The organism is Empedobacter sp. UBA5987 (genome assembly GCF_002429865.1).
In the GTDB taxonomy this organism is placed as follows: Bacteria; Bacteroidota; Bacteroidia; order Flavobacteriales; family Weeksellaceae; genus Empedobacter; species Empedobacter falsenii_B.
Map to the genome: position 1 here is coordinate 1 of NZ_DJBB01000079.1, position 93,826 is coordinate 93,826.

Below are 93,826 nucleotides of genomic sequence, written 5' to 3' on the forward strand. Positions count from 1 at the left end.
AAATTACTAATGTTAGTTTTAACTCGTAGTGCATTTAGGTAATATTAGTTTTTAAGTTGTTAATATTTCGATTTAAGTATATTTTATTAATTAATGTAATGATTCAATGTTTGTGCAGTAATTTTAGCTAGAATTCTGGTTTTAAACCTCTCAAAAGTCTTTGCATAATTGAGTATAATCATAAATTGATCGCATAGTTGAGAAAAAAAGTTTCAATTCTTTTTCGATACTTTTTGAATGAATAAAACTGAGGTTTGTAATCTTTTTGATTCGATCTTTTCGGTGTTTCTAATTGTATATGAACTTCATTAAATAAATCAATTTGAATTGTTTGTAACAAATAATCTCTATCACCAAGTAGCACTCAATCTGATAGTTGAGATTTTATATCTTTCAAAAAATAAATATCATGAACAGATGCGGGACTAATATCAATACTCTAGAAAACACCTCTTAAAAAACAAACAGCATGAAGTTTATAGCCATAAAAAGACAATTGCTGAGAAGCACTAAAACCTCTATTTGGTGCACAAAACTGATGCTCTTTGCAAAATTTAGAGTGATTAATTCTTGTTATTTCACAAACTTCCAACGGCATAATATCAACGATAAAACAATTTTTAAATTCATTAAATTCTTTCGCTAATTTGAGTCGAATATTATTAATTTGCTCTGATAATCTTCGTTTTCTACGATTGTAAATACTACGCTCAATTTTACAACTTAGCGCTTTAGGAAGATTTCGAAATAAATGATTTTCACTATCAATACCCATAAATTTAGCTGTTAAGACAAGATTTATGAGTTATAAATCAAAAAGTTTAGGTCTTCTACGTTGATAAATTAAAAGTGTATCTGTGGATATTTTCGTAGAACTTATAATATTCTTTCATAATTTGTAAGTAAGTTGTTCATTGTAAATGTTTTGTACTTAAAACAATTTACTGATTTTCAATCAAATGAACAACTTTATTATTTAGTAATCAAAATGCACAACGGGTAAAACTAATATTTTTAATCATAATTTTGATTTAAGTTTTGTAAAAAATCAGCCATATCCTCAATTCGTAATTGCAGCTTACTCCCTACTTTAAGGCAGGATGAAGGCAACATAGTGGCAGTAGAGTGTATACAATACTTTTTTTGGACGGTTGAAAGTTGACAGCAATTCGTCTAAGTTCCCGATACTAAAATCAGAGATTTTCACTCGAACTGACGAAAAGTACAATTGTTTTTCAAGAGTTTTAATTTTGTTGACAGTTCGAGTTGAAAAAAAATGGTGAATCATTACACTCGAGTTTTGTATTTTCACTGTATGAAATGATTAGGCGGTGAATATTTGCTGAATCAAACAAATAGGCAGCGGCTACTTTTGGGTTATGGGCTCGGGAGAGGTTTCGAGAAGCGAAATAAATTAGTAACTAATCTATACTTTCATAATCTTTTTTATCGAGTTGATAATCAATAAACGATACTTTTCTGAGCTTCGCATTTCGTTTTGGAATAATAGGGTAACCTTTGGCTTCGGCAAATACTTTTGTGAATTTTGCGCCGAAATATAGAATTGTTGCAACATAATAAATCCACAACAAAAGAATAACCAACGAACCTGCCGATCCAAAAATGGTAGAATATTTGGAGTTTGCGATATAAATACCAATTAAATATTTTGCAATAAAGAATAGAATCGCCGTAAAAAACGCTCCTACAAAAGCTTGTTTTGCTTTGATACGTGCATCGGGAAGAATCTTGAAGAGAATATAAAATATCAAAATCGAGATTGAAATACTCAATGTATTATTAAGAAGAATAACTGTGGTCTTCGTCATAATGGTATCGAGTTCGAAAAGACTGAAAATTTCTTCTCCAAAACTCATTAATATACTATTTAATATTACTGTTGCTATTAAAACTATTCCTAATGAAAGGATAATCAAAAATGAAAGCCCTCTATTTATTACAAATTTCAACCAAGCTCTACGAGGAACTGCTTCGACACGCCAAATAAGATTGAGACTATCTTGCATATCGGTGAACATTGTTGTAGAACCAAAAATCAAAATTCCGATACCTATATATAAAGCAAGCGAACTATCTCCTGAAATGGTAGAATTTGTAACAAAATTTTGTACAGCTAAAGCGACATCTGGACCAACAATATTTTTAAGCTCATAAAACATTCGGTTTTCGATAGCATCTTTCTTAAAGAATAAACTTGCACTGGAAATTACAATCAGAATTAATGGTGAAAGTGAAAACAATGCGTAATAAGTTAACGAAGCGCTCAATTTCATAATTCGGTCCTCACCAAATTCAACAATTGTCTGTTTTAAAATATTAAAGTAGAATTTTAGTTGCTTCATTAAATTAATTACTTTAGAGATTAAAGATACAAATTCATAAAATCTATAACAAAAAAAAGACCATTCGATGAATGGTCTTTAAAAAAATATATTAAATCTTAGCTTACACTAACATTGTAACAGGATTTTCGATGTACATTCTTAATGTTTGTAAGAATTGTGCACCTGTTGCTCCGTCTACTGTTCTGTGATCACAAGCTAAAGATAATTTCATTGTGTTACCAACTACAACTTGTCCGTCTTTTACAACTGGTTTTTGAATAATTGAACCAACTGATAGGATACAAGAGTTTGGTTGATTGATAATCGATGTGAATGATTCGATTCCAAACATACCTAAGTTTGAAACAGAGAATGTTGATTTTTCCATTTCATCTGCTTTTAATTTGCGATCTCTTGCACGACCTGCATAATCTTTGACCTCAGCAGAAATTTGAGCAAATGATTTTTGATCTGTATTTTTAACAACAGGAACCAATAAACCATCTTCTACAGCAACTGCCACACCGATATTGATATCTCCATGTTGAATAATTTCTGTATCTGTCCAAGTAGAATTAACAGCTGGATGTTTGCGTAAAGCCATTGCACATGCTTTCACAATCATATCGTTGAATGAAATTTTCGTATCAGGCACCGAGTTTAATTGTTTGCGCGCAGCAATCGCATTATCCATATCCAACTCTACATTTAAGTAATAATGAGGAGCTGTAAATTTAGATTCAGCCAAACGTTTAGCGATAACTTTTCTCATTTGAGAATTTGGAATCACTTTATCTTCTCCAGAAACAAAAGTTTGAGCTGGTTTAACTGATTCAGATTTTGCTTCCGCTTTTGGTTGAGCAGATGGTTGATAATTTTCGATATCTTTTTTCACGATACGTCCATTATCACCAGAACCTTTCACCTCTGCTAAATTAATTCCTTTATCTTTTGCAATTGTTTTTGCTAATGGCGATGCAAAAATACGATCAGAAGAAGAAGTTTCTTCAACCTTATTATTTACATCTAATTGTACAACTACTGGTTTTTCGTCATCAACAACTTCTGTAGAAACTGCTGGTGCAGCAACTTTACCTCCGTTTGCTACAATTGCAGAAACGTCAGTACCAGCTTCACCAATAATTGCTAAAACAGAATCTACTGGTGCAGGCTCGTTCACTTTAGCTCCTTGATATAATAAAACACCATCAAATTCTGATTCGAATTCTTGCACTGCTTTATCTGTTTCAATTTCTGCTAAAATATCACCTTCCGCAACTTGATCTCCAACATTTTTGTGCCAAACAACTACAGTTCCTTCTTCCATTGTATCAGAAAGACGAGGCATTGTAATTACTTCCACATTTGCAGGAATTTCTGCAACAGGTTTTGCTTCTTCTGTTTTTGTTTCGCTGGGAGTTGATTTTTCTTCTTTCACTTCAGTAGTTGCTTTTGCTCCACCTCCAATTAAACCTGAAATATCTTCTCCTTCATTTCCGATGATTGCTAAAATCTCATCAACATTTGTTGATACACCTTCTGCAACACCTTGATATAATAATACTCCGTCAAATTCTGATTCGAATTCTTGGATTGCTTTATCTGTTTCGATTTCTGCTAAGATATCACCCTCAGCAACTTTATCTCCTACATTTTTGTGCCATTTTACAACAGTTCCTTCTTCCATTGTATCGCTTAAGCGAGGCATTGTAATAATTTCTGCCATGGTTTTTAGTTGTTTTCGATTTTATCTAAGAATGGATAATTTTCTTCTGAATAGATATAATCATACATTACGTGTTCTTCTGGATAGTTAGAGTTTTCTGCAAATTCTGCACATTCTTCTACCATCACTTTTACTTCATCAATAATTGCATCTAATTGTTCTTTAGTTGCCCAATTGTTTACTAAGATATGATTCTCAACATTCAAGATTGGATCTTCTTGTTTGTACTCTTCCACCTCTTCTTTTGTACGATAAGGCTCAGCATCAGACATAGAGTGACCTCTATAACGATATGTACGTACATCTAAGAAAGTTGGTCCATCTCCACGACGCGCTCTTTCAATAGCTTCGTAAGCTGCTTCTGCAACTTTTACAGGATCCATACCATCTACAGGCATACAAGGCATTTCGTATCCTAAACCTAATTTCCAAATATCTTCGTGGTTAGCAGTACGAGAAACAGAAGTTCCCATAGCGTATTGATTGTTTTCGCAAACAAAAACAACTGGTAATTTCCAGTTCATCGCCATATTAAATGTTTCATGTAATGTCCCTTGACGAGTTGCGCCATCTCCCATTAAACAGATTGTAACACCATCGCGGTTGAAGAATTTATCACCAAAAGCAATTCCTGCTCCTAATGGAATTTGTCCACCAACGATTCCGTGTCCACCATAAAAATTATGTTCTTTACTGAAAACGTGCATAGATCCTCCTAAACCATGAGAAGTTCCTGTTTCTTTACCACATAATTCAGCCAAAATACGTTTTGGATCTACACCCAAAGCCATAGGCCAAACGTGACAACGATAAGCAGTAATCACATGATCTACACCAGGTTTCATTGCATGAATAAAACCAGCTGGTAAAGCTTCTTGTCCATTGTATAAATGTAAGAAACCTCTAATTTTTTGCTTTAAATATAATGAACGACACTTATCTTCGAAGCGACGCCAAAAAGTCATATCACGATACCATTGTAGGTACGTTTCTTGCGTTAATTTTTCCATAATTGCACAATTCCGTTGGAACAAATTTAAACTAATCTATTTAGTGTACAAAATTGCTACCCTAAAAATTCATCAGTAAAATGCAATGGAAGCAAATCTTTAGCAGAATTTATCACCAAAACATCACCTTCTTTTCCAGATAAAATAATTTCGATTGGTTGCGATTGTTTCTTTTCAATCTCTAAAATATATTGACGACACATCCCGCATGGAGGCAATGGATAATTGACATTTGGCGTAGAAACAGCCAATTTTTCAATCTTAATATTTGGGAAGTTTGCATTTACATAAGCCAATAAACCTCTTTCGGCACAAGTCCCGACTGGATACGAAGCATTTTCTTGATTTGAACTCGAAAAAATTTCTCCATTTTCTAATTGAACAGATGCACCAACATTGAAATTAGAATAAGGCGCATATGCATTCAACGAAATATCATAAGCCTCTTCTACTACTTTTTTTTGTTCTGCTGCAAGCTCAGATTTACTCTCGAATCGTTCAAATTCAAAAGAATATTTTTCTTTTTTCATATAGAATTTACACCAAAGTGTATTATTTAATTAATTATTAAATACTTAAATCCTCTCAGCTATTTTATTCAATAGAAAAAGGAAGTAAATTTATAAAAAAATATTTTATGTTAGTGAAAATTTTTGCAAGTGCTATTTTCGGAGTTTCCGCAAAAACAATTATTGTGGAAGTTAATATTGATCAAGGTGTCGGGTATCATTTGGTTGGTTTGCCCGATAGCGCAATAAAAGAAAGTAATTTTAGGATAAATGCTGCACTAAAAAATTCTAATTTGAAATTACCTGGTAAAAAAATCACGATTAATATGGCGCCAGCAGATTTACAAAAAGAAGGTTCTGCCTATGATTTACCAATCGCAATTGGAATTTTAGCAGCTTCGGAGCAAGTAAATTCTGAACAACTCCATAAATTTATAATGATGGGCGAATTATCGCTAGATGGTTCACTTCGACCTATAAAAGGTGCATTGCCGATTGCAATACAAGCAAAAGAAGAAGGTTTCGAAGGAATTATTTTACCCAAACAAAATGCAGACGAAGCAGCTGTTGTAGAAGGAATCGATGTTTTTGCGGTTAATAACATCAGAGAAGTTGTTGATTATTTTAACGAAGAAATCATTTTACAACCTCATCAAGTTAATTTAGATGATTATTTTTTTAGTGAAATGAATAATTATCCTTTCGATTTTGCTGATGTAAAAGGTCAAGAAAATGTAAAACGTGCGATGGAAATCGCTGCTGCAGGAGGACATAACATTATTTTGATCGGTCCTCCAGGAAGTGGAAAAACAATGTTAGCCAAACGAATTGCTTCAATTCTTCCGAAAATGACCGTACAAGAAGCGCTCGAAACAACAAAAATTCATAGCGTTGCTGGAAAATTATCTAACAAATCATTAATTGTAAGTCGTCCTTTTTCTAGTCCACATCATTCTATATCGGATGTCGCCTTAGTCGGCGGTGGTTCTTATCCACAACCTGGAGAAATTTCTTTGGCGCATAATGGTGTTTTGTTTTTGGATGAATTACCCGAATTTAAGCGAACTGTTTTAGAAGTTATGCGTCAACCTTTGGAAGATCGAGAAGTCACAATTTCGAGGGCAAAATTCACTGTGAATTATCCTGCGAGTTTTATGTTAGTAGCTTCTATGAATCCAAGTCCGAGCGGTTATTTTATGGATGACCCAAACAACACTTCCTCTTTAGCGGAAATGCAACGTTATATGAATAAAATTTCTGGACCACTTTTGGACCGAATTGATTTACATATCGAAGTGAATCCTGTTCCGTTTGATGATTTGTCGCAAGAACGTCGTGGCGAAAAAAGTGCTGTGATTCGTGAACGTGTCATTAATGCAAGAAATATCCAGACCAAACGATTTGAAAATACAAAAGTCCATTACAACTCGCAAATGGGACCAAAAGAGTTGGATACTTTTTGTGATTTAGATGATCATTCGAAGCATTTAATCAAAGTTGTTATGGAAAAATTAAATCTTTCTGCTCGTGCGTATGATCGAATTATTAGGGTTGGACGAACAATTGCAGATTTAGATAATTCTGAAACTATTCTTTCAAAACATATTAGTGAAGCTATTCAGTATAGAAGTTTGGATCGAAATCAGTGGATGTGAGTTTAATTGTTAATGATAAATTATGCGTTATGCAAAAAAAAGGAATCTCTTTCAAGATTCCTTTTCCATTTACTAAAATTCAAATTCACCAACCAAAATTCCTTCGCCGCCAGAATTTGGCTTGTTATTCTGGAAAGTAATCATTTTCTTCATTTGTTTTCCTGAGCTATACATCAAGTAAATCTCTGCCGAAATAGTTGTTGGCCCAGAAATACTCATTTGTCTTTCTCCGAAAAAATTCGTTTCTATTTTATATTTTCCTTTGATCGCTTTTTTCAACATAAATTGTTCTGGTCCGAAACCTTGCGTCACATCCTCGCTCATTCGTCCACCAATCGCAGTTGTACGATGTCCGTAGAAACATTTTTCGCCATTTGGATCCGTCACCCACAAATCAATATCTGTCATATCTTTGTTCCAATTCATCACCACACGAATATCAACCGGAATATCAACAATGATATCTTTATTAATTTTCGATAAATTCAATTCTTTTCGATGAAGCGAAATCAAATTATTAACTTCAGGAACAATAATCTCCGTAATATCTCGATCACGATTGGCAATTTCTACTGAATAATCATTCGTTAATACTTTATACAGATATTCTAAAGCCGATTGATATTGCTCATTATCTTGTAACGCCAACGCATAATCTCGATAACTTTGCGCATCAAAAGGTCGCCAATCTAATACTTTTTTCGTAATAAATAATTCGGTTTGATATTCCTCAATTTCTTTCAATTTGTATGCTAACATTTTATACAATTCGGCATCTTCCAATCCTAAATCTGCAATCGAGCTTAAAATTTTAAGACCAGTTTCTCTTTCCTTTTTCTGAAAGAAAAATGTTGCCACATCAAAATAATACGCAGGTGTTTCGGCATAATCTTTTCTCAAATCTAAATAAGTTTGATATGGATTTTTAGATGCTTCTATCAACTTCATATATTCTTTATCCGATTTTACATTAACTATTTTAATTTCTGGAACCGAAGCTGATGATACATCCTTCATTTTTTTATCTGTAACAAGCATATTTGCACTACTCGCTCTACTTTCTCTTCTAGTTGTTCCATATGCTGTAACAGAAACAGCTTGTATATCTGCAGAAACTTCTCTTTCTTCAATTGCAATCCCTTCCGCTCTTCCTTCTAATGCAACTGAAACTAAAACAGAATCCGCAACAGGTTTTGGATATTTCGGTTTTACATATTTAAAATCTTTCTTCCACCACTCTTTCAATTCCTTTGCTTTCGCAATTGCATTTTTCAACAAATCAGCTTTTCGAGTTTCTTTTTGTTCAAAACCTTGTTTCGATAATTTATTAAATTCATTTTGCAATTCTGCTGGTGGATTGATTTTATACTTTACATAATCCGAAACATTTTCCAAAACAATCAAACTTGTGTTCGATGTTACAATCGAAAATTGTTTCCCAATTTCTTCAATTTCTGTTTTATTTTGCTCTGGATTCAATTCCAAATAATTCACTTTACTTTGCGCCCAAATTTTACTGATTTCAAGATTTTGAGTTGCTTTACTCAAATCCAATTCTTTGTTGAATTCCACTTTTCCATTTCGTCCAAACATCATCGTTAATTTTGCATTTGGATACTGAGAAATTCCCGCAATCGAAATTCCATTACTCACATCATTTGTCGAAATAGGATAAACTTCTCCTGCTGTATTGTTGATAATTCCTAAGAATTGAACCGAACTTTCATTGATTTGTTTGAACGCATTTTCTACAGAATTTTCATTAAGATTGATGAATTTTCCACCAGCTTTTTGCGCAATCATTTTCAAAACACCATAATTAGAAGTCGGCGAAGACGCAATCGTATAAAAAGGTTTATCTATGTTAAAAATATTCGAGCCAAAAGATGAAATTCCATCCGAAAACAATAAATATTCGTCTGCTTTCAGATTTGTTGGAAGAATTTTTGCATAATTTGTTCCTCCATCATATGTCACATTTTCCAAATATTTTTTCAATTCTGACCAATCACCATTTTTAATTTGAAACAATCTCGATTTTTCCAAAGAAATATTCAACAACGAAACTTCAATATTTAGATTTTTTTGTTGAGAAATAATTTTATCTAAAAATTCTAATTCTTTTTGATGATTTCGTTTCAAACCACTTAACGAATTATCCCAAATTATTCCGATATTTTTCGACCAAACTTTAGGTTGAGATTTTGCATCAACCAATAAATTCGCATAAAAATAAAACGAACCATCTACATTTTTCTGAACAAAAGATTCTACATTATTCGGCGATTTCGGAAGATTAATAATCAATGATTTTTTAGGTGTAAAATCTGTTTTCGACAAATTTGCTTCATATATATTACTATTTTCCGAAAAATTGAACGAACCATCTGGCGTTTCTACCAATTGTGGTTTTCCAGCAGCATTGAACACTTTTGTTGTCAAATTAAACTTCGCAATCTTCTTCGAAGAATCTAATGGCAAATGATATTGATACGACGATTTATCCAATTTCAATTCTTGGTAATACGACAACTGAATCGTACGTGAACCTTTTGCTGGAATCGGAGAAATACGAGTTCGAAAATTATTTCCTTCTACTTTTTCAATGATTCCAGGGTCGATATTTTGCTTCTGAATACTTTCGAAAACCTCAACCGCACGCACTTTTGTAACAGGAACTGCATTTCGCAATTTTCCATTAATATCAATTGCATATCCACTAACAGTCGTGTTTTCGGGCAAAGGGAAAACTAAATTCCCTTCAAGATTTCGACTTGATGAATTTGTAAAAACTAAAGTTGTTGTCGTTTTGGCCAAATTTCCAAAAATCTCAACTTGCACATTCATCGATTGCAAACTCACAGAATTTTCGTCTGGGCGTTCACCAATTTCGATACGCGGAAATCCGATTCGAATATCTTGCGCATTTATTTTTGTAGAAAAAAACATTCCAACAAAAACAAAGAAAAAAGAAAATAACTTTTTCATATTGTTTGATTTGTAAGTTAGATGCAACAAATTACAAAAAGGTTGGTTGATGTGAAAAAGTTTTAAGTGTTGAGTTGTTAGTTATAAGTTTATTTCAGATTTCCCCTTTTGTCAGAATCACATTTACTTGATTCGCATTATCAAAATTATCTTTCTGAACTTGATTTTAGAATCGAATATTTTTTTACAAAATCAGAAATAAATCATTATATTTGATTGAATTACAATTTATAATAAAATGAAAAATATATTATATATAACGGGATTAGTTTTAATATTAACTTCAATTTTATTAATCTTAGAATTTTCTGATTCTAATAGAATGAGCTTAATTGCAGGAATGATTTTGCCAATAGGATTAGTATTTAACATTTTAGGTTTTACTTTAAAAACTAATCCACTAAAAGAATAATTTAATATTCTGCCATAAATATTAAATCGAAAAGCCAATTGCTCTTAGAAACAATTGGCTTTTTGATTTATTTTTTAATATCTATTTTCTCTCGCTCTTTATCTTCACTCACTTTGTAAGCTTTCAAGACTTCGCGAACAATTTTGTGTCGAACAACATCTTTATCATCCAAATAAATAAATCCGATATCTTTTACATCTTTCAATATATTAATCGCCTCACGTAAACCAGATTTTTGTTTTGGTGGTAAATCGACCTGACCAGGATCTCCTGTGATAATAAACTTAGAATTTTTTCCCATACGCGTCAAAAACATTTTCATCTGAGCATAGGTTGTGTTTTGCGCTTCATCAAGAATTACAAAAGCTCCGTCCAATGTTCGACCACGCATAAATGCTAAAGGCGCTACTTCTATCACTCCTTTTTCGGTATAAGACGAAAGTTTCTCGAACGGAATCATATCTTTCAAAGCATCATACAAAGGTTGTAAATATGGATCTAATTTATCTTTCATATCACCTGGTAAAAAACCTAAATTCTCGCCAGCTTCTACGGCAGGACGTGTCATAATAATTCGGCGAACTTCTTTGTTCTTTAACGCTTGTACCGCCAACGCAACAGCAGTATAAGTTTTTCCCGTTCCAGCAGGCCCAATTGCAAACACCATGTCTTTGTTGTAAACAGTTTGTACCAGCTTTTGTTGATTAGGCGTTTGAGGTTTGATGATTTTACCATTTACACCGTGTACAATAATTTCGTCTTCTTTTTTTATTTGAAGCATTTCATTATTATCTTCGGTCATAATAATTTCGAGTTCGCGATCAGATAGTCGATTGTATTTGTGAATATGCTGAATTACTCGTTGCATTTTTTGGTCAAATACTTTCAGAACATCTTCATTTCCAAATACTGTTAACTCTCTTCCGCGAGCAACAATCTTTAATTTTGGATAATATTCTTTGATTCTTTTTAGATGTTCATTATTAGCACCATAAAAATCTTGAGCATTAATTTCGGCTAATTCAATATTAATTTCTGTCAAATGAGATCGTTTTTTTGGTTCACTTACACAAAAATAAAGAATAATAAACAATATATTTGCTAATTATTAGAGAATAGTGGCAATTATTACATTAACATCGGATTTTGGAGTCAAAGATTACTTTGTTTCTAGCGTTAAAGGCGCAATTCTAAAAGAATTGGCCGATGTTACAATTGTAGATATTTCGCATCATGTTAATCCCTATGATTTATCTGAAGCTGCCTATATCATTCGTAATTCTTACGAAGAATTTCCCGACGGAACTATACATATTATTGGAATTAATGCCTTAAGTACGCCTTATCAGAAGCCGATTTGTGCATTAATCAATCATCATTATTTTATTTGTGCAGATAATGGAATTTTATCCTTGATTTGCCAAAAAAATCAACCAGAAGAAATTTACGAAATCACTGCTTATCCAGAAGGAATAGACAGTTTATTTCCAATGAAAAATTGTTTTGTACCAGTTGCATGTCACTTGGCGCGCGGCGGAGTTCCTGCTCTTTTAGGGAACAAACGTACCGAAATGAAGCAATTGAATGAGTTGAAACCAATTTATCGCGATGATAAATATATCATAGGAAATGTGATTTATATTGATCATTTTGGAAATGTTGTGAGTAATATTTCGAAAGATTTTTTCGATGAAATTGCACAAGACAGAAAATATAAAATTTTGCTTCGTCAGAAAGATTTCTCGATGACTGATATTACTGTTATTTATGAACATTACAACGAAGTTGTACAAGATTTTAACAAAGAAGTGCAAGCTTTTGGGCGAACATTGTGTTTGTTTAATTCGGCAGGTTTCTTAGAAGTTACTTTATACAAAAGTAATCCAACGATATCAGGAGGTGCAAATCAGTTAATGGGATTGAAGAAAAACGATACAATTACAATTGAATTTGAAAATTAACGCTGAGAAAATTTAGTATTAGAGAGTTTACAATAACTATTATGTCAGATAATTATTTAATATACAAAGCAATACACGTTATCTTCGTGGTAAGTTACTTTGCTGGTTTATTTTACATTGTTCGTTTGATGATTTATCATACAGAAACGCAACAAATGGAAGAACCAAAAAAATCAATTTTGCAGGATCAATATACCTACATGGAGAAAAAATTATGGAATGTAATTACCGCTCCTGCCTTGGTTATTTTGATTATTATGGGAATCAATATGCTTTTTAAAAGACCTTTTCTATTAGAACATCCTTGGATGAAAAGCAAATTGGGAATGATAAGTGTTTTATTAATTTATCATTTTTGGTGCTGGCGAACGTTGAAACAAATTCAAAATAAAGTTTTCAAATACACTTCTGTTCAACTGCGAATGATGAACGAATTGGCGACAATTTTATTATTTGTTATCGTGTTTGCTGTGATTCAAAAAACAGATTTTGGACGAGATTGGTATTGGTCAATTGTCAGTTTCTTTGGTTCTGGTGTAATACTTATGCTTATTGTGCGTTTAATTAATCGTAATAATAAAAAATAACATGTGGACAATCTTCAAAAAAGAGTTTTCCAATTTTTATTTAGGCTTCAACGCTTATTTAGCAACCGCAACATTTGTTATCGTTTCGGTTTTGTTCCTTTGGTTTTTTGATAACGAATTCAATGTTTTCAATACTGGAAATGCTTCTTTAAGTAGTTTTTTCTTTGTTGGACCTTGGATTTTTCTATTCATGATTCCAGCTTTAACGATGAAATTAATCGCAGAAGAGCAAGCAAACGGAACACTATTGTGGTTATTCACACTACCTATAAAAAATAACCAAATTATTTGGGGCAAATATTTAGCAGTCGTTTCAGTTGTTGTTTTTTGTTTACTTTCAACTTTCTTGTTCACTATTACGTTGCAAGAATTTTTGATGCCCGAACAAGAATTAGATTACGGAACAATTTTTTCTGGTTATTTAGGACTTTTCTTTCTAGGAAGTTTATTCGCCGCAATTGGTTTATTTACTTCATCTATTACCAAAAATCAAGTAATGGCTTATGTTTTGGCGGTTTTCTTTTGCTTCATTATTTTTTATGGATTCGAAAGTTTAGCGTCATATAATTTACTTGGTTCGATGGATTTCTATGTTCAAAAAATTGGAAGTTTTACACATTACAACCAGTTTTTGAAAGGAATTATTGACACACGAGATTTACTTTACTTTTTGATTTTGATTGGAATCTTGAATCAAATTTCAATTGTTAATCTTGAAAATAAAAAATAGTGCCATGAAAAAATTAAACAAAAAACATCTAATTACTTTCATCGCATTTATCGCGCTTTTTATCATTGCTCAATTTTTTTATACGCGAATTGACATGACAAAAGACAAACGTTTTACGTTAACTTCTACAACCGAAAAGTTAGTAGAAAATGTAAAACAACCGCTTAAAATTGAAATTCTTTTGGGTGGAGATTTAACAGGTGATTACAGAATTTTGAAGAACGAAATTCAATTTTTATTAGACGAACTTCGCGAAAAAAATAGTAATATTTCTTATTCTTTTGTTGATCCTGTAGATTTAGGACAAGCCGAATTAGAGCAAAATAAATTAGCTCCAGTTCCAATTAAAACAGACAAAGGAATTTTGAATGTTTATCCGTATGCAAAATTAACTTACGGTGACAAATCGACTTATATGGAGGTTTTAGTGAATGACCCTTCTACTCCATTTGAAAAATTAGCATTAGCATCTACTGAAAAATTAGAATATTTATTTGCAGAAAAAATTCAGAAATCAACCAATTTTGAGCGCAAAAGAGTTGGTTTTATCGTTCATCATGACGAATTACCAGAAGTAAATATTCAAGGATTAGGTTCTGCTTTGTCAGAAAAATATGATGTTGAGATCTACCTTAATCCAATAGCAAACAAATCGTTTACTTTACAACCTTCTGATTTGGATAGTTTGAAACGTTTTGACGCCTTAATTATCGCAAAACCTACATTACCTTTTTCTGATATGGATAAATTGGTTTTGGATCAATATATCATGAATGGTGGAAAAATGATGATGGCTGTGGAAACTGTCGATGCTGAAATGGATTCTATTTTCCGAAGTGGAAAAATCGTTGCTTTTCCAAGAGATTTGAAGTTAAATGATTTCTTATTCAATTATGGTGTTCGTATTCATCCAGCTGTTATCAAGGATATGAATGGGGCGCAAATTGTTTTGGCTGATGGTGAAACTGCAGGAAATACAAGTTACAATTATTACAATTGGCCTTATTTTGAATTAGGAATTAAAGGTGAAGAAAACCCAATTACAAGTTCGATCGATCATGTTTTATTTCAATTTGCGAATCCAATCGAGTTATTAAAAAATCCAAATATTAAACAAACTGTTTTATTAAGTTCTTCTGAACAATCAAGTTTGAAACCTGCTTTAAATTATATTCAATTAAACGAAGTAGAAATCGAAAATCCTGAAGAATATAAAATGGGTAAAATTCCGATGGCAGTTTTGTTAGAAGGTAATTTCAATTCGGCTTATGCTTCGCGTTACGAACGTAAAGAATTTCCGAATTTCAAACCGAAAACTACTGACGGAAAAATGATCGTTATTTCGGACGGAGATGTTTTGAAAAATGCTTTGTGGAGAGGAATTCCAATGCAATTAGGAGAAAATAAATTTTCGGTTCGACCAGATACCCCAGATGGAAAACCGAAAACATACGCCAACCAAACATTTGTAATGAATGCGATGGATTATTTATTAGGTGATTCTGATTTCTTGGCTTTACGCAATCGTAAATTAGAGATTCCTTTGTTGAGCGAAACGACTGTTTTACAAGAAAAATCGACTTGGCAAATGATTAATTTACTTGTTCCAACTGCTATTATTGGATTGTTCGCTGGAATTGGATTTTGGATTAGAAAAAAGAGATATAGTAAATAGATTGACTATTTTAAATTGACGATATACGATTCATTCCATCAATAATATTAAAATAAAATAATTTAATACACTTATTAGAGTCTTATTTTTAAAAATGTATACTTTCTAAGCTCTAAATAAGCAATTTATCCGATAATTTGTTTATTTTTAGTGATTACATTTAAACTAGACTTAATGCGGGCTATCTCTACATATTTTTACTTAATACTATTATTATTTGGAATTAATTTTTCATTTGGACAATACTATGTTCGAGAAGCTAGAACAGGAAATGGTTCTTGAGCTAACTGGGATAATGCTATGTCTTTTGATAACCTAGCTGACTTAGTAAATTCAAGTACCAATAGATTTTTTATAGAAGTTAAACTTTACAAAGGTATTTTAAAAACTAATAAAAAGATTAATTTCAATAATTATCAAACTGTGAAAATTACAGGTGGATATTCTTATGAGATTGATCCCGAAACAGGAAATCCTATTGAAATTGTTTCTAGTGATGCTACACTAACATCTATCGATGGTCAAAACATAACAAAAATATTCAGTTTTGAGAATAATCGAACAGTTGAATTAAACACATTTACCATTCAAAATGCTAATCTAACAACAAGATCAGAGGAAGGTAGTGCTATATCTGTAATCAATACTCCTAAATTAAATTTTAAAGACATTATTGTAAAAAACACTAATATCTCTAACACAAGTGCTGTTTACGTGAATAATGTAGATGATTTTTATTTTGATTTTGTTGATTTCAAAGACAGCTACTACACTTCTACAAATGGTACTAATGCAAGTGCATTGTATGTTAATAATTCTAAAAAAGCTGTTATTGATAATTTTTCTTTTTCAGGTAATAAGTCCTATTTAAATGGTGCTGCATTATATATGAAAGATACTAATTTAGAGATGGAGCAAGTTGCAGGAAATAGTATTGGATTTGATACAAAATTAAATTTTGAAAATAATTATAGTACTAGAAATGGTGGTGGAATTTACAATGATAATAGCGATATTAATCTAACTGCCATTTATTTTATTAATAATACTGCAGAAGAAAATGGTGCTGGTATTTACGCAACACCTACTTCTAAAACTTATTTAAATAGAATTCATTTCATGAATAATACGGCAAAAATTGGAGGTGGTATTTACAATGGAAGTAATCATGAATTGAAAATTCTAAGTTCTTTATTTAGTAACAATAAAGCATCAATTAATGGTGGAGCTATTTACAATGCAAATATCTTAGCTATAACGAATGCTACATTTGTAAAAAATACAAACTCAGCTATTCTTTTTAAAGATGGTTCTAAAACAACTGTTGTAAATAGTATTTTCTATCTAAACACATCTAAATCTACTGACTTTAAAAAAGATATTGCAGCAGAAACGATTGGTTCTTCTTCTTTCACAAATGATATTACAAACAATATTATAGAAGAATATTCTGCTTCTAATAATTTAATTGGTATTGATCCTCTTTTTGTTGATAATAATAGTGATTATACTTTACAAATTCCTAGTCCTGCACTTAATGCTGGTAAAGAAGAATTGTTTCAACAGGTTGCTGGTGGGGCTACTTCTCTATTCCATGATTTAGACAAAAGAAATAGACATTACGGAAATTCTGTCGATCTAGGTGCTTACGAATTAACATTTGATCGTGAGCTATTTTTCCCCGACTGTCCGACTATTATTTCGCCATACGACACTGAGGAAAATGTAACCTTAAGACCAATAATCTCTTGGAATAAAATTGCTAATGCTAGTCAATACAGACTTAAAATTACAGATGAACTTGGAGCGAGTGTAGTTACAGCTACGGTAATAGATTCTTCTATTAGTACAATAAATTATACTGGAATAACTACAGACTTAAAACCAAATACTTGGTACAGTGTTTCAATACAACCAGAAAATACACTTATTGGTATTTTAAAGGAAAACTGTCAAATTTATAGATTTAAGACAGAAAAGATTCCAACAGCACCTACTTGTACAACTGTAAATTCTCCTGCAAACGGAGAAAAGAATGTATCATTAACTCCTACAATTAGATGGAATAAAGTTACTGATGCAACAGCGTATCTAATTACAATAGGAACAACTATTGATGGGAATGATATTTTAAATAATTACAATGTTGGTGATGTAGATAATTTTACACTTACCACTACTCTTTCTCACGCAACAACATACTATGTAAAAGTAACTGCTACGAATACTGTTGGACCAGCAGTTTCTTGTTCTACCAATACCTTTGAAACAATTCCTGCTCCAGATCCTTGTGAACCTGTAAGAATTAGTTTAAATATTACGAAGAATGATGTTTTAGTAAATGTTATAAACGGAAATAGTCCTATTCTTTACAGAATAGATGAATTAGAATGGGTAAGCACAAATATATTCAGTAATGTATCAAAAGGCTCTCATAAAATTGAAATACAAACTGTAGAGGGATGTATAAAAAGTTCTACGTTTATTATTCCTGATTTTTATACTTTTATTTCTCCAAATGGTGATGGCTTGAATGATAAAGTTGATTTCTCATTCTTAGCAACCAAAGAAAATCCTGTTTTTAGAATTTTTGACAGACAAGGAAAAAATATTTTTGAAGGTTCTTTAAGTAATCAATTTATTTGGAATGGAAAATATTTGAATGGAACGCCATTACCGTCCGATAGTTATTGGTTCTTCGCGCAATGGAATGAATTAAATTCTAGTGTGCCAAATAAATTACAAGGATCTATATTATTAAAGAATAAATAAAAAAATTCCACTTCATTTTTGAAGTGGAATTTTTACTTTTCAAGTAATTGAAAGAATTTAATCTTATATTTTTCAATATAAATAAATTATAAATCAAACAAATACGAAAATAATAAATAGGCATTATGCCTTAATTTGTAGTTGCAACTAAAAAATTTTCTTTCAACCATTTTAGTTTATTAAAACTTTTTAGAAATTTTGTTCGAATAGAAATAAATTTCTCTTGAGCATCTATAACTTTATTTTCGCGTGAATTAATTAAGAAGAGTGAACTTTCACCAATTCCATACCTTGTTTCTTCTGCATCTAAAAGCTTTCTATAATTTTGCAGATTATTTCGAGAAAGATTTATTTGAGTATGAAAATTTAAAATTTCATTTTTATAGGTCTCTATTTTAACATCTAACTCTCTACTTTTTATCTGAGTATCTAAAGCATTCTGATTCAGCTTAATTTTAGCTATTTCATAATTTGCTCTTGCTTCTCGTAGAAATATCGGAATTTCTAACTTTAAACCATATTGAAAATTATTATCAAAGAATGGTAAATAATCGGCTGAGTACCCCTCTTTCGTAAAGAAATTATACGTAAAATCTATTTTAGGAAGAAAACTCTGAAATTTTAATCTTCGTTCACTTTCTAAGATATTTTGTTTTTGATTGTAATATAAAATAGATGAATGCGCATCTAATTCTTGAGATTCTACTTCGTCAATTAAAAACTCAAAATCAGAATAAGCTGAATGATTTTCTAATCCATCCGAAGGATAAATCATTGCTGTAAGCTCATACAGTTGTTGATTATCTTTCCATAAATATAACTGAAGCTGCTGTGTACTTTTTACAAAATTTAAAAAAGCATCTTGTCGTTGCAATTCAAAACTTTGCAACTGAGAAAGTGCTTCTATAGTATCAATAGCAGGTACTTCTCCAAAATCTAATGTTTTTCTTGTAAAATCTAAACGCTCTTTATTAATGTCAACAATTTCAGATTTTAATTTATAAATTTCAAAATTCTGAACCCATTCCCAATAGGTATTTTCTGCTTCTAAAAGAAGGTCGTTTGTTAAAACCGTTTGCTCAGCTTCTGTCATTTTCAGTGCAAATTTTGCCTGATCTAACATTGCTCTTCTTTTATCGTACAATAAGTTTTTAGCCAAAGGAATTGTTACACCAAATTGAAATAAACCTCCAACAGTTTCTGTATTACTTAATTTATCTCCTTGTATATGATTGTAACTACCATTAATATCTATTCCATACCAAGTCGGAATACCTAGTTCAATATTTTTTTGTTCATAATACCTTGTTCCATCAATATTCTTTTCTCCTAATTTTGCTGCTAAAACAGGATCAAAACCACCTCTTGCTCTTGTTATTTCTTCCAATGCTATTTTATTCTGAAGTTGATATTTTAAAGCCAGTGGATGATAATTCTTCACCACTGAAATAAATTCTGATGAAGATATTTTTAAAGAATCCTGTCCAAAACTAAAGTGAGAAATTAATAAAACTAAAACAAGGAATACCTTATTTACTTTTTTCATCTTTTGTTGTTTTTGTATTTGCAACCTCGTAGTAATCTGGTGGAAATCCATTTATATTTCGCCATAACTCGTACCAAATAGGAACATCGTTAAGAATTGCAATTCCTTGTGTTCCTGTTCCCATCTTAATTTTTGTTGGCCATTTTTTCTCATTTTTATCTTCAATAACCAATGCTTTAAAAAGACCATTTGGACTAATATTACTTTCTACAGCAACAACTTTTCCTGAAAAAACACCATAACTAGAATCTGGCCAACCAGAGAAAACAATTGCTGGAAAACCATCGAAAATACACATTACACGCTGTCCTTCTTTTACCAATGGCAAATCTACTGGTCGAACATAAATCTCTACAGCATAATCTACTTTCGTAGGAACAATAGTACCAATGTTTTCTCCATCTTTTAATACTTCTCCAATACCAGCTTTGTTCAACTGAACTATTTGACCGTCTTGAGAAGCAATAATAAAGTATAAACCTTGTCTTGCTTTATAATTCGCAACTTGATTTTGAAGTTTTGCAATATCTCCATCACTTCCTTCAATTTGTCCCATACTTTGAAAACGCTCTCCTTCAATTTTACTTAATTTCTCATTGTAATCTTGTGTTACAGCATTTTGCTCAATTTGTGTATTAATGATTTCTTGTTTCGTTTGTGAAACTTTATTCTCATAAGCTGTTTTCTTCGCAATCGAATTCTGATAAGAAATACTTCTTTGTTGAAATTGTGTTAATGAAACTAAACCTTCATCATACATTTTCTTTTGTCTTGCATACTGATCTTCAGAAAGTTTTAGCTCATTTGTTGCTGCAACTAATTCAGCTTCTTCTCCAACTAATTTGTTATTTAACTGACTAATTTTAATTTTAACCTGATTTAATTTTAAATCTCTAGCTGCATTTAAAGCCTCTAATTGATTTTTTGCTGTACCAACTTTAGCTCTATAAAATTCTCTTACGCCTATTTTTGCATCCACTTGTTCTTCTGTACGCTGTACTAACAAAGGATCCATGTAATCTTCTTTTATCTCAGATAGTTGTAAAAGTGTATCTCCTTTAGAAACATAATCTCCATTTTTTACATTCCATTTAATAATTCGTCCAGGAATTGGAGAATTTAATTGTTGTGGACGCTGAGATTGATATAAAGATGAAACATTTCCTTTAACTTTTATATTCTGTGTCCAAGGAAGAAACAACGTAACAATTCCGGCTAAAAGAATGAATAAAAACCATCTTTTAACTCTCGATTTTTTACGAATTTGATATATTTTATCGAATGATTTTAGTTGCATTTTCTTTAATTTTTATGAAATAACTTTAAGTGTTCCATCTTCTAAATGAAGATGTTGATCTGCAAATCGGATAAGCTTATTATTCGACGACACAACAACAATAGTTGTATGCTTTTTTAAGCCATTTAAATACTCAATCATTTTTTCTTGAAATTGATCTGACATTCCGCTCATAGGATTCTCTAAAAGCAATAATCTCTTTTCTCCTAATAATGAACGAAGAAGAAGTACTTTCTTTTTAGAACTAAATAAAAGTTCCGAATCTGTTTCGCTAATTTCTGTTGCAAAACCTTTACTAAATAAATTAGAAATATTTTCTATTCCTAATTCATCAGAAAGTTCTATAATACTTTGTGTATTGCTTTGTGTATTTCCTAAAAGAATATTTTCTTGAACAGTTCCTTGAACAACTTTTGCACTCTCTAAATAAAGTCCAACACTACTTCTGAAATGTTTCTTATTTAAGTTTTTCAATGGAATTTTATCGTAAAGAATACTTCCTGAGCTCGATTCGTAAAAACCAGCCAACATATTTAAAAGAAGTGATTTCCCAGTACCTGTTTTTCCTGTTATTACTGTTAATGTATTTTCTTGAAGTTTAAAGTTTATATTGTCTAAAATTTTAGGACTATCATTAAAGGCAAATTCTACATCTTTAAACTCAATTGTTGTTCCTTGTTTTTTGTATAAAAGTTCTATATCTCCTTCAACTTCTTCGTCTAATTCTGTTACTTTAGTAAGCTTAGCATAAGAAGTAATCATATCATAATAACTCTCTAAACTAACAATTAACTTTTCTACAGCGGCCATAATTGTTAAAACAACAATTTCTGTTGCAATAAATGCCCCAATATTTAATTGCTGATCCAACATAAGGTAAGTACCTATAGCTAACATTGTAAACGTAATTATTACTTTAAAGGCAATTACTGTTTTGTATTGGAAAACTAGTACTTTAAAGTGAGAAGTTCTATCATCTAAATAATCTGAAACACGGTCATCTGTTCCAATAAGATGCGTTCCTTTTTCTGAATGTATTTTAAATGTTTTTACAGAAGCTGCGACATCTTCTATCCAAGCTGCCGTTTCATATTTCTTATCACTTTCTTCTATACTAGATTTTATTCCACTTTCCATTGTGTAGTAAAATATCATAACAATAGATATAACTACAAGTCCTCCAAATGCTAAAAACCAAGGGTGATAAAAAGCTAATAATAAGATACCAAACAGAATTTGGATTAATGCCGTTGGTATTTCTAAAAGAACTTTTGAAACTCCTTTTTGAAAATTCTGAATATCAAAAAATCTATTCATTAACTCTGGTAAATAATACTTTCTAGTAGTTGATAAGTTTACTTTAGGTAATTTATCTGCGAAAGCCATCGAAAATTCTACATATATTTTTTGTTGAATTTTTTCGATAATTTCAATTACTTTCAATCTAAAATATCCTACAAAGAAAGTTCCGATTACAACAAAGAAAATCAGGATATAAATAGAGGTAACCATTGTTGCTCCTAACACATACCCAATAATAGATTGTATACCTAACGGAATGCTTAAAGACACAAGTCCATTTAGTATTGCATAGAAATAAATATTTGTTACATCTTTTTTCTCTTTTGTAATATAGCGAAGCAGTTTTCTACCGTGTTCGCTTGCTGATATTGATGCCATTGTGTTTATTTGATAAAGTTTGACGTAATATATTTTAAATAATCTAACACATAAACTGTGTGATTCTGTTCTTGATGATTATCTGTAAGATTAGGTAAATGTTCACTAAAAAAATGTTGATCGTGCGCAGTTTCTAATAATGTACTTGCTAAAGAAAAAGGATAAGGAAAATCTCCTTTAACTTCTTCTATGATTACCGCAATAAATTTGCAAAGACTTTCTAATGGAGCAAAAACCATTTCTTTACAAATTTTATCTACTTCTTTTACGAGATAAGATTTACTACTTTCTGATATTACAATGGTATGAAGCTTCTTTATATTATAATCTTCCACTTCTTCACAAGAATTATCATAATGTGTAATAATCTCTAATATCTTATCTAATTTTTCTAATGAGTTTTTAATCTCTTTCGTTTTTAATTCGCAAATAAATTCAATGTAAGACCAATACCAATTCAAAATATAGGTCAATAATTTATATTTTGAAGAAAAATAACGATAATTGTAGCTTCTGTAGAATTTATTTTTACCGCCAATTTTTTGAATGTAAAATGTTCAAATCCTGTTTCAAAAATCAGCTCTATTGCTTGTTTTACAATAGTTTTTCCAACTTCGCTACTTTCTGGATTTTTAAGATATAGTTTTTCGTTTACACTGAATTTCAACTGAAAATTCATCCGTTTTTATTTATTTAATCTTTCCTATCAAAAATACAAGACTATACGCTATAATAGTATTACTATCCGATTAGAATAATATTAAAATGTGATTAGAAAATTGAACATATCATAACCTCGACTTCTAAAAGTCGAGGTTATGATATGTAAAGTTGTGACGATTTTACTCTAAGTGCATAAACGCTTTTTTGCTCAAAAGGCGCTCTTCGCTTTCTACGTGGTTATCATCAGGCACACAACAATCCACCGGACAAACTGCCGCACATTGTGGTTCTTCGTGGAAACCTTTACATTCAGTACATTTATCGGGAACAATGTAATAAACCTCATCACTCACAGGATCTTGCACCGCATCAGCGTCAAAAGTTGCGCCGTCTACGTTTACAATTGTTCCGCTAAGAGAAGTTCCATCAGAATATTTCCAATCTACCGCAGCTTCATAAATCGCGTTATTTGGACATTCTGGCTCACAAGCTCCACAATTTATACATTCATCTGTAATAATTATAGCCATTGTATCTGTTTTTTTATTTCCTACATTTGCAACTACAAAATTACATTTAATTTTCAGAAAAAATGACATTTGAACAAAGGATTTCAGCATTTAACGAATTGGGGCAGTTTTTTAATTTTATTATAAATAATGATTCAATTAAAGACGCGGAACTGACAGAAAAATTCGAGAATTGGAAAGAAGAAGCTGAATATGCGGTGAGCGATGCAGAAGCCTACAACAATTGGTTTACAAAAGATAATATTACGTTAGCCTTGAAAAGTTGGGCAGAAGCTTTAACGGAAGAAAATTTATTGGCTTGGACGAAAGATTATCCATTTGCTGAAACACCAAAAAATGTTGGAATTATAATGGCAGGAAATTTACCTTTGGTTGGTTTTCATGATTTGCTTTCTGTTGTTATTTCTGGAAATAATGCGTTAATCAAAACCTCATCTAAAGATGATAAATTAATCAAATTAGCGATAAAATATTTGTATTCGATTGATGAAAATTTCAAATTGATTATTCAAACTGTTGAACGATTAGAAAATTTTGATGCAGTTATTGCAACTGGAAGTAATAACACGGCACGTTATTTTGAACAATATTTTGGAAAAGTTCCTAACATTATTCGTAAAAATAGAACTTCGGTTGCTGTATTGAATGGTTCGGAAACTGATGAAGAATTGAAAAAATTGGGTAACGACTTATTCATTTATTTTGGATTAGGTTGCCGAAATGTGACGAAACTTTATGTAAAAGATGAAGCACAATTACCAAAAATATTCGAAGCTATTTTTTCTTGGGGTGATGTGATTAACCATCCTAAATATGCAAATAATTACGATTATAATCGTGCAATATTTTTGTTAGGAAAAGATGAATTTTTAGACAATAATTTTGTTCTAATGAAAAAAGATACAGCTTTACATTCTCCAATTGCAGTTGTAAATTTTGAAGTTTATAAAGATATAAATGATGTAAAAAATTATTTGATCGAAAATGAAAATCAAATACAATGCGTGATAGGAAATGACATGAAAGATAATCCGAATTATGTTGAATTTGGGCAAACTCAATTCCCTAAATTAACAGATTATGCCGATAATATTGATACGTTGAAATTTTTGGCGGAGTTATAAAACTAAAAAACCTTCACAAATTTGTGAAGGTTTTTTATTATTCTTTAAAATTTAGTCTTAAATCTTTATATGGATTAATAGTTTTATTAAAACCTTTGAAAGAATTTAGACTAAAATCTCCTACTTTCAATTTAATATCAATTTTAACATTTGTTTCTTTACCTAAATCAACATTTAATTTCGAAAACACAGAACTTTCTTTTAATATCCATTTATCTTGATATGGTCTGAATTTATAACTTATTTCAGCTAAACCTGAATATTTATCTTTCACTTGAGTTGCCTTCGAAATAAAATCAATAACTGCAAAAGTAGACTTATCTATTGTTAATAAAACTTGCTTTGTTTCATTTTCTAAAGTAATTACATAAACTGTATTTTCTGAATATTTTGAAACCAACAATTGATTAACAGTATATTTGTTTTCAGAAATATTATTGAGTATTTGCTTTAAATTTTTCCCAATTGAAATATTTTTAAAATAATCACTTAAAACTATATAAACCTTTCTATCTCTTTTTACATCAATAATTTTATTTGGTTCTTTACTTGATTTTATCTTCAAATTATCTTTATTAAATTTAAATTCTAAATCCAAATTAATATACTCTCTTTCTAAACTATCATAATGTACATCTTGAGTAAAATCAACTAAATAATAATACTTTTCGACATTATAATTTGCTTCATAATTATCGATTACTTTTTTCAGAATATCCTCAACTTTTAAATTAGATACAAAAGCCTCTTTTAGTTCAATTACATTAATTTTTTCAAGTTTAACATTCAAATCAGCTTTCAAATCAGCTACTTTAATAATTACATCTTGATAATCTTTTTTGGAAATAATTAATTCATCTTTTCCACTAACATTTGATAAATCTACAACTACCTTCCCTTCCATATCAGAAATGAAATTCTTTGTCGAAGTTTTAAAATAAATATCCGCGTCATCAAGAGGCAAATTATCAAAATCTAAAATTTTAAGATTAATAATTTGTGCATTAAGCGATATTGAAAATATTATAAATAAAAAAAATAATTTCTTCATAAACTTTATTAATTAACTAAATATAAGTTATTTGATTTTAAACAAAAAGTATCATATCTAAAAAGAAAATGATACTTTCTGTAAATAAAATTAACTATAATTAAAATGTCGCTGCTCCTGCAGTTTCATTTTCTAATTTTCGATTGATATTTGTTTTCTTACCTTTAGCAAAATCAAAGCTCAAACCAACAACAAACATCGATTTGTTGTCCCAAATTTTCCCTACACGAGAATAATCCACATATTGTTTATCCATCGTTTTTTGCTTGTAAGTCGATGGCATTCCAATCCAATACATTCCAGTAGAAAAAGTCCAATTATTGTACTTATAACTCGCAAAAGCATGGTTCATGTTTTCTTGTGTGTACAGCAAAGCTCCGCCCAACGTGTAATACGGAATATTAAATTGATAATCTACACGAAAGTTTTTGTAAACAGATGATAATGCAAAATAATTTCCGATATAATCATTCTTCAAAATTCTACCATCTTTCGTTTTAAAACGCTCTGTTGCTGGTGCTATATTTACTTTAACAGCTAAAATATCTGTTCCGAAAGGTTTGATAGAACCTGTAATTTGAACACCGTAACGTTGCGAATTTTGAGCATTTTCGTACGTTAATTTATACCCTTCTACATTTCCATTAATGATATTTTGCAAATACAATTGATTAATCGGATCTTTTGTATAATGATAAAATGCATTTGTATTTAAATCAAAATATTTTGAATTGAAGGAATAAATTAAATTATTTCCAAACGATTTCTGAATAGTTAAATACGGATTTCCTTCTTGTGTAATATTTTCCACAACCTGAATCACGTTTTTACTCAATGCTGAATTCCAAGGACTTGTTGGCTTATATGAACTTGAAAAACGTAAATTTTGATTCTTCGCTAATTCATAACCCAATACTAATTTTGGTGTAAACGTCCACGTATCTGTGTTTGTATCTTCATTCTTGTTATGAACATTCGTTAATCCAACACCCAAACGATATGACAACTTTTTCGCTTTTCCAGAATATTCAGAATAGATATATTGTTCTAAATAATTTACTTTATTATTCGAAGGACCATTTAAGTTTTCTAATTTATTATCAATTGAATTATTCGAAATTCGATAACCAGAATTTAATTTTCCTTTCTCGAAACTATGTGTATACGCTATTTCTCCTACAATTCCTTTTTGATCAGCTTCTAAATTTGTCAAATAATTATATTGTTCAGCACCAGAAATTGTTTCCCATTCGCGCGTTTCGTCAATCGATTTCGTTGTATACATCGATCCAACTACATTTAAACTTAACTCATCTTTCTTTCCTAATTTTCTCGAATAATAAAGATCTAATGTTGGTTTTGAATAATTAGAATTAGAATGTTTATAGGTTGAATGATTGTTTAATAAACTATTTTGATAGAACAAACTTGTTCCATTCGCATAAGCAAAACTCGAACTGATATTCATATCCAACTTTGCTTGAAAAGCATATTTATCCGAATCCGAATTGGTATATCGCAATGCAATTGTTTGATCCGTATATCCAAAATATTCGTTGCGCTGATTTTCTGTTCTGTAATGAATATTATTTAAGTTATAATCATAAATATTCATCGAAGTACGATCTTTATAATCTCTCAGATAAATGTTATACTCTAATCCAAAGTTACTTTTTCCTTTCGTAAAATTCGCATAAGCAGAACCATTTATAAAACCTGTTGTAAACGCCGAAGTGAGATCCGCACCATATACATAACCATTTTCTGGATTACGCGTAATCAAATTCACCACTTGATCTGCACGATTTGCATAACGCGCTGGCGGAATATCAAAATACTCAACACGCACCACATCTTGCGGTTTCACAGCACGAATTTGATTATCTGTTGCCTCAATTCCATTAATCAATAACAAAGTCGTTCCACCTTTTGTACTTTGTATCGTATTCGAAATTGGATCAACTTGTAATTCTGGTAACGTATTTAACAAATCTTTTGCGTAACGCGCTTTTTCCAACGCTTCTTTATCGAAGGTATAAACTGTTTTGTCCGCAAACATTTTTTTGCGTTGCGATTGAACTAAAACTTCTTTTATTTCGATTGGATTATAGTCGGTTGAGTCCTGCTTTTCATCTTGTCCAAAAGCAAAAATTCCTGATAATGTAACAGCAAGTACAAAAAATTTCTTCATGGTTAATTCTTCTATTAAGAGTTAGTGTATATTTATATGACGCATGAAGAACAAATAAGTTACATAAGAATTGCAATTATTTTTGATAACTTTACGCTAAACAAGATTTTTGAGTTTGAAAAAATTATTTCTTTTTATCGCACTTTTTACAAGTTTCAATTTATTATATGCGCAAGAGCAAGCCGAACGTTCGTTGACAGAATATCGTGTCGAAAGTTTTCAAACGCCTTTAGTTACGAAAAAAATGCTATACGATTGGTTAGGAAAATGGGACAATGTTTTGTACACTGAAAACAATCAACCGTTGTTAGTTTGGTCAAATAAAAATATCATTAATGAATCAAATGAAACTTTTACTTTGATTGCATCGAGTGTAGAAAATGATGAAGAAATGTATGGAACTGTTCAGATTTTGACAAGCAAAAAACAAGATGCTTTAGCGAAAGATTCTCCTTTTAGAGAATATTTAAACGAGTTTCTAAAAACCATTTCGAAGAAAGAAAATAAAAACAAAAAGTTTTATAAAGAATATATTAAGGTGATTTATTAAAACTATATCATAAAAAAATCCTTCAAGAAAAACTTGAAGGATTTATATTTTTATAGGAATTAAATTTCTTAATTATTTCGTTTGAAAAAAGAATCGACAAACTCCATTTTATTGAAAGCTTGTAAATCATTGATTCCTTCACCAACACCAATATATTTAACTGGAATCTGAAATTGATCTGAAATCCCAATTACTACTCCTCCTTTTGCTGTTCCATCTAATTTTGTAACCGCTAAAGAAGAAACTTCTGTTGCTTGTGTAAATTGTTTCGCTTGTTCAAAAGCATTTTGACCTGTAGAACCATCTAACACTAATAAAACTTCGTGAGGCGCATCTGGAATTACCTTTTGCATCACACGTTTTATTTTTGTCAACTCATTCATCAAGTTAATTTTGTTATGCAAACGTCCTGCTGTGTCAATCAAAACAACATCTGCATTTTGGGCAACTGCCGACTGAATGGTATCAAATGCAACCGAAGCAGGATCAGAACCCATCGCTTGTTTTACAATTGGTACACCTGCGCGCTCCGACCAAATTACTAATTGATCTACAGCCGCTGCACGAAATGTATCTGCTGCACCAAGAACCACTTTAAGTCCTTGTGATTTGAACTGAGAAGCCAATTTACCAATCGTCGTTGTTTTACCAACTCCATTTACTCCGACCACCATAATAACATATGGTACATCTTTCTTTGGAATCGAAAAACCATTTGTATCTTCGATATTATTTTCGGAAAGTAAGCCTGCAATTTCTTCGCGAAGAATTAAATCTAGCTCAGAAGTCGAAACATATTTATCACGTTCTACACGTTCTTCTATTCGACGAATAATTTTGATCGTTGTTTCAACACCGACATCAGAAGAAATCAATACTTCTTCTAAATCATCTAAAACCTCATCGTCTACTTTAGATTTACCTACTACAGCGCGACTGATTTTATCAAATAGAGAAGTTTTAGATTTTTCTAATCCTTCATCTAATTTTTCTTTGCTTTCTTTACCTAATATCTTTTTGAACCAACTCATTAATAAGCTAAATTTCTTAAAATTTTGTACGAAGATACATAAAATATAAGGAAATAAAAAAGCCGCCCTGAAAACGAGGCAGCTCAATTAACCTTAAATATTTTTTGTTAAGGAGATGATTTGATTATTTCGTGAAGAAAGAATCTGCTTCATCAGCGTTAACTACTTTTTCAACAAATACGTAAGCTCCAGATTTTGGAGATTTTACCATTTTGATAACTTTGGTCATTTTTTTAGACCCAGTTTGTAGGGTTGCTACCGTTTTCTTTGCCATCGTCTAAAATTTTATTATTTAATCTCCTTGTGAATTGTATACTTTTTCAATACTGCGTTGTATTTTTTCAACTCAATACGATCTGGAGTATTTTTTTTGTTTTTAGTTGTGATATAACGAGACATTCCTGGCATACCACTTTCTTTATGCTCTGTACATTCTAAAATAACCTGTACTCTGTTTCCTTTTTTTGCCATGGTGTCTTAAATTATTTGATTAAACCTTCTTTACGTGCACGTTTAACAGCCTCATCAACTCCTAATTTGTTGATTGTTTTTAAACCGTGTGCAGAAACTCTTAATGTAATCCACTCACCAGTTTCTGGCATAAAAAATCTCTTTTTGAACAAATTCACTTCAAAAGTGCGTTTTGTTTTATTATTAGCATGAGAAACATTGTTTCCCACTAATCTCTTCTTACCTGTAATTTGACAAATTTTTGACATCTTATTTTGTATTGTCCTATTTTAAACGGAGTGCAAAGTAACAAATTATATATTACTTATACAACTCTTTAGGTTATTAATTTTATATTTTTTTCTTATTTTGTTTATATAACAACTTCTGCGCAAGAGTATAAGCCAAGATAATTCCCATTACCAACAGCGCTATCCTCGCGATTACATCGCCATATTTTGTATAAAACGTTAATTCACTATTCATTAAAATTGTACCATTTAAAGCACCCTGCTCTCCATATGGTAAAGACTTCATTATATCTCCTCGCTGATTAACGAAAGCCGAAATACCTGAATTTGCAGATCTAACGATAGCGCGTCTATTTTCAATAGCTCTCAAATTACCATATAATAGTAATTGACGATGACCATCGGTAGAGCCCCACCAAGAATCGTTGGTCATTGTGAATATAACATTTGCGCCTTCTCTCACATATTCTGTTGTATAGTCTCCGTAAATAGATTCGTAACATATAACCGGAGCAACAGTAGCGTTGTTTGTTTTATTCTTGAAAACAGAACGATGAGGTTGAATCCCCAACGTTTTTGTTGTGCCGCCAAAGTTAAGCATAAATTCTCCAATAATTGGCATTAAAATGTTTCGATATGGAAAAATTTCTACTCCAGGTACTAATTTACTCTTGTGATAAACTTCTATCGAATCGTTTCCACTTATCTGCAAAGCTGAGTTATAAGCGTCGTACCACGTAATTCCATCTCTCATAACAGATGCCGTTTCCGATGCTAAAGATTGCATTGGATAAATTCGCATAATAGATGCTCCTGTTACAAAATGTAAATCTTTTTTAGTTTTTGTCCATTGCTGAATGTCTTGTATAATTAAATCATCATACATATTATCAAAAATCAAAGCAGATGATCCAGGTACGGCTGTTTCTGGTGCAACAACAAATTGAGTTTTTGGTTTAATATTTTTCAGTGCCAATTGTTTCAATTCTTCATAAATCTGCAAACCATCTTTCATATACTTTTCGTTGTATGGATCAAGATCTGGCTGAAGAACTAACACATCAAGTGCTTTTCCCTTTTCTTCGTAATTCGCATAAATAATATAAGAAATACCAATTGGCACAGCAATTAATAATCCAGCATAAATACCTAATTTGTTTAGATACCTCATTTCTTTCTTATTAATATAAGCCGTCAAATAATAGAATACCGTAATATTAACTAACCAAATCCAAAGTGCACCTCCAAAAGTTCCTGTGTATTCGTACCATTGCACCCATTCGTAATATTTTGCAAAACCATTTCCAAGGTTAAACCAAGGCCAAGTCAACTCCCAATTCAAGGTTAGTTTGTCAAAACTCATCCAAATCGCAGGAAGAAAAACCAATCCATATAAATTACCAGCTTTGGTTTTGACGAAATGATATAACTGAAAAACAATTGACATAAACAACGAATTCGCCACAACGGGAATCAAATAAGCGCTCCACGAATTGTGCAAATCTCCATTCGCGTCCGTTTCTTGTGCATAATGCAACCACCAAATTACAATCGCATTCCAAATAAAGAAAGCTAAAAACGAAAGTCCGAAAATTTTACGTCCTTTTTTCTTAAATTCTGCGCGTTGCGTGATTTGATGTTCTGTCAACATCAAGGGTACAAATCCTATAAATAATAACAATGGAAAACCATGCGATGGCCAACCTGCTGTTAATAATAATCCTGATAAGATTGCGTATGCAATGTATTTTTTTAACTGTCCCGTTTTATTTAACATCAAATGATAAATGATAAAACAAATTGATAATATTAAAGGATTAACTATTAATGAAATACCACTATAAACATCTGATATTGAACTCCAAGTGACAATTAAATTAAAAATGAAAAACATCAGAAAAGATAATCCAGAAATTTTTAAAATTTTATTACTTAATTCTTCATTTGAAAGCTTATTCTCAATGAACATTAAAATTATAAGTAATAAAATTTGTAATGGAAAAATTTGTATTTTCCATATAAATGCAAATAATAAACCTAATATTATTGCGTACGCAATGTATTTTTTCATGTCACAAATTTAAGTGTTCATCGTTCAAAAATAGATGATATTTGTTTGGAATATTTTATAAATCATTTTGGATGAGAACCTGAAAACAAGTTCAGGTTGACTTTCCTTATCATGTTGAACTTGTTTCAATATCTCATTCAGTTTTAATATATAATATGCGAATCGATATAATAATTTGGATTAATTGTTACATCAATCGCTTTTGTAATCGTTGAATTATTAATTGTTTGCCAATTAGTCGTAGGATTGATGGTTATATCAGAATCTTTCAATCGTAACGGCATTGCAAATCCATCAACAACATTCGTATAACGATATTCAACTTTATTTCCATTTTGTTTAAGTTCTAAAGTAGGTATTTTAACTGTTCTTAAATATTGATTGAAAAAAGCGTTCAAATTTAAACCAGAAAACTTCGCAATATAATTTTCAATTTGTTCTGTAGTTACAGTTTGATGATAAAATTCTTTGTTTAATCCACGCAACATTTGTCTGAATTTTTCATCATTATTCATCCAAGTTCTCAACGTGTGAATCATATTTGCACCTTTATAGTACATATCACCACTACCCTCTTGGTTTACGCCATACACGCCGATAATTGGAATATCATTTTGGATTGCCTTTCTCGTTCCACGCACATATTCGCTTGCCGCATCTTTTCCATAATAAGTTTCTGTGAACAAAGTTTCCGAATAAGCCGTAAACGCTTCGTGAATCCACATATCTGCCACATCCTTTTCGGTAATATTATTCCCAAACCATTCGTGACCAGCTTCATGAACGATGATAAAATCCCATTTCAATCCCCAGCCAGAACCTGATAAATCACGACCTAAATAACCATTCTCGAATTTATTTCCGTACGCAATTCCAGATTGATGTTCCATTCCCAAATGCGGAGCTTCTACAATCTTGAAAGAATCTTCGTAAAATGGATAAGGTCCAAACCAATGCTCGAAACTTTTCAACATCAATTTTGCTTGTTCAAACTGCGATTTTGCTTTATCTATATTATAATCTAATACATAATAATCTAAATCCAATTTACCTTTTTCGCCTTCGAAAGTATCTTTGAAATTGACATAATGTCCGATATAAGGAATGATATTATAATTATTGATTGGATTAACAACTTTCCATGTAGAAGTTGTTTTACCATTTTTTTCTTTTTTAGAAACTAATCGTCCATTACCAACTCCTACCAAATCTTTTGGTGTGATAATTTCCAATTCCATTCCATTATCTGGTTCATCGCCTAAATAATCTTTGTTCGGAAACCAAGCACTTGCACCCAAACCTTGCACAGCAACAGACATCCAATCGCGACCTTTTTCATCTTTTGCAAAAATCCAACCGCCGTCCCAAGGTGCTCTCACTGCAACACGAGGATTTCCATTATATTCTAATTCTAATTGATTCGACGTATTCTTGATATTTTTTCCGACATTAATAAAATAAACATTTCCATCACGTTTGAAATCAGAAATTTTCTTTCCATTCAATTTTACAGCCGAAACCATCATTGGATCTTGTAAATCTATCTGTAATAAATCTGATTGTTGAGGAGTAGTTTTATCAAACGTAATTGTCGTTTTTCCTTTTATCGATTTTGACTGATAATCTGGTTCTACACTTACTTTATATTTTTTGACATCCCACCAATTTCGGAATTCATTATTCGTTCCGCGAAGCGAATCTTGTCGCGTAAACTCTTGTTTGTTATTAAGTACTTGTGCATTTGTTGTTATCGAGATCAAACCAAGTAATAGTACTAATTTCTTCATAGTCATTTTTAAAACATATCAAAAATAAGATTATATATTTGATAAATAAGCCAAAAAGCTATGATTACAGAAAAATTTAAAGAAAGAATAAATTATTTAAAAAATAATCACTTAATCGTTGAAGCATTGTACGAAATTTTAGATGAATTGAAATTAAAACATAGTGCTTTTACAGGTTTTACGTTTCGAGAAGAAATCGATCCAAAAAGTTTTTTATTAACTGCAGAAGGCGAAGAAAAAACAGGAATTACAATTCGTGTTCCGCGTAATATTCTTGATTTTGATTTGGTATTACTTTCTAACGTTTTGATGCACGAAATGGTACATGTTTTTCAGCGTTCGGGCGAAAATCAAATCGAATTGCGAGAAGAACGCGAATGGCAAGCATATACAGAAATGATTTTTCATAAACAATTTCCAAACGTTCCACCATTGACCGATTTTTACATCAAGCAGTTTGGCGAAAAAGCTTTGACGTATTACAACCGAATGCCCGATAATATGAAAACGAAATATGCGAATGGAAAAATGGATTTAGAAAAAATTCTACAAACAATTTACGACAAAGAAAATAAACCAAAAGAAGAACCAAAACTTGAAAATAATACTGAAACAATTTCTTGGCAAGATTTCGAAAAAGTTGATATGAGAATTGGAACAATTATCAGTACAAATGATTTTCCGAAAGCAAGAAATCCTGCTTATCAATTAGAAATTGATTTTGGTCCGTTAGGAATCAAGAAAAGTTCGGCGCAAATTACGTCGCTTTATAGCAAAGAAGAATTGATTGGAAAACAAATAATGGCTGTGGTTAACTTTCCGGAAAAACAAATTTCCACTTTTATGAGCGAATGTCTCGTGATGGGCGTTTATGGAAATAATAAAGATGTTATTCTTTTGAATCCCGAACGAAAAGTAGAAAACGGAAGTAAGATTGGGTAATATTGAGGTTGAGACTAAGACTGAGATAAAATTTAAGTATAACTTAACGCTGACATTTTATCAACCAATAAACTGACTTTTTTATCGATAAATAATCAAATCATTCATCATAATCTGACAACCTGACATCTAAAATCTATTGGATGTCATTTTTTTTATGTTGGCACAAAGATTGACTATTCTGTTGTAGCATCATTTTTGATGATGTGTAAAAGTTTAAAATAAATCATTAATAATATAAAAAATAACTAAACAATATGAGCAAAATAATCGGAATCGACTTAGGTACAACGAACTCTTGTGTTTCTGTAATGGAAGGTAGCGAGCCAGTTGTAATTCCAAATGCAGAAGGTAAAAGAACTACTCCATCTATCGTAGCATTCGTAGAAGGAGGAGAAATTAAAGTTGGTGATTCAGCAAAACGTCAAGCTGTAACAAACCCAAAGAAAACGATTTATTCTATTAAACGTTTCATGGGAACTAAATTTAATAATGATGCAGATGAAATCGGTCGTGTTCCTTATTCAGTTGTAAAAGGAAACAATGATACGCCAGCAGTTGATATTGATGGACGTAACTATACTCCACAAGAAATCTCAGCAATGATTTTACAAAAAATGAAAAAAACTGCTGAAGATTATTTAGGACAAGAAGTATCAAGAGCGGTAATTACTGTACCAGCTTATTTTAACGATGCGCAACGTCAAGCAACTAAAGAAGCTGGTGAAATTGCAGGTCTTAAAGTAGAACGTATTATCAACGAGCCTACTGCTGCTGCATTAGCTTACGGATTAGACAAAGCAAATTCAGATAAAAAAATCGTTGTTTACGATTTAGGTGGTGGTACTTTTGACGTATCTATCCTAGAATTAGGTGACGGTGTATTCGAAGTATTATCTACAAACGGTGATACTCACTTAGGAGGTGATGATTTTGATGATGCAATCATCAATTGGTTAGCTTCTGAATTCCAAGCGAAAGAAGGTGTAGATTTGAAAAAAGACGCAATGGCTTTACAACGTTTACGTGAAGCTGCTGAAAAAGCTAAAATCGAATTATCTTCTTCTGCTCAAACAGAAATTAATTTACCATACGTTACAGCTAACGAAACAGGACCTAAACACTTAGTAGAAACTTTAACTCGTTCTAAATTTGATCAGTTAACAGAAGATTTAGTACGTCGTTCTATGGAGCCTTGTAAAAAAGCATTATCTGATGCAGGTTTATCAATCAACGATATCGACGAAGTTATCTTAGTTGGTGGATCTACACGTATGCCAAAAATCCAAGAAGAAGTAGAAAAATTCTTCGGTAAAAAACCATCTAAAGGAGTTAATCCAGACGAGGTTGTTGCAATTGGTGCAGCTATCCAAGGAGGTGTATTAACAGGTGATGTAAAAGACGTATTATTATTAGACGTTACACCATTATCTTTAGGTATAGAAACTTTAGGAGGAGTATTCACAAAATTAATCGAAGCGAATACAACAATTCCAACTAAAAAATCTGAGGTTTTCTCAACTGCAGTTGACAATCAACCAGCAGTAACATTAAGAATTGGTCAAGGAGAGCGTCCATTATTCAACGATAACAAAGAAATCGGACGTTTTGACTTAGTAGATATTCCACCAGCACAAAGAGGTGTTCCTCAAATCGAAGTAACATTTGATATTGATGCGAATGGTATCTTGAGTGTATCTGCAAAAGATAAAGGAACTGGAAAAGAGCAATCAATCAAAATTGAAGCTTCATCTGGATTATCTGATGCTGATATCGAAAGAATGAAAAAAGAAGCACAAGAAAACGCTGCAAAAGACGAAGAAGCAAAACAAAAAATTGAAAAAGTAAATGCTGCTGACGCGTTGATTTTCCAAACGGAAAAACAATTGACTGAGTACGGAGATAAAATTCCTGCTGACAAAAAACAACCAATTGAAGAAGCTTTAGCTGAGGTTAAATCTGCTCACGCTGCTCAAGACGTTGCTGCAATTGATGCTTCTATGGAAAAATTAAACACAGCTTGGAATGCTGCTTCACAAGAAATTTATGCTGCAATGAACGAAGGTCAAGAAGGTGGCGCGCAAGCTCAACCAGGTGCTGATCAAGGTCAAGCAAAAAATGATGGTGTTGAAGACGTAGACTTCGAAGAAGTCAAATAATAGAATTTCATTTATCAAATAGGAAAGCCTCGCAATGCGAGGCTTTTTTTGTTTTTATTTTTTAATAATTTTTCTTGTCATTGTTTTTCCATCTTTCATATAGATTTTCACAAAATATATTCCTGATTTTAAAGATGATGTATTCATTTCTTTTAAAGATTTATCAGTTTTCAAAACAATTTGACCAACAGTATTAGAAACCTCAACTGCTGAAATCTGATCATAAAAATTCGTATCGAATGTTAAAACATCTTGCACAGGATTTGGATAAACTTTGAATTCTTTCTGATTAACTTGATTCACTGCTAAATCATCTGTACTGAATTTAAAATTATCATAATAAGCATCTCCGCCATAATTATTATGAAGCATTGTAAAACCATGAACATCTAATTTCGTAAAATTATCACCTGTGTAAACTAATTTATCATTTAGATAATACTTAATCTGATTCTCTGTAACTTCAATTTTAAAATTATTCCATTTATTAATTGGCCAACCTTCTGCTGCATCAGCATAATCGAAGCCATAATCAATATTTTTTGTAATATACAAATATCCCCTATTCTCCATTCCAAGACCAGCAACTGGATAAAACTCATCTGTAGCCGAATTAACTGTAAATAACGTAAATTCAAAATCGGCTCCATTTCGTTTTGTTACAAAAGCATCAAATGAAATTGTAAAACTTTTATAATCAACTGGTTTATCAAACATTTTGGTAACGCCCATTACTGGAAACCATTGATCACCAAAATCGGTCTGATCTCCATTCTTGAAAGAATAAATCCCTTCACTTGCTTGTTCATCAGAAACAAGTTGATTATTTAAAATTTTTCCGTTCCCCTCAGCAACATCCCAACCATTTTGAGTATGGATATTTCCTAATATAAATCCTTCTTTGGCTTCAAAAGATGTGTTCTTCTGCGCAAATGATAATGTACTTGCAGTAAGTAATAAAATGTAAATCTTCTTCATATTAATTCAATTAAGTTTACAATATATTAAAATAATTCTTAATTGAGTTTTAATCCTCATTACAATAAATACATTTTACAGATGTTATAATTATTCGTAAATATTATTTATCATTACGCAACCTATTTTATTTTTATTCATCTTTTTAAAAATTAATCTACTATGAAAAAATTACTTTTTTTAACTTTCTTCTTTTCATTTATACTATTTTCTTGTAACGATGATAGCGATTGTTTTACACCTCCAGAGCCTATTGTAATGGAATTTGTAAATTCAAAAGGAGAAAATTTAATACAAAATGGATCATTAACAAAAGAACATTTTCATTTCTTACAAATTGCGGGCGATACTAAAATCGGAACTAATTTTGAAATTAATCATGAAAATAGAGTTATTTTAAATAAACTTGGATGGATAGTAGGTTCTACAACCTATGAAGCTTTTGTTAATGTTTCTAAATTATCCAGAAAATGTGGAGGAAATAAAATAGATAATGTTTCATTTAAAGATATTGAAGCTCTTTCTCAAAACGGAATTTATCAAATAGTCGTTGAATAAAATAAAAAAATCCACTTAAAAGATTTAAGTGGATTTTTTGTATTCTAAACATTATATTTTATTGATGTTGTTGCGCATCGATCACAGCAATAGTCACCATATTCACAATTTCGCGAACAGTACTATCCAATTGTAACAAATGAATTGGTTTTTTCATTCCGATCAAAATTGGTCCAACCGCTTCTATATTTCCTAATTCTTGTAATAATTTATACGAAATATTCGCTGATTCAAGATTTGGAAAAACTAATGTATTTGCATGCGTTCCTGCTAATTTAGAAAACGGAAAATTACTTTGTAATTTCTCTCTGTTTACTGCAAAATTTGCCTGAATATCGCCATCAACTAAAACATCTGGATGATTTTGATGTAGATAATTCACTGCATTATGAACTTTAGAAACCGTTTCTCCTTTATTTGATCCGAAGTTTGAATAAGATAATAATGCAATCTTTGGTTGAATTTTAAATTTCTTAATTGTTTCGTTAAATTGCAATGTAATGTTAACTAAATCCTCTGAAGTTGGATCTAAATTAACCGTTGTATCACCTAAGAAAACTGGTCCTTTTTCTGTCAACATCATATACATACTCGCAACTTTTTGACCTTGTTCCGCTCCAATTAATTCTAAAGCTGGACGAATCGCTTGCGAATAATTTTTCGTCATTCCCGAAATCATTGCATCTGCATAACCAAACTCAACCATACATGATCCAAAATAATTACGATCTCTCAATAATTTTTTCGCATCAGATTTTGAGATTCCTTTTCGTTGACGTTTCGAATAAATAAAATCAACGAATTGATTGTATCTATCCGAATCTTCTTCAGCATTTGTATCAACAATTTCAACATCTTCCAAATCCAACATATAATCTTTAATCATTTGTTGAATTTTATTTTTCTTTCCTAAAATAATTGGAATAGCGATTTTTTCTTCCTTTACAATTTGCGCTGCACGAAGAATTTCGAAACGATCTCCTTCAGCAAAAACAACACGTTTTGGATTTGATTTTGCCGTTTGTGTCAAATTACGCATAATCGTACTTTCTTTTCCGATTCGCTTAATCAAAGACAATTTATATGCTTCGAAATCTGTAATGATATTTTTAGCAACACCAGTTTCGATCGCCGCTTTTGCAACCGCAGCCGAAACTTCTGGTAACAAACGGGGATCATTAGGTTTTGGAATTATATAATCTTTTCCAAATTTGATCGAATGATTATTGTATGCTTGCGTCACAACTTCAGGAACTGGTTCTTTTGCTAATTCTGCAATTGCTCGAACAGCAGCAATTTTCATTTCCTCATTAATTGTCGTCGAACGAACATCTAACGCTCCTCTAAAAATATACGGAAACCCCAGTACATTATTCACCTGGTTTGGATAATCAGAACGCCCAGTTCCCATAATAATATCTTGACGCGTCGCAACTGCTAAATCGTATGCAATCTCTGGATTTGGATTTGCCATTGCTAACACAATTGGGTTTTCTGCCATTGTATTCAACATATCTGCTGATAAAACATCTGCAGCCGATAAACCGATAAAAACATCTGCATCTTTAACAGCATCTGCCAATGTCGAAATATCACGATCTGTTGCCCATTCAGACTTAGAAGGATCAAGATTATCACGGTCAGAACGGATTACGCCTTTACTGTCTAACATCACGATATTTTCTTTCGTTGCACCAACAGAAATATACATTCCTGTACACGAAATTGCCGCAGCACCAGCTCCGTTTACTACAATTTTAACTTTAGAAATATCTTTTCCTTGTAATTCACATGCATTAATCAACGCTGCACCAGAAATAATAGCTGTTCCGTGTTGATCGTCGTGCATAACTGGGATATTCATTTGAGCTTTCAAACGTTTCTCAATTTCGAAACACTCAGGCGCTTTAATATCCTCTAAATTAATTCCTCCAAAAGTAGGCTCTAAAGCTTTTACCGTATTGATAAATTCATCAACATTTTTTGTATCCAATTCGATATCGAAAACATCAATATCAGCAAAAATTTTGAATAGAAGACCTTTACCTTCCATCACCGGTTTTGAAGCTACCGCACCAATATCTCCCAAGCCTAAAACGGCTGTACCGTTACTAATAACTGCAACCAGATTTCCTTTTGCTGTGTACTTATAAGCATTTTCTGGATCTTTTTCAATCTCTAAACAAGGCTCCGCAACACCTGGTGAATAAGCAAGCGATAAATCACGTTGTGTATTCGTAGGTTTTGTAGGCACTACTGCAATCTTTCCTGGTTGACCCATTGAATGGTAATTCAATGCATCTTTCTTACGATTGTCATTCATTTCTCTGTGGTTTATATTTTTTCAAAATAAATTTAGGTAAAATATATTCAACCCACTTATGACAGATGTTAGATTTTGATATTTTATTAAAATAAATTATCGAGTTATACAATTTTGAAGTTAATAATTATGAGGTTGATAAATTAAAAATTAAATCGAGTGGTAAACATAACTTGAGTTGGTCTCAACTTATAGATAAATCGTTGTTCTTAATTGGAAGAAAAACTGTTTTGAGAAAAATATTTTTCATTAAAAAGATTATAAGCAGACAATTCAAAATCTATTTTCTTCTTTTTTAATGAATAACGATACATTAAATCTCCGAAAGTTGAATTTGGATTTAATCTTGAATCATCATTAACATACAAATCAAAATTAAGTTTTATATAATGCTGATCTGCAGGAAAAAAATGTAATCCTATTTGGTGGATTTGATTGGTGATTGATCGTGAACTTGAGTTTCCTGATAATTTATTTTTATAATTGGTTAAACCGTATTTATATTCAAAAGTCATCCAACTTAATAATCTGAAAGATGCATCAAAATTAGAAGTTAAAATGGTATTGTGAATTTCGATTAAATCATCATTTAATAATTGATCGTAGGTTGTAAAATTATAACCTCCAGCTAAATTAAATGTTGTCTTAATTTTAGAAAAATATTGACTTATTTTAGCATTAACAGAATGTGTTTTTTGATGATTTTTTAAGTACAAAGCTTCTAAAACAGTACTTGCATCCGCACTATAGTTATAATTGTAGATTAAGTTATTTTCTGTCCAATTGTACGAATATCCAAAATTGATAAACCTAGATTTTATCGGATTTTTATACTCGAAACGTAAAGAAGAATTCCATTTTTTCACTTCATTAAAATCTCCATCATTTTGCTGAATAGAATTGTATCGATACAATATAAATCCTTCGTGCAAACGTGTTAAACTCCCCAAATCATTAGAGAAATTATGCGAGGTTGATACTTTCCAGAATTTTGAAAATTCTAAACCTATATTAAATTTTGGTTCGATGTAAAAACGATTGTATGAAGTTTTATTTCCGAAAGAATTATTCTCTAAATTATACCACTGAAAAGGAATTCCAAAAGAAAAATTAAGTCGATTCTTTCTGTACGAAAAGTTATTTTCTACATACGGATTTAAAGTTGACCAGCGTGTATTGTTAGTAAAAGTAGAATTTATTGGTTGATTATCTGCTAACAAATCACTTTTCATTGTATGATTGGTGTACTTAATTCCAATTTTTGATTGTAGCGTTAAAGCTTTTATTCCTTTTGAAAATTCAGCGAAATTATTTGTCGAAAATTTCTCAAAATTAATTTGTTGAAACACATTTTGATAATCATTTCCGTTGTTTATAAAATCAGTAAAAACTCCAGGAGAAACACTTAAATTCTCGTTATAATTTCTGTACGCAATATTGGATTTAAACGTGATCAATTGATTACCAATTTTTCTAATTGTATTAAACTGATTGGTAAATTGACGATTTGGTTGAGCCAAACGTTGTGTAATAAAATTATTGTTTTGATTGAGATCTCCTCTCGAACTGTTCCAGTCTCCTTTAAATTCCAAGACATTTTCAAGATAATTTTTAGAACTATTTTGAGATAATGTTGCTTTTAGATTAAGACTTTCTATTTGCAAATAATTTTTTTTGATTTCGTTGAGAAATATATCACCTGTTGGTAAAAAATATTGTGTGTTTGTTTCTCCGAATCGCTTTTGAAAATCGTTGTGATATGAAATGTTAACTCGTAAATCTAATTCTTTTCTCAACTTGAAAAGATGATTCCAAGAACCAATATTTATTGCATTATCTAACCAACGTTCGCCATCAAAATTGGGAGTTTGTACACCTGCAATTGATAACCAACTTTCGTTCGAAAATTTTTCAGAGTCATTTAAAAAATCTTCAAGACTTAAGGTTTTTAATTGACGAGAAACATCATTTCCACGATTATTTCCTTGATAAGAACCTATCATTTGTTGCTTTTTTGTGAACAACATTGGTGTAATATTCGCCTGATACAACAATGGTGAAGCGCCAAGACCAACTTCTGCTTTACCAGAATAGGTAATTTTGCTTTTTAATTTGATATTTAATGCGGCTTTAGAGCTATAAACCAAACTGTCTAAAATCTTGATCGGTTGATGATTCTCTAAAATTTGTACTTTATCCACAGCGTCTGCAGAAAGATTTTCGTTTGCTAATGCATATTTTCCGCCCAACAAATCCATTCCTTCGATGTAGTATTTATTGATTGGTTCGCCTTGATACAAGATTCTACCAGAATTTTCGATTTCTATTCCAGGCATTTTTTTGATCACATCTGCTATAGAACGGTCTTTTATATCTTTAAAATTACTGACATCATAGGCAATTGTGTCGCCTTTTTTGCGAATTGGAGATTCTTTTAATTTAACTTCTTTTAACTCGATAGCTTTTTCTTGTAAAGTGAAATCAAAGTTTGTAGACGATTCATTTACCAAATCTGAAGTAAAAGCATAATTCATCGCACGAACCTTAATTTCATAGGTTTCGTGCGATGGATTATCTATTTTGATAGAATATTTACCATCAGATTTTGTAATAAAGTATGCCAACGTTTCGTCCGAAGTACTTGGTGAAATGGTAACATTAGCACCAGAAATAGGTTTTCCTTCTTCATTTTTAACAACACCAGAAATAGTAAGTTGTGCAAAAATAAAGTGAAAAAATAAAGCAAATAATAGTGTTAATTGGGCTTTCAAATTGATAATGATATTTTATAGGTATAGCATTAAATCTTTAATTATAAATCTATATTTTTGATTTTTTAAAAACTCTCTTATTTTTGTTTTTTTATCTTCGGAAACTTGTATTCCAGCGCTTTCAATTGAAATAGTTGGGTCCATGAAGTCCTGATTTATGATATTATTAAATTCTTTATTTGAAAGTTTAATTGCTTTTTTAATTCTTTTAGCTAAAATTTCTTTGTTTTGATTATTAACATCGTATTTATATTGGGATAAAGTCCAGTTGTAATTATTTTCTACATCATATAATTCTACAATTAGTCCTGGTAAATTTTTGAAAATAAATGGACCATCGTTAATGGGAATATTATCATTATACCAAGCAATCCACTGACGCCCTAAGTAAGTAGTAGTAGCTTTTTTTAATTCAATATTATTTTTATGCTTTTCATCTTTTAAATTCCATATGATATCAGGAAAACTTAATTCTGTTTCATAATTGATTGTTCCTAATTTAGAATTAAGAATCATTGTATTTGAAGCTTTCTCGTAGATGATAGTGGTTAGTTTAGAATTAGGAATTTGACCTAATTTACTCCAAGTTGTTTGAGGATTCTCGTTATTGAGATTAGCTAAATACTCAATTTCATTAATGTTGTAAGTATTTTTAGAAACATAATATCTATCGATATCGTTTCTTAAAACAAATATATCTTCTTCAATTATATTATTAGGATGTAAACTGTCATATTTATATGTGTAATTATATACAAATTCATATGATTGACATAAAGAGATAATTGGTATTAATAATAATATATATAATAGCTTTTTCATGGTATCGATAAATGTAGATAACTAAATAATATTTATTTAATTATCTACATAATTTATTAGATTATTACTTTAATTTGCAGGTGGAATAGATTCTATTAATTTTTCCATTTCACATAGCTTTTTATCTGCTTCATTTATTGCTGCTAAATCCCAAGTTGCGTCTTTATCTTTGCAAGCCATTATATAACCTCCACATTCTGTACTTGATTTAAATAAATCACATTCTTTTTCTACAACTGTAGTAGTGTTAGTTTCATTTGCCATTGCAAAAGTTCCGATAAGTGCAAAAGCACTTGTTAATAACATTTTTTTCATTTTTTAAGTAATTTAGTTTTTTAATAATCAATCATAGTTTGCAACCTACAATTGCCTCATTAACGTTAATTACATCAATAATAATAAATGAATAAAACAAATCGTTTTGTAATTTAAGTAATTAAAAACGAATAAAATATATTAAATTCTTACTCCAATTCAATAGGGTTATAAGGCATTTCACCAAAATTGGTTATAGCTTTCTTATTTTCGTCAAGTGCAACTCCTTTTAGTCTTTCACCTGCATTTTCGTTGTAATCTTTTTCGGCTTTATAGAATTCTGTTTTCTTAACTTCTATAGGTGTTTTTTCACCTTGTGCTAAATAGATTTGTTTAGGATTTTGGTTGATAGCGTTTGCTGTAAAATGATAATGTTCTTTATCATCATAAATCTCTAAAATAAGACCAGGCAAACCATAAAATTTATACGGACCAGCATTCATTGGGATTTCGTCAGTGTACCAAGCCGTCCATTTTCTACCACCGTAGTTTACAGTCGCTTTTTTTGCAGTATAATTCAATATTTGTTTGGTATCATTCAGTAGTTTCCAATCTAATTTTGGTAACGTTTCTTTGTAAAGAAAATCATTCGGAGAGATTCTATCAACAAATGTAAGTTCATCATTTTCTTTCTTTAGAATAAGTTGATATTTAAAAGCAGATTTAAAACTTTGAGACATTATTTGATTAAATTCATTCGTCTTAATTGTAGGTAAATGACTAAAACTTTCAAGAATAGAATCCGTACCGATTTGATTGTAATCGACGAATTTATTGTAACGTTTACCAATTTGTAAAAGTGCTAAACCAGTTTTTGTTTTTTCAGGTTTTTTTACATTACGAACAATTTTGTAGTCATAAATAATGTTGTAATTGGACAACTCGTAATTCGTTTGCGAATATTTAATAGGCGCAAAGGATATATCAGTTTTTATTTGTGGCTGTGCATATACAATGCAACCAATAAAAATGATAAAATAGTATAGTAATTTCATTATAAGGTTGTTAATTATGATGAAATTACTATAAATATTTTTATTCTACAAATATAGTATTAATTTATTTTTAAATTATTTATCACGTCAACCAACTTTTTAGTCAAGTTTTTACGGTTGAATTGTTGAACTTCCTCTTCGTTTGTTTCAAATTTTTGGTTTGGATTTTTCAACCATTGATTGTAAATCGAGAGAATATACGTTTTGATTTCATTCACTTGTTGATGATAAAAATAATCACCTGCTTTAGTTTTTTGAAGTATTTTTTCGACATCAGCATCTGCTGGACCAACTGCTAAAATTGGATTTCCAGTTGCCATATATTCGAATAATTTCCCTGGAATAATTCCTTTAGATGCAACATTATCAAAGTTGGTCAAAATCAAAACATTTGCTGTATTAATAGCGTTCAATGACTCTTGATGTGAAACGTAACCATGTGCAACCAAGTTTTTCTCTAAACCTGCATCAATCACTGTTTGTTTGACGTCATCAGCTAAAGAACCATAAAAATTAAGTTTTAAATCTTCTTTGAATGATTGATTTTCGGAAGTTAATTCAGCTAAAGCTTTCCACAATGCAACAGGATTTCGAAGCATCTCTAATCCACCTGAATAAGTAAGTTGAAAATGTTTTTGATCTTTTGTAATCGTTTGTTTTACTTCTTCAAAACCATTGGTAATTACTTCGACATGTTTTGCTCCAATTTTCTTGAAGTTTTCAGCATCTGCATAGCTTGTTGCCAAAACAACATCAGCTTTTTGCATCACTTCACGTTCTAAATTTTCGTGTTTTTGTGCGGCCCAAGAAGTTAATTTCAATTCTTTGTGGTAACTAATTTGTGTCCAAGGATCACGAAAATCTGCTAACCATTTGAGATTTGGGAATTGTTTTTTCAGCTTCAAGCCAATTAAATGTAAGCTATGAGGTGGACCAGAAGTAACAATTGTATCAATATTCTCTTTTTCAAGATAATCTTTTAAGAATTCGACAGAAGGATTTACCCAAAACTTGCGTGCATCAGGAATAAAAAAGTTTCCTCTTACAAAAACAGACAATTTCGACATGAAAGATTGATTTTCTTTCTTCTCGAAATGTCCACCTTTATATGCTTTGTTTTTTGGATTCAGTTTTTCTGCTAACTGATAAGGTTCCCAAATTTTATTTTTTACAATTTTAACATTCGGATTGATATCCTTGGCTAAGGTTTCGTCAATAATTGGATACGAAGGATTTTCAGGAATATAAACATACGTATCATATCCAAATTCAGGAAGATATTTTGTGAATTTCAACCATCTTTGAACACCAGGACCTCCCGCAGGAGGCCAGTAATAGGTGATGATTAATATTTTTTTCATTCTAAAATTAAGCCTTTTCAGCGGCTAAGTTTAAATTCTCTTTTATAGAACATTTTTTATATCCCAAATAAATACCTCCAGCCACAACGATTAAAAGTAAAATATTAGAAACAATCACAATTATATTTCCAGTAGAAATAACTTGTGGGTTAAATTCCATTACAATTGTGTGATTTCCTTTTTGTACGGGAACTGCACGCAAAACATAATTCGCTTTTTCGATCGGAACTTCTTTTCCATCAACCGTTACAATCCAACCGTGCGGATAATAAACTTCTGAGAAAACAGCAATTTGATCTGTGTTAGAAGAAGATTTGTACGTCATTTTCATCGGTGAATAATCAACCAATTCAATTTTCGCATTAGTATCTGCCGAAACATTCATGTTTTTATTCTCAACCAAATCTTTACGTAAAATTACCGTGTTATTAATTGGTGTAGAATTTATCGCTAAGATTTCGTCATTGGCATTTTCTGTCCATTTAATATTTGAAGCTAACCACGCACTTCCCAAAGCTGTAGGATTTTGCTGCACTTGCGGCTCAGTTGGACTTCCATGAATAATGTATTTCGTATTCATCATATTCAATACATTAATCAAACCTGTTTCATCTTTGATTCCGTATTTTTTCAATTGTGGATCTTGCGAAAAATAGATATCCACAACATCTTGGTATTTTCCTAATTTCGCTGCATGATAACCACCAATTGAAGGAACAAAATATGAAGTTCCAGCTTCGTTAAACGTACTCAAAACTGTGTTGTATACACGAAAATGCGATTTATCTTGTTTTGAAATATTTGATAATAAATTGTTCAACGGAACTTTGTAAGCAATTTGCGCTACATTATTATTGTTCTGAGCTTCGGTTTGTAAACGAGGCGACATTTCTGTTGGGAAAGGATTGTCAACAATATATTTAGACACAAAATTATCTTCGTTCAAATATCTTTTATTCACCGTAAATCCATCAATAAAAGCCAACGCACCAATCGCTAAAATAACGATAATTGGTTTTTTGATAAACTTGAATAAATAAGCCAACAACAAAGCCATTGTGAACAAAACAAAAATCAATGTGCGAACTGTATCCGCTTTAAACATAGAAATTCTATCTTGAATTAATGCTTCATCTAATCGTTTTATTAATCCATCCCAAAGTCCGATTGCATTTGGATTTGCTTGCTGAATTTGTCCGATTAATTGTTCAGTCATTAATTTTTCATTCTCTGATGTAAATGGAAAAATCATTCCACCGAATAAGAAGAAAATAATTAGAATTCCGACTGTAGAACCACCAGCTATATAAAGTACTTTCTTTTTGAATTCATCTGATTCGTCAGAATTAAAGAAATAATATAAAGTCAAAATTGCTAAGAAAGGCATTGTAAATTCGGCAATTACCAAGATTGATGATACAGCGCGGAACTTATCATACATCGGGAAATAATCAATGAATAAGTTGGTAACGAATGGTAAATTTTTACCCCAAGCCAAAATGAAACTTAGAATCGTTGCTCCAACTAACCATTTTTTATAGGTCGCGTATTTTCCACGTACCATAAACATTCCGATAATAAACAAGAAAACGACTACAGCTCCCTGATAAGCTGGACCAGAAGTTCCTGGCTGATCTCCCCAATATGCACTTCTCGGTTGACTTGCCACAGCTTGAAAAACTTGCTGATTGAACTCGTCTTCACCAAGACTATATTGTGTATTTTGTAATTCTGATGTATAATTCTTTAAATCTTCTGGATTCGTTTGCGAACCACCACCCATCAAATTTGGAATAAAAAGATTTAATGTTTCTAATTTTCCATAACTCCATTGTGTGATATAATCGTGATCTAATCCGTTCGAATTCTTTTTCAACAAGGTCATCTCAGATTTTCCACGAGTTGTTTCTTTACTGTATTCGTAAGTTGACAATAATCGATTTGCATTCAATCCTGCTGCAATAATTAAAGCGACAACTACTAATGCAGATGATTTTAAGAAATCTGGTAATTCTTTTTTCTTTAAACTATCAATAAATTGAACAATTGCAAAAACCAACATCGCTAAAAACAAATAGAACGTCATTTGAATGTGATTGGCTTGTAATTGCAATCCCATAAACAAGGTTGTAAGTACAAAACCTGCAATGTATTTTTTACGATACAATAAAAGAATTCCGGCAACAAAAGGCGCGAAATAACCAATTGTATGGAGCTTTCCGTTATGCCCTGCTGCAATCAGCTCAAAATAATACGAACTAAAAGCAAAGAAAATTGCACCGACTAAAGCATATTGCCACTTTTTGAAAAGCGTTAAGCCAAGAATAAAAAATCCTGTAAACAACAAGAAAATGTAATCTGCTGGACGCGGTAAAAATCTGAATGCGCCATCAATGGTTTTGATGATATCAAAACTATATTTCGCACCAGTTTGATAGGTTGGCATTCCACCAAACATCGCATCAGACCAATAGACATTTTCTCCTGTTTTGTCTTGATACGTCAACATTTCTTGCGCACTACCCTTGTAGTTGATAATATCAGGCTGAATAACAGATTTTCCCGATAAAACTGGTGAACAATACACCAATGCAATCACTGCAAAAAGCAGCAATGAGATAAGAACGTAGAGTAAATTCTTTTTATTTTTCATCCTTTTTTTCTTCGATTATTTCGTAATCCACCGTTTCGGCGTCTATATTATATTTCGGTTTGTCGAAAGATGTGTTTGGTTTCGATTCGTTGTACGAATCATTTGAGTTTTGGCTCTGATTATAAGCATTTCTTTGCTGATTAATTGCTTCTTGAAAAACCTTTTTCACTGCAAATACTTTTCTTAAAAATCTAAAAATCGTTAAGAAAATAATACTTAAAATTAGAACCCAAAGAATTGTTTTCATTTTAGTTAACTGTTGTGACAGTTGTAACCGACTCAGTCATCATTTGTTTTTGACCTTGCGCTTCTACTGTACGTTTTAATGTTTCCTTTTTCGTTAAATTAACTTTGTTGATCCAACCAGATTTAGTGTCCAACAAAATTTTACCATCTACATTCGCACTACTATTCGCAGACATTGTAACACCTTGTTGCGACTCATTACCTTTCAAACTTTGCGTTCCATTTACAGTAATTGTCGTATTTGCAGGCTCAACACTTGATAAAGTTCTCTTCATTGAAATATTTCCTTTCATTGGACCTTGATCAATTTTTTGACTATCGCTCCAAGATTCTTTAAGCGCTAAGGTTTTGTTAGGGAAAATATTCATCGTTTCTTCAAACTGAGAAGAAATCGCTTGTTTGTTTAATGAATTGTCGATAATCTGTGTAAAGAATTTGAACTCTTCTGCAGAAACTTGTTTTTTCACAGAATTAAGAATTGAAGTTTTGATTCCTTCTAATCCATCAACGCTTACAACTTTTCCTTTCTGATCAACTTTCATTGTATACGTTTTCCCTGTCATCGCTTTGTAAATCGACCAAGAAACCGCAATATCTTTGTTCGCTGGTTTTACAGCATTTGTATCATACGAAATTGATTTTCCCGAAGGATCTGTCATTTTCTCGCTATATTGTTTAGATTTCACTTCTAATGTATACACACCATCTTTGAAATCTTTTACCGTATAATCAATTTGTTTTTTACTTTCACTTGACATTTTTTGAGATTGTTTCCCATCCGAAGCCGTGTGAGTTGTTTTGATTCCCAACGTCATTGGATAAGTTTTTCCTATCTCCAAATTGTATTTGTATGCATATTTGTCATCTGCACCTTTTGTTATTGCTACAACTTCTGACTCAACAGGCGTTTCAGCGACTTTCAAAGAATCTGTTGTTTCTGTTTTGGCAACTGTATCGCCTTTTTCGTTCACAATTAATTCTTTTCCGTCTTTATCTTTTCCTACGACTTTATCATCTTTTTTACATGAAACAACTGCCACTGCAACAGCCATCATGAATAGTATTTTTTTCATATAAATATTTATGTTTGATAATTGGTTTATTGCCAAAATCAATCCAAAAATAAGGATTTTAGTTGATTTTTTAACATTAAGATTTTAAATCAATCATACATAATTACTTATCAGAAATTCAATTCAAATAAGAAAAGCCATTCTAATGAATGGCTTTTCTTATTTGATAAATGGAATAGCAAGCGATAAACTGAAATAGTGATTTCTCGATTTAATGTCATCTTCTTTATTAAAATTGGTTATTCCGTATGTATAACGCGCATTGATAGAAGCACCGAATTTAAAATCATACCCAATTCCTCCAACTACAGAAAAGTCCAAATCTTTAAAATCATCAATATCATCTTTTAGATCTACTCGTTCAGAAATTGTTTGAATAATACCTTGATGATTCCTGATATCTATTTGACGTGTATATTTTCCCAAATAAAAATAAGAAAGTTGCGGACCTACTTCGAAAGTCATTCCATTCTCCATCTTATATTTTGCAAGAACAGGTAAGGCAATATAGTCTGTTTTAAATTTTCCTTCAGATTCATACATTAAACCTTCAAAACTAAAATCTTCTTTTGTTCTGAAACCTTGTGAAGAATATAAAAGTTCTGGTTGAATTGAAAAATTTTTATCAAAAGGGATGTTAACATAAATGCCTACTGATGGCCCAAATTTGAATTTAGAGTTAATAAGCTCTTTATTTTCTGAAAAGCTAACATTAGAAAAATTAGAACCTAATCTCATTCCTAAAGTTGTTTGCGCTTGCGCAAACATGCTTAAACTGATAAAAGTTAATAAAGTGTAGATTTTTTTCATACAATACTATTTTATAGTAAAAATAATAATAATAATAATAATAATTGAGAGTTGAAGAAATAAGTATCAACAAAAAAAGCCTCCCAAATTGGGAGGCTTTTTACTATATAATCGAATAGATTATGCTTCTTCTGTACTTTCAGTTTCAGCAGCTGGTGCAGCTTCTTCTTTTTTAGTACTTTTTTTACTACGACGTGTAGTTGCTTTTTTCTCTACTTTCGCGTTAGTGTAGATATCATTGAAATCTACTAACTCGATCATTGCAGTATCAGCACCGTCACCTAAACGGAATCCTGTTTTGATGATACGAGTGTATCCTCCTGGACGATTTGCAATTTTAGGAGCTACAGTTCTGAATAATTCAGTTACAGCTTCTTTATCTTGTAAGTATGAAAATACAACGCGACGGTTGTTAGTATCGTCTGTTTTAGACTTTGTCAATAAAGGCTCAACATATGTTTGTAATGCTTTAGCCTTTGCTACTGTTGTGTTAATTCTCTTGTGAGTAATCAACGCTATAGCTAAATTAGATAATAAAGCTCTTCTATGAGAGGCAGTTCTACCTAAATGGTTAAATTTTTTTCCGTGTCTCATTTTTTAATAAAATTATTCTACGTCTAACTTATATTTTACGATGTCCATTCCAAAGTTAAGACCTTTGCTGTCCACCAATTCTTCTAACTCTGTAAGAGATTTCTTACCAAAGTTTCTGAATTTCATTAAGTCAGACTTAGCGAAAGAAACTAATTCGCCTAATGTTTCAACTTCAGCTGCTTTTAAACAATTTAATGCTCTTACTGATAAATCCATATCTACCAATTTTGTTTTCAATAATTGGCGCATATGTAATGCTTCTTCATCATAAGTTTCACCAGATGCAACTTCTTCCGCTTCTAATGTAATTCTCTCATCTGAGAATAACATAAAGTGGTGAATTAAGATTTTAGCTGCTTCAGTTAAAGCATCTTGAGGTGTTATAGAACCATCTGTTGTAATTTCAAAAACTAATTTTTCGTAGTCAGTTTTTTGTTCTACACGATAGTTTTCAATTGCGTATTTTACATTCTTAATTGGAGTGTAAATTGAGTCAATTGCTATAGTACCGATTGGCGCAGAAGCCTTTTTATTCTCATCAGCTGGTACGTATCCTCTACCTTTTTCGATTGTAAATGTAATTGTTACGTTTACTTTAGCGTCTAAGTTAGCGATAACTAATTCAGGGTTTAAAACTTGGAATCCAGAAATAAATTTCCCTAAATCACCTGCTGTTAATTGATCTTGCCCTGAGATAGTAGCAGTTACAGTTTCAGCATCTGATTCATCAATTTGTTTCTTAAAACGAACCTTTTTCAGATTTAAAATGATCTCTGTAACATCTTCCACTACTCCTGGAATAGTTGAAAATTCGTGCTCAACTCCTTCAATTTTGATTGAAGTGATCGCATATCCTTCTAATGAAGAAAGTAACACTCTACGTAGAGCATTTCCAACTGTAATCCCGTATCCTGGCTCTAATGGACGGAACTCGAATTGTCCGAATTTAGAGTCAGACTCTACTAAGATTACTTTGTCAGGTTTGATGAAATTTAAAATAGTCATTTTATTAGTCTGATTTTAAGGTTTATTTAGAATATAACTCGACGATTAATTGCTCTTTAATATCTTCTGGAATTTGAACTCTTTCTGGAGCTTTTGTGAAAGTTCCTGATTTTTGTTCGTCGTTCCAAATTAACCAATCGTACTCGCTACGTGCGTGTAAAGAGTTTGTGATTGCAGTTAAAGATTTCGATTTTTCTCTAACAGCGATTACATCACCAGCTTTTAATTGGTAAGAAGGGATGTTCACAATTTCTCCGTTTACAGTTATGTGTTTGTGAGATACTAATTGACGTGCAGCACTACGTGAGTTTGCGATACCTAAACGGTAAACTACGTTATCTAAACGAGATTCACATAATTGTAATAATACTTCACCTGTAATTCCTTTAGAAGCATTTGCTTTTTTGTATAAGTTAGCAAATTGACGCTCTAAAATACCGTAAGTATATTTTGCTTTTTGTTTTTCAGTTAACTGAATAGCGTATTCTGATTTTTTAGCTCTTCTTTTGTTAGGTCCGTGTTGCCCTGGAGGATATTTCTTTTTCTCAAAAGATTTATCGTCACCGAAAATTGGTTGTCCAAATTTTCTTGCAATTTTAGTTTTTGGTCCTGTATATCTTGCCATGATTTGTTACTATTAAATATATTAAATAATTAAATTGAGAAAAATGATTATACTCTTCTCTTTTTAGGTGGACGACATCCATTGTGTGGTAATGGAGTAACATCAACGATTTCAGAAACCTCGATACCACCGTTATGAATTGTTCTAATAGCAGATTCACGACCTTGACCTGGTCCTTTCACGAATACTTTTACTCTTCTTAATCCTGCTTCGTATGCAACTGTTGTTGCATCTTGTGCAGCTACTTGAGCAGCGTAAGGAGTGTTCTTTTTAGATCCACGGAATCCCATTTTACCTGCTGAAGACCAAGAGATAACTTCACCGTTTTTGTTAGTTAAAGTAACGATAACGTTGTTAAACGATGCTTGAATATGAGCTTGTCCAGTAGCTTCAATAACTACTTTTCTTTTCTTTACTACTTTCTGATTTTTTGCCATGATCCTATTTATTATTTAGTGGCTTTTTTCTTGTTAGCAACTGTTTTCTTTTTACCTTTTCTTGTACGTGAGTTATTTTTTGTTCTTTGACCACGTAATGGTAAACCTAATCTGTGACGAATACCTCTTTGACATCCGATATCCATTAAACGTTTGATGTTTAATTGGATTTCTGATCTTAATTCACCTTCTACTTTGAAAGTTTCATTGATCGATGCACGGATTGCGTTGATTTCTTCATCAGTCCATTCGCTAACTTTTGTATCTTCTGAAATGTTATTTTCAGCTAAGATTTTAGAAGCACTGCTTCTTCCGATCCCGTAAATGTATGTAAGTCCGATTACCCCTCTTTTGTTTTTAGGTAAATCTACACCTGAAATTCTTGCCATAATTCTAAATAATTAACCTTGTCTTTGTTTAAACTTAGGATTCTTTTTGTTGATCACATACAAACGTCCTTTACGACGCACAATTTTACAGTCAGCACTTCTCTTTTTAATGGATGCTCTAATTTTCATCTTTGTAAATTTATTTATAATCCGATAGAGTTAACGTATCTACATTAACTCTATCACCAGTCATTATTATTTCTTTTAGTATCTGTAAGATATTCTACCTTTCGTTAAATCGTAAGGAGACATCTCTATTTTAACTCGATCACCTGGTAATAATTTGATATAGTGCATACGCATTTTACCAGATATGTTACATGTTACAACATGTCCATTTTCTAATTCGACACGGAACATTGCATTGGATAATGCTTCTGTAATCGTACCGTCTTGTTCAATATGTTTTTGTTTAGCCATAAATCTTTTTAATAAAATCTTATTAGATATCTCTTGAAGTTCTACCTGAAGACATTAAACCATCGTAACGGTGATTTAATAAATATGTATTAATTTGTTGTACAGTATCTAAGATAACTCCCACCATAATTAACATTGATGTACCTCCAAAGAACATTGCTAAGCTCTGTTCTACACCTAATAATTTTACAATCGCTGGCAAAACAGCAAGCAAAGTTAGTAAAATTGCTCCAGGTAACGTAATTTTTGATAAAATTTCGTCTAAAAAATTTGCAGTTTCTTTTCCAGGACGGATTCCGGGGATGATTCCTCCGTTACGTTTTAAGTCTTCTGCCATTTGGTTTACTGGGATTGTGATCGCAGTATAGAAATAAGTGAAGATAATAATAAGTAATCCGAAGATCAAATTATATTCCCACGTAAATGGATCTGCCATTTTCGCGAAGAATGCTTTTACTGGACTTCCTTCGTCTAAGAAATAGTTTGCCAATGTTCCTGGTAAAAACATAATTGCTTGTGCGAAGATAATAGGCATTACACCTGCTGCATTTACTTTAAGTGGAATATATGAACGTACAGAGTCTGTAACTGATCTCATATATGAACTACTTGAAGTTTGCGCTCTTCTTACATATTGTACTGGTACTTTACGCACCGCTGCAACAATCATAATACACATTGCAATAACTAGGATTAACCCTAACATTTCTATCAAGAAGAAAATACCGTTTGAAGGATCTACTTCAAATGCATTAAATATTGCTTTTGGTAAGTCGGCTAGGATACCAACCATAATTAAGATTGAAATACCATTACCTATACCTTTGTCAGTAATTTTTTCACCCATCCACATGGCAAAGATTGTCCCTGTAATCAAAATGATTGTTGAAGGGAACCAGAACCAAAAGTTGGTTGGAGGAATTACATAGATAGCATATGAAGAAGTTGGATCGTAAGGTAAAATTTGAGAAGTTACCAATGTAAGGTATGCTGGTGCTTGCACCAAACAAATCCCGATTGTCAACCATCTCGTAATTTGATTTACTTTGTTACGTCCGCTTTCTCCTTCTTTTTGTAGTTTTTGGATGTAAGGTACTGCTAATCCCATCAATTGTACAACAATCGAAGCAGAGATATAAGGCATAATTCCTAACGCAAATACGGAAGCTCTCTTAAAAGAACCTCCGGTAAAAGAGTTTAATAATCCTAAAATTCCTGAATTTGCATTTTCTTGGTCTGCAACAAAACGATTAACCTCGTTAATATCGACACCTGGAAGTGGAATATGAGAACCGAATCTATAAACCAACAATAGAAGGATAGTTACAAGTAACTTATCCTTCAATTCTTTTATGCTCCAGATATTTTTTATGGTCTGTATAAACCCTTTCATCTATAAAATATATTCTTAAGCGTTAACTAATTCTACTTTACCTCCTGCTTTCTCAATAGCCTCTTGAGCTGTTTGAGTGAATTTATCAGCAGTAACATTAACAGTAGCTTTTAACTCACCACGACCTAAGATTTTAACTAAGTCATTTTTGTGAGCTAATCCTAACTGAACTAATGTTTCTTTATTTAAAGTATCTGTAATTTTGTTGTTATCAACTAATTGTTGAATTGTGTCTAAATTGATTCCTGTGTATTCAACTCTGTTGATGTTTTTGAAACCAAATTTAGGTAAACGTCTTTGTAAAGGCATTTGTCCACCTTCGAAACCGATTTTTCTTGAATAACCAGAACGAGATTTAGCACCTTTGTGTCCACGACCTGCTGTCAAACCGTTTCCACTACCTTCACCTCTACCTTTACGGAATTTATTTTGTACTGAACCAGCAGCTGGTTTTAAATTACTTAAATTCATTTTTAATAATTTTTAAAAGGTTAAAAGCGATTAAGCTCTTTCTACTACTACTAAGTGTGAGATTTTACGGATCATTCCTTCGATTTGAGGAGTAGATTCGTGCTCAACAACTTGATTCAACTTTTTTAAACCTAAAGCAACTAATGTAGCTTTTTGAGATTTATCACGGTTGATTGCACTACGTGTTTGTTTAACTCTTACTTTGCTCATTTTACTTTTTTTTAACCGTTGAATACTTTAGTTACAGAAATACCTCTTTGGCGTGCAATAGTTTCTACAGAACGTAAGCTTAATAAAGCACGGAAAGTAGCTTTTACTGCATTGTGAGGGTTAGAAGAACCTTTAGATTTTGACAATACATCATGTACACCAACTGACTCTAATACCGCACGTACTGTACCACCTGCAATTACCCCTGTACCTTTTGATGCTGGACGGATGAATACTTGCGCACCACCGAAACGAGCTTCTTGTTCGTGAGGAATTGTGTTGTTAAATAATGGAACACGTACTAAGTTTTTCTTAGCATCTTCGATTGCTTTAGCGATTGCAGAAGCTACATCTTTAGATTTCCCTAAACCGTAACCTACAACACCATTACCATCTCCTACTACAACAATAGCAGAGAATCCGAATGCTCTACCTCCTTTTGTTACTTTAGTAACACGTTGTACTCCAACTAAACGATCTTTTAAATCTAATCCTGTTGGTTTTACTCTTTCTACGTTTTTAAATCCTAACATAATTTCTTTCTCTTTTTTAGAATTTTAATCCACCTTCTCTAGCTCCTTCAGCTAAAGCTTTGATTCTACCATGATACACGAAACCGTTACGGTCAAAAACTACAGTTTCAATTCCTTTTGCGATAGCTTTTGCAGCTAAAGCTTTACCAACAGATGTAGATACTTCAGTTTTTGTACCTTCAGCAACACCTTTTTCACGAGATGATGCAGAAGCTAAAGTTACTCCATTGTTATCGTCAATAATTTGAGCGTAAATTTCTTTGTTAGAACGGTAAACTGATAAACGAGGTTTAGTTTCTGTTCCAAAAATATTTCGACGCACGCGTCTTTTTATTTTTTGTCTTTTTTCTACTTTAGATAATGCCATTTTTCAATGATTTTTATGCAGATTTACCTGCTTTTCTTCTAATAATTTCTCCTACGAATTTAATTCCTTTTCCTTTGTAAGGCTCTGGCTTACGGTAAGAACGAATTTTCGCTACGATCATTCCTAATAATTGATTATCATGAGATGATAATGTAATAATTGGGTTTTTACCTTTTTCTGTTAAAGTTTCAACTTTAATTTCTGTAGGTAATTCAATAACGATATTGTGAGAGAAACCTAATGACAAATCTAATTTTTGTCCGTTGTTAGATGCTCTATAACCAACACCAACTAATTCTAATTGTTTTTTGAAACCTTCTGTTACACCAGTAATCATGTTATTGATTAATGAACGGTATAAACCATGTAAAGCTTTGTTATCTTTAGAATCGTTTGGACGAACTACAGTTAAAACTCCGTCTTCGATCGTTACATCAAATCCTTCTTTTAACTCTCTTGTCATTGTAATGTTGCTACCTTTTACAGTAACTACGTTATCTTTAAATTCAACAGTTGCTGCAGCAGGGATGTTGATATGTGCGTGTCCTATTCTTGACATAATTTCTTAATTTTTTAAAAGATTAATAAACAAAACATAAAACTTCACCACCTACATTCTCTTGACGAGCTTGTTTGTCTGTCATCACACCTTTAGAAGTTGAGATGATAGCAACACCTAAACCGTTTAATACACGAGGTAATTCTTTAGATCCTGCGTATTGACGTAAACCTGGAGTTGAAGCTCTTTTGATTTTACGGATAGCTGGCTCTTTCGTAACTTTGTCGTACTTTAAAGCGATTTTGATTGTTCCTTGAGGTTGATCTTGTCCTTCGAATTTGTAGTTCAAGATGTAACCTTGTTCAAATAAGATCTTAGTGATCTCTTTTTTAATTTTAGATGCAGGGATTTCCACTACTTTGTGTCCTGCCATCATTGCATTTCTAACGCGAGTTAGAAAATCTGAAATTGGATCTGTATACATAAATAATTCTATAGTATAGCGCGTAAGCACTACTTTTAAAATTAAACTTTTACCAAAATGCACTATGCATTTGGGTTGCAAATATATTGCATATTTTTTAATTACAAACTATTAATCTAAATAATTTATTTTTAATCGTTTTATAACTAGGGATTAAGACAAAACATGAAACTCAATCTTTATATTTATTTATCTTTTTAATCGATCTCAACAATTAATTCTTGATGTAATCTTCTATTTTTATTCTTAAAAAATAGCTGAAAGTCAAAACAATTTATATAAATTTGATTTGGCTTTAGGGGTATTCTGAAAAGAATTGAGAGAGTCCCTTTGAACCTGATACGGTTAACACCGACGTAGGGAAAAGCAATATCTATGCAATTATTTAATATTTGCAACGCTTTATTTTCAAAGAAAATCCTCTTTAGCCATTAATTGTTTCATCTAAAAAATTATCAATTAATGGAAAATCTAATTATTCAAAATTTACATGCTGTCCGGACAAAAAATCCGCTTGTTCACAACATCACCAATTTTGTGGTGATGAACAATACTGCAAATGCTCTTTTGGCAATTGGAGCATCGCCTGTTATGATACATGCACACAAAGAAGTGGAAAATATCGTCAAAATCTCAAATGCATTAGTCATCAATATCGGAACTCTTGATGATTATTGGGCAGAAAGCATGCTAATTGCAGCAAAAAAAGCAGATCAACTGAATAAACCTTGGGTATTAGACCCTGTTGGAGCTGGAATTTCAACTTTCAGAAATGAACTTATAAAAGAACTGCTTCGCTATCATCCTACTGTCATAAGAGGAAATGCTTCAGAAATTTTAACTTTAGATACCTTCGAAGCTGTTCAGGGAAAAGGAGTCGACAGTACACATCAAAGTAATCAAGCGATAAAAGCAGCACACAATTTAAACCAGAAAATTGGATCTGTTGTTTGCATTTCAGGTGCTTCAGATTTTATTGTATCCAACAATCCGATAATTGAAATTAAAAATGGTCATGAATTGATGACTAAAGTTACTGGTTTAGGTTGTTCAGCAACAGCTAGCATCGGTGCTTTTATTGGCCTTAATAAAAATCCTTTCCTCGAAACGGTTAGCGGCATGGCCATATTTAGTTTAGCAGGTGAATTGGCACAGAAAAAAAGTAATGGCCCAGGAACCTTACAAATGAATTTGTATGACACGTTATACCATATATCTGCAGAAGAAATTCAAACAAATTTGAAAATCTCAGTTTATGAAGATTAATCCAACTTTTCCTTATCCTTTGTATTTAGTTATTTCTGAAAAAGATTGTACGCATCTTCATTGGTTAGATGTTGCAGAGCAAGCAATTATAGGTGGGGTTGATATCATTCAGCTTCGGGAAAAAAATTGCACTGTCAGCGAGTATATTTCAAAAGCTACAATATTAAAAAAAATTACGGACCACTACAATATCCCTTTGATTATTAACGATTCATTAGAAGTCGCAACCGCTGTTAACCCTTGGGGAATACATGTCGGGCAGTCAGATATATTACCTTCTGAAATTCACAAAAATGCACAAGCTCTAAAAAATATTGGTTGGTCTTTAGAAATTATCAAACAGTTGAATGATGATGAAATGAAATATGTACATCATTTAGGGGTAAGTCCAATATTTTCGACTCCAACAAAAACCAATACGATTACTGAATGGGGTTTTGAAGGATTAAAATTTTTGAAAACTAAAACATCAAAACCATTGATTGCAATTGGCGGAATTAATGAAAGTAATATTGCTAAAATCATACAAGCCGGTGCAGATAGTGTTGCAATTGTTTCTGCAATTTGCGGAAGCAAAAATCCAAAAAAATCTGCCCAAATTTTAAAACAAATTATTAACGAAAATGAATACCATCCAAAAAGCATATAGTGTCTTAACAATTGCTGGATTTGACGGAAGCGGTGGCGCTGGCATACAAGCTGATACCAAAACAATTTCCGCTCATGGCTGTTATGCAACAAATGTATTGACAGCCTTGCCTGTTCAAAATACACAAGGCGTACAAAATATTTACGAAATTCCTGCACAAGCAATTCGTGAACAAATTCAATCCATATTAGAGGATATTTATCCTGATGCAATAAAAATTGGAATGGTTCATAGTGTTGAATTGGTTCATATCATTTCAGAGGAATTAAAAAATTACAATAGACCGATTGTTTATGACCCTGTCATGGTTGCGACAAGTGGACATCGGTTAATCAAAGAAGAAACACTTGAAGCTTGCATAGAAAAGCTTTTTCCTTTGGCCACGCTTATCACGCCAAATCTTGATGAAGCAAGTATTTTGGTAAATCATAAAATTGATTCTGCTGAATTGATGCTTTCTTATGGAGAAACGATTTTAAATTTAGGTTGTCAGAATCTTTTATTAAAAGGCGGACATCTTCAGCAAGAAAAAATTATCAGTTATTTATTTCAAAAAGAACAACCTGTACAAAGTTATACCTCTCAAAAAATAGAGACAAAAAATACGCATGGTTCAGGCTGCACACTATCTTCTGCAATTGCGTGTAATTTAGCTTTGGGGGTTTCACTCACACAAAGTGTACAACTAGCACAAGAATATGTTGAACAAGCAATTTTAGGAAGTAAAGACCTAACAATTGGAAAAGGAAATGGACCTCTTAATCATTTATTTAATCCGCAAAAATTAAAAACCTATGACATTCACAACTAAAGCTTGGGAAACCATCGCCCCTATTTACAATGATATTCTAAATATGCCTTTTATAATTGAATTGCAAAATGGGTCATTACCAATAGAGAAATTTCAGTTTTACATGTTACAAGATGCAAAATATTTGGAACATTTTGGGCGAGTATTAGCTGCCATTGGATCAAAATCTGAAGACAATCAACAAGCCATTGACTTTTTCGAATTCGGAAAAAATGCATTAATTGTTGAACGTGCTTTACACGAATCCTATTTTGAGGATTTTGGATTATCGCAAAACATCATCATCGAAACACAACCTGTTTGTCACCATTATTCACATTTCTTAAAAAGTACAGCTGCATTCGAACCTATTGAAATTGCATTAGCTGCTGTTTTGCCTTGCTTTTGGATTTATAAAGAAGTTGGTGATGAAATCATCAAAAATCAAACAAAAGAAAATAATCCATATCAAAAATGGATTGAGACCTATAGTGGAGATGAATTTGGTGAAGGTGTAAAAAAAGCGAAAAGTTATGTTGATAAGATTGCAGAAGGAGCAACTGAAAAAATAAAAGAACAAATGCTAGAAGCTTTTGTCAAAGCAAGCGAATTAGAATTTCAGTTTTGGAATGCATCTTATGAAAATATCACATGGGAAAGAAAATAAATGCCATCTTTTTTGATTTTGATGGGGTAATCGTAAATAGTCAACAATTATGGGAGCTGATGTTTGATGAAGTCATTAAAATATATCGGTTGGATACGATATGTTTGGTAGAAAATGACGGAATGAATTTCACAACAAATGAAGCAATCCAATTGATGTTAGAAAATCAGCAACGCTTTACAAATCATTTGTACGAGGAAATAATCGATTGGACAGAAAAATTTTATGTCGAAAACTTTCATCAGTTTGTACAATTAAATGACCACGTTGCTGAGATGTTGGAACATTTAAAAGCCAATCAAATTCAAATTGTTCTTGTTTCCAATTCCTCTAGAAGACAAATTAAGTATGCTTTTCAACAATTAAAACTTCATTCCTATTTTGATCACACTATTTCAGCAGATGATGTTTCAAAAGGCAAACCAAATGCAGAACCTTATTTAAAAGCTTTATCATTATGCGAAAAGCAAAAGGAAAAAGTTTTAGTTATCGAAGATTCACTCACCGGAATTAATTCAGCAAAAGATGCTGGTTTAAATTATAAAATTTACAACAATTCAGATTTTTGTCTTCAGCCAAATTACATAGCTGATTTTAGGGAATTGATCAAAGAAATATAAACCTTACAAAAACAAAAAAAACCTTACGCTAAGCGTAAGGTTTTTTTATATAATTTGCTCTTTGTAATTAGATTACCAAGACGCTTTTTTAACACCTGGGATTAACCCTTCGTTCGCCATTTCGCGGAAAGTTACACGAGAGATCCCGAAAGTTCTCATGTATCCTCTTGGACGACCTGTTAATTTACAACGGTTGTGTAAACGTACAGGAGAAGCGTTTTTAGGTAATTTTTGTAATGCTTCGTAGTCACCAGCTTCTAATAAAGCTTGACGTTTCGCAGCATATTTAGCAACTAATGCTTCTCTTTTGCGCTCACGCGCTTTCATTGATTCTTTAGCCATGACTTCTTATTTTTCTTTAGTAAATGGTAATCCGAATTTAGATAATAAAGCTTTTGCTTCTTTATCTGTGTTCGCTGAAGTTACAAAGGTAATATCTAAACCTTGAATTTTCTTGATTTTATCAATATTAATTTCTGGGAAGATAATTTGCTCTTTGATACCTAAGTTATAGTTACCTCTACCGTCGAAACCTGTAGAAGAAATACCGCTAAAATCACGTACACGTGGTAAAGCTGCAGATACTAAACGGTCTAAGAATTCGTACATTTTCTCACCACGTAAAGTTACTTTAGCCCCAATTGGCATTCCTTTACGTAATTTGAAAGCTGCTTCATCTTTCTTAGAAATTGTTCCTACTGCTTTTTGACCAGTGATTAATTCTAACTCTTCGATAGCGTAATCAACGATTTTTTTATCAGCTGTAGCCGCACCTAAACCTTGAGATAAAACAATTTTCTCTAATTTAGGAACTTGCATAATAGATTTGTATCCGAACTCTTCTTTAAGAGCAGCTACAATCTCTTCTTTATATTTAACCTGCGGACGAGGTGTGTATGTTGTTGTACTCATCTTAGATAGCTTTTCCTGATTTTTTAGCAATTCTTACTTTTTTCCCTCCTTCTTCTTTGATCGCTACTTTCGTTGCTTTCCCAGTTTCTGGATCTACTAAAGCCAATTTACATAAATAGATTTGAGCTTCTTTTTCAACAACTCCACCTTGTGGATTTTGTGCGCTTGGCTTTACACGTTTTTTTGCAATATTAACCCCTTCAACGATAGCTTTAGCTTTGTCAGGGAATACGCGTAACACAGTACCAGTTTGACCTTTGTTAGATCCTGATAAAACGACTACTTTGTCTCCTTTTTTAATTTTTAACTTTGCCATGTTGTTCTATTATAATACCTCTGGGGCTAATGATACAATTTTCATATATTCTTTATCACGTAACTCACGAGCAACTGGACCGAATACACGAGTACCACGCATTTCTCCTTGAGTGTTCAATAATACACATGCATTATCGTCGAAACGGATATATGAACCGTCTTTTCTACGAACTTCTTTTTTAGTTCTAACTACAACAGCTTTTGATACAGCACCTTTTTTAACGTTTCCTGAAGGTGTAGCTTCTTTGATCGCAACTACGATTTTGTCACCTACTGATGCGTATCTTCTTTTAGTACCACCTAAAACGCGGATTACTAATGCTTCACGAGCTCCTGTGTTATCTGCAACTTTTAATCTAGATTCTTGTTGTAACATAACTTATCTTATTTAGCTCTTTCAATGATTTCTACTAATCTCCATCTTTTGTTTTTAGACAAAGGACGAGTCTCCATGATACGCACTGTGTCACCTTCGTTACACTCGTTATTTTCGTCGTGCGCTGTATATTTCTTCGTTTTTAAAACGAATTTCCCATAGAATGGGTGCTTTTGCTTCTTAGTTTCAGCTACAACAATGGTTTTTTCCATTTTGTTTGATGTAACTAAACCTACTCTTTCTTTTCTTAATTTTCTTTCCATCAGTTACAGATTACTGTTATGATTGTTTTTCGTTTAACACGGTATTCAAACGAGCAATTGTTCTACGTAAGTCTCTAATACCGATTGGATTTGCTACAGGAGAAACAGCGTTTGTCAATTTTAATTGATCGTAGTTCGCTTGTTCTTCAGCTATTTTAGCTTGTAACTCCTCAACACTTAGATTTCTAATATCTGCTGCTTTCATTTTTTCTTAATTTTTGAAATTATTAATTTTGGAAATCACGTGCAACGATAAACTTAGTCTTAACAGGTAACTTCTGAGCTGCTAAACGCAATGCTTCAGTTGCAACCTCTACTGGCACACCTCCTACTTCGAATAAGATACGACCTGGTTGTACAGGAGCTACCCAATATTCTGGTGCACCTTTACCTTTACCCATACGTACCTCTGCTGGTTTCTTAGTAATTGGTTTATCTGGAAATATTTTAATCCATAATTGACCCTCTCTCTTCATGAAACGAGTTGCAGCAATACGAGCTGCCTCGATTTGACGTGCTGTAATAAACGCTTCGTCTAAAGATTTGATCCCGAAAGTCCCGTAAGCTAATTGAGTTCCTCTGTGAGAAACACCTTTCATCTTACCTTTTTGGGTTTTTCTAAACTTTACTCTTCTCGGTGATAACATATCTACTTAATTCTTTATGTTAGTTGTTAAACTAAATTATCGCTTTCTATTATTAGATCTTTCACCTCCCTTTCTGTTGTTGTCAGACTTTTTTTGTTTTTTCTGTAATCCAACTAAAGGAGATAATTCTCTCTTACCATATACCTCACCTTTCATGATCCATACTTTGATCCCTAAACGACCATAAGTTGTATGAGCTTCTGAAATGTGGTAATCAATGTCTGCACGGAATGTAGACAAAGGAATACGTCCATCTTTATAAGTTTCAGAACGTGCCATCTCTGCACCGTTTAAACGACCAGAGATTTGAACTTTGATTCCTTCTGCGTTCATTCTCATTGCTGATTGAATTGCCATTTTAATAGCACGACGGTAAGAAATACGATTCTCAATTTGACGAGCGATACTATCCCCTACTAAGATTGCATCTAATTCTGGTCTCTTAATTTCGAAGATGTTAATTTGAACCTCTTTACCAGTGATTTTCTTTAACTCTTCTTTTAATTTGTCAACTTCTTGTCCACCTTTACCAATAATGATACCTGGACGAGCAGTAGTTACAGTAACTGTAACCAATTTTAAAGTACGATCGATGTAAATACGAGAAACTCCGGCTTTAGACAAACGTGCTCTTAAATAAGTACGAATTTTTGCATCTTCTGCAATTTTATCACCGTAATCATTTCCACCGTACCAGTTAGAATCCCATCCTCTGATGATTCCTAAACGATTTCCGATTGGATTAGTTTTTTGTCCCATATTCTTAATCTTGTACTTTTTGTTTATCTTCTTTAGTTCCTAAAACCAAAGTTACATGGTTTGAACGTTTTCTGATTCTATGTGCTCTTCCTTGAGGTGCAGTACGAATTCTTTTTAATTGACGTGCACTATCAACAGAGATTTCTTTTACATATAATCCAGCTTCTTCAACATCAGCTCCTTCGTTTTTGATTTGCCAGTTAGCGATAGCGCTTAATAACAATTTTTCTAAACGGATTGAAGCGTGGTTTTTAGTATATTTTAAAATACCTAAAGCTTTTTGAATTTCAACTCCACGGATAATATCTACTACTAATCTCATCTTACGAGGAGAAGTAGGAACATTATTTAATTTCGCAAAAGCTATCTGCTTGTTAGCTTCTTTGATTCTTTCGTTACTTAATCTTTTTCTAGATCCCATGGCCCTTTACTATTTTTTTCCTTTGTTTTTAGCTCCGGCATGACCTCTAAAAGTACGTGTAGGAGCGAACTCACCTAATTTATGACCTACCATGTTCTCAGTAACATAAACAGGAATAAATTGCTTTCCGTTGTGTACTGCGATTGTTTGACCAACAAAATCAGGAGAAATCATTGATGCTCTTGACCATGTTTTGATCACGTTTTTGCTACCGCTTTCTACGTTAGCAAGAACTTTCTTTTCTAATTTATAGTGGATGAATGGTCCTTTTTTTAATGAACGTGCCATAAATTATTTTTTTCTTCTTTCAACAATATATTTGTTAGACGCTTTCTTCTTGTCACGAGTTTTGTAACCTTTCGCTGGAATACCGTTACGAGAACGAGGGATACCTCCTGTCGCACGACCTTCACCACCACCCATTGGGTGATCTACAGGGTTCATAACCATTGGACGAGTTCTTGGACGACGACCTTGCCATCTAGAACGACCAGCTTTACCAGAAACTTCTAACTGATGGTCTGTGTTAGAAACAACACCTACTGTTGCTTTACACTCCACTAAAATCATTCTTGATTCACCACTTGGTAACTTAACGATAGCATATTTACCATCACGCGCAACTAATTGAGCATAAGTACCTGCACTTCTTGCCATAACTGCTCCTTGCCCTGGACGTAATTCAATACAAGAGATTACTGTACCTAATGGCATATTTTTAAGCTTCATAGCATTACCTACTTCTGGTTCTACGTTTTCACCTGAAACAATTACTTGTCCAGCTTTCAAACCATTTTGAGCAATAATGTAACGTTTTTCACCATCTTCGTAAGATAATAAAGCGATGAATGCAGTTCTGTTTGGATCGTATTGTACAGATTCTACAGTTGCAGCACCTTCTTTATCACGTTTGAAGTCGATGATACGATATTTTTGTTTGTGTCCACCACCGATATAACGCATTGTCATTTTACCAGTGTTGTTACGTCCACCCGATTTAGATTTTCCTTCAACTAATGTCTTTTCTGGCTTAGCATTTTTATCTACTGCCGCAAATTCATTAACCACTCTAAAACGTTGTCCCGGGGTGATAGGTTTTAATTTTCTTACTGACATTTTTTAATTCTTAAATTATCCGAACAACTCTATTTCTTGACCTTCAGCTAAGCTAACGATCGCTTTTTTCAACTTATTTGTTTTTCCAGTTTGAAAACCTGTTTTTGTGTAACGAGTTTTTACTTTTGGAGCAGATACTAAAGTACTAACAGAAACTACAGATACACCGTAAGTTTTTTCTACAGCTTCTTTAATTTGAATTTTGTTAGCTTTTGTGTCTACATAAAACGAATATTGCCCTAACAACTCACTGTTATTAGTTGCTTTTTCTGAAATTACTGGTTTAATTATGATTCCCATTTTCTTCGTCTTATTTTGTTAAATTTTCTTGAACTGTTGCTAAAGAACCTTCTAAAAATACGATTTGAGAAGCATTGATTAAATCAAATACATTTAATTCCTCAGTTGTAACAACTTTAACTTTTTGTAAGTTACGAGAAGATAAATATACATTGCTATTAGATTCACCTAATACGAATAATGATTTTGTGTTCTCTAATCCTAAATCAGTTAAAACAGTTTTGAACTCTTTAGTTCTTGGAGCTTCGAAAGAAAAGTTTTCAACAACTTTGATTTCATTCTCAGCTAACTTTTGTGATAAAACTGATTTTTTAGCTAATCTCTTTTGTGCTTTGTTTAATTTGAAAGAGTAGTTTCTTGGACGTGGTCCGAAAACTCTACCTCCTCCTCTAAACACTGGAGATTTGATAGAACCAGCACGAGCTGTACCTGTTCCTTTTTGCTTTTTGATTTTACGAGTTGATCCCGCAATCTCAGCTCTTTCTTTTGCTTTATGCGTTCCTTGGCGTTGAGCTGCTAAATACTGTTTAACTTCTAAGTACACTGTGTGTGTAGAAGGCTCAATTCCGAAAACTGCCTCGTCTAAAGATACTGTTCTTCCAGTTTCTTGACCTTTGATGTTTAATACTACTACTTCCATCTTCTAACGATTACGTATGAATTTTTAGGACCTGGGATAGCACCTTTAACAATTAAAAGATTTTTCTCAGTATCCACTTTAAGTACTTTTAAGTTCTGAACAGTAACTTGTTTACCACCCATTCTTCCAGCCATACGCATTCCTTTGAATACACGAGATGGATCTGAACCAGCACCGATAGAACCTGGAGCTCTTAAACGGTTATGTTGACCGTGTGTAGCTTGACCTACCCCACCAAAACCATGACGTTTAACAACACCTTGGAAACCTTTTCCTTTTGAAGTACCTGTAATACTTACAAATTCTCCTTCGTTGAATAATTCAACGTTAACTTCTCCTCCTAGAGTTAAAGAGTTCACGAATTCTTCACCGTAAAACTCAACTAACTTTCTCTTTGGAGTCGTTCCTGCTTTTTTAAAGTGACCTTTTAAAGCATTAGTCGTGTTTTTTTCTTTTGCGTCATCGAAACCAAGTTGAGCAGCAACGTACCCATCTTTCTCTACGGTTCTGACTTGAGTAACCACACATGGCCCAGCCTCTACGATTGTCACAGGAATATTTTTCCCGTTCTCATCAAATAAGCTAGTCATCGCGATTTTTTTACCAATGATACCTGACATTTGATTAAAATATGTTAATAATTTGTTTAATATTTCAGAGAATGTGGACTTTCGACCACTAGAGATCTTCTCTAAAATTAGCATGCAAATGTATGAATTAATTTGTAAACAACAAACTTTCAATTGATTATTTTTCAAAAGTTTACAAACAGCGAAAAATGTCAATCAAAGCATTCTTAATAGCAACTCAAAAAAAAACCCTGAGATGTGCACGTCTCAGGGTTTATATTTATTTAAAATACAGCTAACTATACTTTAATTTCTACTTCAACACCACTAGGTAATTCTAACTTCATTAAAGCATCAACTGTTTTAGATGAAGAAGAATAAATGTCTAATAATCTTTTGTGAGCTGATAATTGAAATTGCTCGCGAGATTTTTTGTTAACGTGTGGAGATCTTAAAACTGTAAAGATTCTTTTGTGAGTTGGTAATGGAATTGGTCCATTAACAACAGCTCCTGTAGCTTTTACAGTTTTTACGATTTTTTCAGCTGATTTATCAACTAAAGAATAATCGTAAGATTTTAATTTTATTCTAATTTTTTGACTCATTTTTCTTGAATTAAGCGTTACCTTTTGCTTTAGCGATTACAGCTTCAGACACGTTTGTTGGTGCTGGAGCGTAGTGATCGAATTCCATTGTAGATGTAGCACGACCAGAAGATAATGTACGTAATGAAGTTACATATCCGAACATTTCTGCTAATGGAACCATAGCTTTAATAACTTTAGCGTTATTTCTATCATCCATTCCTGATACTTGACCACGACGACGGTTTAAGTCACCTACAATATCACCCATGTTTTCTTCTGGAGTTAAAACCTCTAACTTCATGATAGGCTCTAAGATTTGAGCACCAGCAGCTTTTGCAGCAGCTTTGTAACCCATTTGAGCAGCTAACTCGAAAGATAATTGGTCAGAATCCACAGGGTGGAAAGATCCATCTTTTAAAGTAACTTTTAACGAATCCATTTCGAATCCTGCTAAAGGTCCATTCTTCATTGCAGCTTTGAAACCTTTCTCAATAGAAGGGATAAATTCTTTAGGAACGTTTCCACCTTTAATTTCTGAAACGAATTCTAAACCTACTTTTCCTTCATCTGCTGGTCCCATTTCGAAAACGATATCAGCAAATTTACCACGTCCACCAGATTGTTTTTTGTAAACTTCACGGTGTTCAGCTGGTCTTGAGAATGACTCTTTGTACTCTACTTGAGGCTCTCCTTGGTTAACTTCTACTTTGAATTCACGCTTTAAACGATCAACAATGATATCTAAGTGTAACTCACCCATTCCAGAAATAACTGTTTGCCCTGAAGCTTCATCAGTTCTAACTGTAAATGTTGGATCTTCTTCAGCTAATTTAGCTAAAGCCATACCCATTTTATCAACATCAGCTTTAGTTTTAGGCTCAACCGCGATACCAATTACTGGATCTGGGAAATCCATAGATTCTAAAACGATAGGTGCTTTTTCATCACATAAAGTATCTCCTGTTTTGATATCTTTGAAACCTACAGCTGCTCCAATATCTCCAGCTTCGATAAATTCGATTGGCTCTTGTTTTGCAGCATGCATTTGGAAGATACGAGAGATACGTTCTTTATTACCAGAACGAGTATTTAATACGTAAGATCCAGCATCTAAATGACCAGAATAAGCACGGAAGAATGCTAAACGACCCACATAAGGATCAGTAGCAATTTTAAACGCTAATGCAGAAAATGGCTCATCTGCAGAAGGTTTTCTTGTTATAGGCTCTTCTGTTTTTGGATCTGTACCGTGAATAGCATCTTTATCTGTTGGAGCAGGTAAATAACGACAAACAGCATCTAGCATGAACTGAACTCCTTTATTTTTGAAAGAAGATCCACAAGTCATTGGGATAATAGACATGTCTAATGTTGCTGCACGTAAAGCTGCATGAATTTCGTCTTCTGTAATAGAGTTTTCATCTTCCATGAATTTCTCTAATAAGTTTTCGTCATAAGCAGCGATTTCCTCGATTAATTGAGCTCTGTATTGTTTAACTTCGTCAACTAAATCTGCAGGAATTTCTACAACATCAAAAGTAGAACCATTGTTTTCATCATGCCATACAATCGCACGGTTTTTGATTAAATCAACGATACCTTTGAAATCAGCTTCTTCACCGATAGGTAATACAATAGGAACAGCATTAGATCCTAACATTTCTCTTACCTGACGACATACATTTAAGAAATTAGATCCTTGACGATCCATTTTGTTAACAAATCCCATACGTGGAACTTTATAGTTGTCAGCTAAACGCCAGTTAGTTTCTGATTGAGGTTCAACACCATCAACTGCTGAAAATAAGAATACTAATCCATCTAATACACGTAATGAACGGTTTACCTCTACAGTAAAGTCAACGTGACCAGGAGTATCAATAATATTGAAGTGGTACCCTTTTGCATCTGCTAATGGCTTACCTTGTTCTGTTGGAAAAGTCCAAGTACAAGTTGTTGCCGCAGAAGTAATGGTAATACCACGTTCAGCTTCTTGCTCCATCCAGTCCATTGTAGAAGCTCCATCGTGAACCTCTCCAATTTTGTGAGACTTCCCTGTATAGAATAAGATACGTTCTGTAGTGGTAGTTTTCCCAGCGTCGATATGCGCTGCGATACCAATATTTCTTGTATATTTTAAATCTCTTGCCATCGTGTATTAGAATCTAAAGTGAGAGAATGCTTTGTTAGCTTCTGCCATTTTGTGAGTATCTTGACGTTTTTTAACGGCAGATCCTTCTTCTTTAGCAGCTGCAATAATTTCTCCAGCTAATTTTTGAGCCATCGATTTCTCGTTTCTGTTACGAGAATATTTGATTAACCATTTCATTGCTGTTGAAATTTTACGGTCTGGACGAATTTCCATTGGAATTTGGAATGTAGCTCCACCAACACGGCGAGAACGTACTTCTACGTGAGGCATTACATTAGATAATGCTTCTTTCCAAATGTCTAATGAAGTTTTTTCTGCATCTTCTTTACGAGAATCTACGATTTCTAACGCATCATAGAAAATTTTGAATGCTACAGATTTTTTTCCGTCGTACATTAAGTTGTTTACGAAACGAGTTACTAACTGATCATTAAATTTAGGATCTGGAAGTAAAGGTCTTTTTTTAGCTCTTGTCTTTCTCATCTTACCTTAAATTTATTTTTTAGCATCTTTAGGACGTTTCGCTCCATACTTACTTCTACGTTGAGTACGTCCGTTTACTCCCGCAGTATCTAACGCTCCACGTACAATGTGGTAACGCACACCTGGTAAATCTTTAACTCTACCTCCTCTAACCAATACTATCGAGTGCTCTTGAAGATTATGACCTTCACCACCGATGTACGCGTTAACTTCTTTCCCGTTTGTTAATCTAACACGAGCAACTTTACGCATTGCTGAGTTAGGTTTCTTAGGAGTTGTAGTGTAAACACGTGTACAAACACCGCGGCGTTGTGGACATGATTCCAATGCAGCCGATTTACTCTTCTTGGTTAGTTTTTTTCTACCTTTTCTAACTAATTGTTGAATTGTTGGCATACTAATTAAATTTCCTTTTAAATTTGGATTAAACCCATTTTTTGGGCATGCAAAACTACAAATAATTTATACAAAAACAAATAATAATGGATTTATTTTACATTGATTTATAATTTTTTAAAGAATTATAAACTATATTTTACAGAATTTTAATTCAAGAATAACAAAACAAGTAAATTATCAATAAACCTAATTTTTGATAAGTGATAGTATCTTATCTACATCTATTGACAACAAAATTTATTAAAACTTTATCCTATATTATTTTTCTCTAAGCTAATAACTTTTCGTATTTTTAATTAATCTGAATATCATATAATTATCGATATATTTTAATAAAAACGTTCGCATAATATTTATTTAATGTTAATTTTACATTAGAAAAATTAATTTTGCACTTCAAAACATTATTGAATGTCGGTAAACTCATTTTTTAAATTATTTACTCCGAAGGATAAAGTATTCTATCCTTTGTTCGAGGAAGCTTCAAAAAGTTTAATCAAATTAGCTGAATTGTTACATGAATGTGTAAACGCTCCAGTTGAAGAACGCGAAGATTACATCGCACAAATTTCTAAAATTGAAAGTAAAATTGAATATCTTACTCAAAAAACAAATTTAGAGTTAAGCAAAAACTTTATCACGCCTTTTGACAGAGAAGATATTTATCAATTAGTAAAATCTATCGATTATGTTGCAGATAATTTAAATGGTGCAGCGAATCGTATCAATATTTATCAAGTAGATAAAATTACAAAATCTATCCGAAAAATTACAGCTGTTAACTTAGAGGCTTGTCAATTAATCGGTGAAGGAATTGAGCAATTGAAAGATTTGAGAAACGTAAATCGTATTTACGAAATATGTGAACGAATCAATAAATTAGAAAATAAATCGGACCGTATTTTTGATAAAGCGGTTCAAGAAATTTTTGAGAACGAAACTGATGCCAAAAACATCATCAAATACAAGGAAGTTTTATCTTCATTAGAATCTGCAACAGATAAGTGTAAAAGTGTTGCAAATGTATTGGAAGCAGTAGCGGTAAAACACTCATAACCAGAACTTAATCTAAAAGATTATGACAGATTTTTTTTCAGCGTTTTCGAGCATGCTTACGTCAACGCCAGGAATGTTATTGATTACTATTATCGTCTTAGCTTTTGTTTTTGATTATATAAATGGTTTTCACGACGCAGCAAATTCTATTGCTACCATTGTCGCTACTAAGGTTTTAACGCCTTTTCAAGCTGTACTTTGGGCTGCAGCATTCAACTTTGCAGCTTACTTTATTTCGGTCTATTGGATTGGAGAATTTAAGATTGGGAATACGATTGCAAAATCGGTTAACGAGCATTTTATTACACTAGAAGTTATTTTAGCTGGAATTATCGCTGCCATTTCTTGGAACTTATTAACATGGAAGTTCGGGATCCCTTCTTCTTCTTCTCATACATTAATTGGTGGTTTTATTGGAGCAGCATTGGCTCACGCTGGTGGTTTTTCTGCCGATGGAGAAGATGTAATTGTTTACAAAAAAGTAATTCCAATTGTTTGCTTTATCGTATTAGCACCATTAATTGGTATGATTATCGCCTCAATATTAACCATCATCACGCTTCATATTTGTAAAAAAGCCAAACCTGCAAAAGCAGAATGGTGGTTCAAGAAATTGCAATTGGTTTCTTCTGCCCTTTTCTCTTTAGGACACGGTATGAATGATGCGCAAAAAGTAATGGGTATTATTGGAGCAGCGGTTATCTTCTATCACATAAATGTCGATTTTGACCCAGCTTATGTACAAGCAGAAGACAAATTCCAATATTTCGTAGCGCATTGGATGTGGGTTCCTATCACATCGTTTATTGTTATTGCATTAGGTACAATGGGTGGTGGATGGAAAATCATCAAAACGATGGGTTCTAAAATTACAAAAGTAACACCATTAGAAGGTGTAGTTGCTGAAACTTCAGGAGCAATGACGCTTTATATTTCTGAGCATTTCGGAATTCCAGTTTCTACAACGCATACAATTACAGGTTCTATTATTGGTGTAGGTTTAACGAAACGTGTATCTGCAGTTCGTTGGGGAGTAACAATTAGTTTACTTTGGGCTTGGGTTCTTACCATTCCAGTCTCAGCATTATTAGCTGCATTAATCTACTACATCGTAACATTATTTGTTTAAAAATAACAATCAATATCATTCATATTTAGGAGCTTTTATAAGCTCCTTTTTTATTTTTGAAATAATTTTCGAAATTGATAAATAATAAGTTTAATAAAGTTTTAAATTTGCGCCATGCAATTAACTGTATTATTTATCATTATCGGTTTAGCCATTTTATTTGATTTCTTAAATGGTTTTCACGATGCCGCAAACTCTATTGCAACCGTTGTTACTACAAAGGTTTTGACTCCTATTCAAGCTGTTATCTGGGCTGCATTCTTCAATTTTGTTGCTTTTTTCATTGCTAAATTTATCATTGGAGAATTCGGAGTTGCAGACACAATCGCTAAAATTATCAAAGAAGATGTTGTTGTCGCATTTGGCTCTAATCCATCTGTAGTTGTTATGGCGGCGCTTTCTGCAGCAATCACTTGGAATATTTTAACTTGGAAATTAGGAATCCCTTCCTCTTCATCTCACACCTTGATTGGTGGTTTAGCTGGAGGTGCATTAGCTGCAACAGGTTATGATTTTTCTGCGATTAACAGTACAATTATCTTAACGATTATTGCTTTCATTTTGGTCGCGCCAATTATTGGTTTGGTCGCTGGTAATGTTATTTACATCATCACGCTGAATCTTTGTCGAAATGCAAAACCACATAAAGCAGATGCTTGGTTCAAGAAATTGCAATTGGTTTCTTCTGCAATGTTGAGTATTGGTCATGGTTTGAATGATTCTCAAAAAGTAATGGGAGTGATCACGTTTGCTTTACTTGCCAATCAAACTGCGATTGTTAATACGGATATGAATGATTGGATTTTGAATGATGTTTTCAATTGGAAACATTGGTTCATCACAACAAGTAGTACTGATATTCACGATTGGGTTCCGATTATGTGTTTCTCGGCAATTGCTTTAGGAACTTTAGGTGGCGGAATGAAAATCTTAAAAACGATGGGAAATAAAATTACAAAAATTACTCCTATCGAAGGTTTCACAGCGCAAACAGCTTCAGCTATTACATTATTTTTTACAGAACATATCAAAATGCCAGTTTCTACAACTCACGTGATCACGGGATCCATTATTGGTGTTGGAATGGTAAAAAGAGTTTCTGCCGTTCGTTGGGGTGTTACAATTAGTTTATTATGGGCTTGGATTTTGACAATTCCAGTTTCTGCACTTATTGCAACAGGATTTTATTATCTATTTTCAATGTTTTTCTAACATTAAAATTTAATCATATATAAAAATGGCTGTCAATTTTGACAGCCATTTTCTATTTATTATACTATTTATTCTTGAATAATTATTTGCTAAAATCTTCTTTCAACAAATCGATTTTCGCTAACAATTCTTTTTGAACAGCTGGATAATCTTCTTTGTTAGAAAGTGGAGCATTTACAGAGAAATAATATTTAATCTTTGGTTCTGTTCCAGAAGGTCGACAAGCTACTTTACTTCCATCCTCTGTATAGAAAATCAATACATTTGACTTTGGTATCTCAATTGCTTTTTCTTCACCAGAAATTAAATCTTTGTCAATAGAAGATTGAAAATCTTTTACACGAACAACTTTAGATCCTGCTAATTCTTTTGGAGGATTTGATCTAAATTCCACCATCATTTTAGCAATCAACTCTGCACCTTCTTTTCCAGGTTTTACAATACTAATTAAATCTTCTTGATATGCTTTCCCGATTTCAAGATAGATTTCTGTTAATTTATTGTACAGAGAACTTCCTTTCGCTTTTTGTACAGCAGCAATTTCAGAAACCAATAAAGCTGTTGTAACCGAATCTTTATCGCGGATAAAATCTCCAACCATAAATCCGAACGATTCTTCTCCTCCTCCAACAAAACTTTCTTTGCCTTCGAATTTACGAATCATATCAGCAATCCATTTGAAACCTGTTAATCCAACTTTACAATCCACATTGAATTTAGCTGCAATATCATAGAAAATATCAGACGTTACAATTGTCGAACCGATAAATTCTTTTCCTACTAATTTACCTGCTTCTTGCCATTTTTCTAATAAATAATAAGCCAAAACAGTATTCATTTGGTTACCATTTAATAAAATAATTTCGCCTTCATTGTTACGCGTTGCAACACCTACACGATCCGCATCAGGATCTGTTCCAATAACAACATCAGCACCAATTTCATTCGCTAAAGCAACAGCCATAGTTAACGCTTCTGGTTCTTCCGGATTTGGCGATTTTACTGTTGGGAAATCTCCACTTGGAATAGCTTGTTCAGCAACTTGATGAACTTGAGTAAAACCAGCTTTTTCAAAAGCTTTTGGCGTAATTGCAACCGAAGTTCCGTGAATAGAAGTGAAAACTATTTTGATATCTTTTTTACCTTCTTGCGTAAAACTTCCGTTCGCTACACACGCATCAATGAAAGCTTCATCAATTTCTTTTCCGATATATGTCAACAATGTATCGTTACCTTGAAATTTGATTTCTTCAACTTTTACATTATTTACTTCGTTGATAATTTCTCCATCTTGAGGCGGAACAATTTGCGCTCCATCATTCCAATAAACTTTGTAACCATTGTAAATTGGAGGATTATGAGAAGCTGTCAACACAATTCCAGCATCACAACCTAAATGACGAACTGTAAAAGACAATTCTGGTGTTGGACGAAAAGATTCGAACAAATAAACATTGATTCCATTCGCGGTCAATACATCAGCAACCATTTTTGCAAATGTATCCGAATTGTGACGAACATCGTATGCAATCGCAACTTTTCTCTCTTTATTCGGAAATTGTTGATTGATATAATTTGCTAAACCTTGCGTCGCTGCACCAAGTGTATATTTGTTTAAACGATTTGTTCCTACTCCCATTATACCTCGCATCCCTCCTGTTCCAAACTCAAGGTTTTTATAAAAAGAATCGTCTAATTCGGTTGGATTATTATCAATTAAATCTTGAACAGCTTTTCTTGTTTCCGCATCATAAGCGTCAGAAAGCCATAATTTAGCATTATCTAAACTTGAAGTCATTCTTATTTTTTATTTTTTTAGTACTTGGGCACGGTCGGCAATTTTTGTATCCTTATTTGGATCGCCCATAAAATTAACGATTGAGTTTCCTTTTGCAGAACCATAAAGCGTTTGGCGCGCATTGATATCTAACAAAGCGTTATCATCTGTTGTAAAATTAGCTTCGTTAACTTCGTATTTGAACAAATTCAACTGTGCTTCGCCATAAGCTTTCACTTTCATAGTTCCAGCAGTTCCTTCTAACATTATATTTGATTGATCATCTGCTTTCAAATCAAAGTTGTTTGTAATCAAATAAGTTTGATTAATTCGCGCTTGATCCTTCGCATTCATTGTCAATTCATCTACATTTAATGTTCCAGAAGTTGTCAAAGATGTTTGTTTATTCACATCGATTTTTTCCAAATCTCGCGTCACATAAACGTACAAATCATAGGCACTATAATGGTCTACATTTGATTTCTCTTTGATTGTAACCGCATTATTTTTTGCTTCAACTTCTAAATTATCAATAATATTTTGATGCGATTCTACTTTAACTCCAGATTTGTTTCCCGGAACCAAAATAACATTACAATTACACGAAACGCTCAAATCTTTGATATTGTCAGCAGTATATTCTTTTTGAGCCGTTGCAGCGCCTTCTCCATCAATTGATGATGAACACGAAGTTGCAACTAAACCTAAAAATCCTAATAAAAATATTTTCTTCATAGCAGTTGGTTATTTAATTAGTTTAAATTCAATTCTTTTTGAACTAAATACAATTGTTTTTCGCGATTATTACGAACAATTAACTCGCCCAAAAATCCCGCCAAAAATAATTGCGTTCCCAAAATCATAAAAACTAACGAGATATAAAAATAAGGACTATCTGTAATTAATCTAGCTGATGTATGCGAAATATAAACTTTGTATAATTTCTCAATTCCTAAATAAAATGAAGCGAAAAATCCTAAAATAAACATCAATGTTCCCAATAAACCGAAAATATGCATTGGTTTATTCCCGAATCTTGATGCAAAGAAAAGTGTAATCAAATCTAAGAAACCATTTACAAAACGATTTGCTCCAAATTTTGAAACACCATATTTACGCGCTTGATGTTTTACTTTTTTCTCAATAATTCTCGAATATCCAGCGTTTTTCGCTAAAACAGGAATATAACGATGCATATCTCCATACAATTCGATATTTTGCGTTACTTCCCAACGATAAGCTTTCAAACCACAATTAAAATCATGCAATTTTACACCAGACGTTTTACGTGCAACACCATTGAATAATTTCGAAGGAAGATTTTTTGTCAATTTATTATCTTGACGATTTTCTTTCCAACCCGAAACAATATCTGCTTTTTGGTTTTTCAGCATTTTGTATAACGACGGAATTTCCTCAGGAAAATCTTGTAAGTCTGCATCCATCGTAATCACCACATCACCTTTCACTTCTTTGAAAGCCGCGCTAAGTGCTGGAGATTTACCATAATTTTTACGGAATTTAATTCCTTTCACTTCTGTATTGAAGTTGGCAATATATTCGATAATTTGCCACGAATCATCTGTACTTCCGTCATCAACGAAAATAACTTCGAATGTAAAATCATTCTGTTCACAGACTTTTTTGATTCTGTAGAATAATTCCTCTAAGGAATCTTGTTCGTTCAATAAAGGAACAACAACTGAAATATCCATATGTTAAAAAACACGTTTTTTTAAGAATTGTGAAAACATCGCTGCAATTGCGATGTAGAAAGATAAGAAAATTGAGAATAATCCGAAGAAGTTTTTCACAGTAAATAAATTAAGTGTTTTATAATCATCCGAATTTCTGAATGTTTCGATATCTTTTGCGACTTTTGGATCAGACATATTAGACGTAAAAGTATCTAACAATCCTTGTTTCAAACTATCTTGTGCCCATTCTCCATAAGTATTGAAGAATACAAAAATAACAATCAAACTCATGATTCCGGCGAAGAAAATTGTGTAGAAACCAACTTTAAAACCTTCTTTAAAGGTCATTAATTCTTCTGAAGTTTGATGATTTTTTGCTTTATTTTTCGATAAATTGAAAATTGTTAAGAAACAATATAATGCATATAAAGGTAATACAATAAAACAGCAAATCATGAAGCTGTAAGTGTAATAATCTTTTACAGAAACTGTTCCGTTCAACGAAAAATAAAAGTAAAGTGCGAAAAACAATGCTAATGTAATTGCCGTAAGCACCAAAGAGTTTTTAAAAATTTTATTAAAACTAATCATTCTGCAAAGATAATTATATCTCGTAATTCTTTCTCTATTAAATTGTATGATTTAAAAAGGAATTTATCTTCATCAATTCTTTTCTTCGGTTACTTTTTACAATTTCAATTACTTTTTTAGTTCTAATTTTTATTTGTAAATCAATCTATTAATTCAATAAGACCTAAGTAACAAGAAAGTTTTTTCAATAAACACTTTTATTTTTGCAAAACTTTCTTACCTTTGCATCAGGCAAGTCCTACACAACCAGCTCCTGTTGAATCCTCCAGGACGGGAACGTAGCAAAGGTATACGGTCGTAGCGGTGTGATGTAGATCGCTTGCCTATTTTTATTTCTCTAAATTTCACTCCCACTTTTTTTTACCCCATTATTTATTCGTAAATTTGCAACCATTGATTTAAAGATTCAATGGAAACAAACAAAGCACCAAAGTACATTTTCGTTACCGGAGGAGTAACATCGTCGTTAGGAAAAGGAATCGTAGCATCATCATTAGGAATGCTACTAGAAGCAAGAGGATATAGAGTAACAATTCAGAAATTGGATCCCTATATAAATGTAGACCCAGGAACACTTAATCCTTACGAGCATGGAGAATGTTACGTTACGGAAGACGGTGCAGAGACCGATTTAGATTTAGGACATTATGAGCGTTTCTTGAACCGTGCAACGTCTCGTGCTAACTCAGTTACTACAGGTCGTATTTATCAAACAGTTATAGAAAAAGAACGTCGTGGAGATTATTTAGGAAAAACAGTTCAAGTTGTTCCTCATATCACAAACGAAATAAAACGTCGTATCAAATTATTAGGTAATACAGGTGATTATGATATCATCATTACTGAAATTGGAGGTACGGTTGGAGATATTGAGTCTTTACCTTATATCGAATCTATCCGTCAGTTAACTTGGGAATTAGGAGAACATAATTCTTCTGTTATTCACTTAACATTAGTCCCTTATTTAGCTGCTGCGGGAGAATTAAAAACAAAACCTACTCAACATTCTGTTCGTACATTAATGGAAAATGGTATTCATGCCAATGTTTTAGTTACACGTACGGAGCGTCATTTACCAAAAGATGTAAAAGCTAAATTGGCTTTATTCTGTAATGTTCGCAAAGAAAATGTAATCGAAAGTATGGATGCAGACACAATTTATGAGGTTCCATTCTTATTACATAAACAAAATTTTGACGAAGTTGTTTTAAAAGGCTTAGATTTGCCAACTGATCAAGAACCAGATTTTACAGTTTGGAACAAATTCTTATCAAATCATAAAAATCCTAAAAACGAAATAGAAATTGCTTTAGTTGGTAAATACGTTTCGTTACACGATTCTTATAAATCAATTACAGAAGCATTTACACATGCTGCTGCAACTTGCGAAACGAATGTAAAAGTTCGTTGGGTATATTCTGGTGATATTACAGAAGACAATGTTGGAGAGCAGTTGAAAGGCGTTTCGGGAATTTTGATTGCACCAGGTTTTGGAGATCGTGGTATTTTAGGTAAAATAATTGCTGCAAATTATGCACGAAGAAATAATATTCCAACATTAGGAATTTGTTTGGGAATGCAAATTATGGCAATCGAATTTGCGCGTAATGTTTTAGGTTACGAAAAAGCAGATTCAGCAGAAATGGATTTAACAACGCCTTATCCTGTTATCAGTTTGATGGAAGATCAAAAAGATGTTTCGGACAAAGGAGGAACAATGCGTTTAGGAAATTGGAAATGTGAATTAACTCCTAATTCAAAAATTGAGAAAATTTACAACACAACCGAAATCTTAGAACGTCATCGCCATAGATATGAATTCAACAATGATTTTTACGATGAATTTGTTGAAAACAATTTTATTCCAGTTGGTAAAAATCCTGAAACAGAATTAGTAGAAATTTTAGAACATAATCAACACCCATATTATATAGGTGTACAATTCCACCCGGAATATAAAAGTACAGTTGCTTCGCCACATCCTTTATTTATAAGTTTTATCGAAGCTTCTTTATTGAATAAACAAAATGATTTATTAAATGCAACAAGAGAAAAAATTTGATTTTAACCAAACGATTGGTTTTATTTTAATTGCAATTCTTTTTGGCGTATTCTATTTTCTAAACAAACCTTCGGAAGCGGAGGTCGAAGCACAGAAAAAAGAATTAGTTCAAAAGCAAGAGCAAGCGAAAAAACAGGAACAATTAAATAAAACAGCTACAACACAAGCTTTTCAAACTGTAGATCCTACATTAGCAAAAGATGTTGAAGTTAGTAATGATAAATTAAAAGTTACTTTTTCGCCAAAAGGAGCTCAAATTTCTGACGTACAAATCGTTGGATATACAGCTTACAATGACAAAAAAGATGGACACAAAGATCCTTTACATTTAGTAAAAGATGGATCAAGTAAGTTCAACTTATCATTCAAAACAAAACAAGGAGCTGTTCTTAATGTTTCGGATTTGGTATTTGTGCCTCAAGTACAGAAAAATGCGAACAATACAATTGTGACGTTTACAGCAAATGCTCAAAATAGTCAAATTCAATACATCTATACATTAGGAGATTCTTATGGTGTCGATTTCGAAGTTAAAACGCAAGGTTTATCTAACATCACTTCTGATAAAAATGTAGATTTAGCGTGGACAATGGACGGTTTCAGTACTGAGAAAGGAAAAGATCAAGAAAAATATTGGTCACATACTTATTTTCAGTTCAAAGGAAACAAAGACATCGAATACGAATTATTTGGTTCTGACGAATGGGAAGAAGAGGAAGCTATTTCTTGGGTAGCCAACAAACAACAATTCTTTGCAACAGTTTTATCAAATGATGAAGGGTTTAAAACAACAAAAGGTGGTTCTAAAAACTCTGATAAAGAGGATTTAACTTATAGTAAACACTATCACTTAAACTCTAAATTAGAGTTAAAAAATAGTGAAATCAATTCAAAATTCACGTGGGATTTTATTCCATTGGATTATAAAATGTTGAAAGATTACAACGACAAAGGATTTCAAAACTTAATTGACTTTGGTTGGGGATTATTTGGTTGGTTGAATAAATATTTCTTCTTGAACGTTTTCAAATGGTTAGCTTCTGTAGGAATCACTTACGGATGGGTAATCTTCTTGATGACAATCGTTGTAAAATTGATTTTATCTCCAATTATGTACAAACAATACCGTCAATCTGCATTGATGAAAGTTGTTCGTCCAGAGTTGAATGAAATTAACGAAAAATACAAGGATCCGAAAGATGCGATGAAGAAGCAACAAGAAACAATGGCAATTTATCGTAATGCAGGAATCAATCCATTAGCAGGGTGTTTACCAGCCTTATTACAAATTCCAATTTTCTATGCGTTGTTCCGTTTCTTCCCGAACTTAATCGACTTGAGAGGTGTTCCTTTCTGGTTCGTAGATGATTTAACAGCATTCGATGATTTAATCAAATTACCAGAATGGGTTCCATTCCTTAATGGTCACTTAAGTGTATTCGCTTTATTATACATTGTTGCAATGATGATTTATTTTAAAGTTTCTGGATCTATGGATAATTTCCAAATGCCACAACAAGAAGGAATGCCAAATATGCAATTCATGAAATACATGATGTATGTAATGCCAGTTTTCTTCTTTGTATTCCTTAACAATTATGCTTCTGGTCTATCTTGGTATTATTTAGTATCCAATGCGATTAATATTTTCATCGTGTTATATATTAAGAAATATATGATTCACGAAGCGAAGATTCATCAAATCATCGAAACAAATAAAACAAAACCTAAAAAGACAGGTAAGTTTGCTTCGAAAATGCAAGAAATGATGAAACAAGCTCAAGAAATGCAAGAGCAACAACAAAAAAACAAAAAGAAATAATCTAACTATATTTCAAATTCAAAAATCCGTTAATGATAATTAACGGATTTTTTATTTATTCGAGATATTAAAAAATTAAGTATTCAATTTACTTATTATCAATAATATATTCACTTAAAAATATTTTTACAGTGTAAGTTATACACTTTTTATGAATAAATTCTTTTTTATTTATTATTTTCAGATTATTATTGTCTTAAAATAATAAATAACATGAACAATATTTACTCAATTAAAGACCAAACAGCAAATCCTGGACCTTTAGGATTATTTGGTTTTGCAATGACAACTATTTTATTAAACATACACAATGCAGGTTTTTTCCCTGTTAATAGTATGATTATGGGAATGGGTGTTTTCTTTGGAGGCGGAGCACAATTTGTGGCTGGCGTTATGGAATGGAAAAAAGGAAACAACTTTGGTAGTATTGCATTCATGTCTTATGGCGCTTTTTGGTTAACACTTGTATTTACATGGTTAGCACCAATGTTTGGCGTAGAAAAACCAGACGGAAATGCGATGGGATGTTATTTAGGAATGTGGGGATTATTTACATTAATCAACTTTTTCCAAACACTAAAAGGCAATTTGGTTGGTAAATTATTATTCGGATCGTTAACCTTACTATTCTTTTTATTAGCAGCAGGAAACTTTACAGGAGATCAAAGCATTTTACATTTTGCTGGTTGGACAGGAATCATCTGCGGATTTATTGCTTTCTACGAAGCTTCTGCAATTATGATTAATCAGAAATACGAGAAAAACATTCTTCCTTTATAAATAATATGAACAAAAAAAATCCTTTATCAGTCTCTGATAAAGGATTTTTTTTATAATTGTAATGAATTATTTATTAAACATTGGAGCTAATAATTTTTTCCAGATAAATAATAAAATTAATGATCCTAAGATTGAAAAAATCCAATCCAATGGACTGAAAAAACTTACTTCTCCATCATGAGAAATTCCTAAAATTGTACGCATATACGCTCCTAAATATGCACCAACAATACCTATAAGTGCAGTTACCCAAAATCCTCCCGGATCTTTACCTGGCATTATTGCTTTAGCAATTCCAGCACAAATTAAACCGAACACTAAATATACCAAAAAGCTCCAAACTCCGGTAATACCTAACATAATAAATGAAGTTGTCATCATAATTAATACTATTTTTTATGGTTTTAAAAATTGTTAAGTAAATCTTAACTAAAATCGTTCCAAAAAGATAAGAAAAGTTTTTGTAATTTGTAAATTTGTAACACTATAAAATAAAATTTATGTCTCTAATCAAATCTATTTCAGGTTTTCGTGGAACAATCGGAGGAAAACCAGGAGATAATTTAACTCCAATAGACGCTGTAAAATTTGCAGCAGCTTACGGAACTTGGCTTAAGAATCAATCAAATCAATCAGAATATAAAGTAATTGTAGGGCGCGATGCTCGTATTTCTGGACAAATGGTTTCTCAATTAGTTTGTTCAACTTTACAAGGATTAGGAATTAATGTTGTCGATTTAGGTTTATCTACAACGCCAACTGTAGAAGTTATGGTGACACATTTGCATGCAGATGGAGGAATTATTTTAACTGCTTCTCACAATCCAAAAGAATGGAATGCCTTGAAATTATTGAATGCAAAAGGAGAATTTGTTTCTGCTGCAGACGGCGCACAAATTTTAGCTTTCGCAGATAAAGATGATTATACATTTGCTGAAGTTGATGATTTAGGTTCTTATGAAACGTTTGACGACGCTATTGATTTACATATCGAGAAAATTTTAGCATTGCCATTAGTAAATGCAAAAGCGATTCAAGAGAAAAATTTCAAAGTTGCGATTGATGCGGTAAATTCAACCGGAGGAATTGCAATTCCTAAGTTGTTACAACGTTTAGGTGTGATTCATTACGATATGTATTGTGAGCCAAACGGGCATTTTCCACATAACCCAGAGCCTTTAAAAGAACATTTAGGTGATATCTGTAAAAAAGTAATCGACGAAAAAGCTGATTTCGGAATTGTAGTTGATCCAGATGTTGACCGTTTAGCAATTATCGACGAAAAAGGTGAAATGTTTGGAGAAGAATACACATTAGTTGCAGTCGCAGATTATGTATTATCAAAAACGCCTTCAGCAACAGTTTCTAACTTATCATCTTCTCGTGCATTACGCGATATTTCTGAAAAATATGGTCAAAAATATTCGCCTTCAGCAGTTGGAGAAGTGAATGTTGTAGTTGAAATGAAAAACGTTGATGCTAAAATTGGTGGAGAAGGAAACGGTGGAATTATTTATCCAGAATTACACTACGGGCGTGATTCTTTAGTTGGAATTGCTTTATTCTTGACGTATTTAGCTGAACAAGATAAATCAGTTTCTGAAATTAGAGCTTCTTATCCAGCATATTTTATGGCGAAAAAGAAAATCGAATTAACACCAGAAATCAATGTGGACGAATTGTTAGTGAAAATTCAAGAAGTTTACAAAAATGAAGAAATCAATACGGTTGATGGAGTTAAAATTGATTTCCCTACAGAATGGGTTCATTTAAGAAAGTCAAACACAGAGCCAATTATTCGTATTTATACTGAAAGTACTTCAGAAGAAAATGCAAATAAATTAGCCGATAAAATGATCGAAAGCATCAAAAATATTATCTAAAACAATCTATTTTAATTGTTTAACAAATGTGCAAAACTCTAACAATTCGTTATGATTTTTGCACATTTTATTTTGTAAATTAGTCTATCACTATGGACGAAGATTTTTTTAATAACGAGCTAATTGAAGGTTTTGAGCAAATGCTTGATAATCGTGAATATAAGTATTACGATTCGGAGGATTTGGTCGAAATTATTGAGTTCTATCTTGAAGTAAATGATAGCGAATATGCAAAACGTTCGTTAGATTTTGCAGAAAAAATGCATCCCGAGAATATAGATATCAAAATCAAGAGAATTGAATATTTTCTTACAATTGAGGATTTAAAAAAAGCTGCAAAACTCATCAAAGATTTAAAGGATTTAGCTGCAAACGAATTAGATTACCTTCTTGTACAAGCGCGATTTTGGGGAATGAAAAATATGCCTCGAAAAGCGATAAATTTTTATGAAGAAGCTTTGCAAATAGACGAAGAAGAAACTGATTTTATTTGCAATTGTATCGGAAATGAATATTTGAATTTAGATGAAGTTCATTCTGCGTTAATTGCTTTCAAAAAAGCATTGAAATTCAATCCAGAAAACGATTATACTTTCTACTCTATTATTCAATGCTACGAAGAAATTCATAATCCTGATGAATGCATCGAATTTTTAAAAGATTTTATTGACGATAATCCATATTCGGAAGTTTCTTGGTTGCAACTTGGTCTGTTGTACAATCACAAAAAAATGTATGACGAAGCTATAAATGCATTGGATTACGTGCTCGCGATTAATCCTAACTCTATTGTTGGTCATGCTAACAAAGCGCTTTCATTGGAAGAATTAGGAGAATATAATAAAGCAATAGAAACGCTAGAAGAAACATTAGAATTTGATGATTCGCCCGCTGTTACGCATATGAAAATTGGTGAATTGTACGAAAAGTTAGAGAAACCACAAAAAGCATTGAAAGCTTATCATATTGCGATAAAAGAAGATCCGCAATTGGATAAAGTTTGGGCAAAAACAGCTTCGCTTTACAACAAATTAGGAAATATAGAGGAAGCCGAATATTACATTCAGCGTGCAATAGAATTGAATGGCGATAGTTACGAATATTATACAGATTCAACTTACTATTTTCTGAAACAAATGAAGTTTGAAGAAGCTATAAAAAACCTTTCGAAATTGGTTCAATTAAAGCCTTTAGTTTTCCATACTTGGTTTGCTTACGTCGAAACTTTAATTGCTGTTGGCGAATACGAGGAAGCGATTGCAGTCTTATTAACAGGCGCTTTAAAGAATTTTAATCGTGCCGAATTTTTCTATCAATTGAGTAATGTCTATTATATTACAGAGCAAGATCAATTAGGAAATGAAGCGTTGCAAAATGCATTAAGTTTGGATCGAAATTTAAAAGATTCTATGATTGAATATTATCCGATTTTAGAAGAAAAAATCAATCAAATTTCTGGAAATAACGAATAAAATATAATTCTTAAGCCATCTTTTTTAGATGGCTTTTTTTCTTCACAGTAAAATAACACAGGTTTATTCAAAAAAACTTAACTTTATGAAACTAAACAAGCCTTATGAACTTTGTCGCACATCAATATTTATCTTTCGGAAATCAATCGCTTCAAATTGGAAATTTGCTTGGTGAAACTGTAAAGGGAAAACAATATTTAGATTTTCCAGAAGATATTCAGAAAGGCATTTTATTGCATCGTTCAATTGATACATTTACAGATTCTCACGAAACTGTCAAACAAAGTTCAAGTTATTTTCACGAAACACAACACAAATTTGCACCAATTATTATTGATGTGATTTATGATTATTTTTTGATTAAATATTGGAATAATTATTCTGAAACTCCTTTCGAAAAATTCAAATCAGATTGTTATCAATTATTTAAGGATGAATACAATTCGCTTCCAAAAAAACTACAAGAAATCATTTTTTATTTGTTGAAATATGATTGGTTCGAAAATTATTCGACCATAGAAGGCGTTCAAAAAACATTAAAAGGAATCGGAAGTCGAGCAAAATTTGAGAATAATTTACATCAAATCATTCCCGAATTTGAAAAAAATTATGCGAATCTAGAAACTGATTTTCTATCATTTTTTCCTCAAATCCAAACGCATTGCAAGAACTTTGTATTCGTTGATTCTCAAGTCTAAATTTCATTTTAAGAATTCGATAAAATTCATTAGTTTAGGGCTGTAAACAAACAGAAAACCACAATGGATTTAACTTTTAATAAAAGAGAGGATCATAACAAATTATTACTTTCTAAACTACGCCAAAAACTGAAACAAGTTTACCTTGGCGGAGGTCAAAAAAGAATTGATGCGTTGCATAGCAAAGGAAAAATGTCTGCAAGGGAACGTATTGATTATCTTTTGGACGAAAAAAAACCGAACATAGAGATTGGTGCTTTAACAGGAGATGAAATGTACAAAGAACACGGCGGATGTCCTTCGGGAGGTGTTGTTGTGAAAATTGGTTACATTTCTGGTAAACAGTGTATTGTTGTTGCAAATGATGCGACAGTAAAAGCTGGTGCTTGGTTCCCAATTACAGGTAAAAAGAATTTGCGTGCTCAAGAAATTGCGATGGAAAATAAATTGCCAATTATTTATTTGGTGGACAGCGCAGGTGTTTATTTACCAATGCAAGATGAGATTTTTCCTGATAAAGAAATGTTTGGTCGAATTTTCCGCAATAATGCAATCATGTCATCAATGGGAATTACTCAAATTTCTGCTGTGATGGGAAGTTGTGTTGCTGGTGGAGCATATTTACCAATTATGAGCGACGAAGCAATGATTGTAGACAAAACAGGTTCTATTTTCTTGGCAGGAAGTTATTTGGTAAAAGCAGCAATTGGCGAAGATATTGACAACGAAACTTTAGGTGGAGCAACAACACATTGCGAAATCTCTGGCGTGACTGATTATAAAGCAAAAGATGATAAAGATGCGTTGGATAGAATAAAATCTATTGTTGGTAAAATTGGTGATTATGAAAAAGCTGGATTTAATCGAATTGAAGCAGCAAAACCTGCTTTAGATGAGAAAGAAATCTATGGTATTTTACCTGAATCACGTTCTGAGCAGTACGATATGTATGAGATTATTAACAGACTTGTTGATAACTCGGAATTGGACGAATATAAGCCTGATTATGGGAAATCAATCATCTGTACGTATGCTCGAATTGATGGTTGGGCAGTTGGAATTGTAGCTAATCAACGTAAAATCGTGAAGTCTAAAAAAGACGGAATGCAGTTCGGTGGTGTGATTTATTCAGATTCTGCGGATAAAGCGACTCGTTTTATTGCGAATTGTAACCAAAAGAAAATTCCGTTAGTTTTCTTACAAGATGTGACTGGTTTTATGGTTGGATCTAAATCTGAACATGGTGGTATTATCAAAGATGGTGCGAAAATGGTAAATGCAGTTTCGAATTCTGTTGTTCCAAAATTCACGATTATAGTTGGTAATTCTTATGGTGCAGGAAACTATGCTATGTGTGGAAAAGCTTATGATCCTAGATTAATTGCGGCTTGGCCTTCGGCTCAATTGGCAGTTATGGGAGGTGAGCAAGCGGCGAAAGTTTTGCTACAAATAAAAGAAACGACTTTGAAAGCGCAAGGTGTAGAAGTTGATGAAGTGAAAAAGCAAGAACTTTTGAACGAAATTACAGCAAAATACAATGATGAAACAAGTCCTTATTATGCTGCGGCACGTTTGTGGACAGATGGAATTATTGATCCTTTGGATACGCGTAAATGGATTTCAATGGGGATTGAAGCTGCGAATCATGCTCCAATTGAAAAACAATTTAATTTAGGTGTCATTCAAGTTTAGAAAAACGAAAATATCCAAAAAATAAAAAGAGAATCCTAAAATTGGATTCTCTTTTTATTTTTTGAATATTGTTTGAAACATATAAATCAAATCTTGTCGAAAACTCCAATTCTTTACATATTCTACATTAATCTTGACTTTATCTGGCCAAAGAATTTCATCATTATATTTGATAGGATTTTTTACTTTAGACAAAATTTCTTCTTCATTACGATATTTCAATTGTGCAGGTCCAGTAATACCAGGCTTTACATTTATTATAATTCGATCTTGACCTATCAATTTATCAGCATAACCAGAAACATCTGGACGAGGACCAACAAAACTCATTTCTCCTTTTAGTATATTAAACAATTGAGGTAATTCATCTAATTTATAATCTCGAAGAATCTTTCCAATTTTGGTAATTTGATGTTGATCGGTTGTTATTGTCGATTTAGAAATTCCTTTTATTGTTCTGATTTTATAAATATTAAAAAGCCTTCCATTCTTCCCTACTCTTTTCTGTGTAAAAACACCAAATTGGTTGGTATCAATAGAACTTATGATAATTAACAAAACAATTAATCCCACTAAAAAAATTAGTAGGATTAATGCAAGTATAAAATCAAATATGTTCTTTAAGATCATTTCAATTAAAAGAATTTACCTTTAATTCGAGAAGCTAAACGTTTTATTTTTCCAATACGAGGTAACTCAATTGCTCCGTCTTGTCTTACATACACTCCATTTCCTCCTTGAGTACTATTGCCTGAAGTAATAAAATCACTAAGAATTCCCATAGAAGCTCCTGCAGCAGAAGAAATATTAATTAAAATTTGATCATTTTTTTGAATATGATATTCAGGCCTTTCAAAAGAAATCTTACCATTTGCATCTAATTTTAAATTAGGATCTGGCTGAATTAGTTGAACATCTTTTAAAGATATACATAAAAACAAATTCATGACTATCAACAAAATAAAGGTTTTGGTTAAAGTTGATTTTAAGTTAAGCATTTTTATAATGATATTTTTTTATTCTTTTTTAATACTACAGCATACCGTAGATAAACAACAAAACTAATTGATAAAACAATAAAGATCAAAAATAGTTTATTAATTTCAATATTTCTAAAAAAATACCCAATGAATATAAAAAAAATGTTAATAAGTACTAATATTATTGAAGTTTTAATATGAGTTAACTCTAATTTTAAAAACTGGTGATGAAGATGGTTTTTGTCTGCCGAAAAAGGACTTCTTTTTCTAAGAATTCGGATTGTAAAAACCGATAAAGTGTGTACGATTGTAGTAACAAAAATAAAAAAATAAAACAAGTCCTGTTTTTTAAACCTAAACTAGAGGTTTCACTAATGTATAAAAAGCGAATTGCCATAAAAGTTAAAATAAATCCTATAACCATAGAACCAGTATCTCCCATGAATATTTTAAACTTTTTGGACAAATTATACCTTCCAAAACCTATTAAAACAGCTAATGTACTAACAGCTTATATTCCTATTCCGTAATCAAATATTCTGTAGAATATATAAACAAAACACAAACTAATTACTATACCAATTCCTGAAGCTAAACCATCAATTCCGTCAATTAAACTGAACGCATTTATTAGTACTATAAATACAAAAATGACCCGTTGTGCATTTTAAATAATTTGAGTTTTTAGATTATTAATATTTCGATTAAAGTATGTTTTATTAATGTACTGAACCACAGTAAGTGCAGTAATTTTAGCTAAAATTCTGGTTTTAAACCCTTCGAAAGTCTTTGCATAATTTCGTCTAATCATAAACTGATCACATAGTTGAGAAAATAACGTTTCAATTCTTTTTCGATACTTTTTGAATGGATAAAACTGAGGTTTATACTCTTTTTGATTGGATCTTTTCGGTGTTTCTAATCGAATATTAGCTTCATTAAATAAGTCAATTTGAATTGTTTGTGATAAATACCCTTTATCTCCAAGTAGCAAACAATCACACATTTGAGTTTTA

General features: G+C 32.1%; 98 protein-coding genes, 1 other RNA gene, 2 pseudogenes and 1 riboswitch. Of the genes and pseudogenes, 28 read left to right on the plus strand and 73 right to left on the minus strand.

The annotated features are described in order from the left end of the window. Window positions 1-34 precede the first annotated feature (34 nt). From B3J26_RS13450 to B3J26_RS13470, 5 genes and pseudogenes are all read right to left on the minus strand, one after another. Window positions 35-915 (minus strand): annotated as a pseudogene (locus B3J26_RS13450) (IS982 family transposase). A 506-nt stretch (window positions 916-1,421) separates the two neighbouring features. Beyond that, window positions 1,422-2,363, minus strand: a complete 942-nt coding sequence (locus B3J26_RS13455) for a YihY/virulence factor BrkB family protein (protein WP_038337079.1) — start codon at window positions 2,361-2,363, stop codon at window positions 1,422-1,424. Window positions 2,364-2,466: 103 nt separating this feature from the next. Further along, window positions 2,467-4,071: a pyruvate dehydrogenase complex dihydrolipoamide acetyltransferase gene (locus B3J26_RS13460; RefSeq protein WP_291061910.1), complete on the minus strand. Its 1,605-nt coding sequence runs from the start codon at window positions 4,069-4,071 to the stop codon at window positions 2,467-2,469. A 5-nt stretch (window positions 4,072-4,076) separates the two neighbouring features. Then, entirely contained in the window at window positions 4,077-5,081 is a 1,005-nt protein-coding gene (pdhA, locus tag B3J26_RS13465) for a pyruvate dehydrogenase (acetyl-transferring) E1 component subunit alpha (RefSeq protein ID WP_125349669.1), read from the minus strand. A 56-nt stretch (window positions 5,082-5,137) separates the two neighbouring features. Beyond that, window positions 5,138-5,611 carry a cytidine deaminase gene (locus tag B3J26_RS13470; protein WP_038337075.1) on the minus strand — a complete coding sequence of 158 codons (474 nt, stop codon included), beginning with the start codon at window positions 5,609-5,611 and terminating at the stop codon, window positions 5,138-5,140. A gap of 107 nt (window positions 5,612-5,718) precedes the next feature. On the opposite strand from B3J26_RS13470, the gene B3J26_RS13475 reads away from it, so the two are divergent. Then, complete coding sequence (locus B3J26_RS13475) at window positions 5,719-7,245, plus strand: YifB family Mg chelatase-like AAA ATPase (protein WP_114999055.1); 1,527 nt, start codon at window positions 5,719-5,721, stop codon at window positions 7,243-7,245. A 72-nt stretch (window positions 7,246-7,317) separates the two neighbouring features. On the opposite strand, the gene B3J26_RS13480 is transcribed toward B3J26_RS13475, so the two are convergent. After that, complete coding sequence (locus tag B3J26_RS13480; RefSeq protein WP_291074821.1) at window positions 7,318-10,233, minus strand: VIT domain-containing protein; 2,916 nt, start codon at window positions 10,231-10,233, stop codon at window positions 7,318-7,320. Window positions 10,234-10,471: 238 nt separating this feature from the next. Between B3J26_RS13480 and B3J26_RS13485 the strand changes: the two genes are divergently transcribed. Further along, a complete protein-coding gene (locus tag B3J26_RS13485; RefSeq protein WP_280037895.1) occupies window positions 10,472-10,645 on the plus strand; it encodes a hypothetical protein in 174 nt (57 codons plus the stop codon). 67 nt (window positions 10,646-10,712) lie between these two features. On the opposite strand, the gene B3J26_RS13490 is transcribed toward B3J26_RS13485, so the two are convergent. Further along, window positions 10,713-11,687 (minus strand): PhoH family protein, encoded by a 975-nt coding sequence (locus B3J26_RS13490; protein ID WP_115001971.1) that lies wholly within the window; start codon window positions 11,685-11,687, stop codon window positions 10,713-10,715. A gap of 76 nt (window positions 11,688-11,763) precedes the next feature. Between B3J26_RS13490 and B3J26_RS13495 the strand changes: the two genes are divergently transcribed. The 5 genes from B3J26_RS13495 to B3J26_RS13515 all read left to right on the plus strand — a co-directional run bounded on the left by B3J26_RS13495 (window position 11,764) and on the right by B3J26_RS13515 (window position 18,370). After that, window positions 11,764-12,606, plus strand: coding sequence for an SAM hydrolase/SAM-dependent halogenase family protein (locus B3J26_RS13495; protein WP_114999051.1), 843 nt, complete (start codon window positions 11,764-11,766; stop codon window positions 12,604-12,606). Between the two features lie 41 nt (window positions 12,607-12,647). Then, window positions 12,648-13,193 (plus strand): CopD family protein, encoded by a 546-nt coding sequence (locus tag B3J26_RS13500; protein WP_291074822.1) that lies wholly within the window; start codon window positions 12,648-12,650, stop codon window positions 13,191-13,193. A gap of 1 nt (window position 13,194) precedes the next feature. Next, on the plus strand, window positions 13,195-13,923 hold the full coding sequence (locus tag B3J26_RS13505) for an ABC transporter permease subunit (RefSeq protein ID WP_219034141.1): 729 nt from the start codon (window positions 13,195-13,197) through the stop codon (window positions 13,921-13,923). 4 nt (window positions 13,924-13,927) lie between these two features. Further along, window positions 13,928-15,598: a gliding motility-associated ABC transporter substrate-binding protein GldG gene (gene gldG, locus B3J26_RS13510; RefSeq protein ID WP_280051512.1), complete on the plus strand. Its 1,671-nt coding sequence runs from the start codon at window positions 13,928-13,930 to the stop codon at window positions 15,596-15,598. A gap of 423 nt (window positions 15,599-16,021) precedes the next feature. Further along, window positions 16,022-18,370, plus strand: a complete 2,349-nt coding sequence (locus B3J26_RS13515) for a T9SS type B sorting domain-containing protein (RefSeq protein WP_291074823.1) — start codon at window positions 16,022-16,024, stop codon at window positions 18,368-18,370. A 130-nt stretch (window positions 18,371-18,500) separates the two neighbouring features. Here the strand turns inward: B3J26_RS13515 and B3J26_RS13520 are convergent, their stop codons facing one another. From B3J26_RS13520 to B3J26_RS13545, 6 genes are all read right to left on the minus strand, one after another. Beyond that, window positions 18,501-19,916 (minus strand): TolC family protein, encoded by a 1,416-nt coding sequence (locus B3J26_RS13520; RefSeq protein ID WP_185144165.1) that lies wholly within the window; start codon window positions 19,914-19,916, stop codon window positions 18,501-18,503. After that, window positions 19,900-21,213, minus strand: a complete 1,314-nt coding sequence (locus B3J26_RS13525; RefSeq protein WP_125349676.1) for an HlyD family secretion protein — start codon at window positions 21,211-21,213, stop codon at window positions 19,900-19,902. The genes B3J26_RS13520 and B3J26_RS13525 overlap by 17 nt, the downstream gene beginning before the upstream one ends. A 12-nt stretch (window positions 21,214-21,225) precedes the next feature. Further along, complete coding sequence (locus B3J26_RS13530) at window positions 21,226-22,893, minus strand: ABC transporter ATP-binding protein (protein WP_291074824.1); 1,668 nt, start codon at window positions 22,891-22,893, stop codon at window positions 21,226-21,228. A 5-nt stretch (window positions 22,894-22,898) separates the two neighbouring features. After that, window positions 22,899-23,366: a hypothetical protein gene (locus B3J26_RS13535; RefSeq protein ID WP_280037217.1), complete on the minus strand. Its 468-nt coding sequence runs from the start codon at window positions 23,364-23,366 to the stop codon at window positions 22,899-22,901. Beyond that, entirely contained in the window at window positions 23,363-23,572 is a 210-nt protein-coding gene (locus tag B3J26_RS13540; protein ID WP_280037216.1) for a hypothetical protein, read from the minus strand. The genes B3J26_RS13535 and B3J26_RS13540 overlap by 4 nt, the downstream gene beginning before the upstream one ends. A gap of 163 nt (window positions 23,573-23,735) precedes the next feature. Further along, on the minus strand, window positions 23,736-24,086 hold the full coding sequence (locus B3J26_RS13545; protein WP_114999046.1) for a 4Fe-4S dicluster domain-containing protein: 351 nt from the start codon (window positions 24,084-24,086) through the stop codon (window positions 23,736-23,738). A gap of 62 nt (window positions 24,087-24,148) precedes the next feature. Here B3J26_RS13545 and B3J26_RS13550 point away from each other — a divergent pair, with 62 nt between their 5' ends. Further along, window positions 24,149-25,210 carry an acyl-CoA reductase gene (locus tag B3J26_RS13550; RefSeq protein WP_291074825.1) on the plus strand — a complete coding sequence of 354 codons (1,062 nt, stop codon included), beginning with the start codon at window positions 24,149-24,151 and terminating at the stop codon, window positions 25,208-25,210. Between the two features lie 37 nt (window positions 25,211-25,247). Here B3J26_RS13550 and B3J26_RS13555 read toward each other — a convergent pair whose 3' ends face one another. Beyond that, a complete protein-coding gene (locus B3J26_RS13555; protein ID WP_291061187.1) occupies window positions 25,248-26,261 on the minus strand; it encodes a hypothetical protein in 1,014 nt (337 codons plus the stop codon). A gap of 100 nt (window positions 26,262-26,361) precedes the next feature. Further along, window positions 26,362-28,452, minus strand: a complete 2,091-nt coding sequence (locus tag B3J26_RS13560) for an outer membrane beta-barrel protein (protein ID WP_221853925.1) — start codon at window positions 28,450-28,452, stop codon at window positions 26,362-26,364. A gap of 115 nt (window positions 28,453-28,567) precedes the next feature. Here B3J26_RS13560 and B3J26_RS13565 point away from each other — a divergent pair, with 115 nt between their 5' ends. Continuing rightward, window positions 28,568-29,002: a hypothetical protein gene (locus B3J26_RS13565; protein WP_147279960.1), complete on the plus strand. Its 435-nt coding sequence runs from the start codon at window positions 28,568-28,570 to the stop codon at window positions 29,000-29,002. A 68-nt stretch (window positions 29,003-29,070) separates the two neighbouring features. Here B3J26_RS13565 and ftsY read toward each other — a convergent pair whose 3' ends face one another. The 6 genes from ftsY to B3J26_RS13595 all read right to left on the minus strand — a co-directional run bounded on the left by ftsY (window position 29,071) and on the right by B3J26_RS13595 (window position 34,592). Beyond that, window positions 29,071-30,033 carry a signal recognition particle-docking protein FtsY gene (ftsY, locus tag B3J26_RS13570; RefSeq protein ID WP_114999036.1) on the minus strand — a complete coding sequence of 321 codons (963 nt, stop codon included), beginning with the start codon at window positions 30,031-30,033 and terminating at the stop codon, window positions 29,071-29,073. A gap of 124 nt (window positions 30,034-30,157) precedes the next feature. Next, on the minus strand, window positions 30,158-30,307 hold the full coding sequence (locus B3J26_RS13575) for a DUF4295 domain-containing protein (RefSeq protein WP_084106961.1): 150 nt from the start codon (window positions 30,305-30,307) through the stop codon (window positions 30,158-30,160). Window positions 30,308-30,321: 14 nt separating this feature from the next. Further along, entirely contained in the window at window positions 30,322-30,504 is a 183-nt protein-coding gene (rpmG, locus tag B3J26_RS13580; protein ID WP_038337065.1) for a 50S ribosomal protein L33, read from the minus strand. Between the two features lie 11 nt (window positions 30,505-30,515). Next, window positions 30,516-30,752 carry a 50S ribosomal protein L28 gene (rpmB, locus tag B3J26_RS13585; protein ID WP_038337064.1) on the minus strand — a complete coding sequence of 79 codons (237 nt, stop codon included), beginning with the start codon at window positions 30,750-30,752 and terminating at the stop codon, window positions 30,516-30,518. Window positions 30,753-30,834: 82 nt separating this feature from the next. Continuing rightward, complete coding sequence (gene lnt / locus B3J26_RS13590; protein WP_115001967.1) at window positions 30,835-32,511, minus strand: apolipoprotein N-acyltransferase; 1,677 nt, start codon at window positions 32,509-32,511, stop codon at window positions 30,835-30,837. A 437-nt stretch (window positions 32,512-32,948) separates the two neighbouring features. Further along, the gene (locus tag B3J26_RS13595) at window positions 32,949-34,592 is read right to left on the minus strand and encodes a M1 family metallopeptidase (protein ID WP_291074826.1); all 1,644 of its coding nucleotides are present in this window, start codon (window positions 34,590-34,592) and stop codon (window positions 32,949-32,951) included. A gap of 615 nt (window positions 34,593-35,207) precedes the next feature. On the opposite strand from B3J26_RS13595, the gene B3J26_RS13600 reads away from it, so the two are divergent. Continuing rightward, window positions 35,208-35,534, plus strand: coding sequence for a tRNA-binding protein (locus B3J26_RS13600; RefSeq protein ID WP_291074846.1), 327 nt, complete (start codon window positions 35,208-35,210; stop codon window positions 35,532-35,534). Between the two features lie 257 nt (window positions 35,535-35,791). Next, window positions 35,792-37,693: a molecular chaperone DnaK gene (gene dnaK / locus B3J26_RS13605; protein WP_291074827.1), complete on the plus strand. Its 1,902-nt coding sequence runs from the start codon at window positions 35,792-35,794 to the stop codon at window positions 37,691-37,693. A 54-nt stretch (window positions 37,694-37,747) separates the two neighbouring features. On the opposite strand, the gene B3J26_RS13610 is transcribed toward dnaK, so the two are convergent. Next, window positions 37,748-38,671, minus strand: coding sequence for a T9SS type A sorting domain-containing protein (locus B3J26_RS13610; RefSeq protein ID WP_291074828.1), 924 nt, complete (start codon window positions 38,669-38,671; stop codon window positions 37,748-37,750). Window positions 38,672-38,833: 162 nt separating this feature from the next. Here B3J26_RS13610 and B3J26_RS13615 point away from each other — a divergent pair, with 162 nt between their 5' ends. Next, a complete protein-coding gene (locus B3J26_RS13615) occupies window positions 38,834-39,229 on the plus strand; it encodes a hypothetical protein (RefSeq protein ID WP_291074829.1) in 396 nt (131 codons plus the stop codon). A gap of 58 nt (window positions 39,230-39,287) precedes the next feature. Here the strand turns inward: B3J26_RS13615 and B3J26_RS13620 are convergent, their stop codons facing one another. The 24 genes from B3J26_RS13620 to rpsH form a co-directional block, all read right to left on the minus strand. Continuing rightward, on the minus strand, window positions 39,288-41,552 hold the full coding sequence (locus B3J26_RS13620) for an NADP-dependent malic enzyme (RefSeq protein WP_291074830.1): 2,265 nt from the start codon (window positions 41,550-41,552) through the stop codon (window positions 39,288-39,290). A 209-nt stretch (window positions 41,553-41,761) separates the two neighbouring features. Then, entirely contained in the window at window positions 41,762-44,323 is a 2,562-nt protein-coding gene (locus tag B3J26_RS13625; protein ID WP_291074831.1) for a carboxypeptidase regulatory-like domain-containing protein, read from the minus strand. 15 nt (window positions 44,324-44,338) lie between these two features. After that, on the minus strand, window positions 44,339-45,145 hold the full coding sequence (locus tag B3J26_RS13630) for a GLPGLI family protein (RefSeq protein ID WP_291049324.1): 807 nt from the start codon (window positions 45,143-45,145) through the stop codon (window positions 44,339-44,341). A 69-nt stretch (window positions 45,146-45,214) separates the two neighbouring features. Continuing rightward, on the minus strand, window positions 45,215-45,451 hold the full coding sequence (locus tag B3J26_RS13635; protein WP_280051333.1) for a hypothetical protein: 237 nt from the start codon (window positions 45,449-45,451) through the stop codon (window positions 45,215-45,217). Between the two features lie 158 nt (window positions 45,452-45,609). After that, window positions 45,610-46,455 (minus strand): GLPGLI family protein, encoded by an 846-nt coding sequence (locus tag B3J26_RS13640; RefSeq protein ID WP_291074832.1) that lies wholly within the window; start codon window positions 46,453-46,455, stop codon window positions 45,610-45,612. Window positions 46,456-46,514: 59 nt separating this feature from the next. Next, a complete protein-coding gene (locus B3J26_RS13645) occupies window positions 46,515-47,816 on the minus strand; it encodes a glycosyl transferase family 1 (protein WP_291074833.1) in 1,302 nt (433 codons plus the stop codon). A gap of 7 nt (window positions 47,817-47,823) precedes the next feature. Next, entirely contained in the window at window positions 47,824-50,469 is a 2,646-nt protein-coding gene (locus tag B3J26_RS13650) for a YfhO family protein (RefSeq protein ID WP_291074834.1), read from the minus strand. Further along, entirely contained in the window at window positions 50,459-50,716 is a 258-nt protein-coding gene (locus B3J26_RS13655) for a hypothetical protein (protein ID WP_291065857.1), read from the minus strand. Before B3J26_RS13655 ends, B3J26_RS13650 begins: the two co-directional genes overlap by 11 nt. 1 nt (window position 50,717) lies before the next feature. After that, window positions 50,718-51,788 carry a DUF6263 family protein gene (locus tag B3J26_RS13660; RefSeq protein WP_291074835.1) on the minus strand — a complete coding sequence of 357 codons (1,071 nt, stop codon included), beginning with the start codon at window positions 51,786-51,788 and terminating at the stop codon, window positions 50,718-50,720. 159 nt (window positions 51,789-51,947) lie between these two features. Continuing rightward, a complete protein-coding gene (locus tag B3J26_RS13665) occupies window positions 51,948-52,598 on the minus strand; it encodes a porin family protein (RefSeq protein WP_291065854.1) in 651 nt (216 codons plus the stop codon). A gap of 120 nt (window positions 52,599-52,718) precedes the next feature. Continuing rightward, entirely contained in the window at window positions 52,719-53,192 is a 474-nt protein-coding gene (gene rplQ / locus B3J26_RS13670; protein ID WP_291065852.1) for a 50S ribosomal protein L17, read from the minus strand. 12 nt (window positions 53,193-53,204) lie between these two features. Beyond that, complete coding sequence (locus B3J26_RS13675) at window positions 53,205-54,197, minus strand: DNA-directed RNA polymerase subunit alpha (RefSeq protein ID WP_038335552.1); 993 nt, start codon at window positions 54,195-54,197, stop codon at window positions 53,205-53,207. 22 nt (window positions 54,198-54,219) lie between these two features. Beyond that, window positions 54,220-54,822 carry a 30S ribosomal protein S4 gene (gene rpsD / locus B3J26_RS13680; RefSeq protein WP_291065850.1) on the minus strand — a complete coding sequence of 201 codons (603 nt, stop codon included), beginning with the start codon at window positions 54,820-54,822 and terminating at the stop codon, window positions 54,220-54,222. Between the two features lie 47 nt (window positions 54,823-54,869). Continuing rightward, window positions 54,870-55,259, minus strand: a complete 390-nt coding sequence (gene rpsK / locus B3J26_RS13685; RefSeq protein ID WP_019974178.1) for a 30S ribosomal protein S11 — start codon at window positions 55,257-55,259, stop codon at window positions 54,870-54,872. A gap of 11 nt (window positions 55,260-55,270) precedes the next feature. Then, entirely contained in the window at window positions 55,271-55,648 is a 378-nt protein-coding gene (gene rpsM / locus B3J26_RS13690) for a 30S ribosomal protein S13 (RefSeq protein ID WP_038335547.1), read from the minus strand. Window positions 55,649-55,660: 12 nt separating this feature from the next. After that, complete coding sequence (gene ykgO / locus B3J26_RS13695) at window positions 55,661-55,777, minus strand: type B 50S ribosomal protein L36 (RefSeq protein ID WP_013598490.1); 117 nt, start codon at window positions 55,775-55,777, stop codon at window positions 55,661-55,663. Between the two features lie 75 nt (window positions 55,778-55,852). Then, complete coding sequence (gene infA / locus B3J26_RS13700; RefSeq protein WP_019974180.1) at window positions 55,853-56,068, minus strand: translation initiation factor IF-1; 216 nt, start codon at window positions 56,066-56,068, stop codon at window positions 55,853-55,855. Window positions 56,069-56,090: 22 nt separating this feature from the next. Continuing rightward, a complete protein-coding gene (gene secY / locus B3J26_RS13705) occupies window positions 56,091-57,461 on the minus strand; it encodes a preprotein translocase subunit SecY (protein WP_125349693.1) in 1,371 nt (456 codons plus the stop codon). 15 nt (window positions 57,462-57,476) lie between these two features. Next, entirely contained in the window at window positions 57,477-57,932 is a 456-nt protein-coding gene (gene rplO / locus B3J26_RS13710) for a 50S ribosomal protein L15 (RefSeq protein ID WP_038335541.1), read from the minus strand. A 30-nt stretch (window positions 57,933-57,962) separates the two neighbouring features. Next, window positions 57,963-58,142, minus strand: coding sequence for a 50S ribosomal protein L30 (rpmD, locus tag B3J26_RS13715; RefSeq protein ID WP_038335538.1), 180 nt, complete (start codon window positions 58,140-58,142; stop codon window positions 57,963-57,965). An 11-nt stretch (window positions 58,143-58,153) separates the two neighbouring features. Then, on the minus strand, window positions 58,154-58,675 hold the full coding sequence (rpsE, locus tag B3J26_RS13720) for a 30S ribosomal protein S5 (RefSeq protein WP_038335536.1): 522 nt from the start codon (window positions 58,673-58,675) through the stop codon (window positions 58,154-58,156). 16 nt (window positions 58,676-58,691) lie between these two features. Beyond that, window positions 58,692-59,042: a 50S ribosomal protein L18 gene (gene rplR / locus B3J26_RS13725; RefSeq protein WP_038335534.1), complete on the minus strand. Its 351-nt coding sequence runs from the start codon at window positions 59,040-59,042 to the stop codon at window positions 58,692-58,694. A gap of 13 nt (window positions 59,043-59,055) precedes the next feature. After that, on the minus strand, window positions 59,056-59,601 hold the full coding sequence (gene rplF / locus B3J26_RS13730; protein WP_038335531.1) for a 50S ribosomal protein L6: 546 nt from the start codon (window positions 59,599-59,601) through the stop codon (window positions 59,056-59,058). Between the two features lie 22 nt (window positions 59,602-59,623). Beyond that, the gene (rpsH, locus tag B3J26_RS13735; protein WP_019974187.1) at window positions 59,624-60,025 is read right to left on the minus strand and encodes a 30S ribosomal protein S8; all 402 of its coding nucleotides are present in this window, start codon (window positions 60,023-60,025) and stop codon (window positions 59,624-59,626) included. 287 nt (window positions 60,026-60,312) lie between these two features. After that, window positions 60,313-60,405, plus strand: a riboswitch (TPP riboswitch). Between the two features lie 82 nt (window positions 60,406-60,487). Between rpsH and thiM the strand changes: the two genes are divergently transcribed. From thiM to B3J26_RS13760, 5 genes are read left to right on the plus strand one after another with little or no spacing between them, the layout of a single operon-like run. Then, the gene (gene thiM, locus B3J26_RS13740) at window positions 60,488-61,291 is read left to right on the plus strand and encodes a hydroxyethylthiazole kinase (protein WP_038335529.1); all 804 of its coding nucleotides are present in this window, start codon (window positions 60,488-60,490) and stop codon (window positions 61,289-61,291) included. After that, window positions 61,281-61,940, plus strand: coding sequence for a thiamine phosphate synthase (gene thiE, locus B3J26_RS13745; protein ID WP_038335526.1), 660 nt, complete (start codon window positions 61,281-61,283; stop codon window positions 61,938-61,940). The genes thiM and thiE overlap by 11 nt, the downstream gene beginning before the upstream one ends. Further along, window positions 61,915-62,751: a bifunctional hydroxymethylpyrimidine kinase/phosphomethylpyrimidine kinase gene (thiD, locus tag B3J26_RS13750; RefSeq protein ID WP_038335524.1), complete on the plus strand. Its 837-nt coding sequence runs from the start codon at window positions 61,915-61,917 to the stop codon at window positions 62,749-62,751. The genes thiE and thiD overlap by 26 nt, the downstream gene beginning before the upstream one ends. Next, window positions 62,735-63,397 (plus strand): thiaminase II, encoded by a 663-nt coding sequence (gene tenA, locus B3J26_RS13755; RefSeq protein ID WP_038335522.1) that lies wholly within the window; start codon window positions 62,735-62,737, stop codon window positions 63,395-63,397. The genes thiD and tenA overlap by 17 nt, the downstream gene beginning before the upstream one ends. Beyond that, window positions 63,382-64,017, plus strand: coding sequence for an HAD family hydrolase (locus B3J26_RS13760; RefSeq protein WP_038335520.1), 636 nt, complete (start codon window positions 63,382-63,384; stop codon window positions 64,015-64,017). Before tenA ends, B3J26_RS13760 begins: the two co-directional genes overlap by 16 nt. A 72-nt stretch (window positions 64,018-64,089) precedes the next feature. Here B3J26_RS13760 and rpsN read toward each other — a convergent pair whose 3' ends face one another. The 18 genes from rpsN to rpsL all read right to left on the minus strand — a co-directional run bounded on the left by rpsN (window position 64,090) and on the right by rpsL (window position 73,956). Next, entirely contained in the window at window positions 64,090-64,359 is a 270-nt protein-coding gene (rpsN, locus tag B3J26_RS13765; RefSeq protein ID WP_019974193.1) for a 30S ribosomal protein S14, read from the minus strand. Between the two features lie 6 nt (window positions 64,360-64,365). Continuing rightward, window positions 64,366-64,929, minus strand: coding sequence for a 50S ribosomal protein L5 (gene rplE / locus B3J26_RS13770; protein ID WP_038335516.1), 564 nt, complete (start codon window positions 64,927-64,929; stop codon window positions 64,366-64,368). A 1-nt stretch (window position 64,930) separates the two neighbouring features. Further along, complete coding sequence (rplX, locus tag B3J26_RS13775) at window positions 64,931-65,245, minus strand: 50S ribosomal protein L24 (protein ID WP_038335509.1); 315 nt, start codon at window positions 65,243-65,245, stop codon at window positions 64,931-64,933. Window positions 65,246-65,254: 9 nt separating this feature from the next. Beyond that, window positions 65,255-65,623, minus strand: a complete 369-nt coding sequence (gene rplN / locus B3J26_RS13780; RefSeq protein ID WP_019974196.1) for a 50S ribosomal protein L14 — start codon at window positions 65,621-65,623, stop codon at window positions 65,255-65,257. Window positions 65,624-65,631: 8 nt separating this feature from the next. Then, the gene (gene rpsQ, locus B3J26_RS13785; protein ID WP_019974197.1) at window positions 65,632-65,886 is read right to left on the minus strand and encodes a 30S ribosomal protein S17; all 255 of its coding nucleotides are present in this window, start codon (window positions 65,884-65,886) and stop codon (window positions 65,632-65,634) included. A 16-nt stretch (window positions 65,887-65,902) separates the two neighbouring features. Continuing rightward, complete coding sequence (rpmC, locus tag B3J26_RS13790) at window positions 65,903-66,091, minus strand: 50S ribosomal protein L29 (RefSeq protein ID WP_038335494.1); 189 nt, start codon at window positions 66,089-66,091, stop codon at window positions 65,903-65,905. 22 nt (window positions 66,092-66,113) lie between these two features. Beyond that, window positions 66,114-66,533: a 50S ribosomal protein L16 gene (gene rplP, locus B3J26_RS13795; protein ID WP_038335490.1), complete on the minus strand. Its 420-nt coding sequence runs from the start codon at window positions 66,531-66,533 to the stop codon at window positions 66,114-66,116. Window positions 66,534-66,569: 36 nt separating this feature from the next. After that, on the minus strand, window positions 66,570-67,292 hold the full coding sequence (gene rpsC / locus B3J26_RS13800) for a 30S ribosomal protein S3 (RefSeq protein WP_019974200.1): 723 nt from the start codon (window positions 67,290-67,292) through the stop codon (window positions 66,570-66,572). 4 nt (window positions 67,293-67,296) lie between these two features. Further along, window positions 67,297-67,713 (minus strand): 50S ribosomal protein L22, encoded by a 417-nt coding sequence (rplV, locus tag B3J26_RS13805; protein ID WP_125349696.1) that lies wholly within the window; start codon window positions 67,711-67,713, stop codon window positions 67,297-67,299. A gap of 9 nt (window positions 67,714-67,722) precedes the next feature. Further along, complete coding sequence (gene rpsS / locus B3J26_RS13810) at window positions 67,723-68,001, minus strand: 30S ribosomal protein S19 (protein WP_019974202.1); 279 nt, start codon at window positions 67,999-68,001, stop codon at window positions 67,723-67,725. A gap of 3 nt (window positions 68,002-68,004) precedes the next feature. Continuing rightward, a complete protein-coding gene (gene rplB / locus B3J26_RS13815; RefSeq protein WP_038335472.1) occupies window positions 68,005-68,829 on the minus strand; it encodes a 50S ribosomal protein L2 in 825 nt (274 codons plus the stop codon). A 15-nt stretch (window positions 68,830-68,844) separates the two neighbouring features. Beyond that, on the minus strand, window positions 68,845-69,129 hold the full coding sequence (gene rplW, locus B3J26_RS13820) for a 50S ribosomal protein L23 (protein ID WP_038335466.1): 285 nt from the start codon (window positions 69,127-69,129) through the stop codon (window positions 68,845-68,847). Window positions 69,130-69,139: 10 nt separating this feature from the next. Further along, window positions 69,140-69,769 (minus strand): 50S ribosomal protein L4, encoded by a 630-nt coding sequence (gene rplD / locus B3J26_RS13825; RefSeq protein ID WP_038335460.1) that lies wholly within the window; start codon window positions 69,767-69,769, stop codon window positions 69,140-69,142. Beyond that, on the minus strand, window positions 69,760-70,389 hold the full coding sequence (gene rplC, locus B3J26_RS13830; protein ID WP_038335606.1) for a 50S ribosomal protein L3: 630 nt from the start codon (window positions 70,387-70,389) through the stop codon (window positions 69,760-69,762). Before rplC ends, rplD begins: the two co-directional genes overlap by 10 nt. Window positions 70,390-70,637: 248 nt before the next feature. Further along, window positions 70,638-70,943 carry a 30S ribosomal protein S10 gene (gene rpsJ / locus B3J26_RS13835; protein WP_019974208.1) on the minus strand — a complete coding sequence of 102 codons (306 nt, stop codon included), beginning with the start codon at window positions 70,941-70,943 and terminating at the stop codon, window positions 70,638-70,640. A 10-nt stretch (window positions 70,944-70,953) separates the two neighbouring features. After that, the gene (gene fusA, locus B3J26_RS13840) at window positions 70,954-73,077 is read right to left on the minus strand and encodes an elongation factor G (protein WP_280051339.1); all 2,124 of its coding nucleotides are present in this window, start codon (window positions 73,075-73,077) and stop codon (window positions 70,954-70,956) included. 6 nt (window positions 73,078-73,083) lie between these two features. Next, window positions 73,084-73,560 carry a 30S ribosomal protein S7 gene (gene rpsG / locus B3J26_RS13845; protein ID WP_019974210.1) on the minus strand — a complete coding sequence of 159 codons (477 nt, stop codon included), beginning with the start codon at window positions 73,558-73,560 and terminating at the stop codon, window positions 73,084-73,086. 12 nt (window positions 73,561-73,572) lie between these two features. Then, the gene (gene rpsL / locus B3J26_RS13850) at window positions 73,573-73,956 is read right to left on the minus strand and encodes a 30S ribosomal protein S12 (protein WP_019974211.1); all 384 of its coding nucleotides are present in this window, start codon (window positions 73,954-73,956) and stop codon (window positions 73,573-73,575) included. A 414-nt stretch (window positions 73,957-74,370) separates the two neighbouring features. Between rpsL and B3J26_RS13855 the strand changes: the two genes are divergently transcribed. From B3J26_RS13855 to B3J26_RS13865, 3 genes are all read left to right on the plus strand, one after another. After that, window positions 74,371-75,015: a DUF47 domain-containing protein gene (locus tag B3J26_RS13855; protein ID WP_019974212.1), complete on the plus strand. Its 645-nt coding sequence runs from the start codon at window positions 74,371-74,373 to the stop codon at window positions 75,013-75,015. A 22-nt stretch (window positions 75,016-75,037) separates the two neighbouring features. After that, window positions 75,038-76,144, plus strand: coding sequence for an inorganic phosphate transporter (locus tag B3J26_RS13860; RefSeq protein ID WP_291074836.1), 1,107 nt, complete (start codon window positions 75,038-75,040; stop codon window positions 76,142-76,144). Between the two features lie 114 nt (window positions 76,145-76,258). Then, window positions 76,259-77,356, plus strand: a complete 1,098-nt coding sequence (locus B3J26_RS13865) for an inorganic phosphate transporter (protein ID WP_114999000.1) — start codon at window positions 76,259-76,261, stop codon at window positions 77,354-77,356. Between the two features lie 82 nt (window positions 77,357-77,438). On the opposite strand, the gene B3J26_RS13870 is transcribed toward B3J26_RS13865, so the two are convergent. From B3J26_RS13870 to B3J26_RS13885, 4 genes are read right to left on the minus strand one after another with little or no spacing between them, the layout of a single operon-like run. Continuing rightward, entirely contained in the window at window positions 77,439-79,154 is a 1,716-nt protein-coding gene (locus tag B3J26_RS13870) for a phospho-sugar mutase (RefSeq protein ID WP_291074837.1), read from the minus strand. Window positions 79,155-79,163: 9 nt separating this feature from the next. Beyond that, entirely contained in the window at window positions 79,164-79,868 is a 705-nt protein-coding gene (locus B3J26_RS13875; protein WP_291074838.1) for a GIN domain-containing protein, read from the minus strand. 17 nt (window positions 79,869-79,885) lie between these two features. Continuing rightward, window positions 79,886-80,848: a glycosyltransferase family 2 protein gene (locus B3J26_RS13880; protein WP_038335424.1), complete on the minus strand. Its 963-nt coding sequence runs from the start codon at window positions 80,846-80,848 to the stop codon at window positions 79,886-79,888. 3 nt (window positions 80,849-80,851) lie between these two features. Next, entirely contained in the window at window positions 80,852-81,421 is a 570-nt protein-coding gene (locus B3J26_RS13885) for a DUF4199 family protein (RefSeq protein ID WP_286479884.1), read from the minus strand. Window positions 81,422-81,650: 229 nt separating this feature from the next. Here B3J26_RS13885 and ffs point away from each other — a divergent pair. The 4 genes from ffs to B3J26_RS13905 all read left to right on the plus strand — a co-directional run bounded on the left by ffs (window position 81,651) and on the right by B3J26_RS13905 (window position 86,085). Beyond that, window positions 81,651-81,749, plus strand: an RNA gene (gene ffs / locus B3J26_RS13890) — signal recognition particle sRNA small type. A gap of 81 nt (window positions 81,750-81,830) precedes the next feature. Beyond that, on the plus strand, window positions 81,831-83,483 hold the full coding sequence (locus B3J26_RS13895) for a CTP synthase (protein WP_125349700.1): 1,653 nt from the start codon (window positions 81,831-81,833) through the stop codon (window positions 83,481-83,483). Next, entirely contained in the window at window positions 83,461-85,305 is a 1,845-nt protein-coding gene (gene yidC / locus B3J26_RS13900; protein WP_291060051.1) for a membrane protein insertase YidC, read from the plus strand. Before B3J26_RS13895 ends, yidC begins: the two co-directional genes overlap by 23 nt. Window positions 85,306-85,518: 213 nt before the next feature. Next, window positions 85,519-86,085, plus strand: a complete 567-nt coding sequence (locus B3J26_RS13905; protein ID WP_221853941.1) for an acetate uptake transporter — start codon at window positions 85,519-85,521, stop codon at window positions 86,083-86,085. Between the two features lie 66 nt (window positions 86,086-86,151). Here the strand turns inward: B3J26_RS13905 and B3J26_RS13910 are convergent, their stop codons facing one another. After that, window positions 86,152-86,466 (minus strand): GlsB/YeaQ/YmgE family stress response membrane protein, encoded by a 315-nt coding sequence (locus tag B3J26_RS13910; protein ID WP_180905890.1) that lies wholly within the window; start codon window positions 86,464-86,466, stop codon window positions 86,152-86,154. A gap of 119 nt (window positions 86,467-86,585) precedes the next feature. Between B3J26_RS13910 and glmM the strand changes: the two genes are divergently transcribed. From glmM to B3J26_RS13930, 4 genes are all read left to right on the plus strand, one after another. Further along, window positions 86,586-87,968, plus strand: a complete 1,383-nt coding sequence (gene glmM, locus B3J26_RS13915; RefSeq protein ID WP_291074839.1) for a phosphoglucosamine mutase — start codon at window positions 86,586-86,588, stop codon at window positions 87,966-87,968. 92 nt (window positions 87,969-88,060) lie between these two features. Beyond that, window positions 88,061-89,440, plus strand: coding sequence for a tetratricopeptide repeat protein (locus B3J26_RS13920; protein ID WP_291074840.1), 1,380 nt, complete (start codon window positions 88,061-88,063; stop codon window positions 89,438-89,440). A 104-nt stretch (window positions 89,441-89,544) separates the two neighbouring features. Further along, entirely contained in the window at window positions 89,545-90,138 is a 594-nt protein-coding gene (locus tag B3J26_RS13925) for an ACP phosphodiesterase (protein WP_291074841.1), read from the plus strand. A 63-nt stretch (window positions 90,139-90,201) separates the two neighbouring features. After that, a complete protein-coding gene (locus tag B3J26_RS13930) occupies window positions 90,202-91,830 on the plus strand; it encodes an acyl-CoA carboxylase subunit beta (RefSeq protein ID WP_291074842.1) in 1,629 nt (542 codons plus the stop codon). A gap of 54 nt (window positions 91,831-91,884) precedes the next feature. Here the strand turns inward: B3J26_RS13930 and B3J26_RS13935 are convergent, their stop codons facing one another. The 4 genes and pseudogenes from B3J26_RS13935 to B3J26_RS13945 all read right to left on the minus strand — a co-directional run. Next, complete coding sequence (locus B3J26_RS13935; protein WP_291074843.1) at window positions 91,885-92,460, minus strand: sugar transferase; 576 nt, start codon at window positions 92,458-92,460, stop codon at window positions 91,885-91,887. 5 nt (window positions 92,461-92,465) lie between these two features. Next, window positions 92,466-92,828 (minus strand): polysaccharide biosynthesis/export family protein, encoded by a 363-nt coding sequence (locus B3J26_RS13940; protein WP_291074844.1) that lies wholly within the window; start codon window positions 92,826-92,828, stop codon window positions 92,466-92,468. Between the two features lie 196 nt (window positions 92,829-93,024). Further along, window positions 93,025-93,462, minus strand: a pseudogene (locus B3J26_RS14935) (hypothetical protein). 15 nt (window positions 93,463-93,477) lie between these two features. Next, the coding region (locus B3J26_RS13945; protein ID WP_291074845.1) for a transposase at window positions 93,478-93,826 on the minus strand (349 nt) is incomplete at its 5' end.

What these genes read in the sequence shown, in the direction of transcription:
- rplX (WP_038335509.1), bottom strand. Translation starts at nt 65,245, where the DNA reads ATGGCAAAGTTAAAAATTAAAAAAGGAGACAAAGTAGTCGTTTTATCA.
- secY (WP_125349693.1), bottom strand. Translation starts at nt 57,461, where the DNA reads ATGAAAGGGTTTATACAGACCATAAAAAATATCTGGAGCATAAAAGAA.
- rpsJ (WP_019974208.1), bottom strand. Translation starts at nt 70,943, where the DNA reads ATGAGTCAAAAAATTAGAATAAAATTAAAATCTTACGATTATTCTTTA.
- B3J26_RS13885 (WP_286479884.1), bottom strand. Translation starts at nt 81,421, where the DNA reads ATGATTAGTTTTAATAAAATTTTTAAAAACTCTTTGGTGCTTACGGCA.
- rplB (WP_038335472.1), bottom strand. Translation starts at nt 68,829, where the DNA reads ATGTCAGTAAGAAAATTAAAACCTATCACCCCGGGACAACGTTTTAGA.
- rpmG (WP_038337065.1), bottom strand. Translation starts at nt 30,504, where the DNA reads ATGGCAAAAAAAGGAAACAGAGTACAGGTTATTTTAGAATGTACAGAG.
- rpmD (WP_038335538.1), bottom strand. Translation starts at nt 58,142, where the DNA reads ATGAGCAAAGTAAGAGTTAAACAAACACGTAGTGCAATCAACCGTGAT.
- B3J26_RS13935 (WP_291074843.1), bottom strand. Translation starts at nt 92,460, where the DNA reads ATGATCTTAAAGAACATATTTGATTTTATACTTGCATTAATCCTACTA.
- B3J26_RS13925 (WP_291074841.1), top strand. Translation starts at nt 89,545, where the DNA reads ATGAACTTTGTCGCACATCAATATTTATCTTTCGGAAATCAATCGCTT.
- ykgO (WP_013598490.1), bottom strand. Translation starts at nt 55,777, where the DNA reads ATGAAAATTAGAGCATCCATTAAAAAGAGAAGTGCTGACTGTAAAATT.
- B3J26_RS13645 (WP_291074833.1), bottom strand. Translation starts at nt 47,816, where the DNA reads ATGAAAAAAATATTAATCATCACCTATTACTGGCCTCCTGCGGGAGGT.
- rpsK (WP_019974178.1), bottom strand. Translation starts at nt 55,259, where the DNA reads ATGGCAAAAAATCAGAAAGTAGTAAAGAAAAGAAAAGTAGTTATTGAA.
- B3J26_RS13560 (WP_221853925.1), bottom strand. Translation starts at nt 28,452, where the DNA reads ATGAAGAAATTTTTTGTACTTGCTGTTACATTATCAGGAATTTTTGCT.
- fusA (WP_280051339.1), bottom strand. Translation starts at nt 73,077, where the DNA reads ATGGCAAGAGATTTAAAATATACAAGAAATATTGGTATCGCAGCGCAT.
- B3J26_RS13895 (WP_125349700.1), top strand. Translation starts at nt 81,831, where the DNA reads ATGGAAACAAACAAAGCACCAAAGTACATTTTCGTTACCGGAGGAGTA.
- B3J26_RS13470 (WP_038337075.1), bottom strand. Translation starts at nt 5,611, where the DNA reads ATGAAAAAAGAAAAATATTCTTTTGAATTTGAACGATTCGAGAGTAAA.
- rplQ (WP_291065852.1), bottom strand. Translation starts at nt 53,192, where the DNA reads ATGAGACACGGAAAAAAATTTAACCATTTAGGTAGAACTGCCTCTCAT.
- B3J26_RS13665 (WP_291065854.1), bottom strand. Translation starts at nt 52,598, where the DNA reads ATGAAAAAAATCTACACTTTATTAACTTTTATCAGTTTAAGCATGTTT.
- gldG (WP_280051512.1), top strand. Translation starts at nt 13,928, where the DNA reads ATGAAAAAATTAAACAAAAAACATCTAATTACTTTCATCGCATTTATC.
- B3J26_RS13675 (WP_038335552.1), bottom strand. Translation starts at nt 54,197, where the DNA reads ATGACTATTTTAAATTTCATCAAACCTGACAAAGTAATCTTAGTAGAG.
- B3J26_RS13485 (WP_280037895.1), top strand. Translation starts at nt 10,472, where the DNA reads ATGAAAAATATATTATATATAACGGGATTAGTTTTAATATTAACTTCA.
- rplV (WP_125349696.1), bottom strand. Translation starts at nt 67,713, where the DNA reads ATGGGATCTAGAAAAAGATTAAGTAACGAAAGAATCAAAGAAGCTAAC.
- B3J26_RS13545 (WP_114999046.1), bottom strand. Translation starts at nt 24,086, where the DNA reads ATGGCTATAATTATTACAGATGAATGTATAAATTGTGGAGCTTGTGAG.
- B3J26_RS13650 (WP_291074834.1), bottom strand. Translation starts at nt 50,469, where the DNA reads ATGAAAAATAAAAAGAATTTACTCTACGTTCTTATCTCATTGCTGCTT.
- B3J26_RS13610 (WP_291074828.1), bottom strand. Translation starts at nt 38,671, where the DNA reads ATGAAGAAGATTTACATTTTATTACTTACTGCAAGTACATTATCATTT.
- B3J26_RS13480 (WP_291074821.1), bottom strand. Translation starts at nt 10,233, where the DNA reads ATGAAAAAGTTATTTTCTTTTTTCTTTGTTTTTGTTGGAATGTTTTTT.
- B3J26_RS13525 (WP_125349676.1), bottom strand. Translation starts at nt 21,213, where the DNA reads ATGCAACTAAAATCATTCGATAAAATATATCAAATTCGTAAAAAATCG.
- yidC (WP_291060051.1), top strand. Translation starts at nt 83,461, where the DNA reads ATGCAACAAGAGAAAAAATTTGATTTTAACCAAACGATTGGTTTTATT.
- B3J26_RS13855 (WP_019974212.1), top strand. Translation starts at nt 74,371, where the DNA reads ATGTCGGTAAACTCATTTTTTAAATTATTTACTCCGAAGGATAAAGTA.
- B3J26_RS13530 (WP_291074824.1), bottom strand. Translation starts at nt 22,893, where the DNA reads ATGGCATCAATATCAGCAAGCGAACACGGTAGAAAACTGCTTCGCTAT.
- rpsS (WP_019974202.1), bottom strand. Translation starts at nt 68,001, where the DNA reads ATGGCACGTTCATTAAAAAAAGGACCATTCATCCACTATAAATTAGAA.
- B3J26_RS13630 (WP_291049324.1), bottom strand. Translation starts at nt 45,145, where the DNA reads ATGAAAAAGCTATTATATATATTATTATTAATACCAATTATCTCTTTA.
- B3J26_RS13880 (WP_038335424.1), bottom strand. Translation starts at nt 80,848, where the DNA reads ATGGATATTTCAGTTGTTGTTCCTTTATTGAACGAACAAGATTCCTTA.
- rpsC (WP_019974200.1), bottom strand. Translation starts at nt 67,292, where the DNA reads ATGGGACAAAAAACTAATCCAATCGGAAATCGTTTAGGAATCATCAGA.
- pdhA (WP_125349669.1), bottom strand. Translation starts at nt 5,081, where the DNA reads ATGGAAAAATTAACGCAAGAAACGTACCTACAATGGTATCGTGATATG.
- rpsQ (WP_019974197.1), bottom strand. Translation starts at nt 65,886, where the DNA reads ATGGAAAGAAAATTAAGAAAAGAAAGAGTAGGTTTAGTTACATCAAAC.
- B3J26_RS13500 (WP_291074822.1), top strand. Translation starts at nt 12,648, where the DNA reads ATGTCAGATAATTATTTAATATACAAAGCAATACACGTTATCTTCGTG.
- rplO (WP_038335541.1), bottom strand. Translation starts at nt 57,932, where the DNA reads ATGAATTTAAGTAATTTAAAACCAGCTGCTGGTTCAGTACAAAATAAA.
- B3J26_RS13930 (WP_291074842.1), top strand. Translation starts at nt 90,202, where the DNA reads ATGGATTTAACTTTTAATAAAAGAGAGGATCATAACAAATTATTACTT.
- B3J26_RS13455 (WP_038337079.1), bottom strand. Translation starts at nt 2,363, where the DNA reads ATGAAGCAACTAAAATTCTACTTTAATATTTTAAAACAGACAATTGTT.
- B3J26_RS13640 (WP_291074832.1), bottom strand. Translation starts at nt 46,455, where the DNA reads ATGAAATTACTATACTATTTTATCATTTTTATTGGTTGCATTGTATAT.
- thiM (WP_038335529.1), top strand. Translation starts at nt 60,488, where the DNA reads ATGGAAAATCTAATTATTCAAAATTTACATGCTGTCCGGACAAAAAAT.
- B3J26_RS13870 (WP_291074837.1), bottom strand. Translation starts at nt 79,154, where the DNA reads ATGACTTCAAGTTTAGATAATGCTAAATTATGGCTTTCTGACGCTTAT.
- B3J26_RS13520 (WP_185144165.1), bottom strand. Translation starts at nt 19,916, where the DNA reads ATGAAAAAAGTAAATAAGGTATTCCTTGTTTTAGTTTTATTAATTTCT.
- rplC (WP_038335606.1), bottom strand. Translation starts at nt 70,389, where the DNA reads ATGTCAGGTATCATTGGTAAAAAAATCGCGATGACTAGCTTATTTGAT.
- rpsG (WP_019974210.1), bottom strand. Translation starts at nt 73,560, where the DNA reads ATGAGAAAGACAAGAGCTAAAAAAAGACCTTTACTTCCAGATCCTAAA.
- lnt (WP_115001967.1), bottom strand. Translation starts at nt 32,511, where the DNA reads ATGTTAAATAAAACGGGACAGTTAAAAAAATACATTGCATACGCAATC.
- B3J26_RS13620 (WP_291074830.1), bottom strand. Translation starts at nt 41,552, where the DNA reads ATGAATGACAATCGTAAGAAAGATGCATTGAATTACCATTCAATGGGT.
- B3J26_RS13615 (WP_291074829.1), top strand. Translation starts at nt 38,834, where the DNA reads ATGAAAAAATTACTTTTTTTAACTTTCTTCTTTTCATTTATACTATTT.
- B3J26_RS13505 (WP_219034141.1), top strand. Translation starts at nt 13,195, where the DNA reads ATGTGGACAATCTTCAAAAAAGAGTTTTCCAATTTTTATTTAGGCTTC.
- rplR (WP_038335534.1), bottom strand. Translation starts at nt 59,042, where the DNA reads ATGGCATTATCTAAAGTAGAAAAAAGACAAAAAATAAAAAGACGCGTG.
- B3J26_RS13475 (WP_114999055.1), top strand. Translation starts at nt 5,719, where the DNA reads ATGTTAGTGAAAATTTTTGCAAGTGCTATTTTCGGAGTTTCCGCAAAA.
- rpsN (WP_019974193.1), bottom strand. Translation starts at nt 64,359, where the DNA reads ATGGCTAAAGAATCAATGAAAGCGCGTGAGCGCAAAAGAGAAGCATTA.
- B3J26_RS13660 (WP_291074835.1), bottom strand. Translation starts at nt 51,788, where the DNA reads ATGAAAAAAATACTATTCATGATGGCTGTTGCAGTGGCAGTTGTTTCA.
- B3J26_RS13550 (WP_291074825.1), top strand. Translation starts at nt 24,149, where the DNA reads ATGACATTTGAACAAAGGATTTCAGCATTTAACGAATTGGGGCAGTTT.
- rplP (WP_038335490.1), bottom strand. Translation starts at nt 66,533, where the DNA reads ATGTTATCACCGAGAAGAGTAAAGTTTAGAAAAACCCAAAAAGGTAAG.
- rpsD (WP_291065850.1), bottom strand. Translation starts at nt 54,822, where the DNA reads ATGGCAAGATATACAGGACCAAAAACTAAAATTGCAAGAAAATTTGGA.
- rplW (WP_038335466.1), bottom strand. Translation starts at nt 69,129, where the DNA reads ATGGGAATCATAATTAAACCAGTAATTTCAGAAAAAGCAACTAATAAC.
- rplN (WP_019974196.1), bottom strand. Translation starts at nt 65,623, where the DNA reads ATGTTACAACAAGAATCTAGATTAAAAGTTGCAGATAACACAGGAGCT.
- B3J26_RS13920 (WP_291074840.1), top strand. Translation starts at nt 88,061, where the DNA reads ATGGACGAAGATTTTTTTAATAACGAGCTAATTGAAGGTTTTGAGCAA.
- ftsY (WP_114999036.1), bottom strand. Translation starts at nt 30,033, where the DNA reads ATGAGTTGGTTCAAAAAGATATTAGGTAAAGAAAGCAAAGAAAAATTA.
- thiE (WP_038335526.1), top strand. Translation starts at nt 61,281, where the DNA reads ATGAAGATTAATCCAACTTTTCCTTATCCTTTGTATTTAGTTATTTCT.
- rpsE (WP_038335536.1), bottom strand. Translation starts at nt 58,675, where the DNA reads ATGTTAGGATTTAAAAACGTAGAAAGAGTAAAACCAACAGGATTAGAT.
- B3J26_RS13760 (WP_038335520.1), top strand. Translation starts at nt 63,382, where the DNA reads ATGGGAAAGAAAATAAATGCCATCTTTTTTGATTTTGATGGGGTAATC.
- B3J26_RS13460 (WP_291061910.1), bottom strand. Translation starts at nt 4,071, where the DNA reads ATGGCAGAAATTATTACAATGCCTCGCTTAAGCGATACAATGGAAGAA.
- thiD (WP_038335524.1), top strand. Translation starts at nt 61,915, where the DNA reads ATGAATACCATCCAAAAAGCATATAGTGTCTTAACAATTGCTGGATTT.
- infA (WP_019974180.1), bottom strand. Translation starts at nt 56,068, where the DNA reads ATGGCTAAACAAAAACATATTGAACAAGACGGTACGATTACAGAAGCA.
- B3J26_RS13865 (WP_114999000.1), top strand. Translation starts at nt 76,259, where the DNA reads ATGCAATTAACTGTATTATTTATCATTATCGGTTTAGCCATTTTATTT.
- dnaK (WP_291074827.1), top strand. Translation starts at nt 35,792, where the DNA reads ATGAGCAAAATAATCGGAATCGACTTAGGTACAACGAACTCTTGTGTT.
- B3J26_RS13540 (WP_280037216.1), bottom strand. Translation starts at nt 23,572, where the DNA reads ATGAATTTTCAGTTGAAATTCAGTGTAAACGAAAAACTATATCTTAAA.
- rpsH (WP_019974187.1), bottom strand. Translation starts at nt 60,025, where the DNA reads ATGTATACAGATCCAATTTCAGATTTTCTAACTCGCGTTAGAAATGCA.
- rpsL (WP_019974211.1), bottom strand. Translation starts at nt 73,956, where the DNA reads ATGCCAACAATTCAACAATTAGTTAGAAAAGGTAGAAAAAAACTAACC.
- B3J26_RS13905 (WP_221853941.1), top strand. Translation starts at nt 85,519, where the DNA reads ATGAACAATATTTACTCAATTAAAGACCAAACAGCAAATCCTGGACCT.
- rpmB (WP_038337064.1), bottom strand. Translation starts at nt 30,752, where the DNA reads ATGTCAAAAATTTGTCAAATTACAGGTAAGAAGAGATTAGTGGGAAAC.
- glmM (WP_291074839.1), top strand. Translation starts at nt 86,586, where the DNA reads ATGTCTCTAATCAAATCTATTTCAGGTTTTCGTGGAACAATCGGAGGA.
- B3J26_RS13655 (WP_291065857.1), bottom strand. Translation starts at nt 50,716, where the DNA reads ATGAAAACAATTCTTTGGGTTCTAATTTTAAGTATTATTTTCTTAACG.
- B3J26_RS13555 (WP_291061187.1), bottom strand. Translation starts at nt 26,261, where the DNA reads ATGAAGAAATTATTTTTTTTATTTATAATATTTTCAATATCGCTTAAT.
- rplD (WP_038335460.1), bottom strand. Translation starts at nt 69,769, where the DNA reads ATGGAAGTAGTAGTATTAAACATCAAAGGTCAAGAAACTGGAAGAACA.
- B3J26_RS13910 (WP_180905890.1), bottom strand. Translation starts at nt 86,466, where the DNA reads ATGATGACAACTTCATTTATTATGTTAGGTATTACCGGAGTTTGGAGC.
- rpmC (WP_038335494.1), bottom strand. Translation starts at nt 66,091, where the DNA reads ATGAAAGCAGCAGATATTAGAAATCTAAGTGTTGAGGAGTTACAAGCT.
- rplE (WP_038335516.1), bottom strand. Translation starts at nt 64,929, where the DNA reads ATGAGTACAACAACATACACACCTCGTCCGCAGGTTAAATATAAAGAA.
- rpsM (WP_038335547.1), bottom strand. Translation starts at nt 55,648, where the DNA reads ATGGCAAGAATTTCAGGTGTAGATTTACCTAAAAACAAAAGAGGGGTA.
- rplF (WP_038335531.1), bottom strand. Translation starts at nt 59,601, where the DNA reads ATGTCAAGAATAGGACACGCACATATCAACATCCCTGCTGCAGCAACT.
- B3J26_RS13875 (WP_291074838.1), bottom strand. Translation starts at nt 79,868, where the DNA reads ATGAAGAAAATATTTTTATTAGGATTTTTAGGTTTAGTTGCAACTTCG.
- B3J26_RS13635 (WP_280051333.1), bottom strand. Translation starts at nt 45,451, where the DNA reads ATGTTATTAACAAGTGCTTTTGCACTTATCGGAACTTTTGCAATGGCA.
- B3J26_RS13940 (WP_291074844.1), bottom strand. Translation starts at nt 92,828, where the DNA reads ATGCTTAACTTAAAATCAACTTTAACCAAAACCTTTATTTTGTTGATA.
- B3J26_RS13860 (WP_291074836.1), top strand. Translation starts at nt 75,038, where the DNA reads ATGACAGATTTTTTTTCAGCGTTTTCGAGCATGCTTACGTCAACGCCA.
- B3J26_RS13575 (WP_084106961.1), bottom strand. Translation starts at nt 30,307, where the DNA reads ATGGCAAAGAAAACGGTAGCAACCCTACAAACTGGGTCTAAAAAAATG.
- tenA (WP_038335522.1), top strand. Translation starts at nt 62,735, where the DNA reads ATGACATTCACAACTAAAGCTTGGGAAACCATCGCCCCTATTTACAAT.
- B3J26_RS13595 (WP_291074826.1), bottom strand. Translation starts at nt 34,592, where the DNA reads ATGAAGAAATTAGTACTATTACTTGGTTTGATCTCGATAACAACAAAT.